We start from the raw sequence: 112,046 nt of genomic DNA, 5'->3' as shown, positions 1-112,046 counted from the left end.
CGCGGCGACCGCGCCCAGGGCCACCAGCACGCCCAGCGCGGTGAACGTGGCGGGCCGGGTCGCCAGGCCGAGCAGCGCGGCGCCCGCCGCCGACAGCAGCCCGCAGACGAGTGCCGTGGCGGCCGTGGCGTGCAGCGGCTCGAGTGCGTGCGGGGGGAGCTCCGGCCGGACGGCCGGCGATGCGGCCCCGGCCGCGCCGGACCGCCAGTACCACCTCCAGCGGGGCGCCCGAGGCGAGGACCCGGCATCCGCCGCCACAGCGGGGTGTCGTAGAGGGACACCAGCTCCGGCGGCCAGAACCACTTGCCCTCCTCCAGCGGGGCGTCCCAGTCGAGTTCCCGGTCGGGGTCGAAGGAGTGCTTGGCCGAGGACTCGAGCAGGCGCGCGGCGACCTGTTCGCGGTCCCGCAGGGGCCCGAGGGCGTCGCGGAGACGGGTGAGATCGCGTTGGGTCACGGTCGTCATGCGACTTATGAGACTGCGCGTCAGCAAGGCCGTCAATCCCCTGTGCGCCACTTGGGGCCGCGCCGGGCGGAGGAGGCCGGCCCCCGGGCCGGTGCCCCGGCGAGAGCCGCGCTGCTCGTCCTCGCCGACGGGCGGTTCCCCGCGGGCGGTCACGCCCACTCGGGTGGCGCCGAGGCGGCGGTGCGGGCGGGCCGGCTCGGCGACGCGCGGGACCTCGAGGCGTTCTGCCGGGGACGGCTGCACACCTCGGGGCTCACCGCCGCCGGGTTGGCCGCCGCCGCCGCGCTCGGGCTGGACCCGCTCGCACTCGACGCGGCCGCCGACGCCCGCACCCCGTCGCCCGCACTGCGCGCGGCGGGGCGGAGACTGGGCCGGCAACTGATGAGAGCCGCGCGCGCGGCCTGGCCGTCACCGGAACTGGACGACCTTGCCCGCGCCCTGCCCAAGGGGGCGCACCAGCCCGTCGTGCTGGGTGTCACCGCCCGGTCCGCGGGCCTCGGCCCCGAGGACGCCGCGCACTGCGCCGTGTACGAGGCGGTCGGCGGCCCCGCCACGGCCGCCGTGCGCCTGCTCAGCCTCGACCCCTTCGAGGCCACCGCCGTCCTCGCCCGGCTGGCCCCGGACCTGGACCGGGTCGCCGAGCAGGCGGTGACCGCCGCCCGTCAGGCCCTCGAACGGGGCACCGGCGCCCTCCCCGCGGCCTCGGCCCCGCTGCTGGACATCGCCGCCGAGCAGCACGCCTCCTGGCCGGTACGGCTGTTCGCCTCCTAGAGCCGTGACCGAAGACGTCCACCCGCCCCCGATGCCCGGCACGGCACCCCTCCGCGTCGCCCCGCCGCGTCGCCGTGTCACCCGAGGAGATCCGGTACGAGGGCGGCCCTCCGCCGCGCAGTGCCCCGCACCGGACGCCGGGCCCGTCCCGGCAGGCCTCTCCGGCCACCGCGACCCCTACGGCGCCACGGCCCACGGCGCACGGTCCACGGACCGCGGCGCCCGGGCCGCGGCGCACCGCCCACGGCCCACGGACCGCGGACCGCCGCGCACGGACCACGAGCCGGTACCCGACCCCCGGCCCACGGCCACCCGACCCCACCACGACCGCCAGGAACCAGGACCACGCACCCCGGAGCAGCGCACGCTCCGCACCACCCCGAAGGAGCCGCCCATGCATCTCGGACACCCGCACGAGCACTCCGGCCCGGCGGCCGTGAGCGCCGACGCCGCACGGCCCGACGGCACCCGGCGCGCCCTGCGCGTCGGCCTCGGCGGACCGGTCGGCTCCGGCAAGACCGCCACCGTCGCCGCGCTCTGCCGGACCCTGCGCGACCGACTGTCCATCGCCGTCGTCACCAACGACATCTACACCCGGGAGGACGCCGACTTCCTGCTGCGCAACGCCGTCCTGCCGCCCGAGCGGATCCAGGCCGTCGAGACCGGCGCCTGCCCGCACACCGCGATCCGCGACGACATCTCCGCCAACCTCGAGGCCGTCGAGGACCTGGAGGACGCCGTCGGGCCACTCGATCTGATCCTGGTCGAGTCCGGCGGCGACAACCTCACCGCCACCTTCTCCAGGGGCCTGGTGGACGCGCAGATCTTCGTCATCGACGTGGCCGGAGGCGACGACATCCCGCGCAAGGGCGGTCCCGGTGTCACCACCGCCGACCTCCTCGTCGTCAACAAGACCGATCTCGCCCCGTACGTGGGCTCCGACCTGGAGCGCATGGCCCGCGACGCCAGGCGGCAACGGGGCGGACTCCCCGTGGTGTTCACCTCGCTGACCGGCGCCGACGGTGTCCGTCCGGTCGCCGAGTGGGTGGGCGACCGGCTCCGCGCCTGGACCGCCGGGTGACGGCCGGATGAGCGTCCGGGCCACGGCACGGGTCGTCGCCGAGCGCGACGGGCTGCCCGTGCTGCAGAGCGACGGCCCGCTGGCACTGCGCCGCACCCGGGCCGGCGGAGCGTACACGAGGGTCACCGTCGTCGGCGCCATGAGCGCCCCGCTCGGCGGGGACCGGCTGGCGATCGAGGCCGACGTGCGCGAAGGCGCCCGCCTCCACATGGACTCCGCCGCGGCCACGGTGGCGCTGCCCGGACGCACCCGGAGAGCCGCCGGGTACGACATCTCGCTGGGTGTGGGGGAGGGCGCCGAACTGCGCTGGCTGCCCGAGCAGCTGATCTCGGCCCGCGGCAGCGGACTGCGGATGCGCACGGGCGTGCAACTCGCCGCCACGGCACGCCTGGTGCTGCGCGAGGAGCAGATCCTCGGCCGGCACGGCGAGGAGACCGGCACGCTCGCCACGCGTCTCACCGTCCACCGCGCCGGCCGTCCCCTGCTGGACCAGGAACTCTCCTTCGGCCCGGGTGCGCCCGGCGGATGGGACGGCGGCGCCGTGCTCGGCGGGCACCGGGCGGTCGGTCAGCTCCTCGTGGTGGACCCCGGCTTCGACGACCGGCCCCCGGAGCCGCGCCGCCTGGGGGAGACCGCGGTGCTCACCCCGCTCGTGGGCCCGGCGTTCCTCGTCACCGCGGTCGCCCCCGACGCGCTGTGCCTGCGCCGGCTGCTCGACGCCGCCCTGATCGACCTCGCCGGCGGCTGACCCGCGGGCGCGCGGCACGCCGGGGGCCCGTCTCCCGCGAGGTGCGCCCGTCTCCCGCGACGTGCGGCCGTCTCCCGCGAGGCGCGGACGCCTGCTCGTGCCGGACGCACCCGAGCGGGAGACACCCGTGCCGGATGCATCGGGGCCGGACGCACCCGAGCGGGACGCACGGGACGCACCAGGGCCGGGCGCACCCGGGCGGGTCAGCGCCTCAGCCGGGGGATCCGCCCGCCCTTGGACCCGTCCGCCCGGGCGGCCTTCACCTTCACCGCGTACTCGTCCACGTACTGCTGTCCGGACAGGGCGAGGATCTCGTACATGATCTCGTCCGTCACGGCGCGCAGTACGGCCTTCTCGTTCTCCATCCCCTCGTAGCGGGAGAAGTCCAGCGGCTCACCGAAGCGGATCGTCACCCGCTTGATCTTCGGCAGGACCTGCCCCGGCGGCTGGATCTCGAAGGTCCCGACCATCGCGCAGGGCACGACCGGAACCCGGGCGGTGAGCGCCATCACCGCGACACCGACCTTGCCCTTGTAGAGCCGGCCGTCGTGCGACCTGGTGCCTTCCGGGTAGATGCCGAGCAACTCGCCCTTGCGCAGGACGCCGAGGCCCTCGCGGATCGCCGCCTGGCCCGCCTCCTTGCCGGAACGGTCCACCGGGATCTGCCCGGCGCTGCGGAAGAAGGCTGCCGTCAGCCGTCCTTTGAGGCCCGGTCCGGTGAAGTACTCGGCCTTGGCGAGGAAGGTGATGCGCCGCTTCAGGATGGCGGGCATCAGGAAGTGGTCGGAGAACGACAGGTGGTTGCCGGCGACGATCGCAGCACCGTCCGCCGGGATGTGCTCCAGCCCCTCGATCCTGGGCCGGAACAGAAGCCGCAGCACTGGGCCGAGGATGACGTACTTGAGCACGTAGTAGAACACGGTGTCGCTCCCAACTCTGCCGATTCGGCTCAGGGACCGGGTGGTGCCGGATCACGGCGTGACTGCACCCGGCGGGTCGATCCGCGCACCCGATCGTCCGTCCCGGTCCGACCGGACGCGTGCCGACTCCTTGCTCAGTTGTATGACAGCCTTTCAGCTGCCGCCATGGGTGGTGGGGGCACCTGAGTGCTGCGGTGACTGATCGTAGTGGGGTCGGCTCGGGTCGGCTCGGCTCGGCTCAAGTCGGTTCGGTTCGGTTCGGCTCGGGTCGCGAGCGAGGAGCCTTGGTCCATGGCGAGAGCGCCGGGTACCCGGTCCGCGTCCTCGGCGGCGGAGGCCCTTCCACGATCTGCGAGCGCGGACGATCCACGGAACCGTCAATGAACCACGGAACCGTCAATGAGCCACGGCACCGGTGACGATCCACGGGCGCCGTTCACGAAACACGGTGCCGGTGACGATCCACGGGCGCCGTCGACCCGCGGCACCCGGACCGGCCACGGCCCTCAGGTCGTCTTCGACACCAGCATCCCCAGCGTGACGAGCCCCAGCACGACCCAGGCGAACCACAACCAGCCGTTGCTGCCGAGCGCCGCGGTGTAGGCCGTCACGACCACCAGGGACGCCACGGTCAGCACACCCATCGTCTTCGTGGAACCGGTCATGCTCGCCCTCCTCCGGGCCGGCACCGCGGCTGGACCCGCGGTCGGGGCCGTGCAGCCATCGTCACCCCTGCCGAGGGGGGCGCGCTACTCTCCGGACTCTCCGGCCGGAGGCGGCCACACCGGGAAGGAGGCCCCCGCCGCGGGGAGGCCCCCGCACGGGCGGGCCGCGTTCAGCGGCTGCGTGCCTGGAGCGAGGCCAGATACGCGTTGTAGGCCTCCAGCTCCTTGTCGCCGTCCCGGTCCGCTGCCCGGTCCTTGCGGACGGCCTGGCGCTGCTCGGAGCGGTACCACTGGAACACCAGGGCGATCAGCACCAGCACCGACGGGATCTCGCTGAACGCCCAGGCGATACCGCCCGCGGCGTTCTGGTCGGAGAGCGCGCTGATCCCCAGCGACGCGGGAGGATCGGCGTACGCCCGCACCATCGGCTCGGACGCCATCATCAGCGCGATGCCGAAGAACGCGTGGAAGGGCATGCCGGCGAAGAGCTCCAGCATCCGCATCACATAGCCGGGGCGGTGCGGACCCGGGTCCACGCCCATGATCGGCCAGAAGAAGACCAGCCCGACGGCGAGGAAGTGCACCATCATCCCGATGTGCCCGGCCCTGGACCCCATCAGGAAGTCGAACAGCGGGGTGAAGTAGAGGCCGTACAGGCTTGCGATGAACATCGGGATCGTGAACGCGGGATGCGTGACGATCTTCATATAGCGGCTGTGCAGCAGGGCCAGCAGCAGCTCCCGGGGGCCCGTGCGGCCGCGGCCCGCCGGCGGAAGCGCGCGCAGTGCCAGGGTCACCGGCGCGCCGAGCAGCAGCAGGATCGGCGACAGCATGCTGATCACCATGTGCTGGACCATGTGCACGCTGAACATGACCATGCCGTAGTCGTTCAGCGCGGTGCACATCACCAGCGCGATGCTCAGCACACCGACGGTGAAGAAGACGGTCCGGCTCACCGGCCAGGCGTCACCGCGGCGGCGCAGCCGCAGCACGGCCCAGCCGTAGAGCGCGAGGCCCAGGAGGCACCCGGCCAGGAAGACCGGATCGACGGAGAGTTCCAGGCCCCTACCCAGCGTGAACGGCGGCAGGTCCGTCTGCATCCCGTGCTCGCCGTGCCCGCTGTGATCCATCTGCGTACTCCTGGGACGTCCTGTTTCGCGCTTGTTGTCCGGGCAAGACTAGAACCGCCCCCGGCCGCCGCTGCGACCGGGGGCGGTTCCACCGCTCGGGAGCCCGCTCTCAGAGGACCGTCTCGGCCTCTTCGTACCGCTCCTGCGGGACCGTCTTCAGCGTCTCCACCGCCTGCGCCAGCGGAACCATCGTGATGTCCGTGCCGCGCAGCGCGGTCATCATGCCGAACTCGCCCCGGTGCGCCGCCTCGACGGCGTGCCAGCCGAACCGGGTGGCGAGGACGCGGTCGTACGCGGTCGGCGTGCCGCCGCGCTGGACGTGGCCGAGGATCACCGGCCGGGCCTCCTTGCCGAGCCGTTCCTCCAGCTCGACGGACAGCTGCCGGGCGACACCGGCGAAGCGCTCGTGGCCGTACATGTCCTTGCCGCCCTCGTCGAACTCCATGGAGCCCTCCCGCGGCTTGGCGCCCTCGGCGACCACGACGATCGCGAACCGCTTGCCGGCCTCGAACCGGGCGCCGACCCGCCCGGCCAGCTCCTCGATGTCGAAGGGGCGCTCGGGGACGACGATGGCGTGCGCACCGGCGGCCATACCGGAGTGCAGGGCGATCCACCCGGTGTGGCGGCCCATGACCTCGACGATCAGCACCCGCTGGTGGGACTCGGCGGTGGTCTTCAGCCGGTCGAGGGCCTCGGTCGCGACGCCGACGGCGGTGTCGAAGCCGAAGGTGACGTCGGTCGACGCGATGTCGTTGTCGATGGTCTTCGGCACGCCGACGATCGGCAGACCGGCCTGGGCCAGCAGGTTCGCGGCCTTCAGCGTCCCCTCGCCGCCGATCGGGATGATCGCGTCGAGGCCCAGCTCGGCGACGTGCCCCTTGGCCCGCTCGACGCCGTCGACGAGATGCGCGGGCTGCACCCGGGAGGAGCCGAGGATCGTGCCGCCGCGGGCGAGGATACCGGCCACGGCGTCCAGGTCGAGCTTGCGGTAGTCGGCCTCCAGCAGGCCCTTCCAGCCGTCGTGGAAGCCGATCACCTCGTCGCCGTGGTCGACGACGGCGCGGTGCACGACGGAGCGGATGACCGCGTTGAGCCCGGGGCAGTCGCCGCCGGAGGTGAGGACACCAATGCGCATAGCCCGAAAACCTTTGCAACGTGGGCCGATTCCCGGACCACGTCGTCCGGTTGGATCCCTGCCACCCTACCGGCGCAGGGGGCGGGAGCCGAACCGGGCGTCCGAACAGTGGACACCGTATCCCGGTACGGCCCGGGCTGCCCCGAAGGCGCCCGCCCGGCGGCCCGGACCGGGCGGCCCGGGGGAGCCGGCCCGAGACGGTCCCGGGGGCGCCGGGCTGCCGCTCTCGGGCCGGCTGGATGGCGGTGGCGGTGGCGGTGACGGGGCGCCGGGCCGCCGATCTCAGGCGGGCTGGGTGGCGGCGGCGATACGCTCGGCCCGCAGCGCCTCGTACCACCGGTCGTCGGTGGGCGGCAGCGCGTTCACGTCGAGCGCCAGCTTCAGCAGCAGATCCGCGATCTGCGGATTGCGCGCCATCACCGGCCCGTGCATGTACGTCCCGAAGACGGTGTCGTTGTACGCGCCCTCGGTGCCGTCGCCGGTGCCGTTGCCCTTGCCGAGGACGGTCCGGGCGAACGGACGTGCCGTGGGACCGAGGTGGGTGATGCCCTGGTGGTTCTCGAACCCCGTGAGCTGCGGAAGGCCCAGCCGCGGGTCGATGTCCGCGAGCACGTCGCCGACGCACCGCTCGCCATCGCCGCGGGTGGAGACCACGTCGAGCAGGCCGAGGCCCGGTTCCCGCTCCCCGAGGTCGTTGATGAACTCGTGGCCCAGGATCTGGTAGCCGGCGCAGACCGAGAAGATGATCGCGCCGTTGGAGGCGGCCCGGGCGAGCCCGCCGTCGCGGCGCAGCCGCTCGGCCGCCAGCCGCTGCGGCCGGTCCTCACCGCCGCCGATCAGGTAGATGTCGCCGGACGTCGGCACCGGCTGGTCGCTGCGGACGTCGACACGGGTGACGCCCAGGCCGCGCTGGCGCGCGCGGCGCTCCACGACCAGGGCGTTCCCCTGGTCACCGTACGTGCTGAGCAGGTCGGGGTAGACCCACACCAGGCGCAGGCTGCTGTCGCTCATGCTCGTGTTCCTCTGCGGTCAGTGCGGTCAGTGCGGTCGGGGCGGTCAGTTGCCGACGCGGCGGCGGACGTCCTGGAAGGCGGTGTAGTTGGCGATCAGCTCGATCCGCCCGGGCGGGGCCTGCCGTACCGCGTCGTCCACGTCCTCGACGACCCGGAAGTCCAGGCCGGCGACCTCCAGGCGTACGGCCAGGTCCAGCTTGCGGTCCCCGATCACGAAGATCGGGTGGCCGGCGAGCCGGGTGTAGTCGACGTCCCAGAGCCAGGAGGTGTCGGTGCCGTCGGCGCCGCGCGCGTTGACGGAGAGGATCACCGGTGTGGGCGGCGGGTCGATGAGGGAGAACGTCTCCAGCCAGCCGGCCGGGTTCTTCGCCAGCAGCAGCCGCACGTCACGCCCGAGGAAGGAGACGACGTCGTACCGGCCGGCCACGGCCTGCACCTGGTACATGCGCTCCAGGGCGACCTGCGGCGGTACGCCGAAGACCGCGGCGACGGCGGCGGAGGTGGCGGCGTTGGCCTTGTTGGCGCGGCCCGGCAGCTGGAGGTGGATCGGCCAGGCCGAACCGTGCGGGTCGAGGACGTGGTCACCGCTGAGGGCCCAGGTCACCGAGGGCCGGCGGAACCCGCACTCGCCGCAGAACCACTCGTCCCCGGGGCGCTGCATCACACCGCCGCAGGCAGGGCAGGACCAGGCGTCGTCCTTCCACTCCTGGCCGGCGGCGACCCAGACGACGTTGGGGGAGGAGGACGCGGCCCACACGATCAGGGGGTCGTCGGCGTTGGCGATCACGACGGCCTTGGTGCCGGACAGGCCCTCGCGCCACTTCTCGGCCAGCATCCGGGTCTCCGCCGCGCGGTCCAGCTGGTCGCGGGAGAGGTTGAGCAGGGCGATGGCCTTGGGCGTGGTGTCGCGGGCGACCCCGGCGAGGTACTTCTCGTCGACCTCGATCACGCCGTAGCGGGCGTCCGAGCCACCCGCCAGCGCGGAGGTGATGCCGGCCGGCATGTTCGCGCCGAGGGCGTTGGAGACGACCGGGCCCGCGGCCCGCAGCGCCTCGGCGATCAGCCGGGTGGTGGTGGTCTTGCCGTTCGTCGCCGACACCAGGATCACGTCCAGGTGCTGCGCGAGCCTGGTCAGCAGATCGGGGTCGAGTTTCAGGGCGACCCGACCGCCGATGACCGATCCGCTGCCGCGTCCCGCCGCGCGCGACACCGCCGCCGCTGCCTTGCCGGCCGTCACGGCCAGCTTGGCACGCGGCGACAGCGGCTCTGCGTTGTCAGGGTGTCCTGCCATCGTCCTTGATCCTCCTTGCGTCGGTCCGGGCTCAGCCTATCGACCTCGGGGCGGCGGCCCGAACTGCGGCTCCGTCAGGAACCCGGAGGTCACCGGCGCGATGCGCGGAACGTACCCTTACGGCCATGCGAAACCGTCCGATCCCCGGCAGTTCCGGCCTCGTCCGGGCCATGAGCCTGTTCGGTGATCCGGTGCTGCACGCGCCGTGCGAACCCGTCACCGACTTCGGCCCGTCCCTCGGCGGGCTGATCGAGGACATGTACGCGACCATGTACGCCGCGAACGGCGTGGGCCTCGCCGCCAACCAGATCGGCGTGCCGCTGCGGGTCTTCGTCTACGACTGCCCCGACGACGAGGACGTCCGCCGCCTCGGGCACGTGGTCAACCCGCGGCTCGTCGCCGCCGACGGCGTCGTGGTGCGCGGCCCGGAGGGCTGTCTGTCGCTGCCCGGCGTCGAGGCGGGGACGCCCCGGTACGACCACGCGGTCGTCGAGGGCGTCACACGGGACGGGGCGCCGGTGCGGGTGGAGGGCACCGGCTTCTTCGCCCGGTGCCTGCAGCACGAGTGCGACCACCTGGAGGGCGGGGTCTACCTGGACCGGCTCACCGGCCTGCGCCGCACCCGTGCCCTGCGCGCGGTCCGCCGCGCGCCGTGGGGCCGGCGGTAGCGAAGGCTTCCGTGCGGTGCGGCGGGACCGCACCGGCGCCGGCGGCGGGACCGAACGGGTGCCCGGCGGCGGGACCGAACGGGTGCCCGGCGGTGGGACCGAACCGTGCCGGCGGCGGGAAGTCCGGGCCGCGCGGGCGGTCCGCCGGGCCGTGGCGGCGGTTCCGAACGTGGCAGAGGTTCCGGACGTGGGGGAGGCCCGGACCGCCGACGCGGTCCGCGGCGGCCGGAAGACGGTCCTGCCGGAGCCCGGGTCAGAAGCCCTGGCTGCCCGGGCGGTCCTCGGCGACGGACAGGCCGCCCCAGAGCAGGTCCGCGAGACTGCGCACCAACTTCTCCCGGGAGCACGGCCGTTCACCCAGCCACCAGTCGCCTGCGCCGTGCATCATGCCGACGATGCCGTGGGCCCAGATCCTCGCCAGCTCGTCCCCGCCGGGACCGAGGTCGACGCGTTCGGCTATCACCGTGCCCAGCTCCTCGCCGAGTCTGCGCAGCAGCGGCGCCGTGTGCCTGCCGACGTCGAAGCCCTGCTCGGACTGCTGGGACTCCTCGGCGGGGTGCATCAGGAAGCGGTAGACCTGCGGTCTGGCCTCGATGGCGGCGAGGTAGGTGTCGAGGGTGTGCTCCACCCGCTCCCGCCGGTCGGAGCTGGCGTCGATCGCGGTGCGCAGCGCGGCCAGCAGGCCGTCGGTGTGGCGCTTGGCGAGCGCGCGGTAGAGCCCGCTCTTGTCGCCGAAGTGGCGGTACAGGATGGGCTTGGTGATCCCGGCCTCGGCGGCGATCGCGTTCATGGAGGCCTGCGGGCCGTCCCGGAGCACCACGCGGTCGGCTGCCTCGAGCAGCTCGCGCCGCCGCTGGTCGGCCGAACGCTGCTGGTCGCCCTGCTGAGTGGTGGTGGTCTCCATGGTCTCTCCCCGCCCGTGCTGAATCCTGAGGCCTGCGCAACGTAACACTCCGCAGGGTCCGCCCGCCGATCGCGCCAGGGGCGGTTGACAGCTCCTACGCACCGGTAACAGACTGCGGTTACCGCTAGTAACATGCGTGCTCAGCACATCAGGAGGGGACATGACCGAGTTCGCGCTCGATCTCAACGACGACCAGAAGCAGGTCCGCGACTGGCTGCACGGCTTCGCCAGGGACGTGATCCGCCCGGCCGCCGCCGAGTGGGACGAGCGCGAGGAGACCCCCTGGCCGGTCATCCAGGAGGCCGCCAAGGTCGGCATCTACTCCCTCGACTTCTACGCCCAGCAGTTCTTCGACCCCACCGGGCTCGGCATCCCGATGGCCATGGAGGAACTCTTCTGGGGCGATGCCGGTATCGCCCTGTCCATCGTCGGTACGGGCCTCGCCGCCGTCGGCGTCCTCGCCAACGGCACGGAGGAGCAGATCGGCACCTGGATCCCGCAGATGTACGGCGACGTCGACGACGTGAAGGTCGCCGCCTTCTGCTCCTCCGAGCCCGACGCAGGCTCCGACGTCGGCGCGATGCGCACCCGCGCCGTCTACGACGAGGCCAGGGACGAATGGGTGCTCAACGGCACCAAGACCTGGGCCACCAACGGCGGGATCGCCAACGTCCATGTCGTCGTGGCCGTCGTCGACCCCGGCCTCGGCAGCAAGGGCCACGCCTCCTTCATCGTGCCCCCGAACACCCCCGGCCTCTCCCAGGGGCAGAAGTTCAGAAAGCACGGCATCCGCGCCTCGCACACCGCCGAGGTGGTCCTGGAGGACGTCCGGGTCCCCGGCTCCTGCCTGCTCGGCGGCAAGGAGAAGCTCGACGAGCGGCTCGCCCGCGCCCGCGAGCGGGCCCGGGAGGGCGGGGAGCGGGTCAAGAACGCGGCCATGGCCACCTTCGAGGCCTCCCGCCCCGCCGTCGGCGCGATGGCGGTCGGCACCGCGCGGGCCGCGTACGACTACGCCCTCGAGTACGCCAAGGAGCGCAAGCAGTTCGGCCGCCCCATCATCGACAACCAGGGTGTCGCCTTCCAGTTGGCGGACATGCGCACCCGGATCGACGCCGCCCGACTGCTGGTCTGGCGCGCCTCCTGGATGGCGGTGAGCGGCAAGCCGTTCACCGCGGCCGAGGGCTCCATGTCCAAGCTCTTCGCCAGCGAGGTGGCCCAGAAGGTCACCGCCCAGGCCGTCCAGATCCTCGGCGGGAACGGCTTCACCCGCGAGTACCCCGTCGAGCGCATGCACCGCGACGCCGCCATCTATACGATTTTCGAGGGCACCAGCGAGATCCAGCGCCTGGTGATCGCCCGCACGCTCTCCGGCCTGCCCATCCGCTGACACCCCGGCTCCCGCACACGACGGGGCGCCACCCGGCCACGGGCGGCGCCCCGTCGCGCGTGCACGAACCTCGATACACCGCGCGGTCCACCCGGGCCGGCTGGCGGCGCCCCGTCGCGCGTGCGCGAGCCCGTCAGGCCACGAGCTGCGCCTCGATCGCCGCGACGACCTCCGCGGCCTCCGGTTCCGTCCGCGGCCGGAAGCGGGCCACCACGTCGCCCCGCGGGGAGACGAGGAACTTCTCGAAGTTCCACTGCACGTCACCGGCCTCCCCGTCGGCATCGGCGAAGCGGGTCAACTCGGCGTAGAGCGGATGCCGCTGGTCGCCGTTCACCTCCGACTTCTCCAGCAGCGGGAACGTCACCCCGTACGTCGCCGAGCAGAAGGTGGTGATCTCCTCGGCGCTGCCCGGCTCCTGGCCCAGGAACTGGTTGCACGGCACCCCGAGCACCGTGAAACCACGGTCCGCGTAGGTCTTCTGCAGTCGCTCCAGCCCCGCGTACTGGGGCGTGAGACCGCAGCGGGACGCCACGTTCACCACCAGCACGGCCTTGCCGCGATGCTCGGCCAGGGACGTCTCCTCGCCGGACAGAGTGCGCAGAGGGATGTCATACACGGACATCAGGGACTCCTTCGTACCTCGTGTTTATGCGGTTCTTATTCTTCGTGTAGCGTGCGCGCGTTCGATCTCCAGCGACCCAGGAAGAACGCAGATGAGCGCACCCACGCCCTCCCCCGCCCCGTAGGAACCGCAGCTCCCGGAGGGCCAGCCCATACCCGGCGCCGCACCCGCGCCCGCGCCCGAACCCGCCAAGAAGAGCAAGCTCAAGAAGCTTCTCAGCGTGGTCGTGCTCATTGTCGTCGCCGTGGTGGTGAAGCTCGGCATCGGCTACGTCTTCGACGCCCCCGTCCGCGCCGAGGCCGGCGACTGCGTCAAGGTCACCGGCGAGGAGAACGACCCCGAGGTCGAGACCAAGGGGTGCGACGACAAGGACGCCAACTACAAGGTCGTCAAGGTCGTCGAGAACACCTTCGACGTCAACGCCTGCACCGTCGGCGAGGCCGCCCTCGCCCAGCAGTGGGACGCCGACAAGTTCGTCCTCTGCCTCGACCCCGTCAAGAAGTGACCCGCGCGGGGACGTGACCCCGTACGGGTGGTGACGCCGGCTGGCGGCCCTCAGCCGCCCAGCCGGCGGAACAGCCCCTCCGGCACGACCCGGACGAGCGGCCGGCCCACCCCGGCGGGGCCGTGCGGCTCCCGTCTCACAACCGGCCCACGGACGTCACGCGCACGACGGCCCGGCCCTCCTCGTCGGAGGCCGCCAGGTCGACCTCCGCGCTGATACCCCAGTCGTGGTCGTCGTTCGGGTCGGCGAACGTCTGCCGGACCCGCCAGAGACCGTGCCCGGGATCCTCCTCGATGGCGAGCAGTTTCGGCCCGCGCGCGTCCGGACCGGTCCCGAGGTCGTCGTACTCGTCCCAGTAGCCGTCCATCGCCTCGCCCCAGGCTTCCTCGTCCCAGCCCGACTCGGCGTCCAGCCGGCCCAGTTCGTCGACGCGGTCGAGCGCCGCCAGCTCCACCCGGCGGAACATGGCGTTGCGGACCAGCACCCGGAAGGCCCGGGCGTTGGCGGTGACCGGCTTGACCTGGTCGGCCTTCTCCTGCGCCTCCTCCGCGGTCTCCACCTCGGGATTGGCCAGCTGCTCCCACTCGTCGAGGAGGCTGGAGTCGACCTGGCGGACCATCTCGCCCAGCCAGGCGATCAGATCCTGCAGGTCCTCGGTCTTCAGATCGTCCGGGACGGTGTGGTCCAGGGCCTTGTAGGCGCTCGCGAGATAGCGCAGCACGATGCCCTCGGTGCGGGCCAGCTCGTAGAAGGACGTGAACTCCGTGAAGGACAGGGCCCGTTCGTACATGTCCCGGATCACCGACTTCGGCGAGACCGGGTGGTCACCCACCCACGGGTGCGACTTCCGGTAGGTGCCGTACGCGTGCCACAGCAGTTCCTCCAGCGGCTTCGGGTACGAGATCTCCTGGAGCCGCTCCATCCGCTCCTCGTACTCCACCCCGTCGGCCTTCATCGCGGCGACGGCCTCGCCCCGCGCCTTGTTCTCCTGGGCCGCGAGGATCTGCCGCGGGTCGTCGAGCGTCGACTCGACCACGGACACCATGTCGAGGGCGTACGACGGCGACTCGGGGTCCAGCAGGTCGAACGCGGCGAGCGCGAAGGTGGACAGCGCCTGGTTGAGGGCGAAGTCCTGCTGGAAGTCGACGGTCAGCCGGACGATCCGGCCCTGGGCGTCGGGGGTGTCGAGGCGCTCGACGATCCCTCCGTCGAGCAGCGAGCGGTAGACGGCGATGGCCCGGCGGATGTGCCGGAGCTGCTGCTTGCGCGGCTCGTGGTTGTCCTCGAGCAGCTTGCGCATCGCCTCGAAGGCGTTGCCCGGACGGGCGATCACCGACAACAGCATGGCGTGGGTGACCTTGAAGCGGGAGGTGAGCGGCTCGGGGTCGGAGGCGATCAGCTTCTCGAAGGAGTTCTGCGTCCAGCCGACGAAGCCCTCGGGAGCCTTCTTGCGCACCACCTTGCGCTTCTTCTTCGGGTCGTCGCCGGCCTTGGCGAGGGCCTTCTCGTTCTCGACGACATGGTCGGGGGCCTGGGCGACGACGAAGCCCGCGGTGTCGAAGCCGGCCCGGCCGGCCCGGCCCGCGATCTGGTGGAACTCCCGGGAGCGCAGCGTACGGACCCGGCTGCCGTCGTACTTGGTGAGCGCGGTGAACAGCACCGTGCGGATGGGGACGTTGACGCCCACGCCGAGGGTGTCGGTACCGCAGATCACCTTCAGCAGTCCCGCCTGCGCCAGCTTCTCCACGAGGCGGCGGTACTTGGGCAGCATGCCGGCGTGGTGCACGCCGATGCCGTGGCGGACGTACCGGGAGAGGTTCCGCCCGAACTTGGTGGTGAAGCGGAAGTTGCCGATCAGCTCGGCGATGCGGTCCTTCTCCTCGCGCGTGCACATGTTGATGCTCATCAGCGACTGCGCCCGCTCGACCGCCTGCGCCTGGGTGAAGTGCACGATGTAGACGGGAGCCTGCTTCGTCTCCAGCAGCTCGGTCAGCGTCTCCGTGATCGGGGTCGTGCGGTACTCGTAGGAGAGCGGCACAGGGCGGGTCGCCGAGCGCACGACGGCGGTCTCCCGGCCGGTGCGGCGGGTGAGGTCCTTCTCGAACATCGACACGTCGCCGAGCGTCGCCGACATCAGCACGAACTGCGCCTGGGGGAGTTCGAGGAGCGGGATCTGCCAGGCCCACCCGCGGTCCGGTTCCGCGTAGAAGTGGAACTCGTCCATCACCACCTGGCCGATGTCGGCGTCCTTGCCGTCCCGCAGGGCGATCGACGCCAGCACCTCGGCCGTGCAGCAGATGACGGGCGCGTCCGCGTTCACGGACGCGTCACCGGTGAGCATGCCGACGTTCTCGGTGCCGAACAGCTTGCAGAGGTCGAAGAACTTCTCCGACACCAGGGCCTTGATCGGCGCGGTGTAGAACGTGACCTCGTCGCGGGCGAGGGCCGCGAAGTGCGCACCCGCGGCGACCAGGCTCTTCCCGGAGCCGGTCGGGGTGGAGACGATCACGTTGGCCCCCGATACCACCTCGATCAGCGCCTCCTCCTGGGCCGGGTAGAGGGAGATGCCCCGGTCTCCGGCCCATGACGTGAAGGCTTCGAAGAGGGCATCGGGGTCGGCGTCCGGCGGCAGCTGATCGATAAGGGTCACCCCACCATCTTGCCTGGCCCGCAGCCGGGACAGGGAACCGCCCACCGGGAGGAAGATCGCCACCGGTAGCCTGTCCCCTCGACGGGGCTCGGGTCCACGGGTTCGGGCCATCGGGGCACGGGTCAACGGGGCGGGGGCCATCGAGGCGCGGGCCACCGGGGCCCGGGCCAACGGGGCACGGGGACAACAGCAGATGGGGCGGGTACGAGCATGATGGGACCGGCGCACTCCCTGTCGGGGGCGGCTGCCTGGCTGGGGGTGGGCGCGGCGGCGGCCGCACTGGAGCATCCGATGCCCTGGCCCGTTCTCGTCGTCGGCGCGCTGATCTGCGCGGGCGCGGCGCTCGCGCCGGACCTCGACCACAAGGCGGCGACGATCTCCCGCGCCTTCGGCCCGTTCTCCCGCGGCCTGTGCGAAGTGGTCGACAAGCTCTCGTACGCGGTCTACAAGGCGACCAGGAAGCCGGGGGACAAGCGCAGGACCGGCGGTCATCGCACGCTCACCCACACCTGGCTGTGGGCGGTGCTGATCGGCGGCGGCACCTCGGTGATGGCGACGACCGGGGGGCGATGGGCGGTCCTCGCGATCCTCTTCGTCCATCTGGTGCTGGCCGTCGAGGGCCTGCTGTGGCGGGCCGCACGGGTGTCCAGCGACGTCCTGGTGTGGCTGCTCGGGGCGACGAGCGCCTGGATCCTGGCCGGCATCCTCGACAAGCCGGGCAGCGGCGCCGACTGGCTCTTCACCGGACCCGGCCAGGAGTACCTGTGGCTGGGGCTCCCCGTCGTCCTCGGCGCCCTGGTGCACGACATCGGGGACGCGCTGACGGTCTCGGGCTGCCCCGTCCTCTGGCCCATACCGGTCGGCAACAAGCGCTGGTACCCCGTGGGGCCGCCCAAGGGGATGCGCTTCCGGGCCGGCAGCTGGGTCGAGCTGAAGGTCCTCATGCCGGCGTTCATGCTGCTCGGGGGAGTGGGCGGTGCGGCGGCCCTGAACTTCATCTGAGTCACTGCATCCGAGTCACTTCACCCAGTCACTTCACCCAGTCACTTCACCCAGTCACTTCGTCCAGTCACTTCACCCAGTCACCTCATCCGCGTCGCGCGGCGGCGCGCACCGGGTGGTGCGGGCCGTGAGGTGCGCCACGGCACGGTCGCCCCGACCGCGGGGCACCGCCCGGTGTGCCGTGCGGGCGGTCCCGGCGTCCGGGGTTCCGCCGGGAGTAGCCCGCGCGTCCGGCGTCCGGGGTTCCGCCGGGGTGGCCCGGCATCCGGCCCACCAGCGGGTGCCGCCTCCGGTCACCGCCGGTAGCGTCCTCGCCGTGAGCACACCGACCCGCGGTGGCGAGGACGAGAGCGCCGGTGCGATCATCGGGCCCGAACGGCTGCTCGCCTTCGGTGACGCGGTGTTCGCCATCGCGATCACCCTGCTCGCCCTCGACATCACCGTGCCCGGCGACCTCGAGGCCCGCGACCTCGGCAGGGCGCTCCACCGGACGCTCTCCGACATCGGCGCCTATCTGCTCAGCTTCGTGGTCATCGGCGTGCTGTGGATCAGTCAGCACACCCTCTTCCACCGCGTCGCCCGGCTCGACTCCGCTCTGCTCCACCTCTATCTCGCGCTGCTCGCCGTCATCGCCGCGCTGCCCTTCCCGACCCGTCTGATCAGCGAGTACGCGGACACCCCGGCGGCGACGGCCGTGTACTCCGGGTCCATCGCCCTCGCCTCCGGCCTGCTCGCCGCGATGACCCTGCGGCTGCTGCTGAGGCCCGCCCTGGCCACCCCGGGCACGGATCCCGGCAGGCTGCGCGTCAGCATGTACGAGGGCCTGGTCATGGTGGTCGTCTTCGCCGCCTCGGTGCCGCTGGCCTTCGCCTCCCCCGCGGCCGCACAGCTCTGGTGGCTGGCCGCGATCCCCGCCCGTGCCTGGCTGTCCCGGCGGACCCGGAAGGCTCCGTCCCGGCGGCCCTCCGGCGCCCCGCCCCGGAACTGAACCGCACCGTGCCGCGCCGGGCCTCGGACCGTTCGGGGACTGGGGACCGGGGACTGGGGACTGGGGACCGGGGACCGGGGTGCGGAGGCGCCGGCTCACCCGTGCCGGGACCGCCGCGGAGCCACGTACCCCCGGCTAGGGGGAGGCGCCGGTCAGGGCTTCCGGGAGGCGGGCCCCGTGCCTCCGTCGGTCAGCGCCGACAGCAGTTCGCCCAGCGCCTCGCGCTGCCCGGCGGTCAGGGGCGCCAGGATGTCCTCGGCTGCGGCGCGCCGGGCGCCGCGCAGTTCGCGCAGTGTGGTGCGTCCGAGGTCGGTGAGCTCCACCCGCACCACGCGGCGGTTGGCCGGGTCGGGGACCCGGCGGACACGGCCGGCGGTCTCCAGCCCGTCGACCAGCGTGGTGACCGCACGCGGCACCACCTCAAGGCGCTCGGCCAGGTCGGCCATCCGCGGGGCCGCGTCGTACTGGGCGACGACGCGCAGCAGCCGGGCCTGGGCGGGAGTGATGCCGACCGGCTGCAGATGCTGCCGCTGAATCCGGTGCAGGCGGCGCGTCAGCCGCAGCAGTTGCTCCGCGAGAACGCCGTCCGCGTCGGGGACGGGGCCTGGAGTGGTCATGCACGGACGATATCAGGACCACGCTCATTGTGAGTACAGGTAACAATGAGCTATGCTCATCGAGCTGTACGTCCCCGACCCGCGGAGGGAGCCCATGCGCCACGACGACGGTCCCTCCTGGACGCCTCCCGAGCGACCGCTGGACCCGGCGCGACCCGGCGAGCCCGCCCAGGCGCGGCGCATCCTCCGGCTCTTCCGGCCCTACCGGACGCGGCTCGCGGTGGTGGGGCTGCTCGTCGGGGCCTCGTCGCTGGTCTCCGTCGCCTCCCCCTTCCTGCTGCGCGAGATCCTCGACACCGCGATCCCGCAGGGCCGCACGGGCCTGCTGACGCTGCTCGCCCTCGGCATGATCGCCGCCGCCGTGACGACCAGCGTCTTCGGCGTGCTGCAGACCCTGATCTCCACCACGGTCGGCCAGCGCGTGATGCACGACCTGCGCACCGGCGTGTACGCCCGGCTGCAGCGCATGCCGCTCGCGTTCTTCACCCGGACGCGGACCGGCGAGGTCCAGTCCCGCATCGCCAACGACATCGGCGGCATGCAGGCGACCGTCACGTCCACGGCGACCTCCCTGGTCTCCAACGCGACGGCCGTCGTCGCCACGATCGTGGCGATGCTCGCGCTCGACTGGCGCCTCACCCTGGTCTCCCTGGTGCTGCTGCCGGTGTTCGTCTGGATCAGCCGCCGCGTCGGCCGTGAGCGCAAAGCCATCACCACCCAGCGGCAGAAGCAGATGGCGGCCATGGCCGCGACGGTCACCGAGTCGCTGTCGGTCAGCGGCATCCTCCTCGGCCGCACGATGGGCCGGGCCGACTCGCTCACCCGGTCCTTCGCCGACGAGTCGGAGCGCCTCGTCGGTCTGGAGGTCCGCTCCAGCATGGCCGGGCGATGGCGGATGGCCGTCATCGGCATCGTCATGGCCGCGATGCCCGCCTTCCTGTACTGGGCGGCGGGGCTGACCCTGGCATCCGGCGGGTCCGCGATCTCGATCGGCACTCTCGTCGCCTTCGTGTCGCTGCAGCAGGGACTGTTCCGCCCGGCCGTGAGTCTGCTGTCCACGGGCGTCCAGATCCAGACGTCGCTCGCCCTGTTCCAGCGGATCTTCGAGTACCTGGACCTGCGAGTGGACATCACCGAGCCGGAGGACCCGGTCCGGCTGGACGAGGTCGCCGGGGAGGTGCGGTTCGAGAAGGTCGGCTTCAGCTACGACGCCGGGGGAGGGACGACGCTCGACGACATCGACATCACCGTCCCGGCCGGTGGAAGCCTCGCCGTGGTGGGACCCACCGGGTCCGGGAAGTCCACCCTCGGCTATCTCGTGCCCCGGCTCTACGACGTCACGGAAGGCCGGGTCACCCTCGACGGCGTCGACGTCCGCGACCTCGACTTCGACACCCTGTCCCGGTCCGTGGGCGTCGTCTCCCAGGAGACGTACCTCTTCCACGCCTCGGTCGCCGACAATCTGCGCTTCGCCAAACCGGACGCCACCGACGACGAGATCGAGGCCGCGGCGCGCACGGCTCAGATCCACGACCACATCGCCGCGCTGCCCGACGGCTACGACACGCTGGTGGGTGAGCGGGGTTACCGCTTCTCCGGAGGTGAGAAGCAGCGGCTCGCCATCGCCCGCACGATCCTGCGCGACCCTCCGGTGCTCATCCTGGACGAGGCCACGAGCGCGCTCGACACCCGTACGGAGCACGCCGTGCAGCGGGCCGTCGACGCGCTCTCCGCCGGACGTACGACGATCACCATCGCCCATCGGCTCTCCACCGTGCGTGACGCCGACCAGATCGTCGTCCTCGAGGGCGGGCGGATCGCCGAGCACGGGACACACGAGGAGCTGATCGACCGGAACGGGCGCTATGCGGCGCTGGTGCGCAGGGACGGCCGGCCGGCACCGGTGGTCTCCTGAGCCTCCGGTCATCCCCTCGCGACGGCGCTGCCGGAAGTCCGGGAAGGCTCCCGGCAGTGTGCGGCCACCACCTCCCGGTGACCGGGAGGCCCCCAGGCCCCCTGTCGGGGAAGGGCCGCCATCCCCTGAGGGGCAGCTGCCTCAGCCGGGCACGACGGCCGGTTTTCCGGCCGGCTGCCCGGCCGGTTGGTCCACCGGTCGCCGCTCGCCGCCCCCGCGGGCCGCGGGCCCGCGGTCCAGAAGCCGCCTGATCTCGCGGACCGCGGCCCGTCCGGCCCGGTTCGCGCCGATCGTCGAGGCCGACGGTCCGTAGCCGACGAGATGGACCCGCTCGTCCCGCACCGCACGGGTGCCGTCCAGTGCGATACCCCCGCCCGGCTCGCGCAGCTTCAGGGGCGCGAGGTGGCCGATCGCCGCCCGGAAGCCGGTGGCCCAGAGGATGACGTCCGCCTCGACGGTGCGACCGTCGTCCCAGGCCACGCCCTCCGGAGTGATCCGGTCGAACATCGGCAGCCGGTCGAGGACGCCCCGCTCGCGGGCCCGCCGGATCGCGTCGTTCAACGGAAGGCCCGTCACCGACACCACGCTCTCGGGCGGCAGGCCCTTCCGGACCCGCTCCTCCACCAGGGCGACCGCCGCCCGCCCTTGAACCTCACCGAACGGGCCCTCCCGGAACACCGGCGGCCTGCGGGTCACCCAGGTGGTCCCCGCCGCCACTTCGGCGATCTCCAGCAGATGCTGGGTCCCCGACGCACCGCCGCCGACCACGATCACCCGCAGACCGGCGAACGCCTCGGGCCCCGGGTACCGGGCCGTGTGCAACTGCCGTCCGCGGAAGGTCTCCTGGCCCGGGTAGCGCGGGTGGAACGGCCGGTCCCAGGTGCCGGTGGCGTTGATCAGCGCCCGTGCCGCGTACGGGCCCTCCGACGTCTCCACCAGCAGTCGGCCGCCCGCTCCCTCGCGCACCGCGCGGACATGGACGGGGCGGTGCACCCGCAGCCCGAAGGCGTCCTCGTACCGGGTGAAGTACCCGCCGATGACCTCGGAGGACGGGCGGTCGTCGTCGGCGCCGGTCAGCTCCATGCCGGGCAGCGCGTGCAGGCCGTGGACCTTTCCGTACGTCAGCGACGGCCAGCGGAACTGCCAGGCACCTCCCGGCGCCGGGGCGTGGTCGAGGACCACGAAGCCGGCGTCGGGGCGCAGGCCCACCCGCCGCAGGTGGTAGGCGCCGGACAGCCCGGCTTGTCCGGCACCGATGACGACCACGTCCACGTCTCGCGCCTCGAAGTTGTTCACATTTCTACTAACGGTGGCGGTGCCGGACGTCTTCCCGCCGACGGCCCCGAACCGTCCGCCTCCCGCCGAGCCGTCTGCCTCCCGCCCGACCCGCCCGGCTGCTACCGGCGCCGGGCGACCGCCGACGATCACGGGCCCGGGGGCGCCCCGGTACGGCTCGATCATCCCCTCGCCGTACCTCAGGGCATGCGGGATCGGCGTGCGGGTGTCCCGTGCGCCGTGCCCGTCTCCTCCGCCCGCGCCCGCCGTACCGCGGGGAGCACCCCTGCTGAGGGGGCGTCAGGACGGGGCGGCGGGGCACGTCCCCGGCGGCTCGGGGCGACCGCGCGACGAGCGGCGGCGTGCGCACCACGCGGCAGCACCGGCTGACCCGTTCGACGGCCGGTGGCCGGTGCCGCGGCACCCGGACGCGCGATCTCACCGGCCGGGCGGGAGTATGGGGGTATGCCCGAAGCCTTCACCACCCGCGTCCTGGAACTCCGCACCGGCACGGGGGAGAGCGTGACCGATCTGACCCACGCCTGCGAGGAGTTCCTCGCGGAGACCGCCGACGGCCGCGACGGTCTGCTCAATGTGTTCGTGCCCCATGCCACCGCGGGTATCGCGCTGATCGAGACCGGCGCGGGGAGTGACAACGACCTGCTGGCCGCACTGCATGTGCTGCTTCCCGCCGACGACCGCTACCAGCACCGCCACGGCAGTCCGGGCCACGGCCGGGACCACGTCCTGCCCGCGCTGGTGCCGCCCCATGCCACTCTGCCGGTCGTCGAAGGGAGACTGCAGCTCGGTACCTGGCAATCGGTCTGCCTGGTCGACACCAACAAGGACAACCCGAACCGTCAGGTGCGGCTGTCGTTCCTCGGTGCTCCGGCACTGTAGGCCGGATCTGCGGCCGGACCATTGGGCGGTCCGGGCGTGCTCGGGTGCGTCACGGCACGGTGAACCAGCAGACGTCACCGGAATCGGGAAATCGGGACAGGTGTCGCACCTCCGCTGTGATCCGCGCGAGGGCGTCGGCCTTCTCCAGGCGCCACGGAAGGAAGGGCTCTTCCGTGGACTCCGTCAGTTCGCCGGCCCGGATTCCGGCGTCGTACGGGTTTCGATGTTGCCCTCGATGTGCTCTTGACCTCGGGGTCGCCGAGCGTGGCGTGCAGGCTCAGTCGGGCCTGCTCCAGCCCGCAGTCGAGGGTTCGGGGCGTCGCAGGTGCGGACGTGCGGAACTGAAGTTCAGATATGGTCGTAGTTCTAGACTGGGTCTGAGAAACAGCCATGGTCGGGCTAGAGTGGCGGTACGAGCCGTTGAAGGACACCTACGGAGGCCCGGGCTATGCCACCCCGCAGGAAGCGGGCCACACTGGCCCGCACTACTCGCCGCCCCTATGTGGATGACGCCACCTAGGACAGTGCCGACGACATCGCCGCCGGCGATGCCCTGACCGTCGGTCACCTGCTCACTGTCCTGCTGGACCGGTATGCCGTCGGCGTCGTCGACGTTCCCCTTCCGGAGGGGGACGTGCGCGCGGGTGGACGCAGCGGGCATCTCGCCGCCATCGGAGACGACGCCTGGGCCCACGCCGACGAGCGCCGAGTGCGGGAGGGTATCCAGTCCATGAGCGTCCTTTGTGAACTGCTGCTGCGCGAGACCGTTGCCGGGCGCGTCTCGGCCGGTCTCGACGCCGCGCCGCGCGCCCAGCAGCAGGCCGAGCCGCGCGAGGAAGCCGCGGGCGCCGTTACCCCGTCCCTGCTCCACTCCGCCGCCTGAGACCTTACGGAGTCCGTCATGACCGAGCGTGCCGCAGAGCCCACTGGCCCTCGCATCCCCATGCCCGAGAAGACCCCGGCCGCGCTCCGCGTTGCCGTCGGACGCCTCGACCCGTCTGTCCTCGCCACGTTTGATCAGCAGTGGGACGAAGCGATGCGCCAAGCCCGCGATGAGTACACCCTCACACCGTCCCGTGCCTTCGTCGAGCACTGGTGGTCATGGGTCGGAGTCGCCCGCTACCCGCAGCGCCTGGCCCGCTTCCGAGAGTGCGAGCGCATCGTCAGCGAGTCGGACGATCGCGCCGCGCGCCGCGCCGCCGCGAGTGAGCTGGCTTCGATCCTTGCCGAGGCTGTCGCCGCGTGAGTGACTGGACCTGGGAGTACGAACCCGACGCCGAGAACGTCGTCGGCGGCCTGGACAAGGCTCAGCGGCTGGAGGCCGAGGCGATCGCGTAGCGGATCGCCGATGCCGTGGGAGTCCGTCGCATCGGTAAGCCCTTCGACATCACCGAGGCGGCATCCGGCGTCAGGACGTTCGCAGAGGGCGCCGTGATGGTCTGGTACCAGGAGGACTACCGCAACGATGTCGTCCTGGTCCTTCGCGCACAGCACTTCGGAGCGCAGCATCTCGACACCTGACCCCCGCGCGGAGTGACGTCAAGTCCAGCCATAGCGGTAGCCCGGGCGACGACTGTGTGGAGGTGGCTGTCGCCGGACAAGCTGTTCATGTACGGGACTCCAAGGATCCGGCCCGCCCGCCCTTCGCCGTGGGCCGCGAGGGCTGGGCGCCCTTCGTGAGGTTCGTGTCGGGAGCTTCGGGGGCGTAACCGAGTGCAGCGCGGTTGACGAGGCGGTCACCGAGGTCGGGCGTCGGCTTCGGCGCGGCAGCCTTCTTCCGCGGTGCGGGCTTCGCGGCGGCCTTGCTGCCGCCTGCCCGCGCAGCTGGAGCCGCCCGCGTCCTCACCTCTACCCGTGAGGCCTTCCTGGCTGCCGGTGTGCCGCGCGCCTCGAGCCTCTTCGTTCCGGCCGCGTGCCGTCAGCGGTCGCCGCCGTGGAAGACGCAACCCACCGAGGCACCGGTGCCCATGCCGACCACCCCTGCGGCCGCATCGGGGCTCGCCCGGACGAAGCCTCCGCCGTACCCGTCGCCGTAGTCGTACTCGTCGGCACCGTATCCGTATCCGTCGCCGTCGCCGTCGGCATCGCGCACCCCCACGTAGAGACCCCAGTTGAGGAAGAGTTCCCGCTCGCCGCCCGCGTGGTCGGGAAACGGCTCGGCGGCGGGGCGTACCCGGTGCTGGAGCACGAAGGGGCCGTCCACGGCCGAGGCGACCTTGCGCTCCCACTCCGCCGGGTCCACCTCCCAGCCGGCGGTGATCCCGTTGCCGCCGTGCAGCAGGGTCGGCTTCAGGATCAGCTCCTGCCGGTGGGCGAGGGCGTAGGAGAGCGTGCCGACCGGGGCACCGCCGGGGTCCGTGGTGCGTGGGCGCACGTACCGCGTCCAGGGCAGGAGCCGGTCGATGCAGGCCAGTTCGGCCGCGTCGAACAGGTCGCGGTGCCGCTCGTCGGAGAGCATCGCCAAGGTGCCCTTGTTGCCGTACAGTTCGGCGTCCAGCCGGCTGAACAGGCCCACCCTGCCCCGCTCGGCCGCGACCAGCAGCGGCTCCAGCAGGGCGGCCGTGGCGGGGTCGGTGAGGTCCTCGGCCAGGAAGTACCGGAAGACGATGTCGACGGCGCGGCCCGACACGGTGGGACGGCCGCCGGGGTAGCGGAGTTCGCCGAGGTCGCAGGCGATCCCCTCGACTCCGTGGTCGGCCAGCTTCGCCGCGAACACCCTCAGCCTGGGCCCCACCACGGCGAAGTTCTCCGCCGTGTCCACCACGGCGACGACGGGTGGCCGATCGGTGGGGAGTACCGAGGCGCACTCGGCGTACATGGTCCGCACCATGCAGCCCAGGGTGTCCCGGTAGCGCAGACCGTGCCGCCGTACGAACTCCTCCAGAGGCGGGTAGGCCAGCATCGCCCGGTTGATGTCCGCGTTCTCGAAGCCGCCGAGCGCGCTGGTGATGTTGAACTCGAGGAGTCTGAAGCCCGTGCCGTCGTGGTAGAGGTCGGCCCGCCCCAGGGGGAGGAGCGCCCCGGTCCGGGCGCTGCGGGTGATCAGCGCCGACTGCAGGGGATCCAGGCCGACCGCCGCGGCCAGTGCGGTGATGCTTCCGCCGAACACCCGCTCCGGCAGCGAGCGCAGCAGCCCGTAGGCGGTGTGGAGGTCGTCCACGACGGTGCTTCGCTCGGCCTCGCTGAGGAAGGCGGGGCCGCTCAGGAACCGGTCCTGGTACGCCAGCGTGAGTGCGGCCGACTCCCGGGCGGCGGCCGTGGGGTGGCCGCCCGGCGCGTACCGCGCGAGCTGCTCCCGGTAGGTGTGGCCCAGCCGCGACCTGGGTGGTTGGGGCAGGCTCGTGGTCGTCAACGCGTGTCCTTTCCGGAGTGGACCGGGTGTCGGGTACGGCGGCGCGGGCGCGCCGGGCGGCTGCCGGGCTCAGGTCTCGCCCGTCGGCCGCGGGGTCTGCTCGGCGCTCCGTACGGAGCTCTGCTCGGCGCGGGTGATCCACCGGCGGCGGGCGCCCACCAGGAGTGCCGCCGCGACGACCGCCATGACCACCGCGCCGGCGCCGAACACGGCGCGGGTGCCGACCTCGGCGGCGAGGAAGCCGCCCGCCGCCGCACCGATCGGCAGTCCGCCCCAGGCGACGAGCCGGTACACGCTGTTGGCCCGCCCGAGCAGGTGCTGCGGCACCAGGGTCTGCCGCAGGACGACCACGACGACGTTCCATGTCACCGTCCCGCACGCGAAGATGGCGAGCGCCGCACCGGCCGCGTACGCCGACGAGGCGGCGGCCAGCACCGTCTCGCTCGTGGCGATCAGGGCGGCGGTCGCGACCAGCGCGCCCTCCCTGCCGAGGCGTTGTGTCAGGGCGGGGGCGAACCGTGACGCCACGACGGCTCCCACGGCCTGGCAGGCGAGCAGGGCGCCGTACCCGAAGGGGCCCAGGTGGAGGATCCTCCCGCTGTGCACCACGAGCACGGCGAGCATCGCGCTCCCGGCGAGGTTGATCAGACAGGACACCAGGGCGAGGCTGCGCAGCAGGTGGTGCCCGTACAGCCATCTGGCGCCCGCCAGCATCTGCGACAGCACGCCGGCCCGGTCCGTGCCCGGCTCGACCGGCCGGGTGCGGCGGATGCGGCTGACCAGGACGGCGGAGCACAGGAAGGTGGCCGCGTCCACGCCGAACGGCAGGGCCATCGCCACACCGAACAGCAGCGCGCCGACGAGTGGGCCGACGAAGCCGGCGCCGGCCTCCTGCGCGGCCATGATGCGGGCGTTGGCGGTGGCGAGCCCGTCCTTCGGGGTGATGAAGGGGACGAGTACCTGGGCGGCGTTGCGGCAGAGGACCTCGCCGGTGCCGAGCAGGAACATGCACACGTAGAGCAGCGGCAGCCCGCCCCAGCCGCCGAGGATCCCGAGGGTGAGCACGGCCAGCAGGGCGGCCCGGGCGAAGTCGACGCGCACCATCATCGCCCGGATGTCGACGCGGTCGAGCAGCAGCCCTGCCGGGATGCCGAACAGGATGAACGGCGCGGTGAAGGCGACCGAGGCCGCGCCGATCAGGCGGGGGTCGTCGGTCAGCCGGCTCGCCAGCAGGGGGGCGGCGGCGATGGTGGCCCCGTCACCGAGTGAGGAGACGGCGGCGGACCACCACAGCCAGGGGAAGTCCCGTCCCAGCCGCGGCCGTTGCGAGCTGGTGGAGTCGGCCGTCGACGCGCTCATGACAGCGCGTGGCAGCGCAGCCGGCAGTCCATCGTCTTCCCCCTCGGATATGCCGCCCCGTCGTCGCGTGCCGAGACCCCTGCGGTCGGCGCGCGGAGTTGCCGAGGATAGTCGGCGTCCGTGGCGGCGTCGAGGGCAAGATCAGATCCGCCGTCCGCCGTCCGCGGGAGACGATGCGCCCGCCGGTCGGTAGCCGGCGCGCCCGCCGGTCGGGAGACGACGCACCCGTCGCCCGAGGGGCCGGGGGCACCCGGCCGGGCACCCCCGAGGATGATCAAACTCCCCGCGTCTGAGGGGGGTTGTGTCCTGCGGTCTTCTGGTAAGTTCGCCGCCGCCGGGCGCTGAGTCGGCGGCCGGCAGCAGGCATGCAAGGGAGGGCATGCCGTCAACGGGGCAGTGCACACACTGCGTCAGGACCCACGACTCGTACCCGCGGCCGATGGCCACGGCCCGCGGCCGAGTGGTCCTGGCTTCTTCGTCCTCCAGAGGCGCGACCGCGCGTCGGCTTCCGCACGCCTCGCCCCTCCGGGCCCGCCGGCAGTGACGGCTGACCGGCGGTCGCGCCAGGGGCAGCGTGACCGATCGCGTCGGCACACGGTCTGGAACGGACGGCCAGGGGAGGCCCCGGGGTGCCCGCCGTCAGGGCTGCCCCGGAGCAGCCGCGCGCACATCGAAGGTGAGGGACAGCGTCCATGGTGTTCAGGGGAACCAGCGAACCGGATGCGGCGAGACGTGCGACCGGCACCCGCCGCTGCCTTGTGAGTCGTCCGCCGACCTGCCACCGCACCGCCCACGGAGGCATACGGTGAGTCCCACGGCGGGCCTGACGACAGCCCAACCGGATGTCGTCGAACCGGTGACGGTCGCCGTCATCGGCACCGGAGCCATCGGCCGTGATCTGGTCAGCAAGATCGACCGGTCGCCCGCCCTGGACTGCCGGCTGGTCGCCGGTCGCAATCCGGAGTCGGCGGGCCTGCGGTACGCGGAGAGCCTCGGCTACGCCACCTCGGCCGCCGGCATCGAGGCCGTACTCGCTGCGGCCCGCCCGTTCGACGTCGTCTTCGACGCCACCAGCGCCGCAGCCCACCGGGACCACTGGCCGCTGCTGGAGCCGCTCGGAACGCTGGTGATCGACCTGACGCCCAGCAAGATCGGGCGGATGGTCGCGCCCACGGTGACCGGGGTGTCGGCGGCGACCGGACGCAACGTCAACCTGATCAGCTGCGGCGGACAGGCGTCCATCCCGGTCGTGCACGCGCTCGCGGCCCGCTTCCCGGTGACGTACCTCGAGGTCGTCTCGACCGTCGCCAGCGATGTCGCGGGCCGTGCGACCAGGCTGAACCTCGACGAGTACGTGGCGACCACCGGTCACGCCGTGACGGCGTTCTCCGGCGTGGCCGACGTCAAGGCGATCCTCAACATCAGCCCGGCGGTGCCGCCGGCGACCTTCCGTACGGCCGTCCACGCCCGCATGGCCGGCGCCGACCCGGCGGCGGTGCGCGCGGTGGCCGAACGGGCGGCCGAGGAGGTGCGGTCCTTCGCCCCCGGCTACGAGGTCACCGCCTGCACCGCGGCTGGCGACCGGGTGACGATCACCCTCCAGGTCATGGCGCACAGCGACGTCCTGCCGCCGTACGCCGGCAACCTCGACATCATCAACTCCGCCGCCGTCCTGGTCGCCGAGCAGTACGCGGCCCGGCCGGAGCGCATGTCCCGGACAGGGGTGGCCTCATGACACGGGTGGTGATCCACGACCCCACGCTGCGGGACGGCCAGCACGCGGTCCGGCACCAGCTCGGACCGGCCGCGCTGCGCCGCTACGCGGAGGCGGCGGACGCGGCGCGGATCCCGGTGGTGGAGGTCGGCCACGGCAACGGCCTGGGTGCCTCCTCGCTGCAGGTCGGGCTGGCCGCCGCGGCGGACGACGAGATGCTGTCGACCGTCCGGGAGGCGCTGCGCCACAGCCGGATGGGCACCTTCATGCTGCCCGGCTGGGGTACCTCCGACGACCTCCGGCGGGCGATCGCCCACGGGGTCGACGTCTTCCGCGTCGGCGTGCACGCCACCGAGACCTCGCTGGCCGAGCGCCATCTGGGCTTCCTGCGGGATGCCGGCGCCGAGGCCCACTGCGTACTGATGATGAGTCATATGGCCACCCCCGGCGAGCTGGCCGAGCAGGCCGCACGGGCCGTCGGGTACGGGGCCCAGGCCGTGGGGATCATGGACTCCGCGGGCCACTTCCTCCCACCGGACGTCACCGCGCGGATCGGCGCGATCGTCGGGGCGGTCGGCACCACCCCGGTCATCTTCCACGGGCACAACAACCTCGGCATGGCCGTCGCCAACTCGGTGGCCGCGGCCGAGGCCGGCGCCCTGATCATCGACGGCTGCGCCCGCGGCTTCGGCGCCGGGGCGGGCAACACCCAGCTCGAGGTGCTGGTCCCGGTGCTGGAGCGGAGCGGGTTCGCCACCGGTATCGATCTGTACGCGCTGCTGGACGCCGCCGACCTCGCCGAGCGGGAACTCATGCCCGCACCTCCGGTGACCGCGTCGATGAGCATCGTCAGCGGCCTGGCCGGGGTGTTCTCCGGATTCAAGCACCGGGTCGTCGAACTCTCCGCGGCCGCCGGGGTGGACCCGCGTGACGTCTTCTTCGAACTCGGCCGGCGGCAGGCCGTCGCCGGCCAGGAGGACCTGATCGTGGACGTGGTGGCGGAGCTGAGCGGCCGCGGGACCGACGGCTGACGGGCGAGTCAACCGGCTTTTCGACAAAGGGGAGGACAGACGACATGGCAGTACCGGACGCTGTGCCCGAGTCGAGGGGGACGGCGGGTGTGGAGGTCACCCGCATGTCGTTCGACGCGTTCACGGCCGTCGGCCCCCGGGGGCTGTTCAAGGCCGACCGGCCCGTGGTGATCAAGCTGCCGAGCAGTGTGCAGGGACTCGGCAGGAACGAAGTGGCGGCGCGCCTGGCCGAGATGACCGTCACCCTGTTCACCGAGCCCGGCGACAAGAACCACCCGGGCCGCTGGGAGACACGGGACATCAAGCTCCGCGAGTTCTTCGCCGACGAGCGGCACCTGAGCAGCCCGGACACCTGGCACCGGGTGGTGTCCAACATCCGCAGCAGCCCGGCCGACGTGAACGCCGTCATCGGCTTCGACGCGGGCGAGCTCTTCGGCTACGGCGACTCCCTCTACGCGGCCAACCTGTGGATCAGCCACCGCGGCGTGTTCACCAAGAACCACTTCGACGAGTTCGAGAACTTCAACATCGCGCTGGAGGGCCGCAAGCGGTTCATCGTCGCTCCCCCCGGTGTGCGGGCCTACTACCCGAGGTCGGTACTGCGCGGGTTCGGCGACAAGTCCCGGGTGGTCGACCTCGACGACGTCGACCTGGAGCGCTACCCGAGGCTGGCCGCCAAGCTCGCCCAGCGCCGCGACTTCGTCCTGGAGCCGGGCCACATGCTCTACCTGCCGCTCGGCTGGTGGCACCAGGCCGAGTCGCTGGACGACATCAACATCAACGTCAACTTCTGGCTCAAGTCCAAGAAGATCCTCCACCGGCCGCACGTGCTCGGCGTCGCGCTGTACACGTACGCCTACCGGAGGTTCAAGGGCGTCTACAGCTACCAGCCCACCGAGGTGAACTCCTGATGAGCGAGCGCAAGACCATCACCCCCACCCACCGGTACCGCGACAACGACAGGCTCATCGGGATCGGCAACACCTTCTGGAACATGTCCTACGAGCACGGGGTCGCCGGCATCGTCGGCGACCTCGAGGACGGCGTGTTCCACATGCCCGACGGGCACGAGTTCGTCAACTTCACGGTCTGCTCCTACCTGGACCTCGACACCCACCCCAAGGTCATCGACGGCGCGGTCGCCTCGCTGCGCCGCTTCGGCGTGCTGGACCACTGCATCCCGCGCACCCGCGTCCAGACGCCGGTGCTGCTGGAGCTGGAGGAGTCGCTGGGCGAGCTGTTCGGCGCCATGGTGATCAGCGCCATCTCCACCGCGGCGGCCAGCACCGGGCTGCTGCCGCTGGTCGCTTCGGGCCACCTCGGCAACGGCACCCGGCCGCTGATGGTCTTCGACAAGAACGCCCATGTCTCGATGGCCAACGCCAAACCGAGCTGCGCCGACGAGACCGAGGTGGTGACCTGCCGCCACCACGACCTCGACTTCCTCAAGGACATGTGCCGCAGCTACGAGCGCGTCTGCTACGTGGTGGACGGCTCGGACAGCCTCGGCGGCTACGCGCCCGTCGACGAGCTCGCCGAACTCCAGGAGAAGTACAACCTGCTGGTCTTCTACGACGACTCGCACTCGCTGTCCGCGTACGGTGAGCGCGGCATCGGCTACGTCCGCTCGCACTCCCCGGTGCTGGACGAGCGCACCATCACCGTGGCGACCCTGAGCAAGGGCTTCGGCGCCGGCGGCACGGCGATCCTGCTCGACGGGTACGCCCAGGACACCCGGCGGCTCATCGAACGGTTCGCCGGCCCGCTCGGCTACTCGCAGAAGATGAACGCCGCCGCGGTCGGCGCGGCGCTCGCCTCGGCCGAGATCCACCGCACCGACGAACTCACCCGGCTGCAGGGGCGCCTGCGGTCCCGCATCGCGCTGTTCGACTCGCTGGTCGCGACCGCCCAGTCCGGCAGCAGCTACCCGATCCGGGTGGTGCCGATGAGCGACGAGACGGTCGTCGACGCCGCCAAGCAGGTCTTCGCGGCCGGGTTCTACACCTCGCCGGTGTTCTTCCCGATCGTCGCCCGCGGCACCGCCGGTCTGCGGGTCATGCTGCGGGCCGGCCAGACCGAAAAGCAGATCACGCGGCTCTGCTCCGCACTGGTCGAGGCCGGGGCGCGTCCCGCGGCCCCGCTGCCCGAGCCGGTGACCCGGTGACCGGCGCGGCGCGGGCGATCCCGCGCAGCATCCTGTACACGCCCGCGCTGTCCCTGGAACGCGTGGTGAAGGCCTGGTCGTACGACGCGGACGTCCACCTGGTCGACCTCGAGGACTCCGTACCGCCCGCGGACAAGCCGGCCGCCCGCGCGGTCTGCCGGGCCGCGCTGGAGAAGTCGGCGCGCCCGGCGAACGTCGCCGTACGCGTCAACGAACTCGGCAGCCTCGCGGCGGTGCACGACGTGCTGATGCTGACCGACAGCCCGGTGCGGCCCGGCATCGTCGTGATGACGATGGTGACCTCGGCCGCCGAGGTCGACCTGCTGCGCCGGATGCTGGCGTCGGCTGACGCGCACCCGGAGATCTATGTGACGGTGGAGACGGTCGAGGCGGTCACCGGCATCGACGCCATCGCGCGCGCCGCCGACGGCCTGGTGCTCGGCTCGGCCGACCTGGCCGCCACCATCGGCGTCGAGATCACCTGGGAGGCCATGCTGGCCGCCCGGCAGGCGATGGCGATGGCCTGCGCCCGGCACGGCACGGCGTGCGTCGACACCGCCAACTTCCGGCTCGCCGAGCCGGCCGCCCTCGCCGAGGAGACGACCCGGGTGCGGGCACTCGGCTTCCACGGCAAGGCGACGGTGCACCCGGCCGAACTCGACGTGATCAACCGCACCCTGCGGCCCCGGCCCGACGAACTGGCACGGGCGCGCCGGGTGGCGGAGGCCGTGACGGCGGCCGACGGCGGGATAGCCGTCCTGGACGGCAACATGGTCGGCCCGCCGTTCGCCCGGCTGGCGCGCACCACGGCGGCCCGCGGGGAGGCCTGGACGGACCGGTTCGGCGGCGACGGCGGAACCGCATGACCGCACCGGTGATGATCCATGCCGCCGACATGTCCGGCACCCGGCGGATGACCCGGGTCATCGACGTGCTCGGCGAGATGTTCGCCGACCTGGCCGCGGGCCGGACCCGGTCCCCGGCCCGCACCGTCGTCGACCACGGCGACCGGCGCGTCCTGCTGGTCAGCCCCGCCGTCTGGGAACGGCGCGGCGTGGGCAGCGTCAAGGTCACCACGCTCACCCCGGACAACCCGGCACGCGGACTGCCGCTGATCCACGGCATCGTCGCGCTCACCGACCTGGAGACGGGGCAGATCACCGCCCTGCTGGACGGCGCCGAGCTCACCGCCGTCCGCACCGGAGCGGTCACCGCCCTGGCGACCCGCCGGTGCACTCCCGACGACACCGACACCATGGCGGTGATCGGCGCGGGGGTGCAGGCGCGCGCCCTGATCCGGGCGACGGCCGCGGTGCGCCCGATCCGCACCGTCCGGATCCACTCGCGCACCCGTGCCGGGGCCGACCGGCTCGCCGACTGGGTCCGGGGCGCCGCACCCCGTCCGATCCGCGCCGTGGTCTGCGACAGCGCGCGGGACGCCGTCGCCGACGCGCCGATCGTCTGCACCGCCACCTCGACGTCCGACGGCACGCCGGTGGTGGAGGCGGACTGGGTGGCCCCCGGCGCGCATGTGAACGTGATCGGCGGAACCCACCCGGACGCCGTCGAACTCGACCCGGCCCTGCTGGCCGGTGCCATGACGGTCGTCGAGGACCGGACCGCGGCGCTGGACGGCGCGGGCGAGGTCCGGGCCGCCGTGGCCGGCGGGCTGATCCGGGCCGAGGACCTGCACGAGCTGGGCCGGCTGGTGAGCGGCGGGGCCGACCCCGGCGGCCGCACCTCGGTCCTGCGCACGGTCGGCATGGCCGTGGAGGACACCGCGGCCGCGGTGGCGCTGTTCGAGCCGCGCCGTGCCGCCGGACGGGGAACGGGAGGACCGCCCGCCGTTCCGCCACCAGGGGAGGGAGTGCCGGATGGACACGTATGAGGATCTCGGTACGGCGAACGGGCATCCGTGGTTCGGCCGCCACCGGCTGCGGCCCGCCGCCCCGGCGGACACGATCCGGCAGCTGCTGCGGCACGAACTCCGGGACACCGGCTGGCCGTACCAGCGGCTCCTCCCCGCGGCCCCGATGGCGATTCCGCGCGCGTCCTACGCCGAGATCTTCCGGGCGAGCGCCGCCCTAATCGAACTGCTGCGCCGGACCGCCCTGGAGACCGGAGCCACCACCGCCGAGCGGCTGGCGGCCTACGGCATGCCCGCCACCGAGAACCGGCTGTGGATGCGCGACCCGTTCGTCGAGGAGCGGTACGCCGACTGCGTGGTCCGCCCGGATCTGGTCATCGGCCCGGACGGGCCCCGCTTCCTGGAGTTCAACGTCAGCGGGGCGCTCGGCGGCGTGGTGGAGACGCAGAGCCGGCTTGCGGTGTGGCGCCGGCTCCACGCCGACGAGGACGGCCGGACCCCGTTCCGTTCGCCCAGCCCGTTCGCCGTGCGCGCCGAGATGTTCCGTTCGCTGAGCACCGAACTGGCGCTGGCACCGCGGGTGGCCGTCGTCGGCAGCGCCCGGGTGACGGGCGTGGAGCGGCGGTACTTCGAGATGGAGGCCGACTACTGCAACGCGCACGGCCTGACCGCGCGCTTCTTCGAGCCGGAGGAGCTGCACCAGGCGTGGGACTGCGCCCCGCGGCTGCGCCATCCGGTCGGACTGCGGAACTTCACCATCCCGGACTGGCTGGAGGCGGGCCTCGACACCGCGCCGGTCCAGGACGCGCTGGACAACGGCTGCCTGCTGGTGGGCACCCAGACGTCGACCTTCCTGCACAGCAAGCTCACCATGGGCCTGCTGTCGGAGGGGCGGCCCTGGATGACCGGGGCCGAACGCGACCTGGTCGAGACGTACCTGCCGTGGACGCGGGTCCTCTCGGAGCGGAAGACCGACCGCGAGGGCCGGCGGGTCGACCTGCTCCCGTTCGTGCTGGGGAACCGGCACCGGCTGGTGCTCAAGGCCGGCCTCGGGGAGAGCGGGAAGCAGGTGGTGATCGGCCGCGAGGTGGACCAGGCCGGGTGGGAGTCCGCCGTCGGCGACGCCGTCGGCGCCGGCAGCGTGGTGCAGGACTTCGTGGAGCCGCAGACCTGCCGGGTCGCCCTCATCGCCGACGGCTCCGACGAGCCGCACGACGCCGAGGTCGCCCCGGTGCTGGGCCCCCTGGTGTTCGGCGGCCGCCCGGCCGGGATGTTCTGCCGGTTCTACGGCGACGGTACCGCCGGCATCGTCAGCGTCCGGGCGGGGACGAGCAGCTCCGACAACGTGATGGTGGTGATCTGACGGCGGCCGCCCACGCACCGCCCCCGCGTCCCGGCGACCGCGGCGACCGCGCCGTTTGCGCCGACCCCGTTCAGCGACAGCACCGGAGTGAGACCGCATGACCCTGCGCCACGTCAAGGACAACGAGTACGCCGAGGAACACGGCGGGGACTACGAGGACTTCGAGCCCGGCATGGTGATCCGGCACTGGCCGGGCCGCACCCTCTCCGAGGCCGACAACACCTGGCTGACCCTGCTGACGATGAACCAGCACCCGCTCCACTTCGACCGGCACTACGGCGCCGGCGCCGAGTACGGGAAGGTCCTGGTGAACAGCGGCATCACGCTGTGCCTGGTCGGCGGGATGACCGTACAGGCGCTGTCGGCGAGGGCGGTGGCCAACCTGGGCTGGGACAGGGTCCGGCTGAAGAGCCCCGTCTTCGTCGGCGACACCCTGTACGCCACGAGCCGGATCCTCGACAAGCGGCTGTCCCGGTCACGTCCGGGGCAGGGCATCATCACGGTGGAGACCACGGGCACGAAGGCGACGGGGGAGACCGTCATCGTCTTCGAGCGGTCGTTCATGGTCCGCTGCCGCGAAGGGGCGGACCCGGCAGCGGACCGGTGACCCGGGAGTGCCGCCGCCCTGCGCGACGGCCGTTGCGGACCAACGGTTCTGAGTGATCGTCAGTTCGATGCACAGGGGGCCCGAACGGTCGGTCGGTCTGACAGGATGGCCGGCATGACGAGCGAGAATCAACCCAAGGCCGGCCACCGCGGCACTCCCACCAGCACCGAGTTCCGCGAGTTCATGGCTTCCGGATGGGCCGCCGACGACCGTTCGCCCACGCCCCGTGCCGAGGTGGCCGGCCATGCGGCCCGCCGGCGGGCGGCCGTGTCCCGTCGATTTCCCGGCGAGCGGCTCGTCATCCCCGGCGGCGGCCTGAAGGTGCGCAGCAACGACACCGACTACACCTTCCGTCCGCACACCGCCTTCGCCCACCTGTCCGGGCTCGGCGCACACGCCGAGCCCGACAGCGTCCTGGTGCTGCACCCCCGCCCCGAGGGCGGCCACCACGCCGTGCTGTACTTCCGGCCACCGGCCCCGCGGGACACCGAGGAGTTCTACACCGACTCCCGGTACGGGGAGTTCTGGGTCGGCTCCCGGCCGGCCGTCGCCGACGTCGAGTCGCAACTCGGGCTCACCGCCCGCCACATCGACTCGCTCGCCGACGATCTGGCCAAGGACGACGCCGCCGCCCGGCTGCGGGTGGTCCGGTCGGCCGACCCGCAGCTCGCCGAACTCGTCGGCACCACCCGCGCCCAGGCGGGCACGGCCCTGTCCGGCGAGGAGCAGGAGGAGGCCGACGAGGAACTGGCCCGCCATCTGTCGGGCATGCGGATCGTCAAGGACGAGTGGGAGATCGGCGAGATGCGCAAGGCGATCGCCGCCACCCACGAGGGGTTCGAGGCGATCATCGCCACCCTGCCGGAGGCCGTGCGCAAGGAGCGCGGCGAGCGGTGGGTGGAGGGGATGTTCGGCCTGTACGCCCGGCACCGGGGCAACGGCGTCGGGTACGAGTCGATCTGCGCGTCAGGAGACCACGCCAACACCATCCACTGGACGAGGAACACCGGCGAGGTCCGGGACGGCGACCTGATCCTGATCGACGCGGGTATCGAGGTCGACTCCCTGTTCACCGCCGACATCACCCGCACCCTTCCGGTGAACGGCCGCTTCACCGACGTACAGCGCAAGATCTACGACGCGGTCCACGAGGCCCAGCAGGCCGGTATGGCGGCGGTGCGGCCGGGCAACAGGTTCAGCGACGTCCACGCCGCCGCGAACGAGGTCGTCGCACGCCGCCTGCACGAGTGGGGGCTGCTGCCCGACGGAGTCACGCTCGAGCAGACCCTCGACCCGGAGCACGGCGGCTGGCACCGCCGCTGGATGGTCCACGGGACCTCCCACCACCTGGGCATGGACGTGCACGACTGCCAGCTGCTGCTGCGCGAGGACTACATGGACGGCGAGTTGAGGCCCGGCATGGTCCTCACGGTCGAGCCGGGCCTGTACTTCAAGGCGGACGACCTGCTGGCACCGGAGGAGTTCCGCGGCATCGGGGTGCGCATCGAGGACGACGTCCTGGTGACCGAGGACGGCTGCGAGAACCTGTCCGCCGCGATGCCGCGCGGCTCCCACGAAGTGGAGGAGTGGATGGCGCGGGTGTCGGGCACGACAGGAGAGCGAAGCCCGCGGTAGGACTCGCGCACGCGCTCCCCGGCTGCGCCGCGCCGGTGGTCCGTCAGGGTCCGGCGCGGCGCGGCTGAGGGCGGGGTGCGTTGTGGAGCAAGCCGAGGTACTTCGCCGAGCGCAATCTGACGGCACTCTGGTCGAACTATGCCGAGCTCGGGTACCGCCGCCTGATCTACACGCAGACGGTGAGCGTTCTGGCTGAGAGCGAGGGCGCGGCGAGCCCCCGGCCGCCGGCGGCCCCGGACGTGCTCGCAGCCCCCGTGCCGTGCTCACCGTTCCCCGTCGCCCGTGCCGTGCTCGTTGTCGCCGGATACACCCGTCTCACCGCGCCGCGGGTGCCTCACGGCCGGGTGGACGGCTTTGATCCGCGTCTTCAGCGGCACGGCGCGGCTCGCCCGAACCGACCGGGTGCCGCGCCGTGCCCGTGCTCCCAGGCTGCCGGCCCCCGACCGCTCCTGCGGTCCGCGCTCAGCGTGCCGCGCGGGTGGCCCGGCCGACGGACTCCACCAGCGGCAGCATCCGGTGCGGCACGCGTTCGCGCAGCGCCATCTCCGTCCGGGTGCGGACGACGCCCGGAAGATTGATCAGACGCTGGATCACATCCTCCAGATGACCATTGTTCCGGGCGACGACCCTGGTCAGCAGGTCTCCACCGCCCGTGATGGAGAACGCCTCGACGATCTCCGGCACCTCGGCCAGTGCATCGCCCACCTCGTCGAGATGTCCCTGCGTGACCTCGATGTGGACGAACGCCAGCACCGGATGACCGAGTGCGGCGGGAGACAGCACCGGGCCGGTACCCGTGATCACGCCGTCGCGTTCCAGCCGGTCGATCCGGGCCTGGAGGGTGCCGCGCGCGATGCCGAGGATCCGGGCGTACTCCCGCACGCTGGTGCGCGGCTGATCGATCATCAGCCGCAGGATGCGGGTGTCGAGCTCGTCCACCGCCATGGCCGTCGGCCTCCCTGCAGCCCGCCGTTCTTCCTCGTGACTGTACCAATGGCCCAGCCGACGGGGCGGGCGCTCATCCCGGGGCGGTGCCGCCGGGTGGGCTCAGGTCTCCTCCTCCAGCCGGATGGCGGCCTTCAGGTCCTCGTGCGCCTTGCCGCCCTGGTCCCGGTGGGCTTCGAGGATCGCGGCGGCGATGGCGTCCAGTTTCCGCTGGATCGCACGCTCACCGCGGAGTTCCGAGTTCTTCAGCAGCGCCAGGAGCATCAGGGTGACGGCGGTCATGCACTCACCGGCGAAGATCTTCCACTTCAGGGAGACGTCGGCGAAGTGCACCCCGACGACGGTGAACACCAATAGCAGGCAGAAGCCGAAGAAGATCGGTGAACTGGTGAGGTTCGAGACCTTCTCCGCCAGCCGCTCGAAGGTGCCCGGCGTGGGCCCGCCTCGGTCGGCGGGATGCTTCGTGGTCATCGGTCACTGTCTCCTTCCGGGCCGCTCAGGACGCCTGCGACACCACTCGGCTCGGCCTCTGAACCGTGGTACCCCCCGCTCCGGCGGTCCGCACGCGGCACGCGGGGCGGGCGCGGGTCTCCCGCCCCCGCGACCGGGCGCACGGCCGAGGCGGAACCGGCGCGCGCCCGACGACGGGTTGGTCCCCGCGTTGCCGCGGTACCCGTGGAGCATGCCCGACGACATTCCGGAAGGAGCGCGGCGCGAGACGGAGCTGGAACGGGCGGACCGCAACTTCGTCGAACTGCTCCAGGAGCTGAGGGTGGTCCAGACCGGGGTGCAGATCCTCTTCGCCTTCCTGCTGACGCTCGCGTTCCAGGCCCGCTTCCCCACGCTCGACCCGTTCCAGCGCGGCACCTACGTGACCGCACTGGTACTCGCCGTGATCGCCGCGGCCCTCTTCACCGCGCCTGCCGCGGTCCACCGCGCGCTGTTCCGCCGGGGTGCGAAGCGGGAGGTCGTGTCGGTCTCGTCGCGGCTCGCCGGCATCGGCCTCACCGTGCTCTCGCTGGCCCTGACCTCCGCCGTGCTGCTCGTCGTCGACGTCGTGTACGGAACGCCCGCGGGGATCGCCGCCGCCGCGCTGACGCTGCTCGTCTGCACCGGGCTGTGGTGGCTGCTGCCGGCGCTCATGGGCCGGAGCGGTACGGAAGCGGGCACGGAGGGCACGCGGGCGAGGGGGCACGGGCGCGGCGCGCCCCCGGCCGACGGTGGCGGATCCGGTGACTGACGGTGGCGGATGCGATGGCCGTCGGCGGCGGATCCGGTGGCTGACCCGGCGCCCCGGAACCGGTCCGTTGGCCCGGAACTGGTCCGTTGGCCCGCCGGGCCGCTCGCCCGGCTCCACAGCGATGGGCCAATGGCTCACCGGATCGACCCTGGCTTGAGCCAGTGGGGCATGAGGTGCTCTCATATACCTGTCGATGGCGCTGCGGACTCCGCGGCGCCTTTTTCATGCCGGGACGCCGGCACACGTCGAAAGGGGCGGGCAGCAGTGCTGAAGAGGGTGTTCGTGGCTCCGGACCCAGGGCTGCTGCGGCTGCGCAGCGCCACTCGGGCCGTCCTCGGCATCGGGGCGGCCGTGGCCGTGTGCGCGCTCACCGGCCACACGCTGACCGCGGTCATGACGGGCGGGCTCGCAGCGCTCCTGGCCCTCTTCACGGTCACCGACCCGAGGGTCCGCGACCAGGCCGTCACCACCGCCCTGCTGCCCGTGGTGGGCCTGCCCGTACTGGCGCTGGCGACCGGCCTGCACGCCGCTCCGTGGGCGCGCGACGCGGCCTTCGTGGCCGTCGCCGGCGCCGCGGTGTACGCGCGGCGCTGGGGCCCGCGCGGGCACGCCCTCGGGGTCTTCGCCTTCATGACCTTCTTCGTGACGCAGTTCCTGCGCGCGGTGCCCGCACAGCTCCCGGAGCTCTGCTCCTCCGTCCTCCTGGGCGTTCTGGCGGCCTCCGCCGTCCGCTTCGGCGCCTGGTGCTTCGAACGGCGCCTGACGCCGCCCGCCGCGCCCGCGCTGCCGCCGGGAACGGGACTGGCCCGGACGACCACCCGGCAGGCCGTGCAGGTGAGCGTCGCCGGGGCGTTCGCCCTCGCCACCGGCCAGCTGCTCTCCGACGAGCGCTGGTACTGGGCCGTGGGCGCCGCCTGGTGGATCTTCGTCAACACCAGCGCGCGCGGAGAGACCCTCGTCAGGGGCTTCCGCAGGCTTCTCGGCACCGTCCTCGGCATCGCCGCGGGCCTGGTCGTCGCCATACCCGTCCAGGGCGCGCTGCTGCCGACGACCGTCCTGGTCCTGGCGTGCGTCTTCGGGATCTTCTACAGCGCCCCGGTCTCGTACAGCTGGATGATGTTCGCGGTGACGCTGCTGGTCTCGCTGCTGTACGGGCTGCTCGGGGCCCTGGGGCCCGCCCTGCTCGCGCTGCGCCTCGCCGAGACCGCGGTCGGCGCCCTCAGCGCGGCGCTGGCGGTGGCGTTCGTCCTGCCCGTCACGACCCACTCGGTGACCAACGCCTGGATCCGGCTGGCGGTGCGCTGCGTCCACGAGTGCACCACGGTCGCGATGCGCAGGCTGGCGGGGGACGAGACCGCCGACCCGGCGCCGCGGGCCGCGGAGCTGGAGCAGCTGCTCGCCCGGGTCCGGATGTCCCTGGCGCCCCTGGTCCACCCGTTCAGCCCGCTGCGCGCACGCAAGGCCCGGGCCAGGCAGGTCCTCGCCCTGCTGGACGACTGCGCCCGGGAGGTACGCGGTCTGGCCGCCGTCGCGGCGGACCCGTACGCCTCCCACGACGCCAGGCTGGCCGCGGCCTGCTGGCGGGTCGAGGCCGCCGTGCACGCACTGGAGCCGGACTCCGGGCCCGGGCGCGCGCCCGCTCCCGCCGGGCCCGGGGCCGCCCCGCACCACCCCGCCGCCGAGGCCGCGCTCTCGCACCTGGACGGTCTGGAGCGGGCCCTCTCCGGGCTCGCCACGCCGCTGCGCAGCTCCCCCCGCGCGCCGCTCACCGCCGTCTGAACGCGCCCCGGACGCCGGCCCGTCCGCGGCGCCCCGGCCGGTCCCGTGTGACCGGCCGGCTGCCCCGAACCGTACGAGCCACGCCCCGCCACCACCGCCGGCCTCGCCACCGCCGCCGCCACCGGCACCGGCAGCGCACCGTACGTGCCGCGCCCGGCCACCGGCACCGCATCGCACGACCCGCCTGCGCGGATCGCCGGCCGCCCGGCGTGCCGGGTGCGGCGGTGAGCCGGCCCGTCCGCCCTGGCACCGGCGCGCGTTCGGACGCACGCCGGTACGCGGCGGGCCCCCGCGCGCCGGGCGGCGGCTCCCGGCCGGGCACGTGCATCTGGCATTCACAGGGTGGATCAGGCCCGGTTCGGGGTAGATCGGGCGGCATCCACAACGCCTTCACACACCGGGGTGCGCACATGCGGAAGTTCCTTCGTAGAGCCGCCGTCCGCGAGTTCCGCCCGCCTGATCCCCAGCCGGCCGGAGCCCAGCCCGTCCGAACGGAGCCGGTGCCTCCGCCGGGGCAGTGCCCGGTCAGCCGTTCCGGGCCCGGGGGAACGGCCCCCGTGCAGCCCGCACCGGCGGCCGACCCTGCGCAACTGCGGCAGGAGGCAGAGGAGTTCCTGCGGCTGTACCACCGGGAGGAACGCGGGGCGGGCGACCCGGCGGCCCGGATAGCCGCCGTGCGCGCCGAGATAGACGCCACCGGCACATACCGCCACACCACCGACGAACTCGCCCACGGGGCGCGCGTCGCCTGGCGCAACAGCAACCGCTGCATCGGCCGCCTCTACTGGCGCTCCCTGCGGGTCCGGGACCGCCGCGACGTGCGCGACGCCGAGACCGTCGCCGCGGAGGCCGCCGCGCATCTGCGCGAGGCGACCAACGGCGGGCGGATCCGGCCCGTCATCACGGTCTTCGCGCCCGACGCCCCCGGCCGCCCCGGCCCGCGCATCTGGAACGAGCAGCTGGTGCGGTACGCGGGCTACGCGGACGACGGCGGCCGGTGCACCGGCGACCCGCGCAACGCCGGGCTCACCGCGTACGCGACGGGCCTCGGCTGGCCGGGCGGTCCCGGTACGCCGTTCGACGTACTGCCGCTGGTGCTGCAGGGCAGCGACGACAAGCCCCGCTGGTTCGAACTGCCGGACGACGCCGTGCACGAGGTGTTCCTGCGCCACCCGGAGGACGACTGGTTCGCCTCCCTCGGGCTGCGCTGGCACTCGGTTCCCGCCATCTCCAACATGTGCCTGGAGATCGGCGGCATCTGCTATCCGGCGGCGCCCTTCAACGGCTGGTACATGGGCACCGAGATCGGCGCCCGCAACCTCGCCGACACCGACCGGTACGACCTGCTGCCGGTCGTCGCCGCGCGGCTGGGCCTCGACACCTCCACCGACCGCACCCTCTGGAAGGACCGGGCGCTGGTCGAACTCAACCGGGCCGTGCTGCACTCCTTCGACAGCGCCGGGGTGACGGTCACCGACCACCACACGGAGTCGCGCCGCTTCCTCGCGCACCTGGAGCAGGAGACGGGGCGGGGGCGCCGGGTGGGGGCCGACTGGTCCTGGATCGTGCCGCCGATCTCCGGCGCCGCGACCCCCGTCTTCCACCGCACCTACGACACCGTGCAGGCACGTCCCCTGTTCGTGCACCATCCGGAGGCGCTCGCCCGGGCCCGCGGAGAGGAACCGGTGCCGGAGACGGCCTCCGCGCCCGGCCCGGTCTAGCCGGGCGGCGGCGCGGGCGGGCGGCGGGCGGCAAACGGCGACGCGGGCGGACGGTCCGCGCGCCCCGCCCGGGTCCGGGCCTTCGGGCACCGCCGGCCGGGCGCGGGGCACGGGCCGAGGGCGGGAGGCTCGGGAGGGTCGGGAGGGTCGTGGCGGCAGCGAGTGCCCCGAAGCAGCGCGAGCGGACCAGGTGCGTCCGTCGGGCCGTGCGTCCGCCAGGCGGTGCGTCCGTCGGCCGTGGGGCCGCGGGGCCGTCCCGTCCCGGCGTGCGGGCCGGGGCGACGCCGCGCCCGGCTCCGACCCGCCGGCCGGGCACTGACGGGCACCGCGTCCAGGGGGACCGTCGCCGGCCGTACGCGGGCCCGCGCCGTACCCGGCCGTCGCCTGCGCGTCCGGTACGTCCGGTACGTCCGGTGCCGGACCCGCGCCACACCCGGTGCCCGGTGGACCGGCGGTCGGGGCTCCGTGCGGACCGGTCTCCGCACGTGCGCCGGGACCCGAAAGGCCCGCGCCGGGCCCCTCGGGTTCCGGCGCGGGCCCTCCCGTCCCTGCGGAGCGGCGGCCGTCAGCGCGACTGGGCGCCCTGCGGCTGGGGCGCGATCCCCAGTGCGGTCGTGTACTGCGACAGCACCAGCTTGCCGATCGCGGGATAGGCGCCCAGCGGTTCGGCGGCGGGGCAGCCCGCCTCGGCCGCGGCGGCCTCGAGCAGGCCCTCGGGCAGCTCCGGGCCGACCAGGTAGGGCGCGAGCGCGAGCTGGGAGGAGCCGGAGGCGCGCAGTTCCTCCGCCATCGCCGCGATCTCGCCGTCCTGGTCCAGTGCGGCCGCCATGACCGGGACGGCGAGCCGGGCCGCCAGCAGCATTCCGGTGATGCCGGCGGCCTGCACCGCCTCCTCGCCGCCCACCGTGGCCAGGACGATTCCGTCGGCGGCGGTGGCGACCGTGAACAGCCGGGCCCGGTCCGCGCGGGCCAGCCCCGCCTCGGACAGCCGCACGTGCAGGGCCTCCGCGAGCAGCGGGTGCGGGCCGAGGACGTCCGTCAGCTCCGCCGTCGCCCGGCTGTCCAGCACGGCCTGGCGGATCCGGCGGATCAGGGCGCCGTCCGGGCCGGCGAGCAGCGGCACCACGACGGAGGCCGGGCCCTCGGGCTCGGCTACCTCGCGGCCCGCCGCCTTCGCCAGCTCGTAGCGCTCGTCACGCAGCGCGGCGGAACCGGTCAGCACGCTCCCCAGCGTGGGGTACTCGGCGTCGTCGCCGTCGACGTAACCGATGGCGGCCTCGAGGCCGGGCAGCTCGGAACGGGCGATACTGACGACTTCCTCGGCGAGGCCGCGTATCGCGGAGGACGGGGTGCCGGGCACGGCGAGAACGAGGGTCGGCGCGCCCTCGGGTGCCACCACGGGCTCCGGGCGGCGGTGCCGCCCGGGCTGGCGGGGTCGCGGCATTCGTACGGGCAGGCCGGATGCGGGCCCAGTGGGGGAGCTCATGGCGCCGCATGCTACTGGTTTGGTCGTCGTGCCTGCTCAGGGAGGGGGCGGTCGAGTACCGTCTGTCCGTGTTTACCCGATGAGTTCGTTAACGGTTTCCTGTACCGGTCTGGCTGGTAAGGGTGGTTGTGAGTACGAGCAGCCGGGGATCCGGGGGCAGCATGGGCGTCCCGCCGGCGAGCGCCGCGGCGAGGGCGAGTGAACCGGAGAGCGGATCTCCGGCCGCCGACACCGGCCTGGCGTGGGGGAGTTCCCGGGCGAGGGCGTCCCGCAGCGGGACGAGGAGCGGGTCCCCCATCGCGAACAGCCCGCCGGTGAGGGCCACTTGGCAGTCGCCGGCCGAAGGGGCCGGGCAGACGGCCGCGGCCGCCTCCGCGATGTGCTGCGCCGCGTCGGCGAGGATGCGCGCGGCGACCGGGTCGTCGGCGGCGCAGCGGGCCACCTCGGGGGCGAACGAGGCCAGCACGGCGGGCCGGTCCGTCCGCGGGTACAGCAGTCCTGGCAGCGCCGGTGCCGGGCCGAACACGTCCTCCAGCCGCTCCAGCAGCGCCCGGGAACCCCCGGCGCGCCGGTCGTGTGCCCGAAGCGCCGCCTCCAGCCCGGCCCGGCCGATCCAGGCGCCCGACCCGCAGTCCCCGAGCAGATGACCCCAGCCGTCGGCACGGCGCCAGCTCACCAGATCCGTACCGGTCGCGATCATCCCGGTGCCGGCGGCGACGACCGCGCCGGGTCGCCGGCCGAGTGCCCCCGCGTACGCGGTGACCGCGTCGGCGGCGAGCGCCACCCGCCCCACAGCCAGCTCGCGCGCGAGTTCCCCGGGCAGCACGGCCCGCAGCTCGTCCCCGAGGGTCGCCATCCCCGCGGCCCCGATCGCGGCGGCGACCGGAACCGCCACCCCGGCCCGCCGCAGCAGTTCCCGTGCCATCGGCAGCAACTGCTCCAGCAGATGGGCCGCCTCGATCCCGGACGCGCCCGTGCGGACCGGCTCCCCGGACGAGGCGCTCAGCGCGGACGACGGGTCGGCGGCGGGGGCGAGCGCCACCCGCAGACCGGAGCCCCCGGAGTCGGCCCCCAGGACCCAGCCGCCCGCGTCTCCGCCGGTCATGGGAGGCGCCAGTCCACCGGCTGCGCGCCCTGGCGGACGAGTAGTTCGTTCGCCCTGCTGAACGGCCGGGAGCCGAAGAAGCCCCGGTCGGCCGACATGGGGGAGGGGTGCGCCGACTCGATCGCCGGGAGGTTGCCGAGCAGCGGCCGCAGATTGCGCGCGTCGCGCCCCCACAGGACGGACACCAGCGGTGTGCCGCGGGCGACGAGGGCGCGGATGGCCTGCTCGGTGACCTCCTCCCAGCCCTTGCCGCGGTGGGCGGCCGGTTTGCGGGGCGCGGTCGTCAGTGCCCTGTTGAGCAGCAGCACGCCCTGCCGGGTCCACGGGGTCAGATCGCCGTTCGAGGGCCGGGGCAGCCCGAGGTCCGTGTGCATCTCCCGGAAGACGTTCTCCAGGCTGCCCGGCAGCGGCCGCACCTCGGCCGCCACCGAGAAGCTCAGCCCCACGGCGTGCCCGGGTGTCGGATAGGGGTCCTGACCGACGATCAGTACGCGCACCTCCTCGAACGGCTGCTGGAAGGCGCGCAGCACATGCGCGCCCGCCGGCAGGTACGTCCTCCCCGCCGCGATCTCCGCGCGGAGGAAGTCGCCCATCGCGGCGATGCGTTCGGCCACGGGTTCCAGGGCGTCGGCCCACCCCGAATCGACGATGTCCTTCAACGGTCGTGCTGCCACGGGCGTCACTCTACTGGCCGCGCGGGGCGCCTCCTCAACCGACCGCGGCGGCCCGGACACAGAGCACATCCGGCAGGTGGGAGGCGAGCTGCCGCCAGCTGTCGCCGTCGTCCGCGCTCGCGTAGAGCTCGCCGTTGCGGTTGCCGAAGTAGATCCCGGCGGGGTCGGCGCCGTCCGTGCACATCGCGTCGCGCAGCACCGTGCCGTAGTGGTCGCCCTCCGGCAGCCCCCGTGACAGCGGCTCCCAGGTGGCGCCCGCGTCGGCCGTCCGGTACACCCGGCAGCGGCGCCCCGCCGGGACGCGGTCGGCGTCCGCGTTGATGGGGAAGACGTAGGCGACGCCGGGGCGGTGCGGATGGGCGACGACGGCGAAGCCGAAGTCGGACGGCAGGCCCTCGCCGATGTCCGTCCAGGTGGCGCCCCCGTCGTCGCTCCGGTACACCCCCCAGTGGTTCTGGAGGTAGAGCCGGTCGGGGTCGCCGGCGTCCTGGGCGATCTTGTGGACGCACTGGCCGAACTCCGGGTTCGGGTCGGGCAGGAAGACCGCCGACACCCCGTCGTTGGACGGGCTCCAGGCGGCGCCTCCGTCCAGGGTGCGGAACACCCCCGCCGCGGAGACCGCGACGGTCACCCGGTGGGGGTCCCGGTGGTCGGTGACCACCGTGTGCACGGCCTCTCCGCCGCCGCCCGGCACCCACTTCGCGCGGGTGGGGTGCTCCCAGAGCGGCCGGACGAGCTCGAACGTCTCCCCGGCGTCCTCCGAGCGGAACAGCGCCGCCGGCTCCGTCCCCGCGTAGACCACGCCGGGGGCCGCGGGACCCGCCGGGTGGAGCTGCCACACCCGCTCCAGGGAGGCCCCGGTGTCCTTGGGGAACTTCACCGCGGGCGCGGCCGGTTCCGTCCAGGTGGCTCCCAGGTCGTCGGAGTGGAACACCGACGGGCCCCAGTGCGCGCTGTCCCCGCCGACCAGCAGCCGCGGCACGGCACCGTGGCGGGTGTCGATCCCGACCGAGTACACGGCCTGGGCGTTGAAGTGGGGGCCGTCCAGCTCCCATCGGCCGTCTCTGCGGTGCCCCAGGAAGAGCCCTTTGCGCGTGCCTACTGCCAGCAGTACGTCGGTCATCGACGACACCTCCAGGACGCCGTTGTCGCGGACAGGGGCCAGTCTGCACCCACCCACTGACAGCGGCCCCCGGAGCGGGCCTTCCCGCAGGTCGGCCCGGCCGTGCCCGGCTGCGGCGCGGTCCGCCCGGTGCGGTCCGGCCCCGGTGCGTTCCGTCCCTGTGCGTCCCGTCCCGTGTGTTTCGTCCCCGGTCCGGCCGCGCCCCGGGGCGCGGGCTCAGACCGAGCGGTGGTACTGCTCCGGGATCCGGACCGTCCCGCCGAGCTCCCCGGCGGCACGGCGGGCCCACGAGGGGCTGCGCAGCAGTTCCCGGCCGAGCAGCACGGCGTCGGCCTCGCCGTTGGCGAGGACCTTCTCGGCCTGCGCCGGGTCGGTGATCAGGCCGACCGCCGCCACCGGCAGCTCCGTCTCGTTCCTCACCCGGGCGGCGAACGGCACCTGGTAGCCCGGGCCCGCCGGGATGCGCACCCCCGCCGCGTTGCCGCCGGAGGAGACGTCGAGCAGGTCCACGCCGTGTTCCCGCAGCAGCGCGGCGAAGCGCACGGTGTCGTCGGCGGTCCAGCCGTTCTCCTCGAGCCAGTCGGTGGCGGAGATCCGGAAGAACAGCGGAAGCTCCTGCGGCCACACCGCGCGTACGGCGTCGACGACCTCCAGCGCGAACCGGGTGCGGTTCTCGAACGAGCCGCCGTAGGCGTCGGTGCGGTGGTTGCTGTGCGGCGAGAGGAACTCGCCGATCAGATAGCCGTGCGCGCCGTGCACCTCCACGACCTCGAAGCCCGCGTCCAGCGCCCGCCGTGCGGCGTCGGCGAACCGGCCGGGCAGTTCGGCGATCTGATCGGCGGTCAGCTCGTCGGGTACCGGGTGCCCCTCGTCGAACGGGACCGGGCTCGGCGCGACCGGCTGCCAGCCGTGGGCGTCGGGACCCACCGGCTCGCCGCCGGTCCAGGGCCGGTCCGTGCTGGCCTTGCGGCCGGCGTGGGCGATCTGGATGCCGGGGACGGTGCCCTGGTCCTTGAGGAAGCGGGTGATCCTGCGGAAGGCGCCGGCCTGGGTGTCGTTCCAGATGCCGAGGTCGTGCGGGCTGATCCGGCCCTCGGGGACGACCGCGGTCGCCTCGACCAGGATGAGTCCGGTGCCGCCGGCGGCGCGTGCGGCGTAGTGGGCGAAGTGCCAGTCGGTGGGGACGCCCGCGTCCGGCCCCGTGGCCTCGGCGCTGTACTGGCACATCGGGGCCATCCACACGCGGTTCGGGATCGTCACGGACCGCAGGGTGTACGGCTCGAACAGTGCGCTCACGGCAGGCTCCATTCACGGCGGGTCGAAGCTCGGGTCGAAGCCCGGGTCGAACTCCGAGTCGAAGTTGACGCTCGTACGATACCCTTCGTAGTACGGCGATTGTCAAACTACGATGCCGACCGTACAAGCGCCGGTACGCGACCGGCGTGCGACCGGTGCCGGGGGTGCCGGGGTGCGAGGCCCGCCGAGGGTCAGCCCGCGCAGCCGTCGAGCGGGCCGAGGTCCAGGTCGGCGGCGTCGAGCTTGGCGGTCAGCGCCGACAGGCGCTCCTGCAGGTCGCCGATCTCCTCCAGGGAGAGTCCGGTGGCCGCGGCGATCCTGCGCGGCACCAGGCCGGCCTGCTCCCGCAGGGCGGCGCCCTCGGCCGTCGGGCGCACGGTGACCGACCGCTCGTCCGCGGTGCTGCGCCGGCGCTCCACGAGGCCGACCGCCTCCAGGCGCTTGAGCAGGGGGGACAGGGTGCCGGAGTCCAGCCGGAGGCGGGCGCCGATCGTCTTCACCGGCAGCTCGCCGTGCTCCCAGAGCACCAGCATCACCAGGTACTGGGGGTAGGTGAGGCCGAGGTCCTTCAGGATCGCGCGGTACACGCCGTTGAAGGCCCGCGAGGCCGCGTGCAGCGAGAAGCAGATCTGGCGGTCGAGGCGGAGGGCCTCGTCCGGTGCGGCGCCGGGTGTCGTCCTCGTGGGGTCGCCGGGTGTCGTCTTCATGGGGTCAGGGTACCCGTCTCGCAAGCAATCGAGTTGTGCGCAATTTAATTGTGTGCTCTAGTTGGGTGGTACGGCCCGCCGCACGGGCCCGGCCCCGACGACCAAGGGATGGTTTTCCATGAACGCGCTGTACACCGCCGTCGCCACCGCGAACGGCCGCGACGGACGCGCCGTCAGCTCCGACGGCCGGCTGGACCTGCCGCTCGCCGCCCCCGCCGCCCTGGGCGGCAGCGGCGAGGGCACCAACCCGGAGCAGCTCTTCGCGGCCGGGTACGCGTCCTGCTTCGCGAGCGCGCTCGGGCTCGTCGGCCGCCGGGCGAAGGTCGACACCGGGGACATATCGGTGACCGCCGAGGTGGGTATCGGCAAGGACGAGGACGGCGGATTCGGGCTGGCCGTGGTCCTGCGGGTCGAGCTGCCCGAGTCGCTCGAGGGTGGCACCGGCGCGCAGCTGGTGGAGCAGGCGCACCAGGTCTGCCCGTACTCCAGGGCCACCCGCGGCAACATCCCCGTCGAGCTGGTCGTCGAGTAGTCCGACCGGCCCGGCGGTGCCACGCGGCCCGGAACCCGTCCGTCAACTACGGCGGCTTTCGTACAATGGCAGCCCCAGCCGAAGTGGAGCCTCCGTGACCACCGCCGCAAGCCCCCGCGAACTCGCCCACCCCGCGCGTGACGAGATCCGGCTCGCGGGTGTGCTGCACGCGCTCTCCGACCCGGTGCGACTGCGGGTGGTGAGCGAACTGGCCGCCGCCGACGCCGAGCTGTCCTGCTCGTACTTCGATCTGCCCGTGACCAAGTCCACGTCGACGCACCACTTCCGGGTGCTGCGGGAGAGCGGGGTGATCCGGCAGGTCTACCGGGGCACGGCGAAGATGAACGGGGTGCGCCGCGACGATCTGGACGCGCTGTACCCCGGCCTCCTCGACGGCGTCCTGACCGCCGCCGCCGCCGAGGCGGCCCGCCACGGCACCGACTGACCGTGCTTCCCCGTACCCGGCCGGGCACGGGGAAGCACGGTCAGCCGGGCACGGGGACGCTATGCCGCGGGAAGCTGCGGAGCCATACCGACACCGGCCGCGCTCAGCAGCCCCTCCCAGTCGGCGATCTTCACCGAGCGGCGGCCCAGCGACCGGCCGAGCGCGCGCTCGGCCTCCTCGATCGCCAGCCAGCCGGGCCACTCCACCGGGCGCAGCCCCGTATCCCTGAGCACGTCCAGTGGTTCGTCCGGCAGCGGGCGCGCCGACAGCGCGGGTGCGTCCTCGAGGACCGACGCCACCGTCTCCTTGGCGCAGGGCCGGTTGGTGCCGATCACCCCGGTGGGGCCGCGCTTGATCCAGCCCGCGACGTACTCGCCCGCGGACGGCGCACCGTCCCGCAGCACCCGGCCGGCCTCGTGCGGCACCGTGCCCCGCGCGGGGTCGAACGGAAGCCCGTCCAGGGGCACTCCGCGATAGCCGACCGCTCGCAGTACCAGCTGGGCCTCGATCTCCTCGTACGCGCCGGTACCGCGCAGCCCGCCCGCGCCGTCCGGCACCGTCCGCTCGAACCGCACCGCGGCGACCCGACCGTCCTCCGCGAGCAGCTCCACCGGGCGCAGGAAGAAGCGAAGCCGGATGCTTCGAGCCCGCGCGCCCGGGGCGTCCTCGCCGGCCGCCGCCCAGCCGCGCACCACGTCGAGGTTGCGCCGGTTGACCGCCGGCAGCGCCGACGCGTCGGCGAACCCCGGGTCCAGGGTGAGGTCGGCCGGATCGACGTGGACGGAGGCGTCCGGCAGCGAGCCCAGCTCCCGCAGTTCCTTCGTGGTGAACTTCGCCTGGGACGGGCCGCGTCTGCCCACCATGTGCACCTGGCGCACCCGGCTGCCGGCCAGGGCGCCGAGCGCGTCGTGCGGTACGTCGGTCGGCCGCAGCTCCGCGGCGCCGCGCGCCAGGATCCGGGTGACGTCGACGGCGACATTGCCCACTCCGATGACCACCGCCGACCGGGCGCCGAGGGCGAACCCGCTGCCCGCTGCGTCCGGGTGGGCGCTGTACCAGGACACGAAGTCGGTGGCCGAGTGGCTCCCCGGCAGATCCTCGCCGGGCACCCCCAGCCTGCGGTCCTTCGCGGCCCCGACGCAGTAGACGACCGCGTGGTAGAGCCGCAGCAGGCCCGCCGGCGTCAGGCCGTGCGCGCCCACCTCGACATGGCCGACGAAACGGATCCGGTCGTCCTCCAGGACCGCCCGCAGGGTGTTCTGCAGGGATTTGATCTTCTCGTGGTCGGGTGCGACCCCGTACCGAACCAGCCCGTAGGGGCACGGAAGCCGGTCCAGGACGTCCACCCGGACGTCCGGCACGAGGGACTGCCGGACGAGGGCCTGAGCGGTGTAGACCCCGCTCGGCCCGGATCCGACGACGGCGACTCGAAGCACGGCTGCGCTCCTTCCGCAGGGTGCTTCCAGCATGGCACCGGGAAGGCCGCCCGGTAAGCCTCACATGGTGCGCATACGGCTGATCTCGGCCGTCTGCTGGGCGATCACGTCATTGGCCATTTCCCCCACCTGGACGTTGTTCCCCTCGGACAGCACGGTGGCCCCCATCGTCAGCGCGCCCTGGTGGTGAGTGATCATCAACTCGAGGAACAGCTCGTCGAAGGCCCTGCCCTCGGCGGCACGCAGCCGCGCCAACTGCTCGTCGGTCGCCATGCCGGGCATCGCGCCGTGGTCATGGCTCCCGTGACCGCCCGTCGCTTCGCCCTTGCCGTGCCTCTTCAGCCAGCCCCGCATCGCCCCGATCTCCGGCTGCTGCGCGGCCCTGATGCGATCGGCGAGGCGTTTCACCGGGGTGCCGGCGGCCCGGTCCGGTACGAGGGCCGTCATCTCCAGGGCCTGTTGGTGATGGACGATCATCATCTGGACGTACCCGACGTCCGCCGCGTTCGGGCTGTCGTCCGGCAGTTCCTTCGCGGCCTCCTCGGGCGAGAGCGTCCTGGCGGGTTCGCCCGGCTTCCCGGGGGCCACGACCGCGGCACCGCGGTCCCCGTCGGCTTTCGGCTGGCCGGACCCGGACCCGGACCCCGACTCGCAGGCTCCCAGGGCGAGTACGGCCACCACGACGGCCGTGACGACTTTCACCGCGTCTCTGTTGCCATCTGTTGATGTGGGCATGCCTAGGACGATACTGCCGGGGCAGTACATCGCTGAACCACTGAACCAGGAGGGGAAAAGGTGACCCCGTTGCACACCACCAGCGTGCGGCGCAGACGCCTGGGCGTGGCGGCAGCCGCGGCAGGGCTGCTGGCCACACTTCTGACGGCCGGACCCGCGGCCGCCACACCCGACCCCGGAGACGCCCCGGCCGAGAGGAAGGTCTCGTCCGAACAGGCGGCGGCCGCCGAGGCCTTGACGAAGAGCGGCGGGATACCCGCTGTGGACGAGGTCGTCCACAGCGACAACATCCGCCACCTCGCCAACGTCCCGAAGGACGCGCTCCCGGGCACCAACTCCGACCTCGCCTTCCAGGGAAGGTACGCGTTCGCCGGCAACTACGACGGCTTCCGCATCTTCGACATCCGCAACCCGCGCGACCCCAAGACCGTCGCCCAGGTCCTGTGCCCCGGCGCCCAGAACGACATCTCGGTCTCCGGGGACCTGCTCTTCCTCTCCACCGACTCTTCCCGCAGCGACGACTCCTGCGCCAGCACCAGCCAGCCGGCCACGGAGAAGTCCTCGTGGGAGGGCATCAAGGTCTTCGACATCAGCGACAAGCGCAACCCGAAGTACGTCGCGGCCGTCGAGACCGCCTGCGGCTCGCACACCCACACCCTGGTGCCCGAGCGGCGCAACGTGTACGTGTACGTGTCGTCGTACTCGCCGAACGCGATGTTCCCCGACTGCCAGCCGCCGCACGACGGAATCTCCGTCGTCAAGGTGCCGCGGAACGCCCCGGAGAAGGCCGCGGTCGTCGGCTTCCCGGTGCTGTTCCCGGGTGAGGGCCCGGACGGCGGCGGCAATCCCGGCGGACCCACGAACCCGGGCGTCTCCAAGACGACCGGCTGCCACGACATCACCGTGCTGCCGTCCAAGGACCTCGCGGCCGGGGCGTGCATGGGCGACGGCATCCTGTTCGACATCCGCGACCCCGAGCGCCCGAGGGTCATCGACCAGGTCCAGGACAACGTCAACTTCGCGTTCTGGCACTCCGCGACGTTCAACCAGGACGCCCGCAAGGTCGTCTTCACCGACGAACTCGGCGGCGGCGGGGGCGCCACCTGCAACCCGGAGACGGGCCCGAACCGGGGAGCCGACGGCATCTACGACATCGTCGGGAAGGGCGACAAGCGCAAGCTGGTCTTCCGCGGCTACTTCAAGATCGACCGGCACCAGGCCCCCACCGAGAACTGCGTGGCGCACAACGGCTCGCTGATCCCGGTGAAGGGCCGCGACATCATGGTCCAGGCCTGGTACCAGGGCGGCGTGTCGGTGTGGGACTTCACGGACTCCACCAAGCCCAGGGAGATCGCCTACTTCGAGCGCGGCCCGCTCTCCACCGACGCCGCGAGGACGGGCGGCTCCTGGTCGGCGTACTACTACAACGGCCACATCTACTCCAACGACATCACCAAGGGCTTCGACGTGCTGAAGCTCGACGACCGTCGTACCGACGCGGCCAAGCGCGTCCGGATGCACGAGCTCAACGTGCAGACCCAGCCGGACTACTTCGACCGCTTCGACGACTGACCGAACACCGCGGTGCCGCCCCGGCGGGGCGGCACCGCTCCCTCACCACATCGGGCGCCGCCCGCGCCGGCTGCCCGCGCTCGCCGTCCGCGCCCGTCGCCCGCGTCCTCCGTCCGTGCCCGGCACCGCCTACCGGGCCGCTCCGTCGGCCGGCCGGCCGACCGACCGGTCCGGACCCTGCTGCGAGGTCCCTCCGGCCGGTTCGCCGCCCGGAGGGGAACCGAGTTCCCAGTCCAGTCCGTACCGCTGGAACAGCTCCGCACGCAGCCGGGTGCGCGGCATCGGCGCGCCGGGCAGCGCCACCGCGAAGACCGCGCCCATCAGCAGCGCGCGCAGCAGGGGGTAGTCGGCGTCCGGGTCCGGGGAACCGTACCGTTCCATGGTGTCGCGCAGCAGGAACGCGAGGCGCTGCTGCTCCGGGCACTGGACGAAGCCCTCGGCCTGCAGGATGCCCGCCATGTGCGCGCGCATCAGCACCGGACGGTCCACCGCGAGGCCCAGGATCGCGTCGACGGCCCGGGCCAGCCGCTCCCGCCCGTCGGCGGTGCGGGGCTCACGCTCCAGCGCGTCCTCCAGAGTGCGGTGCATCAGCCGGTGCACGGCCGACTGGAACAGCTGGCGCTTGCCGGGGAAGTAGTACGAGACCAGACCGCGGGCCGAGCCGGCCCGGTCGGCGATGTCCCCCAGCGTCGTCGCCTCGTAGCCGCGCTCCCCGACGAGGTCCACCGTCGCCTGGAGCAGCCGCTCGCGGGAACGCCGACGGAGCTCTTCATTGACCGATGCGCTCCGCGGGGACATGCTTGACTCCTGCGTTGACTGGCTCAGAGCCAATATACTCAGCGCGGCCCGTTGCGAGGCGCCCGTGCGCCTGGTCAGCGGGGTGGACCGGACGGACCGGGCGACGCGGGGGATCGCCCGGTCCGTCCCGTTCCGCCCGTGGCACGTGCGGAGCCCCTGTGCCCGCTTCCCGTTCTCCGCACCGCTTCCCGGCTTCCGTACCCGCTTCCCGGCTCCGCGGTCCCGCTTGTCGCGCCCGGCCGCCCGCACCCCGCCCGTTCCGCTCCGATTCACCCACCCACGAGTCCGAGCACCGGACGAAGCCCCTCGGGACGCTCCTCGACCGGCAGATGATCCACGAAGTGCACCGCGCAGCCCAGCCGCGCCGCCCCGCCGTCCGCGCGCCGGTCGTCGCCGACCATCAGGACGTCCCGCGGCTCCTGCCCCAGCGCCTCGCAGCCCGCCCGGAACAGCCGCGCGTCCGGCTTCTGCACCCCGTGGCGGTAGGAGAGCACGTACGCGTCCACGTACCCGTCCAGCCCGTGCGCCCGGAACACCGGCCGCGGGTCCCAGCCGATGTTGCTGACCACCGCGACGCCGGTGCCGAGCCGCCGCAGCCCGTCGAGCACCTCCGCCGCGTCCGGGTACGGCCGCCACGCGGAGGGGGCCTTGTGCCGCTCGTAGAGGGCGTCGTAGAGCCGGGGGTCCGGCAGCTCCACACGGCGGGCGAGGCCCACATAGGCGTCCCGGTGCCGCCGGCCGTCCTGGTCGCGCGTCCACCACAGCTCGGCCAGCGCCTCCGGGATCAGCTCGGGCGTGGAGCCGCCGGGCAGCGCCCCGGCCGCGTCCAGCTCGCGCGCGTAGCGCTCGAACGCGTCCTTCCCGACGGAGACCCCCGTCTCGTCGAGGGCGGCCCGCAGCCAGTCCGTCACGGACTCGATCCGGAAGAGCGTTCCCGAGAAGTCGAAGAGCACGCCTTTGATCGCCATGCGGCGATCCTCCCGGCACCGGGGCTCCCGGTTCAAGGCCCCTCCGGTTGCCCCGCGGCACCGGGGCGCGGTCCAGGGCGGGCCGTGGGCTCCGGGTGTCACGGCCCCCGGTCGGGGGAGGGCCGTTGGCCCTGGATGTGATGGCCCCCGGTCCAGGGCATGCCGTTGGCTCCTCGGGGGGCCGTGTCCCCCGCGGCCGCGGTCCAGGGCGGGCCGTTCGTCCCGGGTGTCACGGCCCCCGGTTCAGCGCCAGCCGCTCGTAGGAGCCGGCCGCCGCGGCCACCAGGCAGACCCCGAGCAGCCACCCGGCCAGGACGTCCGTGAACCAGTGCAGCCCCAGATAGAGCCTGGTGAAGCCCACGCCCAGCACGGAGACCACCGCCAGCAGGGCCGCCGTGCGCCGCAGCCCGGGCCCGGCCCCGGTCCGCGTCAGCAGCCACAGGAGCAGCCCGCAGGTGACGGTGGCCGTCATCGCGTGGCCGGAGGGGAATGCGGCGTAGTGGGCGGAGTCCACGGGGTCCGCCCAGACCGGGCGCTGCCGCCCCACCAGGACCTTGAGGGCCTGCTGCACCGCCGAGCCCAGCAGGCTCGCCGCCGCGACCCACAGGGCCAGCAGGCTCTCGCCCCGCCGCAGCAGGACGAGGACCGCGCAGAGCACCAGGGCGCGCATCGTCCAGGGATCCCACACCCAGTCGCTGAGGACCCGGTTCGCCCGGGTGAACCCCGGGTCCGCCAGCGCGGACTCGTGCAGCCCGGTCGCGATCGAGCGGTCGACCGACATCAGGGGTGCCCAGCCGACGGACACCGTCACCAGCAGCAGCACGGCGACCACGGCGGTCAGCGACGCGGTACGCGCCCAGGGGACCGGAAGCTGTGGCTCCGGGGCAGGGTGGTGCGGGACGGGAGTGGGGGTGGGGGTGGGGGGACGCATGGGCAGGATCCTGCCCCCGATCCGCCCCGCTAGTTACGTCAAAGCGCTCAGACCCGGCACGAATGCCACCAGTAGCGGTACGACGGGCACCAGGACCGCGGCAGCGGTCAGCCGCAGCCGCCTGCCCGCGGTGAGCCGGGGGACCGGGGCCAGCAGCCGGTTGACGCGGTGGTGGAGCTGGGCGTCGGGGGCAGGGCAGGGACCGAACACTCCGCGGTGCTCGTTCAGCTCGACCAGCGCGAGGGCGATCGTGAGCCGGCCGAACCGGCGCGAGGCGACGTCGTCGGCGGCGAGCTCGACCAGCCGGTGCATCTCGTCGCGGAACGCGGCGAACACCGGGACCTGGGGAAAGCCGTTGGCGAGCGCCGCCGAGCAGTGCAGCAGCCAGTCGTGGCGCGCCCTGGCGTGGCCCTGCTCATGGGCGAGCACCGCGTCGAGTTGACGGCCTTTCAGGCGCCGGAGGGCGGCCGTGGTGACGACCAGCTGGGGCGCGGCTCCGGGCAGCCACCACGCGTCGGGCCGCTCGCCCTCCAGCACCACCACCGGATCGTCACCCGGGTCCTCCCCGGGCAACAGGGGGGCGCGTACGAGGAGTTCCGCCCGGCGGCGCCGGCGCCGGATGTGCGCCCGGTGGATCTCCCGGGTGAGCATCGCACCGCTCCACAGCCCCGCGCACGCCAGGACGACGGCCAGCACCGCGGACCACGGGCCGCCCGCACCCAGCGCGTACGCCTCGACGACGGCGCTCGGCGCCGGTGCGAAGACGGGGCCCCGCACCGCCTGCCAGGCGGCGGCCGCACTGATGGTCATGGAGAGTCCGAAGCTCAGCAGCACCGCCGCGACCACGCACTGCCACACCCACAGGGCCACCACCGGCTCGCGCTCCGGCCAGTCGGCCCGCGACATCAGCCGCGGCGCGACGACGGCGGCCAGTGCGCCGAGCGACAGCAGCGCGAGGGAGACCATCATGGGCACCAGGGTATGAGCGCCGTGCTACCCGCAGGTACGGCTTCACCCGGCAAGTGACGTACGCCACGGCTCGCCCGCTATGGCGGCGGGCCGAAGCCGCGGTGCGGAAAGGGAACGGGGCCCGGGTCAGGGCCGGTGGCGCAGCGGATGGTCCTCGGGCACCTCCACCACGGCGATCCGCACCCCGTCCGGGTCGGTCAGCCACATCTCGACCAGGCCCCAGGGCTCCCGCTGCGGCGGCCTCTCGACCGCGGCCCCGTGCGACAGCACATGGCCGTAGGCCGCCTTGGCGTCCGGCACCTGGAGCCACAGCGCCAGGCCGGGGCCCGGCGGGGTGTCGGAGCGTCCGGAGACCTCCAGGAAGCCGCCGCCGAGGAAGTAGACCGTTCCACGGTCGGGCCCGGTGCCGAACTCGCGGTAGATCTGCAGGCCCAGAACGTCCTCGTAGAACCGCCTGGACCGCTCGGGATCGGTCGGCCGCAGCAGGACGCGGCTGCTCAGCACGTGCATCATGGCCACCACGGTAGACCGCCGGCGCGTCGCGCTAAGGTCGGGCCCGGACGGCGCGTCCGCGGTCGTCCGCGGTCGGCCACGCGTCGCCGTCCGCCGCGCCGCCGCCGCACGGCGAAAGCCCCGGTGAGCAGGGGACGGACCGGACGGCGAAGGGCGGCGCGGACCGCACGGCGCAGAGCAGCGCGGACCGGACGGCCGGAGGAGCGCGGTCCGGCCGGCGCAGAGCAGAACGGAGACCCGCCCCATGGAGACCGCACCGCCCCGGGACCCGGTGCAGCTGTCCTACGTCGACGCCACCCCTTCCGATGTCCCCGCCCTCGTCGAGCTGATCGAGTCGGCCTACCGAGGGGACTCCAGCCGGACCGGCTGGACCACCGAGGCGGACATCCTGGACGGGCAGCGCACCGACGCGGAGGGCGTGCGCCAGGTGATCGCGGCCTCCGGCAGCAGACTCCTCACCGTGCGGCGCGGCGGTGAGCTCGTGGCCTGCTGCCAGCTCGAACACCGGGGTGACGCGGCGTACTTCGGCATGTTCGCGGTGCGGCCGGGGCTCCAGGGCGGTGGACTCGGGCGGCGGGTCATCGCCGAGGCCGAGCGCGTCGTGCGGGACGACTGGGGCGTCACGGAGATGCATATGACGGTGATCTCGGTGCGCGAGGAGCTGATCGCCTGGTACGAGCGGCGCGGGTACCGCCGTACGGGACGGATGACACCGTTCCCGTACGGCGACGAGCGCTTCGGGCTGCCGCGCCGCGACGACCTGCAGTTCGAACTTCTGGTGAAGCGGCTGGACGCAGGGACCCCGGGCCGCTGAGTTCCCGGCCGGGGAGCCGGTGCCGCTGAGCCGCCGGCCGGGGACCGCGTCCCGCGGGCCGGTGATCGGGTCCCCGGGCCGGTGGCCCGCGGCCCGGGGTCGCCGGCCCGTCAGGCGGTGAAGCGGCCGGTGCGCCGGATCTCGGGGAAGTCGGTGGTCGCACCGTCCAGTTCGAGGGCGCGCACCAGCCGGAGGTGGTCCTGGGTGTTGACGACCCACCCGATCACTCTGAGCCCCTCGTCATGGGCGTGCTCCACCGTCTCCAGGGTCAGCCGGCGGATGTTCAGCGCCAGCGCGGGAGCGCCGACGGCCTGGGCGCGCTCCACGATGTCGCTGCCCCAGCGGCTGGCGATGAGGGCCGTGCGGACTCCGGGTACCAGCGCGGTGATCTCCCTGACCGCGTCGTCCTGGAACGACGTGACCTCGATCCGGTCGACCAGATCGCGCTTGACCATCACATCCGCGAGCACCCGTGCCACGGCCGCGTCCTTGATCTCGACCTGGAGCGGCAGGCCCACCGCGTCCAGCACCTCCTCGAACACCGGGATGCGCTCGCCCTGACCGGCGTCCAGCTCCCGCAGCTCCGCGAGGGTCTTCTCGGCGATCGGCCCGGTGCCGTCGGTCGTGCGGTCCACATCGGCGTCGTGCATGACGACCAGTGCGCCGTCCTTGCTGAGATGGAGATCCAGTTCGATCGCGTCCATCCCCGCCCGCTCCGCCCGGACGAAGGAACGCAGGGTGTTCTCCGGTTCGACACCCATGACCCCGCGATGACCGATGGTGAGGAAACTCAAGATCTTCTCGCTTCCGTCGATGTGTCGGGCTCGGGCCGTTCTTGTTTCGCGGCTCCCGCGCGGTGGCTGCCGCCGCCGCGCGGCACGGCCGCAGCCTAGTGGTCTCCGCCACGGCCGCACCCGGTCGTGCATGAGGTCCGGAGCTTGGGGGAACGCGGTCTTCCGGCGCCGCGACCCGTGACGGGCTCACCCGGGCGTGGGCGAGTCCTCCGGGTCTTGACGGCACCCGGGACGCCCTCCGGGACGTCTCCCGTTCCAGGGGTGTCCCCGCACGGCTCACCGCAGCCATCGTCCCGTATGGCCTAGGTCACAGAAAAATCTGCGGTGACCATGGGGGTAGGGCAGGATAATTTCCCAAGGTTCCCCTTGTACGGGAGAACCGGGCATAGATACGGTGTCTTGACGCGAGGTTCTCCCGTGGAGGAAGTGACATGACGGAAACTCTTGTGCAGACCGCTGCGACGGACGCGGCGACGGCCACGGCGGTGGTCGGGCATCCTGCGTGGCAGACGCTCAAGGACGCCGTCGGGGAGATCAGGCCCTGGCAGTCCAAGGACGGCTCCATCGACTTCGACGCCGAGGACGCCCCGGTGCCCGCCGCCGCCGAGTACGCGATCGAGCGGGTGACCGCCGCCGTGGAGGAACTCTCCCCGCTGCTCCCGCACGACGCCGCGTACCACCGCGCGCTCGTCGCCGATCTGCGCAAATGGGCCGACAGCGGCTTCGGCGTGCCGGACTTCCTCGACTCGCTGCTGGCCTTCCAGCCCGCCGCCGACCGCGTGGACGGCCGCCGGCACCTGGTGGTCTTCCCCATGTACACGCAGAACGGCAACCCGGACCGCAACCTCGAGGCCGTGGTGCTGCGCATGGTCTGGCCCGACTGGCTGGCCGAGCTCGAGGCGACCCGCTACGACAACCCGCTGTTCTGCGGGATCACCTTCGAGGACTTCACCGCCGGCTACGACACCAACTCGGCCGTGCTGTTCCCCGAGACCATAGCCGTGCGCGAGGCCCCCGAGCGGTTCAGCTGGGGCGGCATCTTCTGCGACCGGGAGGCCGCCCGCTTCCGCCGGGTGACCGAGGCCGCGGTGGAGATCCTCTCCATCGACCTCCCCGAGGACGTGGCCTCCATGGTCCACGACCAGGAGCGCTGCGAGCAGGCCTTCGTCCTGTGGGACATGATCCACGACCGCACCCACAGCCACGGCGACCTGCCGTTCGACCCCTTCATGATCAAGCAGCGCCAGCCGTTCTGGATGTACGGCCTGGAGGAGCTGCGCTGCGACCTCACCGCCTTCAAGGAGGCCGTGAAGCTGGAGGCCGAGGGCAACACGCACGGCCGTGACGTCCAGTACGCGGTGCTGTTCGACCGGATGTTCCGCTTCCCCGTCACCGGCGACCGGGTGCGCAACTACGACGGCCTCGGCGGCCAGCTGCTCTTCGCCTACCTCCACCGGCACGACGTCCTGCGGTGGACGGACAACACGCTGAGGATCGACTGGGAGCGGGCGCCGCAGGTCACCAACCAGCTCTGCGCCGAGATCGAGAAGCTGTACCGCGACGGCATCGACCGCCCGAAGCTCGTCCACTGGTTCAAGGCCTACGAACTGGTCTCCACCTACCTCGCCCCGCACCCGGGCTCGCGCTGGGCGAAGGGCCCCGACGCCCTGGACCTGAGCCAGCCGCCGCGCAAGCTCGTGGACGACGTGCTTCCCGACGAGTTTCCGCTCAGCATGTTCTTTGAGGCGCTCTCCAAGAAGCTGAAGGGCGTGATCGCCTCCACCCAGGGCATCACGGCCCGGTCCGCCGAGCGAGTCGCCGCGTGAGCTCTCGTACGGAGGAGACCAGCACGATGAATGTGAACGGCAACGGAGCCCTCGACGGTGCGGTGATCGCGGTTGCCGGAGCGGCCGGTCCGGCGGGCCGCGCCGCCCTGCTCCGCCTCGCCGAGGCGGGCGCGATCGTCGTGGCGTCGGACGCGGACACCGAACGGCTCGCCCAGGCGGTCGACGAGGCGCGGTACGCACACGGCGGGGCGACCGTCACCGGCGACACCGTCGACCTGCTCGACCCGACCGCCACCCGCGAGTGGGCCGCCCAGACCGAGAAGGAGTTCGGCCGCGTCGACGGCCTGGTCCACCTGGTCGGCGGCTGGCGCGGCTGCGCCACCTTCGGCGAGACGGACCTGAGCGACTGGCAGCTGCTCGAGAAGCTGCTGATCCGCACGGTCCAGAACACCTCGCTGGCGTTCCACGAGGCGCTCAAGCGCAGCGACAAGGGCCGCTTCGTGCTGGTCAGCCAGTCCGGGGCGGCGAAGCCCACCGAGGGCAACGCCGCCTACGCCGCCGCCAAGGCTGCGGCGGAGGCCTGGACCCTGGCGCTCGCGGACTCGTTCAGGAAGGCCGGGGGCGAGGACGGACCGCGCGCCGCTGCCGCCATCCTGATCATCAAGGCGCTCGTGCACGACGCGATGCGCGCCGAGCGCCCGAACGCCAAGTTCGCGGGCTTCACGGACGTCAAGGAACTGGCCGAGGCCATTGCCGGAGTCTGGGACCGGCCCGCCCCGGAAGTGAATGGACAGCGCCTGTGGCTGACCCCCGAGCCGTGAGCCCGACGAGGACCGACGCCCGACGGCACCACGACCCCGGAGTACGGGGCTTCGCCAGCGACAACTACGCGGGCGCGCACCCGGAGGTGCTGGCCGCCCTCGCCCTGGCCAACGGCGGCCACCAGGTCGCCTACGGCGAGGACGCGTACACGGACCACCTCCAGCGGATCATGCACAGCCACTTCGGCTCCGGCGCCGAGGCGTTCCCCGTCTTCAACGGCACCGGCGCCAACGTCACCGCCCTGCAGGCCCTCACCGACCGGTGGGGCGCGGTCGTCTGCGCCGAGACCGCCCACATCAACGTGGACGAGGGCGGCGCTCCGGAGCGGATGGGCGGGCTGAAGCTGCTGACCGTGCCGACCCCGGACGGCAAGCTCACCCCCGAGCTGATCGACCGGCAGGCGTGGGGCTGGGAGGACGAGCACCGCGCCATGCCGCAGGTCGTCTCGATCACCCAGAACACCGAGCTGGGCACGGTCTACACGGTGGACGAGGTCCGCGCGATCGTCGACCACGCCCACGGTCTCGGGATGAAGGTCCATCTCGACGGGGCGCGGATAGCCAACGCGGCGGCGTCGCTGGACGTGCCGATGCGGGCGTTCACCAACGCCGTCGGCGTGGACGTCGTCTCCTACGGCGGGACCAAGAACGGCATGCTGTTCGGCGAGGCGGTCGTCGTGCTCAACCCCGACGCGGTCAGCCATATGAAGCATCTGCGCAAGATGTCGATGCAGCTCGCCTCGAAGATGCGCTTCGTCTCCGTGCAACTGGAGGCGCTGCTCGCCAAAGACCTGTGGCTGCGCAACGCCCGGCACTCCAATGCCATGGCCCAGCGGCTCGCCGAGGGCGTCCGGGCGGTGCACGGGGTCGAGATCCTCTATCCGGTCCAGGCGAACGCGGTCTTCGCCCGGCTGCCGCAGGAGGTGAGCCGTCGGCTGCAGAAGCGTTTCCGCTTCTACTTCTGGGACGAAGCCGCCGGAGACGTCCGCTGGATGTGCTCGTTCGACACGACCGAGGACGACGTGGACGCCTTCGTCCTCGCGCTCAAGGAGGAGATGGCGCGCTGACGGTCGTCCCGGAACGCGCCCTTGCGCTGCCGCGCGGCGTCGCGTCTCCCGGTGCCCGGCGCTCTCCCGGCGCCCGGTGCCCGGCCGCGGCGCCGCGCCGTTCCGCCTGAGGGACGGTGCCCGGACGTCGGTGCCTGAGTGCCGGTGCCTGAGTGCCGGCGCCTGAGAGGGTGCCCGGACGCCGGTGCCCGGACGGACGGCCGGCCGGGGCCGCGGTCGCCGGAGTGGGCGGCCGCGCCACCGCCGCCGTCGAGGCAGGACCGTGCGACCGGCCGAGGGCCATGGAGCCGCCGGGCGGTCGCACCGCCGCGCACGGCCCGCTCGCCGCGCCCTGGAACAGCGGCCCGATCAGCCCGACCACGAGCGCCGACACCCACGCCGGCGGGCCGCGGAGATTCTGGCCGACCGGGAGCAGGTGCGGCAGATGGAGGAGGCCGAGCGGGCACGCCGAGACGAACCGGAAGTACGCCGAGCCCCGGCCGTCGAGATCAGCGGCCGCGAAGTCGAGATGTAGCCCTGCCCCACTTGAGGTACGGAGCGGACTGCCGCATCGGTCGGGTACCCCTGGCAGGCTGTCAGTGCCTGCCGTTACCGTCGTGGGATGGCCAGCAGCAGCGATCCGTGGAGCGAGCGTCCCCAAGCGCCGCACAGGCCCGCCCGCCGCGCCCCGCCCCGGTGGGTCGCGGTGGGTCGCGGACCTCCGCCGGGGCCGGGGCGGCAGCCGCCGGGGTCAGGCCCCGACGACGCCCGACTTGGCGATGCTGATCTTCGCCTGGGTGGCGCCGCTGCGCGAACCCAGGGACTCGATCCGCTTCACGACGTCCATGCCCTCGACGACCTCGCCGAACACGACGTGCTTGTTGTCCAGCCAGTCGGTGACGATGGTCGTGATGAAGAACTGCGAGCCGTTGGTGTTCGGGCCCGCGTTGGCCATGGACAGCTGGCCGGGCTTGGTGTGCTTGACCTGGAAGTTCTCGTCGGCGAACTTCTCGCCGTAGATGCTCTTGCCGCCCGTGCCGTTGCCGGCCGTGAAGTCACCGCCCTGGAGCATGAAGTCGGGGATGACGCGGTGGAAGCCGGAACCCTCGTAGCCGAAGCCGTGCTCGCCGGTGGCCAGCTCGCGGAAGTTCCGCGCGGTCTTGGGGACCACGTCGTCGAACAGCGTGAAGACGATCCGCCCGGCGGGCTCGTCGTCGATGGTGATGTCGAAGAAAACGTCGTTGCTCATGGGGCCCATGCTGTCATCCGCGCTCGTGCGGTTCACACCAGACCCCTTCGGCCGGGCGCGTGTCCGCACCGGGCGCGGAACGCGGCGGCGCGTCACCACCACTCCGCCCGACACCCCTCCACCTGCCCGCTCACCTGTTCGCATGCACGGTGCGGGCCCGTGGAGGAGCCGGCCGCGCATCCGGTCCGATCGGTTGCGCAGGGTCAGCACAAGGCGGATTCTGGACCTGACGAAGCCGGCCGGTGAGGGCGTCATGGACAACGCGAGAAGGGCGACCGAGGACGCCGACTTCCGCGGGCCGCTCGACGTCACGAGCGCCGCCACGTTCGTGCTCGACGAGCACGACGCCGTCATCGGCTGGAGCCCCGCGGCGCAGGAACTCCTCGGCTACCGGACGGACGAGATCATCGGACGTCCCGTCGCCGCGTTCCTGACGCCCGGCGGGGTTCCCGCGCCCGGCGCCGCACCGGACCCCCGGGCGGCAGCCGGCCGGGCCGCCGACGCGCCCGGCGCCCTGGTCCCGCTCTTCCCCGAGCACCATGTGCACGCCGCCGTCCACCGGGACGGCCACCGGATGCACCTCGTCGTGGCGGTCTGCCCGCTGTCCGGGACGGGGCGGGCGGAGCGCGTCGTCGTGGCGGCCGACCGGGACCGGCTGCGGGAATGGGAGTCCCGCCTCGCCATGCTGCAGGGGCTGGCCACCGAGTCGCCCCTGGGATTCGCCATCTACGACACCGGCTTCCGTCTCGTCTGGTGCAACGCCGCCTCGGAGCGGGAGATCGGGCGCCCGCTCGCCGAGACCCGCGGCGAGCTGGCCCAGGAGCTCTACCCCCGGGGCAGGTTCGTGACCCCGGGATACCCGGAGACGCTCCACGCCGTCATGCGCCGGGTGCTGGAGACCGGCGAGCCCTTCCTCGATCTGCACTTCCGCGCGGAGCAGCCCAGCGACCCGGGCAGGGAGCACGTGTGGTCCTGCTCGTACTACCGGCTGCAGGACGCGGACGGCCGCGTCTTCGGGGTGTGCGAGGACGCCTTCGACATCTCCGACCGCTACGAGGCGCAGCGCCAGGTGAGTCTCCTGGTCGAGGCGGGCCGCACCGTCGGCACGACGCTGGACGTGCTCGTCACCGCCGGTGAACTCGCCGCGGTGGCCGTGCCGGAGTTCGCCGACCGCGTCGACGTGGACCTGGCCCCGGCCGTACTGGCGGGCGAGGTACCGGGCGGCACGGGGCCGGCGGCGACGGATCTGCTCCGCGCTGCCTCCCACGCCGCCTCCCACGCCGCGGCGAGACCGGGCACCCGGCACGTGGACGGAACCGGGCCGGCCGGGAACACCGCCGGGGAACGGCTCCGTCCGCTGCCGGTGACCTACGCCGAGGGCTCGCCCCAGCACCGCAGCCTCGCCTCCGGCGGGCTCGTGCTGGAGGACGGCACCCTGGTCGTGCCGCTGCGCGCCGGGGGCGGGGTGCTGGGGCTCGCCACGTTCGTACGCGACGGCCTGCGCGGCTTCTTCGACCATGGAGCGGTCGCCGTGGCGGACGAACTCGTCGCCCGCGCCGCGGTGTCCGTCGACAACGCCCGCCGCTACACCCGGGAGCGGGAGTCCGCGCTGGCCCTCCAGCGGCAGCTGCTGCCCCAGCACCTGCCGTCGAACTCGGCCGTCGAACTGGCCCACCGCTATCTGCCCACGGACGACCTCAGCGGGGTCGGCGGCGACTGGTTCGACGTCATCCCGCTCTCCGGTACCCGGGTCGGGCTGGTCGTCGGCGACGTGGTGGGCCACGGGCTGCACGCGGCGGCCACCATGGGCCGGCTGCGCACGACGGTACGGGCGCTCGCCCCCCTGGACCTGCCGCCCGACGAACTCCTCAAACGGCTCGACGACCTCGTCGGACAGTCGGCCCAGGACAGCGCCGACGCCCTCGGCACGCTCACCGGCGACGACGACGTCGCGGCCGGAGCCACCTGCCTGTACGCCGTCTACGACCCGGTGTCGCGGCGCTGCACCATGGCGCGCGCCGGGCATCTGCCCCCGGCGGTGGTCGAGCCGGGTGGGCGCGTCAGCTTCCCCGACCTGCCGGCCGGGCCGCCGCTGGGGCTCGGCGGCCTGCCCTTCGAGTGCCTGGAGATCGACCTGCCCGTCGGCAGTCTGCTCGCGCTCTTCACGGACGGTCTCGTCGAGGCCCGTGACCGGGACATCGACAAGGGGCTGGACACCCTGGCACGGGTCCTCGCCGAGGGCGCGGACTCGCTGGAGGACCTGTGCGACCGGGCCGTCTCCACCCTGCTCCCCGACGGCACCACCAACGACGACACCGCGCTGCTGCTGGTGCGGACCAGGGAGCTGGACGACCGCAGGGTGGCCGTCTGGAGCCTGCCCCTGGAGCCGGTCGCCGCGGGCCGCGCCCGCGAGCTCGTGGCGAAACGGCTGCGCGACTGGGGACTCGACGAACTGGTCTTCACCACCGAACTGATCGCCAGCGAACTCGTCACCAACGCGGTGCGCTACGCCGAAGGGCCGCTGCACCTGCGGCTCATCCACGACCGCACCCTGGTGTGCGAGGTCGCGGACGGCGGCCACACCGCGCCCCATCTGCGGCACAGCGCCGACGACGACGAGGGCGGGCGCGGGCTGTTCATCATCGCCCAGCTCGTCCGGCGCTGGGGCACGCGGTACAGCCGGGACGGCAAGGCCATCTGGACGGAGCAGGCCCTTCCGACCCCTCCCCGTTCCCGCCCCGGCATCGGCGCCGCGACCGGCCGTGCGGAGGGGCCGGTTCTGGCGGCCTCCTGACCGGCCGGGACGCGGCGCGCCGGGTGCCCCCGGGGCGGCCGGACCCGCACCCGGCCGGCGGCAAGGGGCCGGGCCCCGACGCGTTCCCGGCCCGTCGGGGCGTGGTGTGTGGGGGCTTCTCCGCGGCCGCCGGAACGTCTCACCCGGCCCCGCCCCGGTCACCGCCGAGCAGCGACTCGAAGCCGTGACGGCGTTCCCCGAGGACCCGCTCGCCGACCGCCGACTCCGCGGCCGGTGCGAACACCCGGGGGGCGCGGGCCGCCGAGCGGCGCGCGGACACCGCCGCCGCGGTGTCCGCGGCCATGAGCTCCGCGTTGATCGCCATGGCCGCCTGGGTGCCGGACGCAGCGGCCACGGCGACACTCGCCATGAGGTCGGCGACATTGCCCGCCACCCACACTCCCCGGACTCCCGTCGCTCCCCGCGCGTCGGCCTCCACGTACCGGCCCACGCCCATGGGGTGTTCGACGGCCGTCACGCCGAGCCCGGACAGCACCTCCCCACGTGCCAGGAACCGCGGGGTCAGGGCCAGCGCCTTCAGCGGCACCCGCCGGCCCGACGCCAGCCGCACCCCGCACAGCCGGTCGTCCTCGATCACGAGACCGGTCACCTCACCGTCGACCACGGCGACGCCTCGCGCCGCGAGCTGCTCCCACTGCTCCTCGTCCGGATCGTCCGCGGTGTGGAGGAACAGGGTCACGTCGGGCGTCCACTGCCGGAGCAGCAGCGCCTGGTGCACCGCCCTGGGGCCGCTCGCGAGCACCCCGACCGGTTCGTCCCGCACCTCCCAGCCGTGGCAGTACGGGCAGTGCAGCACATCGCGGCCCCAGCGTTCGCGCAGGCCGGGAACCGCGGGCAGCTCGTCGACGAGACCGGAGGCCACCAGCAGGTGCCGTGCCCGGTGGCTGCGTCCGCCCGCGGTCTCCACGACGATGCGGTCGCCGTCCCGGCGGGTGCCCGTCACCGTGTCCGGCACGATCAGCCCGCCGTACCGGCCGACCTCCTCCCGCCCCGTCCGCACCAGCTCTGCGGGCGGTACCCCCTCCCGGCCCAGCAGGCCGTGGACCCCGGACGCGGGGGCGTTGCGCGGCTCACCGGAGTCGATCACCAGCACGGTCCTCCTGGCCCGGGCCAGGGTGAGCGCGGCGGACAGTCCGGCGGCGCCGCCGCCCACCACCACGACGTCCAGTTCGGCCAGGTCCCCATCGGCCCGGGCGGCTCTCTCGCCCCCGCCGCCTCTTTCGTCGAACTCCTTCATCCGGTTCATCCGGTCCACCCGGTTCTTCTCGCTGAGCTCGTTCGGTTCGTTGGGTTCGTTGGGTTCGTTCTGGTCGTTGGGTTCGTTGGGTTCGTTTTGCCCGGTCGACTCGTTCGGCTTGTTCGTCTTGTTCGTCTTGTTCAGCACGTTCATCCCGGTCATGTCGCCACCCTGCGCCCCGGCAGGCCGAACAAGCAATGCTTCTTGCCGGTTCGGCAAATGAGTCCGGCGTCGCGGGCCCGCGGTCGTCCGGGCTCACGGCGGTACGAGCACGGCCACACCGGTGACGCTCCCGGCCGCCAGATCGGCCAGGGCCCGGTCCGCCCGCCCCAGGGAGTACCGCACGGCCCGTACGGCGGGCCGCAGTCGCGCCGCCTCGGCGAGGTAGGCGCGGCCGTCCTCACGGGTGTTGGCCGCCACGCTGCGCATCGTGCGCTCCTGGAACAGGTGCCGCCCGTAGTCGAGCGGCGGCACGCCGGTCAGATGGATGCCGGCGATCGCCAGCGTCCCGCCCCGGTCCAGGGCCTCGAGCGCCTTCGGTACCAGGCTTCCGGCGGGGGCGAACAGGATGGCCGAGTCCAGGGGGCACGGAGGGGCGTCCGGCCCGGCGGACGCGGCGCCCAGATCCAGCGCCAGCCGCCGCGCCGCGGGCGAGCGGGTGACGACGTGGACCTCGGCGCCCCGGGCGACGGCGAGCTGGGCGGTCAGATGCGCGGAGGCGCCGAAGCCGTAGAGGCCGAGGCGCCCGCCCCGCGGCAGTTCGGCGCGCTCCAGGGCCCGGTAGCCGATGATCCCGGCGCACAGCAGCGGGGCGGCGTCCTCGTCCGGCAGGCCCTCCGGCAGGCGGTACACGTACCGCGAGTCCACGACGGTGTGCCCGGCGAAGCCCCCGTGGATGTCCCAGCCGGTGTAGCGCGACGCGGGGCAGAGGTTCTCGCGCCCCGCCCGGCACCAGCGGCACCGCCCGCAGGTACCGGCCAGCCAGGCCGCCCCCACCCGTTCGCCGGCCGTGAACCCGCCGGCGTACGCTCCCGCCGTCAGCACCTCGCCGACGATCTCGTGCCCCGGGGTGCAGCCCGGTCGGCGGGGCGGCAGATCGCCCTCCGCGAGATGCAGATCCGTCCGGCAGACCCCGCAGGCGCGCACGCCCAGCAGCAGCTCGTACGGGCCGGGTTCGGCGATCTCCCGCTCGACCGGGCGCAGCGGCCCCGAGGCGATCGGCGCGGGCCGCTCGACCACCCAGGCACGGGTCGTTCCGGAACTCGGGAGTGCCGTCATCGCTCTCCTGCCGCAACTCCTGGTCCATCGTATCGGCGAACCTGATGCGCCGGACGGGTGACGACCTCCGGTGGGCCACGCCGGCGGTTCTGTGGTTTATTCCTAGTGGGGGTCCCCCTCGCCGGTGACGCACACGTATGGCGGCGCCGCGACCGGGTAGCCAACGGCGCATAAGCCTCACGCAGTGAAGGAGGTCGCCATGAAGCGAGCCAGGCAGCACGGGAAGCCCGTTCCCAAGGCCGAGGAAGAGCTCGACAGGGAAATCATGGACGTCGCGCCGGAGATGACCGGGCGCCGCCGCGCCCGCGGGGGCGCGGGGGACGTGCTCAGGACGAAGCCACGGACCGTGGAAGGCGCGCCCACCGGCAGCCGGCTGCCGTAGACGGCCTTGTGACGGCGGGTGGTCCGGCTTTGCCGCCGGGCCGCCCGCCGCTGCGTCCGGGCGCCGGGCGGCGGCGGGCGCCCGTGACTCCGCTTGCTCAGCGTGCCGGTTCGACGGCACACGGTTAATGTGATCGAAAGGTGCGTTCCGCCATATAGGGGCCGGGGCGCCGGCGGGCCGGCGGCCGGGCAGAACACGTCCTCCGGCGGCAACCGCCGCGTCCGGAAGCCGTCTTGCGTGCACACCTCCACCGAACGGCTGCCGCCGTTCCCGATCCGGCCCGCCCGCGGCCGTCGGAACCCCGCACCGAATCGACAGGCAGGTGATCGCGTTGACCGGGTCGAGAAGGACGTCCGCGTACAAGGGCACGTCATCCGAGGCGATCGTTCATCAGTACGACTTCCTGGGCGAGTTCTACCGGCTGACCCTCGGCCCCGAACTCGTCTACTCCTACGCCATGTGGGAGGACGGCGACACGCTCGAATCGGCGCAGATCCGCAAGCTGGACCATCACGCCGAGGCCGCGCGGGCGACGGGCGCCGCCCGGGTCCTCGACGTCGGCTGCGGCTGGGGCAGCCTGATGCAGCGCCTGGTGGAGAACCACGGCGTGGGCCACGCGGTCGGGCTCACGATGAGCCCGGGCCAGGCGGCTTGGATCCGGCAGAAGGGCTGGCCCAACTGCGAGATCCTGGCCGAGAACTGGTTCGACCACGAGCCGGACGCCCCGTACGACGCCATCATCGCGATCGAGGCGATCGAGCACTTCGCGGGCACCACGATGCTGCGGCGCAAGCGGGTCGCCAGCTACCGCACGTTCTTCGAGCGCTGCCACACCTGGCTGCGGCCCGGCGGACGCATCTCCCTCCAGGCCAACGCCTGGAACAGCGGCGGATGGTTCACGTCCCTGGTACTCCCGCCGCGCCGGCCCGCCGGGCGCGACGTGCACGGGCGCGCGCGGGTGCGCACGGCCCTGCAGGACGTCAGGGACGGCTTCGACAACATCCGCGAGGGCATGCACGCCTCCCGCAAGGTCTTCCCCGAGGTGTTCCTCCCGACCCGGAGCGAGCTCACCGAGGCGGCCCGCGGCCTGTTCCGGATTCCGGAGGTGCGCAGCGACCCCGACGACGGTGTGAAGACCGTGGCGACCTGGCTGGAGCGGGCGCAGGCCAACCGGGCGAGAGGCGCGGAACTCATCGGCGAGGACGCGGTCGCCGACATCATCAGGGAGCAGCGCACCGCGCTGAAGTTCCTGCGCGAGCGCCGCTACACCGCACTGCGGATGGTCTTCCAGAAGGCCTGAAGGCCCCGGGGCCGGGCCGTCGCGCGGCCCGGCCCCGTCGCCCGGGCACCGCCCGCGCCCTCGTTCCCATCCGCGCCGGCGTCCGCGTCCGCCGCGGCCCGCGTCCGGCGCCCTTGCCCTCGTTCGCCGCCTCGTTTGCCGCTTTCGGCGCCTTGGACAGGGTGATTCCTGAGAAAGCGCACCCGAAAGGCTGCACCGGGGTGGGCCTGCGGGGCTCGTGCGGGGACCGTCCGGCGGTTCCCGGTCCGCGCCGTGCCCCCGCTCCCCGGGGTGAGGCGGTCGCGTGGACGTTCACGAGCCGATGAGCAGGCCGCCCGGCCGGCCCTCGACGGCGGCCGGGTGCGCCGGTGTGCCGCGCGATCCGCCGCGGGCGGCCTCGCGGCCGACGGACGCGGACCCGTCCGGCGCCGAGCGGGGGCCCGCCGGACGCTCCCGGCAGCGGGCGGCGCGGTGACACCGGCGCCGCTCCCGGGCATGTGGCCCCCCGCCGGCCCGGGGAACCCGGGAGGACGGCGGGCGCGGCGGGCGGACGGCTCCCGGGCGGGTGCCACCGGGGCCGACCGCGACGACTTCCCCTTCGCCGTCGCCGATACCGCCGCGCTGCTGCTGGACGCCGCCGGCACCGTCGTGGCCCTGACCCCTGCCGCCGAGGCGCTGCTCGGTCGGCGGTCCTCGGACGTCTGCGGCAGGCCCGTACGGGAGTTGCTGGCGGACGCGGACGGCTTGGCGGCCCTGATCGCGCGGGGCGGTGGTGCGCGCGTACCGGACGTACCGGACGAAGGGCCCGGCGAGACGCCGGACGGGACACCGGACGAGACGTGCGGCGAGAGGCCGGACGAGAAGCCCGACGAGAGGCCCGGCGCGTCCGGTGCATCCGGTAAGTCCGGTACATCCGGCGCGTCCCCCGACCCGGCCGGCGGGAGGAGGGCAGCCCCGGCCGGCGGACGCGGGAAGAGGGCAGCCTCAGCAGGTGGACGCGGGAAGACAGGCGTCCCAGGCCCGGCGGCGGGCAGGAAGGGCCGGGCGACGCTCCGCCACGGTTCCGGACACGATCTCGACGTGGGCTTCGGGGTGCTTCCCCTCGACCAGGGTCGCGGTGACGGCCCGACGCGCTTCCTGGTCGTCGGGGCGCCGGCCGACGCGCTCGTGCGGTGGCGGCAGGACCGCGCCCTCACCCGGGAGCTGTTCCTGCAGGGCCGGGTGGGGCTGGCCCTCTTCGACGCCGGCCTGCGGCTGCTGCGGACCAACACGCATCTGCTTCCCTACACCGGGCTGCCCGCCGACCTCGGCGGCCCGCGCTGGAGGCCGCGGGCGCCTATCTGCCGGCCGACGCCGGAAGCGGCGTGGGCGGTGACTGGTTCGACGTGATTCCGCTGTCCTCGGCCCGGGTCGCCCTGGTCGTCGGGGACGTGGCCGGTCACGGCCTGTACGCCACGGCCATGATGGGGCGGCTGCGCAGCGCCGTACGGGCGCTGGCCGATCTCGACCTGGCGCCCGAGGAACTGCTGGCACACCTGGACGACCTGGTTTTGCAGGTGGCGGCCGAGGCCGAGAGCGAGGAGCCGGGCGACGGCGACGCGGGCATCCCCCTCCCCGGCGGACCGGTCGGCGCGACCTGCCTGTACGCCGTCTACGACCCGGTGACCCGGCAGTGCGTCATGGCGAGCGCCGGGCATCCGCCGCCGGCGGTCGTCGCGCCGGACGGCACCGTGGACTGGGCCGGGCTGAGCCCCGGCCCACCGCTCGGCGTCGGCGGCTGGCCCTTCGAGGCCACCGACCTCGACCTGGCGCCGGGCAGCGTCCTGGCCCTCTACACCGACGGCCTGATCGAACGCGGGGACGGCGACATCGACGAGGGCATGCGGAACCTGGCGGACCGGCTGATGCGCGCGGAGGTGCTGGAGCGGCCGCTGCGCCACGCCCGCCACGACATCGTGGCCGACCTCCCGCCCGGCCGGCTGAGGGACGACGTCACGCTGCTGCTGGCCCGTACCCGAGAGGTCCCCGCGGACTCCACCGCCACCTGGCTGCTCGACGCCGACCCCGTCGTCGTCGCGGGCGCGCGCCATCTCGTCCTGGAGCAGCTGAGCCGGTGGGACCTCGACGAACTGGGCTTCACCACCGAGCTGATCGCCAGCGAGCTCGTCACCAACGCCATCCGCTACGCGGGCGGTCCCGTGCGCCTCAGGCTCATCCGTACGGACACCCTGACGTGCGAGGTCTCCGATCCGAGCAACACCCAGCCCAGGATGCGTCGGGCCCGGGCGTCGGAGGAGGGCGGCCGCGGCCTCTACCTCGTCGCCCAGCTCTCCCGCCGCTGGGGCAGCCGCTACACCAGGGAGGGCAAGACGGTCTGGTCCGAGCAACTCCTGCCCCTCGGCGGCCCCGGCCGCTGACCGCGAGAACGCGGGGCGGCGGTTTCGCGCCGCCTGTGGGGCAGGCCACTGTCGAGAGGGGAGCCGCACCGAGATATCTTGATGTCGAGCAATGTTGCAGACGTGGAGAGCGGAGCACCCGGTGAGTGACTCGACCATCATCTACACACACACTGACGAGGCCCCGGCCCTGGCGACGTACTCGTTCCTGCCGGTGATCCAGGCGTACGCCTCGACGGCCGGAGTCGCCGTGGAGACCCGGGACATCTCGCTGGCGGGACGGATCATCTCCCAGTTCCCCGAGTACCTGGAGGAGGGCCAGCGCATCGACGACGCCCTCGCCGAACTCGGCGAACTGGCCAAGACCCCCGGCGCCAACATCATCAAGCTGCCCAACATCTCGGCGTCCATCCCGCAGCTGAAGGCGGCGGTCGCCGAGCTCCAGGAGCAGGGCTACGCGCTGCCGGCGTACCCGGACGACCCGAAGACCGACGAGGAGCGCGACATCCGCGCCCGCTACGACAAGGTCAAGGGCAGCGCCGTCAACCCCGTGCTGCGCGAGGGCAACTCCGACCGCCGCGCGCCCGCCTCGGTGAAGAACTACGCCAAGGCGCACCCGCACCGCATGGGTGCCTGGACCCCCGAGTCCAAGACCAACGTCGCGCACATGACGGGCGACGACTTCCGCTCGACCGAGAAGTCCACCGTCGTCGCCGAGGACGGCACCCTCCGCATCGAGCTCGCCGGTGACGACGGCAGCACCACCGTGCTGCGCGAGTCGGTCCCGGTGCTCGCCGGCGAGGTCGTGGACGCGTCGGTGATGCGGGTGGCCGTCCTGCGCGAGTTCCTCGGCGAGCAGGTCGCCCGTGCCAAGGCCGAGGGCGTGCTGTTCTCGGTCCACCTCAAGGCCACGATGATGAAGGTCTCCGACCCGATCATCTTCGGCCACGTGGTACGCGCCTTCTTCCCGAAGACCTTCGCCGAGCACGGTGAGACCCTCGCCGCCGCCGGCCTGACCCCGAACGACGGCCTCGGCGGCATCCTGAAGGGCCTGGAGTCGCTTCCCCAGGGCGACGCCGTGAAGGCGTCCTTCGAGGCCGAGCTCGCCGAGGGCCCCGCCCTGGCGATGGTCGACTCCGACCGCGGCATCACCAACCTGCACGTGCCGAGCGACGTCATCGTCGACGCCTCAATGCCGGCGATGATCCGCACCTCCGGCCACATGTGGGGCCCGGACGGCCAGGAGGCGGACACCCTCGCCGTCATCCCGGACAGCAGCTACGCGGGCATCTACCAGGTCGTCATCGACGACTGCCGCGCCAACGGCGCCTTCGACCCGTCGACCATGGGCTCCGTCCCCAACGTCGGACTCATGGCCCAGAAGGCCGAGGAGTACGGCAGCCACGACAAGACGTTCGAGATCCCGGCCACCGGCACCGTCCGCGTCGTCGACGCCGACGGCAACGCCGTGATCGAGCAGACGGTCAGCGCCGGCGACATCTTCCGCATGTGCCAGACCAAGGACGCGCCGATCAAGGACTGGGTCAAGCTGGCCGTCACCCGCGCCCGCGCCACCGGCGACCCGGCCGTCTTCTGGCTCGACGAGGGCCGCGCGCACGACGCCCGGCTGATCGAGAAGGTCCGGCGGTACCTGGCCGAGCACGACACCCAGGGCCTGCGAATCGAGATCATGGCCCCGGTCGACGCGATCCGCTTCTCCCTGGAGCGCATCCGCCGCGGCGAGAACACCATCTCGGTCACCGGCAACGTGCTGCGCGACTACCTGACCGACCTGTTCCCGATCCTGGAGCTCGGCACCAGCGCCAAGATGCTCTCGGTCGTCCCGCTGATGAACGGCGGCGGGCTGTTCGAGACCGGCGCCGGCGGCTCCGCGCCGAAGCACGTCCAGCAGCTCCTCAAGGAGAACTACCTCCGCTGGGACAGCCTCGGCGAGTTCCTGGCGCTCGCGGTCAGCTTCGAGCACCTCGCCACCACCACGGGCAACGCCCGCGCCCGGATCCTGGCCGACACGCTCGACCGGGCCACCGGCACCTTCCTCAACGAGAACAAGTCGCCGAGCCGCCGCCTCGGCGGCATCGACAACCGCGGCAGCCACTTCTACCTGGCGCTGTACTGGGCCCAGGAGCTCGCGAGGCAGACCGACGACGCCCAGCTGGCGGAAGCGTTCGCCGGGCTCGCCAAGACGCTGACCGAGCAGGAGGCGACCATCGTCGACGAACTGATCGCCGTGCAGGGCTCGCCGGCCGACATCGGCGGCTACTACCAGCCGGACGCGGCCAAGGCCTCGGCGGTCATGCGCCCGTCGCAGACCCTCAACCAGGCCCTCGCCACCCTCGGCTGACCCATGGGAGCCGGGTCGTCCCCGAACGGGGACGACCCGGCACTCCGCCCCCGAGTCCGAACGCGGGGCGCCCCGGCACTCCGTCCGCCCCGCCCCCTCGCCCCGGCGCGGCCCGCTCAGCCGCTCCTTGCGTCCGCGTCCGCCTTGACCATGTCGGCGCACTTCTCGCCGATCATCATCGTGGTGATGCACGGATTGACCGTCGTGAGCAGCGGCATCACCGAGGCGTCGGCCACCCGCAAGCCCCGTACGCCCTTGACCCGCAGCCGTGCGTCGAGCGGGGACTCCGGGTCGTCGTCGGCCCCCATGCGCACCGTTCCCGCCGGGTGGTAGACGGTGTTGTGGGTGTCGCGCACATACGCGAACAGCTCGTCGTCGCTCGTGGTCCCGGGCCCGGGGGCGAGCTCCGCCCCGGCCCAGTCGGTCATCGGGGTCCGGGAGACGATGTCGCGTGCCAGCCGCAGCCCGTGGGTCATCACGCGCACGTCGTGCTCGTGCGTGAAGTACCGGGGGTCGACCATCGGCTTGTCACGGAAGTCCCGGCTGCGCAGCCGGACCGTCCCCCGCGAGCGGGCCTGGGTCACGTTCGGCGTCAGCGTGAAGGCGTTGTCGGCCGTCGGATAGCCCTGCCGGTAGGTGTTGAGGTCGAAGGGCACGGAGCCGTAGTGGAACATCAGGTCCGGCCGGTCCAGGCCCGGCACGGTGTCCGCGAAGATGCCGATCTCCCACCACTGGGTCGAGGTGGTGACCATGGGCTGCTTCGCCTCCCACATGATCACTCCCTCCGGGTGGTCCTGCAGGTGGGAGCCCACACCGGGGGCGTCCACCCGGACGTCGACCCCGACGTCCCGCAGATGCCCGCCCGGGCCGATGCCCGACAGCATCAGCAGCTTGGGCGAGTCGATGGCCCCGCACGCCACGATCACCTCACCGCGGGCGGTCACCGCCGACGTGTGGACGGTGTCCGGTTCCAGGTACTCGACGCCCGTGCACCGGCCGTCGGCGGAGAACAGCAGCCGCCGCGCCCGTACTCCGGTCCGTACCTCCAGGTTCGGCCGCTTGCCGAGCACCGGGTGCAGGTACGACACCGAAGCGGACGCGCGGGTGCCGTCCGGACGGGCGTTGATCTGGAACCAGTTGGCGCCCCGCACCACCGTCGTGCCGGCGTTGAACGGGGTCGTCGGGATGCCCGCCTCGGCGCAGGCCTCCAGCAGCGCCCGCCCGCACGGGTCCCTCGGGGGGACCGTCCGCAACCGCACCGGACCCGAACGGCCGTGGTGGTCGCCGGGCGCGTCGTTGTCCTCCAGCCGCCGGTAGAGCGGGAAGCAGTCCGCGGCGCTCCAGCCGGTGCACCCCGCCGCGGCCCACTCGTCCAGATCCTCCGCGGGCGCCCAGAACGCGATACAGGAGTTGTGCGACGAACAGCCGCCGAGGACCCTCGCCCGGGCATGGCGGAGGAAACTGTTGCCGTTCACCTGCGGTTCGACGGGGTAGTCCCAGTCGTAGCCCGACTCCAGCAGGGCCATCCAGCGCTCCAGCACCAGGACGCTGTCGTCCCCCACGTCGGAGGGACCGGCCTCCAGTAGGCACACGCTGACATCGGGGTCCTCGCTGAGCCGCGCGGCGACGACGGCGCCGGCCGTGCCGCCGCCCACGACCACATGGTCGAACTCCGGCGCTGACGTGGGTGAGGCCATGGCATCTCCAGGTCGTCAGGGAGCGGCCGGGGCACGGCCGGACGCGAGCGGCCGCCCCTCCGGGCTCGTCGGGCAGCCGCCGGACAACCGGTCGGCGCGGACTCGGACGCGCCCTCGGCGAGCACGCCCGTCGTCTGGCGCCGGACGCACCGTCGCCACGCGGGCCCTCCGGGCGCGGCCCTGCCCGTCCGCCGTCATGCGAACCACCTCTGCGGGTCCGGAGCGAGATTGCGCCAGATGTGCTTGCTCTCGCGGTACTCGGCCAGGCCGGCCAGGCCGAGTTCACGGCCGAATCCGGACTGCTTCATCCCGCCCCACTCCGCCTGCGGGACATACGGATGGAAGTCGTTGATCCACACGGTGCCGGCCCGCATCCGCGCGGCCACCCGGTGGGCCCGCGCCGGATCCTGCGTCCAGACGGCACCCGCGAGACCGTAGACCGTGTCGTTGGCGAGGGCCACCGCCTCCTCCTCGTCACGGAACCGCTCCACGGTCAGCACCGGCCCGAACGACTCCTCGCGCACCACCGTCATGTCCGGGGTGCACTCGTCCAGCACCGTCGGCCGGTAGTAGAACCCGTTGGCGAGTCCCGGGTCGTCCGGCCGGGAGCCGCCGCAGCGCAGGACCGCGCCCTCGGCCAGGCCGGCCTCGACGTACGCCTCGATCTTCGCCAGGTGCTCCGCGGAGATCAGCGGGCCGGCGCGGGCGTTCTCGTCGAAGGGCCCGCCCAGTCTGATGGACTCCGCCAGTGAGACGATCTCCGCCACGAAGGCGTCGTGCAGTTCCTCCTGCACCAGCAGCCGCGCCCCGGCCGAGCATACCTGTCCCGAGTGCAGGAAGACGGCGGTCGCCGCGTAGTCCACCGCCGCCTCGAACGCGGCGTCCGAGAACACCACGTTCGGGTTCTTGCCGCCCAGTTCCAGCGCCACCTTCTTCACCGTCGGCGCGGCGGCGGCCATGATCCGCCGACCGGTGACCAGGCCGCCGGTGAACGACACCATGTCGACCCTGGGGTCCTCGGTGAGCGGGGCACCGACGACGGCGCCCGCACCCAGCACCAGGTTGGCGGCGCCGCCGGGCAGCCCGGCCTCGGTGAGCGCCCGCATCAGCATCACCGCGGTGTGCGGGGTGAGTTCACTCGGCTTGAGCACGAACGTGTTGCCCGCGCCGAGGGCCGGAGCGACCTTCCAGGCGGTCTGCAGCAGCGGGTAGTTCCACGGGGTGATCAGCGAGCAGACCCCGACGGGCTCGTGGACCACGCGGCTGTCGACGTCCGGCCGGCCGGTGTCGACGACGCGGTCGTGACCGCCGGCCGCGACGAGACGGCCGAACCAGCGGAAGCACTCGGCGATGTCGTCCATGTCGTACGCGCTCTCCACCAGCCGCTTGCCCGTGTCCAGCGACTCGGCGCGGGCGAACTCCGCCTTGTCGCGCTCGAGCAGGGCGGCGGTGCGCAGCAGCAGCTCACCTCGTTCGGCGGCCGGGGTACGGGGCCAGGGCCCGCTGTCGTAGGCGTCGCGGGCGGCGGCGACGGCGGCGGCGGCGTCCTCGGGCCCCGCCTCGTCGACGGACGCCACCAGTGATCCGTCGGCGGGGCAGCGGATCTCCCGCTTCCGCCCGCCGGCCGCGGCGGTCCACTTGCCGCCGATGAAGAGCTCGGGCATCTGGGGCCACCTCCGGGTGAGGACGGGCGCGTGTACCGGAGTGCTGTGCGAGTCGTGCGGTTCCTCACGCCTCCTCTGATTCGAGGCTAGAGAGCCCGGGCCCGCTCTGCACCGCGAGCGGCGCCGGCGGCCCGGAGCGCATCACACGGAGTGCTCGGCCGTGCACGCAGCGCGGGAATCGCGCGCCCGATCGCCTAGACCGCCCGACCGGCCCGCCGGTTCCGGTCCCGCTGGTTCGGCCGTATCCGCCGCATCCGCCGCATCCGCCGAATCCGCCGGTTCCGCCGGTTCGTTCCTCCTCGCCTGGCGATGCCGCGGTCCGCCGTATCCGCGTGCCCTGTCCTGCGCTGTCCTGCGCTGTCCTGCGCTGCCCCGCGCCGGTCCGGCCTGCGGATCGGCTGCCGCCCGGCCCCGGCTCAAGATCGGCGTTGTCAGTGCGCGCCGCTAGGTTCTGTCGTGTCCCGCCGGTCCCACTCTTCCGGCAGGGATATCCCGTGCTGCGCAAAGGAGATGTGCGTTGTCCGACTGGGAGAACCGCGAGAAACGCGAGAGCCGCGAGAGCCGCGAGAGCCGCGAGGACTGGGAGAAGCGGAGCACGGTGCGCGTGGTGGCGCCCGCGCGGCCGCGAAAGCTCGCCAAGGTCCCGTTCGTCGAGCTGGCCGACGGACGCCTGCAGGGCGTGGTGTCGAGCGGCTCGGACATCGAGCGGGTCTATGTGTCCTCGGTCGAGGCCGGTACGTACGCGTTCGCCTGCAGCACCAACAACAACCGGCCCTGCGGCGGTGCGCGAGGCTCGTTCTGCAACCACATCCGGGCCCTGGTCGGCGAGGCGGTGCTGCAGTACGGCGCCGAGCGTGTCGCCCGTTCTCTGCGCGTCGAGACGGGGGACGGGGAGCCGACGGCGGCCGGTGTCACCGCGGTGATGACCGGCGCCCGCCCCGCCCCGGCGGAGACGAGGACCGCGGCCACCGTCTTCAGCCGGTTCCTGCGCCATCTCGCCTACCTCGAACTCGCCCCGTCCACCACACCGTTGCCCGAAATGCAGTGGTTCCCGACGGCCCGGACGGTGGCGTGATGCGCGCCGCCCTGCTCAGCGACCCCGTCGACGGGCTCGACGAGGCCCTGGCCGCGGTCGACGCCTTCGACCGCGCTCTCGTCGGCGGTCTGCTCCGGCCCCGGCCCGTCCAGACCGCGGGGCTGACCGAACTCGCCGAAGCCGTGGCGGGCACGCCGCTGGCCTCCCGGGCCGCCGAGGCGGCCGGGAGAACCGAGGCCGGAGCCGCGGGCGAGGACGACTTCATCGCACTGGCCGCCGCCCGTACGGCACTGCTCGGCTCCGTCCACGACGCCCTGGTGGCCCGGATCGACGAGGCGACCGGCCGTACCCGCGGCGAGCAGACGGCACCGGCGGTGCCCGCGGACCGCCGGACGGCGAACCTGCCGGCCGCCGCCCGCTCCTGGCTCTCGGACCTGGCGCGCGCCGGCTGGCAGGGCATCGACCACGAACTGGTCTCCGGGGCGGCCCAGGTGGTCTCCGCGATGCTTCCCGACCCGGCGCTGCGCCGGCCGGCGACGCTCCTGGACGGATTCGCCGCCGAGCTCGCCGCCTCCTGCCCCGGCGCCGCGACCGAACGGATCCCGGTGCGCCGCTGGGCCGACCTCTGGTCGCGGGCGATGCTCCTGACACTGCCCGGTGCGATCGAGGTGCCCGTGTCCGCCACCGCCACCGGCCGGCTGCTGCCGCTCGGCGTCGACGTGCACGAGCACGCGACGGCCGCGCAGGCCCAGGTCCACGCGGTGTTCGAGCCCGCTGACGGCACAGCGCCCCGATTGGTCCGCGCCGCCGTCTCGGCGCCCAAGCCGGACACGGTCGTGGAGGCCGGCGTCTGGCAGCTGCTCCGTCCGCACATGGCCCTGCTGGCGGCCGTCAGCGAAGGCCGTTCGATGGACCTGTCCGGTATGCCGGTCACCGCCGAGGGCGACCTGATCTGGAACGACGAGCAGGCACGCCCGGGCGGGCCCGCCGACGCGTTCGCCACCGCTCGCGTCGCCCTGGCGGCGGCGGAGGTTCCGGCTGCCGCGCCGCTGGACCGCCATCCCGCGCGCATCGCCGAGCCGGTCTTCCTGGAGGGCTACACCGTACGAGAGGAGGGCGGGACACTGCGGTTCGAGGCGGCCGGACACCCCGTGACCGTCGAAACCGACCGCGCTCCGGCCGCTGGGCCGCTGACGCCGCAGGCCGTCAGGGAGTCGAGCGCGTGCATAGGACTGCTGCGATGGGACGCGGGGGCGTTCACCGTGCAGCCGCTCGCCGTCGAAACGACCGTGCGCAGGAAGACCGTGGCCGTGCACGGCGGGGGATGGGCGGGCGGCACCGCCGACAAGGCCGGCGCCAGGGCGGAGAAGGCCGCCACCGACGCCGTGAGGGTGCTGCGGGAGCGAGCGGGGAGGCTGTTGCGCACATGACCGAGCAGACGACCGGACCGGAGCAGTCGGCCCCGCACCCGGGGGCCGACTCCCACGACAATCGCCGTCAGGTCCTGTACTGGCGCCTCCTCGCCCGCCTCTTCGACCGCGAGGAGCAGGCGGCGCTGGAATCGGCGAGCCTCGCCGTGCTCGAGGACATCGGCCTGCCGCCCGCGCTGCTGGACCCCCGGGTGTCCGTCGACTCCGTCGTCCAGCGCCATCCGGAGCTGGCCGCGGAGTTCGACGGCCTGATGGTGCCCCGGGCAGGCGACGGGCCCGGCCCCGGGCCCGATGCCCTGCCGGAAGCGGTCTGCGGACCCGAGGCGGCTCCGGGACCGGAAGCGGCCCCGGGACCTGAAGCGGTCTCCGGACTCGGCGCGGGTTCGGGACCGAAAGCGGAGCCCGGACCCGAGGCGGGATGCGCTCCCCGCGGAGGGCCGGCACCCGAGCGGGTTCCCGCGCCCCGAGCGGGGTCCGCGCCCGGGGCGGAGGCTCCCGGCGCGGGCGGAGCCGCCGGACGTGACCGCGCCGCCGAAGTGCGCCGTGCCGCACTGGTGTCGAAGGTGCTGCTCAACGTCTTCTCGTCCGGATCCGGCACCGTCACCGCCGGACAGCTCTCGCGCTGGCAGTCCGACGCGGGGTGGCTCGAGCGCGCCCTCGGCTGCGGGCCGGGTGAGCTGCGCGGTGGCCGGTCCGGAGGCGGGACGGGCCACGGCGCCGGACCCACGGGCTGCGGCCGGGGTGTGGTACCCGATCTCGGCACGCTGATTCCGGCGATCGGCCCCGAACTCGGCGCGATCGAGGCGGACCTCGTGCGGCGGATGCATCTGCGGGAGGTCCTCGCCGATCCGCGGCTCGCCGCACGGCTCACCCCGAGCATGTCGCTGATCGAGCAACTGCTCCGGGACAAGGGCAACCTGTCCGGAGTCGCGCTCGCCAACGCCAAGGCCCTGATCCGCCGTTTCGTCGACGAGGTCGCCGAGGTGCTGCGGACCCAGGTGGAGAAGGCCACGGCCGGCGCCCTGGACCGCTCCGTGCCGCCGAAGCGCGTCTTCCGGAACCTGGACCTGGATCGGACCATCTGGAAGAACCTCACCAACTGGAGCCCGGAGGAGGAGCGGTTGTACGTCGATCGCCTCCACTACCGGCACACCGTCCGCAAGACGACACCGCAGCGGCTCGTCGTGGTCGTCGACCAGTCCGGCTCCATGGTCGACTCGATGGTCAACTGCACCATCCTCGCCTCGATCTTCGCCGGGCTGCCGAAGGTCGACGTCCACCTGATCGCCTACGACACCCAGGCCGTCGATCTCACGCCCTGGGTGCACGACCCCTTCGAGACGCTGCTGCGTACCAACCTCGGCGGCGGCACCGACGGCACGGTCGCCATGGCGCTCGCCCAGCCGAAGATCGCCGAGCCGCGCAGCACCGTGGTGGTGTGGATCTCCGACTTCTACGAGTGGCGGACCGAGCAGCTCTTCGAGTCCATGGCCGCCGTCCATCGCTCCGGGGCGAAGTTCATCCCGGTCGGTTCGGTGACCAGCGCCGGCCGGGGGAGTGTCAATCCCTGGTTCCGGGAGCGCTTCAAGGACCTCGGCACACCGGTGATATCCGGCCACATACGCAAGCTGGTCCACGAGCTCAAGTTGTTCCTCGCCTGACGTCCGTTCCGCGGTTCCCCGCGGTCGTACGGCGCCGGCCACGCCACCCCGCCGAGCGGCCGTGCCATCACCGCCGCGCGCCGAGCCGTGGTGGGCCTCCCGTCCCGTACCCGGCGAGGACGACGCCTCCACACCGGCCGTCGTCCACCCGTTCCCGCGCCGGCGCGTCCCGCGTACGCCCGATCCCGAGCCGACCCCTTCTCACGCCCACACACGCAGAAAGGCCCTGACATGTCCGACCTGTTGCGCGCCCCCGCCGAGATCAAGTACGCCGAGGAGCTGGACTGGCTGGAGTCGATCGACGACAACCCCAAGCCCTTCTCCTGGCGGCTCTCCCCGAAGATGGTCCGGCTGTTCGTCCTGGGTGCCGAGCGCTCCGACGGTCTCGACCGGGAGGTATCCCAGAAGTGGTTCGGCGACCGCAGCTTCGTCGAGCGGGCCATCGTCACCCTGGCCTCCGACCGCGGACTGCTGCTCATAGGCGACCCCGGCACCGGGAAGAGCTGGCTCGCCGAGCTGCTGTCCGCCGCCGTCTGCCGCAACTCCACCCTGGTGGTGCAGGGCACGGCCGGCACGACCGAGGACCACATCAAGTACTCGTGGAACGTGTCCATGGTGATCGCCAAGGGCCAGTCCCGCGAGTCGATGATCCCCTCGCCGATCATGACCGCGATGGAGACCGGTGCCATCGGCCGATTCGAGGAGCTCACCCGCTCCACCAGCGACGTCCAGGACGCCCTGATCTCCGTTCTCTCGGAGAAGTACATCTCCGTCCCGGAACTGGACAGCGACAACATCGTCTTCGCCAAGCCGGGCTTCTCGGTCATCGCCACCGCCAACAGCCGTGACCGGGGCGTCAACGACCTCTCCTCGGCGCTCAAGCGCCGCTTCAACTTCGTGCGCATCCCCGTGGTGACGAACAAGAAGAGCGAGGCGGAGATCGTCCGCTTCCGCACCGAGGAGCTGCTCCGCCGTCACCGGATCGAGCTGGACGTGCCGCCGACGCTGCTGGACGTACTGCTGCAGAGCTTCGCCGACCTGCGCGCCTCCGCGGCGTCGGCGGGCAGCGACGACGAGAAGCTGGAGTCCGCGCTGTCCACCGCCGAGCAGATCGGCGTGCTGGAGGACGCGATCCTGCACGGCAACTTCTTCGGCGAGCGCACGCTGACCGCCCGCACCCTCGCCTCCTCGCTCGTCGGGTCGCTGGCGCGGCGCGAGCCGGAGGACCTCGCCATCCTCAACAAGTATCTGCACGGCGTCGTCGAGCCGCGGTGCAGGGAAGAGGGCGGCTCCTGGCCGGAGTTCCTGGAGGGCGGCCGCGACGCGATCGCCACCCTGTCATGACCGCCGCCCAGCAGGGGCCCTTCACCGGGCTCCGTACCCAACTGCGGGAAGCCGCGGCGGCCTTCGCCGGTGGTCCCGACGCGCTCGAGGGCATCCTGCTCGGCATCGTCGACGACGTGGACCGAGCGGTGCGGGAACCCCTGGAGATCTTCCCGGTCTGCCATCACTCGCCGGCCTCGGCCCTGGCGATGGCACGCAGGCTGCGGGAGAAGCAGCCGAAGGTGGTGTACCTCGAACTGTGCGAGGACATGGCGCCGTTGCTGACCGAACTGCGCAACTGCAGGCTCCCGGTAGCGGTGCAGGCGTTCGCCACCGAGGTCGACGGACTCCCGGCCGACTGGTCGCCGCTGTCGGTGGTCGCGCCCATCACCGAGGCGTCGGCGGAGTACCAGGCGATCGCCTACGCACTGGACACCCCGGGTGTCGAGCTCGTCCTGGTCGACCGCTCCTCCGACCACGTGTTCCAGTGGGAAGCACGCGGCGCGGAAACCTGCCAACCTCACGACCCCTCCGAACCTCACGACCCCTCCGAACCTCACGAGCCCTCCGCGCGCTCGAAGCCCTCCGCACATTCGAAGACCTCCGCGCGCTCCGAGCCCGCTCAGCCGGCCGGTCCGGCCGCACCGGCCGACGACGAGGCGGCGCTGCACGGAGACGCGGTCGGCGTCGGGATCGGCGACCTGCGGCCGCGCTTCGCCGAGCTGGAGGAGCATCTGCTGCGCCACGGCCGGGTCCGGCACTGGTCGGAATGGTGGCACCAGTACGTGGAACTGCCGCTCGCCGACAGCGACCACGACACCTACCGGCAGGTGATGCTGCTGATCGGCAGCCTGTTCCGCCGCCTCGCGCCCGGCGACCCCCGGCGGCTGCGCGTCGACGAGGACCGCGAGCGCTACATGTGGACCCGGATGCGCGAGCACCTGGCCGCCACCGGCACCGACCCCGCGGACTGCCTGTACGTCTGCGGCGCGTTCCACGCGGCCGGTCGCGTCGCCGAGTTCGGCGTGGGCGGTGCCCGCACCTTCGAGATCGGGCCGCGGACCGCGACCACGTGGCAGCACGGGCTCATCCCGTCCAGCCATGCCGCGATCGAGGCGCAGTTCGGCCTCGCCCCCGGCTCGGTCTCCATCGCCGCGACGGAGTGGGCGAAGAACCTCAGGCGTACCCGCGTCGAGCCGTTCCGCCTCGCCGGGCAGGCGGGCACAAGGAAGAGGGCGAAGGCCGCCAGGCCCGGCCCGGCGCCCGTCGACGCGCCGGCGCCCGCCTCCGACAGGCTCTCGGGCTTCCTGCGGCGGCCGCCCGTCCTGGACCGCCTCGACGAGTCCGAACTGCTCGGCTGGTCGGTCGAGATCGTACGGGCGGCACGCCGCAACGGCTATCTCGCCTCCACCGCCGACGCCATCGCCGTGTTCGAGACCTCGATCCTGCTGGCCGGAATGCGGGACCGGGCCAAACCCACCCCGTACGACTTCCAGGACGCCGCTGTCACCTGCATCGAGAAGGACTCCGTGCCGGGCCGGCGCGATGTCGGCCGTCTCGTCGAGATCATGATGGGCGGCGACCGGACCGGTCAGGTCGGGTACGACGCGCTGCCGCCGCTGGCGCGCGATGTGCACGACCGGCTCGCGCCGCTGGGGCTGAAGCTGCAGCAGCGCGGTGTGCGGCGGGCGTTGCTGGACATCGCCGCGCGCCCGGAACTGGAGAAGTGCTCCGATGTGCTGTGGATGCTGCGGTACCTGATGCCGCAGGGAGCCGCCCGCCCGATCATGGGGGAGCGGCGGCTCGGCGAGCGCCCCATCCAGGAGTCGTGGGATGTCGCGCTGGGCACCCATCAGCGGGCGCTCATCGAGCTCGGCTACGAGGGCGTCAGCATCGAGCAGGTCCTCGAGCAGCGCCTGCGGCGCACCGCGTACGGCCCGCGGGCGACGACGGCCGCCGTCCTCGAGGCCGTCGAGGACGCCACCCTCCATCTGCGCAGCCGGCGTCTCGCCGACGAACTGGGCACCCGCGCCCTGGAGGTGCTGGCCACCGAGCGCAGCGTAGACGGCGCCCCGGAGGTACTGCGCCGGGTGCGCAGGCTGCTGGCGTACTACCGGACGAGCGAGCCGGTGCTGCCGCCGTGGATCGAGTCCTTCGTCCAGACGGGGTACGCGCACTACTGCACCCTGCTGCCCACGGCGTTCACCGACGAGGACGCGACCGTCCGCCAGGTCGCCGCGACGCTCGGGTTCCTGTTCGGCATGGAGGGCCTGGCGCTGTCGCTGGGCTGCGACCGTACGCAACTGGAGCTGGCCGTGGCCCAGTCGCACCCCGGGGAGCCGGCGAAGTCCGCACTGCTCTGGGCGGCGCAGACCCGGCTCGGTGGCCTGTCCCGGGCGGAGCTGCGGGCGCGGTGCGACGGACTGCTCGGCAACCCCCTGGTGGTTCCGGCCTATCCGCGCTATCTCAGCGGATTCCTGCACGCACTGGAGCCCGTGCCCGACCTGGCCGACTTCGTCGTGGAGGCGGTGTCGAACGCCTTCGCCCGGCTGCCGGACCCGGTGCTGCTGCCATGGCTGCCGACCCTGATCGGCACCCTGCGGGCCGGCGGCGCGGAGCTGGCGCCCCTGCTGGTCCGCGAGGCCGGCCGGACCTTTCCCGCCCGGCTCGCGGACCTCGACGCATGGCTGCCGCCGTGGCGGGCGGAACCGGACCCGGGGGCGGTGCGTTCCGCCCGGCCGGGGGGCGGGGGCCGCGGGGTCCGGCTGCTCACCGCGCACCCCGCCACCTGCGACGCGGTCGCGGCTCTGCTCGGCTGCGACGACGGGTGGGACGACGGGTGGGACACCCAGCCGGGCCCGCCGGGCGTGGCACTCGTCCATGCCCATCCCGGCACGGCGACGGCGCTGGCGGCGCTGGCGGCGCCGACCTGAGCGGGGTGTCCGGTGCGTCCGGCCCGCCGCGGCTCAGCGGAGCGGGCCCGGGCCCGCGGGTCGACATGCGGTCCGGCCTCGGCACCGGCACACGATGCGCGCACCGGCACTCACGATGCGCGCACCGGCACATGATGCGCGCGCACCGGACCATGGGCTAGGTTAGGCGTGCCTTACCTAACCAGATGAGGGGTGTGGAATGACTGCTGACGACGTCTGCGCGGACGGGCAGGCGAGCCCGGCCGAACGGGTGCGCACCGTGCTGGCCGCCGCCGAATCGTTCACGGCGATCACCGACGCGCACACCTGCGACCTGGTCGGCGGCGGTCTGCATCGGGTCGGCGAGGACGGCAGGTTGCTGCTGCGGCTGCCCGCCGGCTGCCGGCTGGCCGGCGAGGTCGCCGTCGCCCCGCGCGGCACGCTCCCCGTCGTGCTCAAGTTCACCGACGTCGCGCCGGTCGCGGTCCGCGACCGGGTGCGGTCCCGCGTCACCGTCGCCGGATGGCTGGTCCGGGCCGCGCCGGAAGACGAGGACGACGGCACCGCCACGTTCCGGATGGTCACCGCGCACGTCGCCCTGGAGACCCCCGCGGGGCCGGTGACCGTCGGGCTCGACGAACTCGCCCTGGCCCGGCCGGATGTGCTGGCCCTCCACGAGGCCGCCATGCTCACCCATCTCGTCGACGACCACGCCGACGTGGTGGCCCTGCTCACCCGGCTGGTGGACCCGCGGCTGCTCCAGGGCGTGGTCCGGGTGTGGCCGCTGGCCATGGACCGGCGGGGGATCACCCTCCGCCTCGAACACGCGCACAGCCACGAGGACGTCCTTCTCCGGTTCCCCGCCCCCGTGGGCGAGGCCGGACAGGCCGGCGACCGCGTCCGGGCGCTCCTGGCGGCGGCCCGCGCCTGCCGCCGGGCCAGCCGGCTGCCGAGCCGCCCGTGACCGGCGGACGCCCCGAGCGGCCCCCCGCGCGGCGCGGCGCACCTGCCGCGGCGGAGTGCCCCGGGCGGACCGGCGAGGACCCCTGCCGGGAGCCCGGCGCCGACCTGGTCGGCGCGATCATCCGCGCGGCCCCGCGCGCGGCCGCCATCTGCACCCCGCCGGAGCCGCCGGGTCGCTCATGACGTTCCCCGTCCGGGGCGGCGCCTGCTCCCGTCGACGTTCCGACTCGTGTGCGGACTCGCCGTTGGCGTGGCACGGGGGAGGACCGGCGCGGGGAACCGTGCGCGGCTCGCCGGGGTCAGCGAAACCGGTCGATGTGCTCGCGGACCCAGTCGTCGTAGGTGAGCGGTGGCCGGCCGATGATGTCGTGCACGGACGGCCGCTGGTCGGCCGTCCAGCGGAGCAGTTCGGCGAAGCGGGCCCCGTACTCCTCGAGTGCGTACAGCGTCACGTCGACGGCACCGTCCGGCCAGCCAAGGCGTCGCCAGACCGCCCGACCCTCGTCCGCCGTCAGATCGACCGTGCCGATCTCGCGGCCGAGCGCGCGGGCGATGCTCGCTATCCGTGAACGGGTGCTCAGCGGTGGGCCCACGGCCTCGACGACCGTCCCGCAGTAGTCGCCGCCGACCAGCGCCGCGGCCGCGACGGCGGCGAGGTCCTCCTCGTGGATGAAGGGATAGTGGCCCTGGTCGAGGAAGGCCTCCCGGACCACCCCGCCGGTGCGGACGGTGTCAGGCCAGTCCGACCCGGTCGCCGGGTAGCTGCCCTCGATGACGGCGCCCATCACGGCCGACGGCCGGATGTGCGTCCAGGGGATGCCCGAGTGCTCCACCGCCTTCTCGATCGCGAGCCAGTACCAGGTCTCCGGGGGATTGGCCTCCTCGAACTCGGGACCATGGGACGACAGCAGAACGACCTTGCGCGCCCCGCCTCTTCGGGCCAGCGCGAGGGCGTCCCCGACCGTCGACGGATGGGCACCGGCGAGGAACACCGCCTCGGCACCGCCGAAGGCCCGGGCGGACTCCAGCGGCCGGGTGATGGACCCTGCCACGACGTCGGCCGTGTCGGGCCAGCCGCCGCACTGGCCCGGCTCCGCCAGCACCCGCACATCCCGGCCCACGGCGAGCAGTTGCCGGGCCAGCCGCCGGCCGACGATTCCGGTCGGGCTGTTGCCCTCGCCCCTGCGCGGGCTGACGACCGTCAGCAGGCAGGTGCCTTCGGCCGCCGGCTTCTTCCCACTCTGCTCCGAACTGTCCACGGCAAGACCCTCCAACGCGTGAGCGGAGATCTTGCACCGGACACGGCCCCGGGGGGCTGCTACGGCCTCTGCCGTGGCCCCGGGCCGCGGAGTCACGGCTGCGGATCGAGTCCGGCAACCGTACCAGCCGACCCCGCCGGCGGACACGGGGCGGGGACCGCCGCTCCGCAGGCACCCGAGGTGCTCGGTTTGGGCCGGCGCCACGATGAGGTGGCCGGCCGCGCGGACCGCCTGCGCGCGGTCGCTCTCCGCACCCCGACACCGGACGGCGGGGGCGGCCCGCGCCGCCGCCGTCACCCGCCCAGGAAGTGGAACCCCGGCCGCGGATGCATGAGGAAGTCGTGGTGCGAGATGTTCCACGCGTAGGCGCCCGCGAGCGCGAACACCACCCGGTCCCCGGCCCGCAGGCCGGGCGCCCGAACCCCCCGCGCCAGCACGTCCTTCGGTGTGCACAACTGCCCGGCCACGGTGACCCGGTCCCCCCGCGCCGCGGGGCGCGGCCAGCGGTGGGGCCAGCGGTCCACGGGCAGCACGGCGCAGGGCTGGTCGTGGCCCTTCGTCGCCGGTGTGCGCAGATGGTGGGTTCCCCCGCGGACCACGGCGAAGTCCTCGCCGTGGCTGCGCTTCACGTCCAGCACCTCGGTCGCGTACCAGCCGCAGTACGCGGTCAGCGCGCGCCCCGGTTCGATGCGCAGCCGCAGGCCCGGGTGGTCCGCGACGAGGCGTGCCAGCCCGGCTCCGTAACCGGCCCAGTCGAACCGGGCGGCGGGATCGGCGTAGTCGACGGCCATGCCGCCCCCGACGTTCACCTCGTGGAGCGGCACGCCGTGGCGCTCGAAGAGCCGTACGGCCCAGCCCACCACGGACCCGGCGACGGCGAGCTGGTCCGCCGCCCCGAGCCCGCTCGCCAGGTGGGCGTGGATCCCGCGCACCCGCAGCCGGGGGCAGGAGCCGTCCGTGAGGCAGCGCATCACCTCGCCGGCCTCGGACGGGTCCAGCCCGAACGGTGTCGGTCCGCCGCCCATGGACAGCGCGCTCGTGTGCAACGCGCCGTCGGACAGGGGCAGGTTGAACCGCGGCAGCACGTCGACCGGCGGCCCGGACGCCCGCCGCTCAGCCGCGAGAGCGGCCAGCATCCGCAGTTCGTGGGCGCTCTCGACATGGAACCGCGGCACGCCGGCCGCCAGTGCCGCCGCCGTCTCCGCCGGTGTCTTCCCGGGGCCGCCGAACGCCTGCGGGCGCTCCGGTACGGCCCGTGCCACATGGGCCAGTTCGCCCCCCGAGGAGACCTCGAAGCCGTCCACGTACGGCGAGAGGGCCGTCAAAATCTCCGGTTCGGGGTTGGCCTTGGCCGCGTAGTACAACTCGACCCGCTCCGGGAGCGCCCCCCGTACCGCCGCGGCGTGCTCCCGCAGCGCGCCGAGGTCGTACAGATAGGCGGGGAGTTCCTCGGCCGGGAGCGAGAGGGCCCGCTCGCGCACCGGTGCGGTGACGGCGGGGGCGGCCACGGCCGGCCCGGTGGTGTCCGCCGGGCAGTGGCTCATCGGGCGCTCCGGACGTCGTCGGTGCCCGCCGCCCCGGACAGCACGTCCTCGGCGAGCGGGGAGGGCAGCCGCACATAGCCCGCGTCACGGTCGGCGGTGCGGGCCCAGCGGGTGAGCAGATTGGCCTTGGCGGGCAGCGGCGCGCCCGCCAGGAGCGCGTCGAGCCGCGGCTGGGGCCCGTGCTCGTCGGCGTGGCGCCCGAGCGTGTCCCGGACCTCGGCCCACAACGCGGCCTCCGAGCCGGGGTGCAGATCGGCCAGTGCGGCCAGCATCTCGGACACGTGGTTCACCAGGAGGCAGTAGACCACCCGGTCCCACCCGCGTGCGGCGTCGTACGTCATGGGCCCCGCCACGTCCGCGGGCAGCGCGGCGAGTGCGGCCGCGTGCCGGTCCGGGAGCAGCTTGGTGCCCTCCAGGTCGCGGAACAGCACCTGGCGGGGGTGGCCCCCGTCGTCCACGCAGACGAGGACGTTCTGCAGATGCGGCTCCAGGACGAGGCCGTGGTCGAAGTACGCGGCGAGGACCGGAGGCACCAGCAGCGCCAGGTAGGCGCGCCACCAGGACAGGGCGGTGCGCGGGGCGGTGTCGGCGAGGAGCCGGGAGACATGGGCGGGCCCGGTGGGGTACTCGTCGGCGACCGCGGCGGCGAGCAGCGGGGTGAGCCCGGGCCGCAGCCGCCTGCCGAGTCCCTCGCGGACGATCACGCCGAAGCCCTCCAGCAGCCCGGGTACCGGCACACCGTCCGCTCCGGGCAGGGCGAGGCTGCGGTAGGCCGGCTCGCGCAGCAGGTCGCTGCCGGGGAAGCGGGCGGTCAGCTCGGTGAGGACCGGCTCCAGCAGCCGGGTGAGCGCCACGGCGCCGGCGAGCTCGTACCCCGCGTTCTTGCGGAGGCAGTTGGTGATGCGGACGTTGAGGCTGAACTTCAGGAAGGCGTCGCCGTCGAACAGGGTGCGGACGGAGGCCGTCGCCGCGAACGCCGCCGGGCCGGGTCCGAGGTCGAGCACCTCGCCGCGGGCGAGGGCGGTGCGCAGCCGGGGGTCGTCCCGCAGCAGCGTGTACTGCCAGGGATGCGCGGGCAGCAGCCGGTAGCCGTCCGGCGCGCGGCCCAGCCGGTCCAGCGCCGCATCGGCGCCCGGCTCCGCCGAGTCCCCGGCGACCAGGTCCTCCCGCACCGCGAGCAGCCGCAGCGGGAACGCCGCTCCGGCCTCGGGGGCGTACGCCGCCCAGGTCGCGGCGTCCCCGCCGCGGGCCTTGGGCGTGGGGTGGAAGCGGTGCCCGAGGGCGAGGGACTGCTCCGATGCCAGGTACGCGGCGGACCCGGCCGGCGGACCGGAGCCCCCGGCGGCGGGGCGCGGCGCGGCGAGCGCGGCGGCGACGCCCCGGTGGCTGGAGGCGACCTGGTCCAGGAACTCGTCGTTGCGCACGCCCGTGCGCAGGGTCAGCTCCGCGTGGACGTGCTCGGCGAGCCGCCGCCAGCCGACGGGTGACCAGCCGCCCGGTGTCTCCTCGGTGACCGGGCCGGTGAACCGGTGGGCGCCGAGCAGCGACGTACGGCGCAGCGCGACGCGCAGCAGCACCCCGCGGCGGGGCAGCCGCAGCAGCAGGTGCCCGTCGGCGACGGCGGTCCGGTGCCCGGGTCCGCACAGCTCGCGGAGCAGGCAGTTGAGGAGGGTGTGGGCCACCGCCTCGTCGGCGGTGGGCGGACCGGCCAGGGCCGAGCGGTGTGCGGAAGGATGTGTGGAGGTCATCCCGGATCACACTCCCCGCAGCAGGTAGTTGGGGCCGGTGGTGTAGTGCTTGTTGATGTCGGACGCTCCCGAACGTTCCTTGGCCAGCAGGGTTCCCGCGGTCACCATCGCCTTCACCGGCAGCGCGGGCGCGTCCAGCACCCGTGCCCGCAGCACGGCTCCCGGCTCGCCCGGCCCGGTCCCGAGCCGCTCCACCGCCTCCGCCAGCCGGTCGCGGACGAGCCGCAGCAGCCGGTCCAGCGGGGCGCGGCCGTGCCGGGCGAGGCCGAAGGCGTAGGCCCCGGCGCACAGATGGACGGTGACGGTGGTGAAGAGGTCGGCGAGCGGGCCGTCTCCGTCGGTGAGGATGCGGGGGTCGTCGAAGTCGCCGGGCCCGGGTGCGCCGGCGCCGAGCGCCGCCCGCAGCCGTTCGCCGTGGACGCGCGGGCCGTCGTTGTCCTTGAGGAGCAGCCGCAGCCGGGGGTTTCGGCCGGTCGCGTCCAGCACCAGCGACACGTTCTGCTGGTGGGACTCCAGGGCGATCCCGTACCCGAAGAGGGTGGTCTGGAAGTCCAGGAGCAGGGTGAGTACGGCGTCGAGCAGGGCGACCGGGTCGCCGCCGTGGTAGCGGTCGGCCAGGTGGTCGACGACCAGCCGCCCGCCGGGTGCCCGGGCGAGCAGGGCCGCCATCGGCACCACGGCGCAGCCGTCGAGGCCCGAGGGCTGGCGGCGCAGCAGCACGGCGAGGAGTTCGTGCCCGGCGTGGGCGAAACGGGTCTCGTCGGCGTGCAGGACGGTGTCCCGGAACCGCGGTTCGCGGGCGGTCACGGTCTGCAGCAGACGCTGGACGGTGGCTCCGTCGGACAGGGTTCCGGGTTTGATGGTGCGCCGGTTGAGCCGGCCCAGGGTGGAGGTGGCCAGCGGAAGCTTCAGGTGGATCCCGGGCCGGGCGGCGAGGGCGACCGTCCGCATGGACAGCGTGGGGACGACGTCCAGACGGGCCCGCGGCGCCGGCACGGCCCGGCCCTCGAGCCCCGCGGCGCGCACCGCGTCGCCGAGCGGGCCCGCCGCCGTGAGCGGGTGCACGGGCAGGGCGACATGGCTGTCGTCGAGGCCGGACAGCCCGAGGGCCGAGGGCGCCGGGCCGGGGAGCCGGCCGGCGGCGGTCACGTCCTCGCGCGGCACGGCGAGCCAGCGCAGCGCGAACCGGGGGTGGAACTCGGGTGCGTACGCCCGCAGTGCCGCGCCGCCGAGGCCGGACCTGCCGCGCGCGGTGGGGTAGACCGGGTGGTCCAGCCGGGCGGCGAGGGTGTCCAGCGCGAGCCCGCCCGGCAGTCCGGTCCAGTCGGCCGGATCGGCGCCGTGGCGCTCCGCGAGCGTCCGCAGCACCTCCTCCTCCGTGGCGTGGTGCAGCGTGGCGGCGGCGAGCGCCCGGCGGCACTCCTCGGCGAACGCGTCGAAGCCGGCGCGGTCCACCGGTGGCGCGAGGGAGCGGAGTTCGGCGAGGACGGCGTCGGTGTCCGTCAGATCGACCCCGTCGGGCTCCCGGCGCAGCAGCGGTTCCCTCGCCTGCCACGTGCACTGGAAGCCGTCCTCGCGCACGGGCAGCAGCAGCGCGCCGGGCCCGGGGGCAGCCAGCCGCAGCCACGTCCCGTCCGGGCGCTCGACCGGGCGGCCGCGGCTGCGCAGCCCCACGACGTCCTCCCGCAGCAGCGCGCTGAGCACCCGCAGCAGCAGTTCGGCCCCGGCGGCCGCCGGGCCGGTCCCTCCGGCCGGACCCGCCGTGCCCGCCGCGGGGACCGTCACGGGGTGATCTCCCAGCGCTGTGCGGCCAGGAACCCGGTCACGGCGCGGTCCACGGCCGACGGGTCGGTCCCGGTGGCCCGCACCACGCCGAGGAAGTCGCGGTTGGTGCGGTACACGGGGTGGCGTTCGCCGACACCGCGCAGCGGCCGGTACGTCAGCCTCACCCCGTCCGCCTCCACTTCGCTCGCCCCCGGTGCCGAGGTCAGGGTCCCGGCCCGGTCGGCGCACGGGTAGTCGAGCCTGGCCGCTCCGCCGGCCCGCGCCCCCAGGTCCGGCGGGAGCGGCTCACCGAGATGCGTGCGCAGCACGTGCTCGAAGAGCGGTATGTCCAGCAGCCCGGCGAGCAGCAGGTCGCACTGGTCCCCGATGGCACGGTAGTTGACCTCGACGATCCGCGCGCGGCCCTGGTGCAGGGTGAACTCCGTGTGGCAGGCGCCGAACCCGACGCCGAGCGCGTCGAGCTGGGCGAGTACCTGCTTCTCGACGTCCGGCGGATGCCCGGGGACGTAGGTCAGCCGCTCCTCGACGAAGTACGGGGGAGGGGACAGTTCGGTGCGGAATCCCCCCAGCACATGGCGTACCCGCCCGTCGCCGAGGGTCTCCAGGGTGAACAGCTCGCCGGGCAGGTACTCCTCGACCACCAGCGCGGCCCCCGGCCGCCGCGCCCGGATCTCCTCGCAGCGCCGCACCAGTTCCGCCGGGTCCCCGGCCATGACGACGTCCTCGCTGGCCACGCCCTCGCGCGGCTTGACCACACACGGGTAGGGGATCCGCGCGGCGACGGCGGCCGGGTCCTGCCCGGCGGCGAGTTCCGCGGACCGCACGGTGCCGGCGCCGGAGGCGGCCAGCACCCGGCGCATCTCGGCCTTGTCCTTCGTGCGCAGCGCGGCCCGCCAGTCCTTGGCGGGCCGCCCGAAGTAGTCCGCGGCGAGCGCGGCCTGGGTCTGCAGATGGTCGCTGTTGGTGAAGACCGCCTCGGGGATGCCGTGCGCGGACACCCGGGAGATGACGGCCCGGAAGTCGCGTACGTCGCACTCCAGCACCTCGACGTCCGGGTACACGGCGCGGTGCGCGGCGGGCCGGTCGGTGAGCAGGGTGACGTCCAGCCCCAGCCGGCGGGCGGCCGGGAGGAATCCCTCGGTGACCGAGTCGGTCGGGTTCAGGGCAAGCAGGTACAACCGCATGAGGGGTCACTCCGCGCTCGGATCCGGTGATCCGAACGGTTCCGGATCACGGGGCGAGAGCCTAGGTTAGGCACACCTAAGTCTGTCAATTCGGCGCGACACGGCCCCGGTTGGCGCCGGAGATCACTTGTGTGGTTAAGGTGAGCCTCGCCTTACCTCATCCGTGTCGGTTGTCGTGTCGAGGAGCGTCCGTGACCCTGGCTCCGGTGTACCCTCCCGCCCCCGCCGTGAGCTCCTCCGCCCTGACCGGCTCGGCGCTCGGCAGGCTCGCGGCGCTCTGCCCCGCTCTCCAGGCGCGGGTCGCGGAGCCCGGTTCGCGGACCCCCCAGGGCTGGGCCGACGGTGCCGAACTGGCCGGCCGCCCCGAGTTCCTGGACGCCCTGCTCGCCGCCGAGACCCTGCGGGTGGAGCACGACCACGGCCGCACCCCGCGTCCCGACGTCGCGGCCTCCCGTGCGCTGCACGGCTACCTCTGGTCCGTCGGCCTGCTGATGAGCGGCCCCTGGTGCCTGGAGCGCCGGGTCCCGCGGCTTCGGCCCCAGGACGTCCGCGTCAGCCTCACCACCGGGGCGTTCGCCGTCGTCCCGGGCGGCTTCGCCTGCCTCCCCGGCGATCCGGCCGCCGGGCTGCCGGGCGTACGGGTGCTGCCGCACGAGGGGGCCCTGCGCGCGGAGCTGCGCGCCGGTTTCGCCGGCCATGTGGGTCCCCTGCTGGCCGCGATCGCCCCGCGGGTGCGCCGGGGTCCCCGTGCGCTGTGGGGCATGGCCGGCGACGACCTGGTGTCGGGCGTCTGGTACCTCGGCCGGATGCTGGGGGAGGAGGAGCGGGGCGTGCGCGCCGCGTCCGAACTGCTGCCGGGGCCCGTTCCCCCGTTCCCCGGCGGGGCGGACTTCCGCCCTCTCACGGGCCGCGAGGGCCGGACGTACCCGACCCGCACCCGGGCCGGCTGCTGCCTCCACTACACGATCCGCCCGGCCGAGGCCTGCGCCACCTGCCCCCGGACGGGTGACGCCGAGCGGCTGCGCCGCATCGAGGGGCACGGCCCGTGCTGAACCGGCCTTCCCGGGAGGGTTCCACGACACGCTCCTGATGGACGAGTGATGTGGCGACTTGTCCTATTCGCCTCATAATTTGAGCTCATGACGAAACGACAGTTCATGTACCTCGGCTGTGTGGCTCTCATGGTGACCTCGGGGCTGGGCGTGGCGGCGCCGGCAGGCGCCCGCACCACCTACGACGTGGTCCCCGGTGAGTCGATCCAGCTCGCGGTCGACCGGGCCAAGCCCGGGGACACCATCGACATCGCCCCCGGCGTCTACCGGGAGAGCGTCCTGATCAGGAAGTCCGACCTGACGCTGCGCGGCGCCGGCGACCGGACCGTCCTCCAGCCGTCCACGGCCAAGGCGACACACGTCTGCGGCCTGGGCGGCCACGGCATCTGCGTCCTGGGCACCGACGCGAAGCCCGCCACCAACGTCCGGATCCACTCGCTGACGGTGTCGAAGTTCACCAAGAACGGCATCTGGGCGTCGCGCACCAACAAGCTGAGCATCCGTGAGGTCACCGCGGTGGCGAACGGCAACTGGGGCATCGCCCAGGAGCGGTCCCTGCGGTCCGAGATCCGGGGGAACGCGGCCCGTGACAACGGGGACGCGGGCATCTTCGTGTCGAACACCATCGACACCGAGGCCGGCGCCGTCAACACCCGGCGCACCGTGGTCATGGACAACCTGCTGGCCGGGAACCGCATCGGCGTCACCGTCCGGCGCCTGCGGAACCTGTACGTGAACAACAACGTCGTCACCGGCAACTGCGCCGGCATGTTCGTCGTCGGCGACGAGGGCGTCCCGCGGACGGGCGACCTGACCGTGCGCGGCAACCGCGTGCACCACAACAACAAGTCCTGCGCCAAGACCGCACGGCTGCCGAGGATCCAGGGCGCGGGCATCGTGCTCACCGGCGTCGAGGGCGCGACCATCGCCTCCAACGCCGTCTGGAGCAACGTCGGCACCTCCCCGTTCTCCGGCGGGATCGTGCTCTTCAAGAGCATCGTGGGCGCCCCCAACACCGGCAACATGATCCAGTCGAACATGCTGCTGGCCAACCGCCCGGCGGACCTCGCCAACCGGGACACCGGCACCGGCAACGTCTTCTCCGGCAACTACTGCCGCGTCTCCGAGAAGGCGGGGACGTGCGCATGACGACCGGCACGACCGGTGCGGCCGCGAACGCGACGGACACCGCGGGAAGCACCGTCCGCACCGCGACCCCGCCGTCGATGCGGCTGAGGGAGCTCGTCTTCGGCGCCGCCCTCGCCGCCTCGGTCCGCGCCGCCGCCCGGCTCGGCGTCGCCGACGCGCTGGGGGAGTCCCCGGCCGGCGCCGAGGAGCTGGCGGCGGCCGTCGGGGCCGACCCCCGGGCCCTGCGGCGGATGCTGCGCGCGCTGACCTGCTACGGCATCTTCGCCGAGCAGGCGGACGGCACGTTCGCCCACACCGAGATGTCGCGGCTGCTGCGGGAGGACGACCCGCACAGCCTCAAGTACATCTCCCTGTGGTGCACCGAGCCGTGGACCTGGGACGCCTGGCCGCGCCTGGACGAGGCGGTACGCACCGGCAGCAGCGTCTTCGACGGCCTGTACGGCAAGGGCTTCTTCGACTACCTCCACGAGGACGCGCACGAATCCGCGCACGTCTTCAACCAGGCCATGACGACCTCCAGCATGCAGTCGGCGCTGGACGTGGCGGAGCTGCTCGACCTCACGGGAGCGGCCACCGTCGCGGACATCGGCGGCGGCCAGGGCCACGTCCTGGCGAGCCTGCTGGAGAAGAACCCCGGCCTGCGGGGGACGCTGCTGGACCTGCCGCGCGTCGTGGCAGGCGCCGATCCCCGGCTGCGGGACGGCGGGACCCTCGCCGACCGGGTCACCATCGTCCCCGGCGACTGCCGGCAGGCGATCCCCGTCGAGGCCGACGTCTACATCATCAAGAACATCCTGGAATGGGACGACGACAGCACCCGCAGGACCCTCCGCAACGTCGTCTCGGCCGCCCGTCCGGGGGCCAGGGTGGTGGTCATCGAGAACCTCGTCGACGACACCCCGTCGATGAAGTTCACCACCTCGATGGACCTGCTGCTGCTGCTCAACGTGGGCGGTGCGAAGCACACCCGGGAGAGCATGGCCGGCAGGATGGCGGACGCCGGCCTGGTGGTCGGCGACGTCCGCCCGGTCAACGCGTACCTCCACGCGTTCGACAGCGTCACACCCGGCGGCTGACCGCCGGGCCGCACCCCCCTCGCCGGCTCCGCGTCCGCACGCGGAGCCGGCGAGCCGTGTGCCGTGTCATCCCTTCGCCGCACGCTCCCAGCGGTAGAACTCGCGGGCCATGGCGTCCTTCGGGCTGCGCCAGGTCTTCGGGTCGTACGCGCTGACGTACGCGGAGAGCTTGTCGCTGATGTCACGGAACGCGGGGTGGTCCGCCACCTTGGCCACCGCCGGCCCCGGCGGCCGGTCGGCTTCGATCAGATGGAGGTAGACATCGCCGAACTGGAAGAGGCTGCGCCGGGTCACCCCGACCAGATCGGGCAGTTCGCCCCGGTCGGAGGCCTCGAACACGTTGGCGATGTCGTGGGCCGAGTCCGGTGCCATACGGGCGACGATGAGGGCGTGGTGCATCGAGGGGGTTCCCTTCGGTGGGCGGTCAGTCGGAGTGGACCGAGACCGGCGCGCCGTGTTCCCGGGCACGCTGCTCGATCTTCTCCTTGATCAGGGCCATCTGGACCTTGGAGTTCTTGTTGATGTTGTCGGTCATCCAGTCGTCGTCGACCGGGGCGTCCGGCTTCATCGCGAAGTCCTGGGTCCAGTGCATGAGGACGCCGCCGGACGTCCGGTCGTACTTCCAGCGGATGTCCATGTGCTGGAAGGGCCCCGTCTCCACCCGGCGGGCGCGGACGGTCCTCGCCCCGGGGTCGACGACGCGCTCCGACACCCAGCTCCACACCGTGCCGTTCTCGTCCGGGTGCATGGTCAGCCGGAACCTGGTCCGGTTGCCCTCGCGCTCCAGGATCTCGACGGAGGCGTACTCGCTGAACAGCTCGGGCCAGTTCTCGATGTCGTTGGTGACCTCCCAGACGAGGTCCATCGGAGCATTGATGACGATCTTGTTCTCGGTGTGCCCGGACACTTCAGGCTCCTGCCATGAGGGAGTTGTTGACGAGGTCGAGGAATTCCCGCGGGGTCTTGCAGCGGTCCGCGTCCTGCGGGAGCGCGCGGCCGTAGCGGTTCTCGAGCTCCCCGACGATGCCGAGGAGGCCGAGGGAGTCGAGGCCGTACTCGTCGAACCGCGCCTCGGGGCGGCCGCCCATCTCCGCGGGGTCGACGGTGACACCGGCGCCCTTCTTCATCAGGGCGGCCAGCTCTTCGATGGTCAGCTTGGAGATCTGCATGGTCATGAGGTCCTCCTTCTCAGGGTTCTTCACCGGGTGTTGGCGCCGTGCCGCAGCACGAGCGCCGCGTTCGAGCCCATGAGTCCCCGGCTCAGCACCAGGGCCGTGCGCAGCTCGGCAGGCCGCGGCCTGCCGGTGACCACCTCCAGTTCGTGGCACACGTCGAAGACGTTGGGCGTGGGCGGGATGACGCCGTCCTGCAGGGCGAGCACCGCGGCGGCCGTGTCCAGCACGGGCGCTCCGCAGTACGCCCTGCCGGTACCGGTCTTGGGCGCCGTCACCGGCACCCGGCGGCCGTGCGTCCCCAGCGCGTCGGCGAGCGCCAGGGCCTCGGCGCGGTCCGCGTCCGGGATGCCGAGCGCGTCCGCGAAGACGACGTCGACCTCCTCGGGCGCGCAGCCGGCCTCCGCCAGGGCGCCGCGGATCGCCTGGGCCAGCCCCTCACGCGACTCCTCCCACCGGGAAGCCCCGGTGAACGTCGCCGCGTGACCGGCCACGACGGCGCGGACCGAGGCGCCGCGGCGGCGGGCCGCCTCCTCCGCCTCGACGACGAGCATGGCCCCGCCCTCCGCGGGCACGAAGCCGCTCGCGCCCGGGGTGAAGGGCCGGTAGGCCCGCTCCGGGTCCTCGCACGTGCTGAGCTCCCGGTACCCGAGCTGGCAGACCAGCGAGTACGGCGCGAGCGGTGCCTCCGCCGCCCCGATGACGACCGCGTCCGTGCCCCGGCCGATGGCCCGGGCCGCGTGCGCGAGGGCGTCGAGACCGCCCGCCTCGTCACTGGCCACCACACCGCAGGGGCCCTTGAACCCGCCGCGGATGGAGATCTGACCGGTGCTCGCCGCGTAGAACCAGGCGATGGACTGGTACGGGCCCACATAGCGCGACCCCTGTCCCCACAGCCGTTGCAGCTCCCGCTGGCCGAACTCGCCGCCGCCGGAACCGGCCGCCGTGACCACACCCACGGCGAACGGCGACTCGCTGTAGTCGCCCGCGGTGATCCGCGCGTCGGCCAGCGCCATGTCGGCCGCCGCCATCGCGAAGTGCGTGAACCGGTCGGTCTGGACGAGGTAGCGCTCCTCGACCAGGGATTCGGGGTCGAAGCCGCGGACTTCTCCCGCGACCCGGACCGGCATGTGGTCGCAGCCCTCACGCGTGATGTGGTCGAGGACGCTGATGCCCTCCCTGGTGGACTTCCAGAAGGCATCGGTACCGACCCCGTTGGGGGCGACGACACCGATTCCGGTGACGACCGGTCGCCGGTCCTGCCGAGGACTCATCGTGTCCTCCCTCCTGGCCGGGTCAGGACCACGGCGGACTGGAACCCGCCGAATCCGCTGCCGACCGAGAGCACGTTGCGCAGCCTGAGGGCGCGCGCCGTGCGCGGCACATAGTCGAGATCGCACTCGGGGTCGGGGGTCTCGTAGTTCGCCGTCGGCGGCACCACCTGGTGGGCCAGCGCCAGCACGCAGGCGACCACCTCGATCGCCCCGATCGCCCCGAGCGAGTGGCCCACCATGGACTTGATGGAACTCATCGGGACCTTGTACGCGTGGGAACCGAGCGACTGCTTCACGGCGGCCGTCTCGTGCCGGTCGTTCTGCTGCGTACCGGAGCCGTGCGCGTTGACGTAGTCGATGTCCGACCCGTCGAGCCGCGCGTGGTCCAGGGCGCTGTCGATGGCCCGCGCCATCTCCAGACCCTCACGGGTCAGACCCGTCATGTGGTACGCGTTGCCGAACGTGGCGTAGCCGCCGATCTCGCAGTACACCGTGGCCCCGCGGGCCCGTGCGTGCTCGAGTTCCTCCAGGACGAGCACGGCTCCGCCCTCGCCCATGACGAACCCGTCACGGCGCGCGTCGAAGGGCCGGGAGGCATGGGCCGGATCGTCGTTGTTGGGCGACGTGGCCTTGATCGCGTCGAAGCACGCCACCGTGATGGGGGAGATCGGCGAGTCCGACGCGCCGGCGATGCAGACGTCGACCCTGCCCTCCTCTATCGCGTGGAAGGCGTACCCGATCGCGTCCAGCCCGGAGGTGCAGCCCGTGGACACGGTCTGCACCGGACCGTGGGCGCCCGTCTGCTCGGCGACCTCGGAGGCGAGGGCGCTGGGCGAGAACGCCCGGTGCAGCTGCGGCTCCGCCTCGCTCGGATCCACGTCCCAGCGCCGGCCCGAACTGCTGACCTTGACGTAGTCGTGCTCCAGACGGGTGGTGCCGCCCACGGCGGTGCCCAGCGACACCCCGATCCGCCACGGGTCCTCCTTCTCCGGGTCGAGACCGGCGTCCCGGAGCGCCTCCCGGGCGGCGACCATGGCGAACTGGACGTACCTGTCCGCACGCTGCACCTCCTCCGGGCCCAGGCCGTGCTCCTGCGGGTCGAAGTCGCACTCGGCGGCGATCCGCGAGCGGAAGCCGGCCGGGTCGAAGAGGGTGATGCCGCGCGTCGCCGTGCGACCGTCGGCCAGGAGGTCCCAGAACGCCGGTATCCCGACACCTCCCGGCGCGACTATGCCGACACCGGTGACCGCGACGCGCCGGGTCATGAAGCCGTCCCGGTGCGTTCCGGAGGCCGGTGGGCGGCCCCGGCCTCGGCTCCCGGCGTCTCCTCGGTGTCGACGTGGCCCAGCTCCGGCCGCGGGGCCAGCGGCCCGAGGTGGAAGACCATCCGGGCCTGCGTACTGCCGACGTTGCGGAACCGGTGGCGCACATAGGGCGGGATGAACAGCCCCTGGTCCGGCCGGATCGGCAGCGTCTCGTCGTCGAGGTCGACTTCCATCTCCCCGCACACGACGTACACGAACTCCTCGGAGTACGGGTGGTAGTGCTCGCCGATGCGGTCGCCGGGCTCCACGGTCGCCAGGCCCATGAAGCCGCTCGTGGCGCCCACCGCCGTGGGCGTGAGCATGGCGCGCAGGTCGCCGCCGCGTTTGGTGTTGTGCTGGGTCTCACTGAGGTCGACGATGCGATGGGGTGTGGTCATGACGGGTTCCTCCACGTGGCCGTGCGGTGTGGCGCCGGCGGTTCGGGGTGTGCGGGTGCCTGGACGGCCGGCCGCACGGGTCAGGGGGCGTGCCGATCGGTGATCGGGCGCATGTCGGCGGACGACAGCAGCTTGGACATGTCCTCCTCCGTGGCCGGGGCGTCGATGCCCAGCGCCTCGCTGTCCAGCAGGCGGGACAGCATGGCCGCCTTGCGCGGGCCGTGCGCCCCGATCACCTGCAGCGGCGCCGCGTCACCGGAACCGCGCACGTCGACCAGGCGTACGACGATGTCGTCCCGCTGGAAGATCGTGCTGCTGTCGATCGGGGTCGACGGGTCGCTCGCCGCCGCCTCGTCCTGCCCGGCGAGCAGCCGCGCCAGCGCCATGCCGCAGCCGGGCTTGGCCGGGTAGTACAGCGCGTGCCGCTTGACGGCTTCGTCGTCGGTGCCCGCGGAGGCCAGGTGGTGCACCGCGGGGAGCGCCGCCCGGGTGAAGAACACCCGCGCGGAGTCCGGGTCGTTCAGGTCCCGGTCCTGCTCCAGGTAGGGGTTGATGGCCTCCTCGACCGCCCGTACCTCGGGCTGCCGGGCCACATGGCGCAGCGCCGCCATCAGGTCGCCCTCCACCTCGACCGCCCGCACCACGCGGTTGCCGTGCATGAACAGCGAGGTCCTGCGCAGCCGGGTGTGCTCGTCGACCTTCGACTGGGGCGACCGGTAGCCCGAGAGGATGTCCGCCACGACCGCCTCGCTGCCCGGCTTCACCGTGAAGGTGAGGGCGTGGCGCACCACGTTGTCACCCACTCGGGGGAACGGCTGCAGCCCGCCCTGCGTCGCGTCCGCGGCCGGCGGGGTGTGCAGCCTGCCCGTCTCGCGCAGCACGCTGAAGCGCAGCGAACGGGTGTCCCGGACGCAGTTGTGGAGCGGCCGTACCGTCTCGACGTGCTCCTCGCTGTTCACCCAGGCGAGGAAGGGCGGCGCGCTCTCCCACTCACTGGTGATCAGCCACTGCGAAGGGTTCTCGATCGACTGGCACAGCTGGTCGCTGATGTGGCCCGGCACCGACGCGACCTGGTTGCGCATGTGCTCGTAGGCCTCCAGGAAGTTCTGCTGAGCGCCGTCATGAAGGTCCAGCAGCAGTACGACACGCAGCCTGGAGCCGTCAAAGGCCGACTGGGATATACGTTCGGAAAGCGTTGTCATGATGCACGCATCTCCTTCGAGACGGTGGGGCCGCCGCGTGCGGTGCACGAAGCCGGCTCGGGGGTTTCAGGCTTCGATCCTGTGCCGGTACCACGGGTGGCGCGAGATGTGTGAACCAGGTGGGTGAACCGGGCGATCGAGCCCCTCTCGCCAGGGCATGGAAACCCCATTCCCCCCTACCGGCGGCTGGAGCTGGAGCTACTGATGGAAGAACACATCGACGAGCGCGTACCGGTACTCATCGTGGGCGGCTCCCTGGTGGGGCTGTCCTCCTCGCTGTTCCTCGGCAGGCTCGGCGTCGGGCACATGCTGGTGGAGAGACACGCGGGCACGTCGAGGCATCCGCGCGGCCGGGGCAACAACGTCCGCACCATGGAGCTGTTCCGGGTCGCGGGGGCCGAGCCGCTCATCCACCAGGCCGCGTCGCTCCTCGCCGGCAACCACGGCATCTTCCAGACCCCCTCGCTGCACGGCGACGCGGGGGAGTGGCTGCTCAAGGACATCGACCCAGGGGGCGGGATCGCCCGCTTCAGCCCGTCCGGGTGGTGCGTGTGCAGTCAGAACGACCTGGAGCCGGTGCTGCTGGACTGCGCCCGCAAGCTCGGCGGCGACCTGCGCTACTCCACCGAGATGGTGTCGTTCGCGCAGGACGCGGACGGCGTCACCGCCGTCGTGCAGGAGCGCGAATCGGGGCGGCGCAGGACCGTGCGCGCGGACTACCTGATCGCGGCGGACGGGCCCCGCAGCCCGATCCGCCGGCAGCTCGGCATCGGCCAGACGGGCCACGGGGACCTCTTCCACAACGTCAGCATCACGTTCCGCTCGCGCGGGCTCGCGGACGTCGTCGGTGACCGGCGCTTCATCGTCTGCTACCTCACCGCCGAGGGCGCCGACGGGGCCCTGCTGCCGGTGGACAACACCGAGAACTGGGTCTTCCACGCCCCCTGGCAGCCCGACACCGGCGAGACGCTGGAGGACTTCACCGACGAGCGCTGCGCCGACCACATCCGCCGGGCCGTCGGCGCCCCGGACATCGACGTGGAGATCACCGGCAAGGCCCCCTGGCACGCCGCCGAGCGGGTCGCGGAACGGTACGGCCAGGGCCGGGTCTTCCTCGCCGGGGACTCCGCCCACGAGATGTCACCCACCGGTGCGTTCGGCTCCAACACCGGCATCCAGGACGCCCACAACCTCGCCTGGAAGCTTGCCCTCGTCCTCGACGGCTCCGCCGGTCCCGGCCTGCTGTCCAGCTACGAGGCCGAGCGCCGGCCGGTGGCGGAGGCCACCAGCGAGCGCGCGTCGGCGCGGTCGGCGGAGCACAGCCATCCGGGCTACACCCCCGGCCCCGAGATGGTCGGCGGACGCCAGCGCGGCATGCTCACCGTCGCCATGGGCTACCGCTACCCGCGCGGTGCCGTCGTCGGCGCCGATCCCGACATGGCCGTGGTACCCGATCGGATGGATCTCTCCGGGGACCCCGGCACCCGCGCCCCGCACATGTGGCTGCACCCGCACGACGGCGAGCGGACGGTGTCCACACTGGACCTGTACGAGCGGAACTTCGTGCTGCTCACCGGCTCCGGGGGCACACCGTGGCACACGGCGGCCGCCAAGGTGTCCGAGAAGCTGTCCATCACGCTGGACGCCTACCGGATCGGCACGGAACCGCACGCGGAGCTCGTCCCCGAGTCGGGTGACTGGGCCGAACTGCACGGCACAACGGACGAGGGCGCCGTGGTGGTGCGCCCCGACGGGTTCGTGGCCTGGCGGGCGCCCGGTGCGGTCCGCGACCCGGAGACGGTCCTGCTCGACGCCATGAAGGCCCTGCTCCACCGCGCCTGACCGGCGCCCGCGTCAGGGCCGCGGTGGGGCCCCGTCCGCACGGCCGCCGTGGGCACTCGTCCTCACGGCCGCCGTGGCGGCAGCCGGTGCAGTCCGACCCCGGTCAGCCGCCCGCGCTCCGCCACGGCGGTCATGTACGTGCAGTACGGCTGCCGGCGCCGGTCCGTGGGCGAGCCGGGATTGAGCAGCCTCAGGCCGCCCTCGGCCACCGTGTCCCAGGGGATGTGGCTGTGGCCGAACACCAGGACGTCCAGGTCGGGGAACCGCTCCGCGCACCGCCGTTCGCGGCCCCGCGCGGGCCCCGTCTCGTGCACCACGCCGAAGCGCACCCCGCCCAGTTCCACGCGGGCCACCTCGGGCAGCCGCTCCCGCAGCGCCGGGCCGTCGTTGTTGCCGTACACCGCGACGAGCCGGCGCGCCCGGGCCTCCAGCAGGTCGAGGGTGGCGGTGTCGACCCAGTCGCCCGCGTGGAGCACGGCGTCGGCACGCTCGATCTGCTCGAGCAGTTCGCCGGGCAGTTCCCGGGCCCGCCCGGGTACATGGGTGTCCGACGTCAGCAGCAGCCTCATGGGCCCATTGTCCCTCGGCCGGGTGCCGTGCCGTGCTGCCGTGCGACGGCTGCGGGCAGGCCTCCGGCGGGGCCCGGGCCGGGTCCCGGGCGCCGCCCCGGCGGCGGTTCCGGCGGGGGTCCGGCAGGGGCTCGGGCGGGGCTCCGGCGGGGCGCATGAGGCCCGTGTACCGCGGGTAGCCGGTGCGGGCACTGACGGGCCGACACGGCTGGGAGAGGCGACCATGTGGCGCAGCGGCGGCAACGACACGAAGGCGAAGGAGGCCGGCGCCCGGCCGGCAACCGAAGCGGCATCCAAGCCGGCATCCAAGACGGCAACCAAGACGGCAACCAAGCCGGTATCGAAGGCGGCGTCGAAAGCGTCGAAGCCGGCACCCGGAGCGAAACCGAAAGCGGCGCCGAAGACGGAACCGAAGACGGCAGCGCAAGCGGCGGCAGCCGCGCCGATGGCACCCTTCCTGCGAGGGCTCGCCGTGCTGGCGGCGTTCGCGGCGACGGTCGCCTTCAGCGTGGTCCTCGCCCGGCTCACCCTGGAGCCCTCGGCGGCGTCGGAACCACTGGCCCACAGCAACGTCCAACCGGGGTCGTCCATCCGGGACTACCTGTCCCAGCCGGCGTTCCGCGACACGGTCAAACAGCTCGGCGGCAACGTCCTGCTGGGCGTCCCGTTCGGCGTGCTGCTGCCGGTCCTGATGCCGAAGACGCGCGGGCTGGTACGGGTGGTGCTGGCGACGGCCACGGTCATGGTGCTGGTGGAACTCGTCCAGGGCGCACTGGTCACCGGCCGTGCCTTCGACGTCGACGACGTCATCCTGAACACCACGGGCGCCGTGCTGGGCTACCTCCTCATCGGCCGCCGGCTCGGACGCGCCGTGCACCCGCGCCGCCGCCACTGGTGGCACCGCAGGCCCGGTGGCACGTCGGCCTCCGGAGCCTGACGTCCGGTCATCCCCGCCCGGCTGCCGCCGGGCGGGCCGGCCCGATGCTCGCCCGCTCGATCAGTCCCGGGACCGGCACCCGGACCGTCCGAGCGGGCGCCCCGTCGAGCAGGGCGACGAGTTCACCCGCCGCGCTGCGGCCGAAGGAGACCGTGTCCCGCGACAGGGCCGCGAGCCAGGGGTCGACCAGGCGGCACAGGGCCGAGTCCTCCCAGGCGATGATGGACACGTCCCCGGGCACGGCGCAGCCGAGACCCGTCGCCACGGCCACCCCGGCCACGGCCATCACGTCGTTGTCGTACACCAGGGCGGTCGGCGGCGTGCCGTCCGAGAGCACTCCGCGGGTGACCGCGGCGCCCTCCGCGTCCGAGTAGTCGGTGGTGACGGAACGGACCTCGGCCAGCCCCAGCCGCTCGGCCTGCGCGCGCAGTGAACGGATGCGCCGCTCGGTGTGGGCGAGACCGGGCAGCCCGGCGATGTGCACGATGCGCCGGTGCCCCAGAGCGTGGAGCCTGCCGACGACGGAGGCCATCGCACCGGCGTCGTCCGCCCACAGGGTGGACAGCCCGGGGCCGCCCTCCTCCGGGGCGCCACCGATCACCACGCCCGGCAGTCCCAGCTCGGCGAGCAGCGCCGGCCGCGGGTCGTCGGAGCGCGGGTCGACGACGAGGACGCCGTCCACCCGGTGCTCGGCCCACCAGCGGCGGTAGACCGCGCACTCGGCGTCCAGATCCTCCACCACCTGGAACAACAGCCCGAGATGGCGCTCGGACAGCACCTCCTGGATGCCGGAGATCAGCTGGAGGAAGAACGAGTCGACGCCGAGCGTCCCCGCGGGCCGTGCGACCACCAGGCCCACCGTCGCCGCCCCCTCGCCGGACAGCGCGCGGGCGGCGGTGCTCGGCCGCCAGCCCAGCTGATCGGCGACCCGGCGCACCCGGTCCCGGGTGGCTTCGGAGACCCCCGGCCGGTCGTTGAGAGCGAACGACACGGCGGTCTCGGAGACCCCCGCGCGGCGGGCGATGTCCTTCATCCTCGGCCGGCGGGCGGGGGACCGCCCCCGCTGCGGCGCGTCCTCGGCGGGCGGAGGATTCGCTGCCACCCGTGCTCCTTTCCCGGCCCTGATCCGCGCAACGCACTAAAGCGCTTGAGTGGTTGCACTCTAAAGCGCATTAGCCGATCAGGCAACCAGGCCCGTACACGCCTCTGAACTGCGGTGACGTGAGAGAAGCGGGAGAGAAGGGGAATTTTCTCGGGTCAGTGCATTGACTTCTTCCCGGAGCGCGATGCAGGGTCTGCTCCCAGCGTCCGCGGCATCCCGTGCACCGGATGCAGCCCACGCCGGGCCGAGCAAAGGAGCCGATCCACCGTGCGCATCCCCCGCCGTACCGCTCGCAGAACCGTCGCCACCGCCGCCGCCCTCGCCGTCGTCCTTCCGCTCAGCGCCTGTGGTGGCGCGTCCGGCGGTGGAGGCGGGGCGGACGCCTCCGGCAAGGTCGAGGGCAGCATCACCTTCCAGACCTGGAACCTGCGGGCCAACTTCAAGCCCTACTTCACCGGCCTCATCGCCGAGTTCGAGAAGAAGCACCCCGGCACCGAGGTGAAGTGGGTCGACCAGCCCGCCGAGGGCTACGCCGACAAGCTGAGCGCCGACGCCGCGGGGGGCACCCTCCCGGATGTCGTGAACGTCTCCCCGGACCTGCTCGCCCCGCTCGCCAAGGCCGGGCTCGCGCTCGACCTCGACCAGGCGGCCGCGAAGTACGAGAAGGAGTACCTGCCGGGTGCCTGGGCCGGTCACCGGATCCCCGGCCTGGAGGGCACGTACGCCTTCCCCTGGTACCTCAACACCGGTCCGCTGTTCTACAACAAGCGCCTCTTCGAGGAGGCCGGGCTCGACGCGGAGAAGCCCCCCACGACGTACGACGAGCTCTTCGAGCAGTCGCTGCGGATAGCCGGGAAGAGCAAGGGCAGGATCGCCACCCTGGCCAGCATCCCCACCATCGAGGACTTCGGCCGCTACGGCGTGCCGCTGATGAACGAGGAGGGCACGGCCTTCACCTTCAACGACGCCAAGGGGGTCGAACTCCTCACCAGGTACAAGGAGTTGTACGACGCCAAGGCGCTCGACCCGCAGGCGCTGACCGCGACGCCCGAGTCGTCGGGCAAGAAGTTCCTCACCCAGGCGGTGGCGATGAACCCGGGCTCCGCGCTGGACCTGGAGAAGTTCCGGAAGCAGGCCCCGGCGCTGTACGAGAACATCGGGATCACCGAGCAGATCAGCAACACCGGCAAGGACAACATGTACGTGATGGGCGTGATGGTGAACGCCCGGACCGAGCACACGCCGGCCGCCGTCGCCTTCGCGCACTTCGTCACCGACGCCCCGCGCCAGATGGAGTTCGCCAAGCAGGTCGCCATCTTCCCGAGCACCGCGGGCTCCCTCGACGACCCGTACTTCACCAAGGAGGACGGCACCGATGCGACCAGGGTGCGGATCGCCGCCGCCGAGTCCCTGAAGACCGCGGTCAACTACACCCCGGTGCTGATGAGCGAGCAGATGAAGACCGAGCTCCGCAACGCCGTCGCGAGGGCGCTCCAGGGCAAGGAGAGCCCCAAGGAAGCCCTTGACAACGCTGTCAAGGCCTGCAACCGGCTGCTGAAGCAGAGCTGAGACCCGGACGAGCAGGGACCCGGCCATGACGACCCCCACCACCTCACCGGCGGCGGCCTCCGGCAAGGCGCCGAAGGGGCGCGCCCCGAGCAGCCCCCTGCCCACCGGCCGTCCACGCGGCGGACGGAGCCGGATCAGACGGCAACTGCCTGTCAGCCCGTGGCTGTTCGCGGCCCCAGGGCTGCTGGTCGCCGGCGCGTTCAGCCTCTATCCGTT

At 73.1% G+C, this 112,046-nt stretch carries 100 protein-coding genes and 2 pseudogenes (2 of these 102 running past the window's edge); 52 read left to right on the top strand and 50 right to left on the bottom strand.

Annotated elements, in window-relative coordinates; all coding sequences use genetic code 11:
* Both DDW44_RS01730 and DDW44_RS01725 read right to left on the bottom strand, forming a co-directional pair.
* Positions 1 to 201: pseudogene (locus DDW44_RS01730) on the bottom strand (SCO7613 C-terminal domain-containing membrane protein); its annotated part reaches 831 nt to the left of the window's first position; the annotation flags it as partial.
* 44 nt (positions 202 to 245) lie between these two features.
* Positions 246 to 464 (bottom strand): annotated as a pseudogene (locus tag DDW44_RS01725) (diiron oxygenase); the annotation flags it as partial.
* A 51-nt stretch (positions 465 to 515) separates the two neighbouring features.
* Between DDW44_RS01725 and DDW44_RS01720 the strand changes: the two are divergent.
* The 3 genes from DDW44_RS01720 (at position 516) to DDW44_RS01710 (ending at position 3,064) form a co-directional block, all read left to right on the top strand.
* On the top strand, positions 516 to 1,235 hold the full coding sequence (locus tag DDW44_RS01720; RefSeq protein WP_108908701.1) for an urease accessory protein UreF: 720 nt from the start codon (positions 516 to 518) through the stop codon (positions 1,233 to 1,235).
* 394 nt (positions 1,236 to 1,629) lie between these two features.
* A complete protein-coding gene (ureG, locus tag DDW44_RS01715) occupies positions 1,630 to 2,316 on the top strand; it encodes an urease accessory protein UreG (RefSeq protein ID WP_017948388.1) in 687 nt (228 codons plus the stop codon).
* A gap of 7 nt (positions 2,317 to 2,323) precedes the next feature.
* Complete coding sequence (locus DDW44_RS01710) at positions 2,324 to 3,064, top strand: urease accessory protein UreD (protein ID WP_108905319.1); 741 nt, start codon at positions 2,324 to 2,326, stop codon at positions 3,062 to 3,064.
* Between the two features lie 203 nt (positions 3,065 to 3,267).
* On the opposite strand, the gene DDW44_RS01705 is transcribed toward DDW44_RS01710, so the two are convergent.
* The 6 genes from DDW44_RS01705 to DDW44_RS01685 form a co-directional block, all read right to left on the bottom strand.
* Positions 3,268 to 3,984: a lysophospholipid acyltransferase family protein gene (locus DDW44_RS01705; protein ID WP_017948386.1), complete on the bottom strand. Its 717-nt coding sequence runs from the start codon at positions 3,982 to 3,984 to the stop codon at positions 3,268 to 3,270.
* Between the two features lie 506 nt (positions 3,985 to 4,490).
* Positions 4,491 to 4,649, bottom strand: a complete 159-nt coding sequence (locus tag DDW44_RS31890) for a hypothetical protein (protein WP_017948385.1) — start codon at positions 4,647 to 4,649, stop codon at positions 4,491 to 4,493.
* Between the two features lie 170 nt (positions 4,650 to 4,819).
* Positions 4,820 to 5,779, bottom strand: coding sequence for a cytochrome c oxidase assembly protein (locus tag DDW44_RS01700; protein WP_027732822.1), 960 nt, complete (start codon positions 5,777 to 5,779; stop codon positions 4,820 to 4,822).
* A gap of 109 nt (positions 5,780 to 5,888) precedes the next feature.
* Positions 5,889 to 6,914: a 6-phosphofructokinase gene (locus DDW44_RS01695; RefSeq protein WP_018891134.1), complete on the bottom strand. Its 1,026-nt coding sequence runs from the start codon at positions 6,912 to 6,914 to the stop codon at positions 5,889 to 5,891.
* Positions 6,915 to 7,196: 282 nt separating this feature from the next.
* Positions 7,197 to 7,925 (bottom strand): type 1 glutamine amidotransferase, encoded by a 729-nt coding sequence (locus DDW44_RS01690; protein ID WP_017948382.1) that lies wholly within the window; start codon positions 7,923 to 7,925, stop codon positions 7,197 to 7,199.
* A gap of 45 nt (positions 7,926 to 7,970) precedes the next feature.
* Complete coding sequence (locus DDW44_RS01685; protein ID WP_017948381.1) at positions 7,971 to 9,218, bottom strand: MurT ligase domain-containing protein; 1,248 nt, start codon at positions 9,216 to 9,218, stop codon at positions 7,971 to 7,973.
* Between the two features lie 125 nt (positions 9,219 to 9,343).
* On the opposite strand from DDW44_RS01685, the gene def reads away from it, so the two are divergent.
* Positions 9,344 to 9,886 (top strand): peptide deformylase, encoded by a 543-nt coding sequence (gene def, locus DDW44_RS01680; RefSeq protein WP_017948380.1) that lies wholly within the window; start codon positions 9,344 to 9,346, stop codon positions 9,884 to 9,886.
* 253 nt (positions 9,887 to 10,139) lie between these two features.
* On the opposite strand, the gene DDW44_RS01675 is transcribed toward def, so the two are convergent.
* Complete coding sequence (locus DDW44_RS01675) at positions 10,140 to 10,790, bottom strand: TetR/AcrR family transcriptional regulator (RefSeq protein WP_017948379.1); 651 nt, start codon at positions 10,788 to 10,790, stop codon at positions 10,140 to 10,142.
* A 160-nt stretch (positions 10,791 to 10,950) separates the two neighbouring features.
* Between DDW44_RS01675 and DDW44_RS01670 the strand changes: the two genes are divergently transcribed.
* Positions 10,951 to 12,177 carry an acyl-CoA dehydrogenase family protein gene (locus DDW44_RS01670; protein ID WP_108905318.1) on the top strand — a complete coding sequence of 409 codons (1,227 nt, stop codon included), beginning with the start codon at positions 10,951 to 10,953 and terminating at the stop codon, positions 12,175 to 12,177.
* A 133-nt stretch (positions 12,178 to 12,310) separates the two neighbouring features.
* Here DDW44_RS01670 and DDW44_RS01665 read toward each other — a convergent pair whose 3' ends face one another.
* The gene (locus DDW44_RS01665; RefSeq protein WP_108905317.1) at positions 12,311 to 12,799 is read right to left on the bottom strand and encodes a glutathione peroxidase; all 489 of its coding nucleotides are present in this window, start codon (positions 12,797 to 12,799) and stop codon (positions 12,311 to 12,313) included.
* A 220-nt stretch (positions 12,800 to 13,019) separates the two neighbouring features.
* Between DDW44_RS01665 and DDW44_RS01660 the strand changes: the two genes are divergently transcribed.
* Complete coding sequence (locus DDW44_RS01660) at positions 13,020 to 13,304, top strand: LppU/SCO3897 family protein (protein ID WP_244223945.1); 285 nt, start codon at positions 13,020 to 13,022, stop codon at positions 13,302 to 13,304.
* A gap of 136 nt (positions 13,305 to 13,440) precedes the next feature.
* Here the strand turns inward: DDW44_RS01660 and DDW44_RS01655 are convergent, their stop codons facing one another.
* Positions 13,441 to 15,954 carry a DEAD/DEAH box helicase gene (locus DDW44_RS01655; RefSeq protein WP_108905316.1) on the bottom strand — a complete coding sequence of 838 codons (2,514 nt, stop codon included), beginning with the start codon at positions 15,952 to 15,954 and terminating at the stop codon, positions 13,441 to 13,443.
* A 210-nt stretch (positions 15,955 to 16,164) separates the two neighbouring features.
* On the opposite strand from DDW44_RS01655, the gene DDW44_RS01650 reads away from it, so the two are divergent.
* Complete coding sequence (locus DDW44_RS01650; RefSeq protein WP_108905315.1) at positions 16,165 to 16,956, top strand: metal-dependent hydrolase; 792 nt, start codon at positions 16,165 to 16,167, stop codon at positions 16,954 to 16,956.
* A gap of 316 nt (positions 16,957 to 17,272) precedes the next feature.
* A complete protein-coding gene (locus DDW44_RS01645) occupies positions 17,273 to 17,944 on the top strand; it encodes a TMEM175 family protein (RefSeq protein WP_244223944.1) in 672 nt (223 codons plus the stop codon).
* 152 nt (positions 17,945 to 18,096) lie between these two features.
* Here DDW44_RS01645 and DDW44_RS01640 read toward each other — a convergent pair whose 3' ends face one another.
* Entirely contained in the window at positions 18,097 to 18,561 is a 465-nt protein-coding gene (locus DDW44_RS01640) for a MarR family winged helix-turn-helix transcriptional regulator (protein WP_017949362.1), read from the bottom strand.
* A gap of 94 nt (positions 18,562 to 18,655) precedes the next feature.
* Between DDW44_RS01640 and DDW44_RS01635 the strand changes: the two genes are divergently transcribed.
* Positions 18,656 to 20,476 carry an ABC transporter ATP-binding protein gene (locus tag DDW44_RS01635; RefSeq protein WP_146207081.1) on the top strand — a complete coding sequence of 607 codons (1,821 nt, stop codon included), beginning with the start codon at positions 18,656 to 18,658 and terminating at the stop codon, positions 20,474 to 20,476.
* Positions 20,477 to 20,617: 141 nt separating this feature from the next.
* Here the strand turns inward: DDW44_RS01635 and DDW44_RS01630 are convergent, their stop codons facing one another.
* Positions 20,618 to 21,772: an NAD(P)-binding domain-containing protein gene (locus tag DDW44_RS01630; RefSeq protein ID WP_108905312.1), complete on the bottom strand. Its 1,155-nt coding sequence runs from the start codon at positions 21,770 to 21,772 to the stop codon at positions 20,618 to 20,620.
* Positions 21,773 to 22,216: 444 nt separating this feature from the next.
* On the opposite strand from DDW44_RS01630, the gene DDW44_RS01625 reads away from it, so the two are divergent.
* The 5 genes from DDW44_RS01625 to DDW44_RS01605 all read left to right on the top strand — a co-directional run bounded on the left by DDW44_RS01625 (position 22,217) and on the right by DDW44_RS01605 (position 24,360).
* Positions 22,217 to 22,651, top strand: a complete 435-nt coding sequence (locus DDW44_RS01625) for a secondary thiamine-phosphate synthase enzyme YjbQ (RefSeq protein WP_108905311.1) — start codon at positions 22,217 to 22,219, stop codon at positions 22,649 to 22,651.
* 634 nt (positions 22,652 to 23,285) lie between these two features.
* Positions 23,286 to 23,534, top strand: a complete 249-nt coding sequence (locus DDW44_RS01620) for a hypothetical protein (protein ID WP_244223943.1) — start codon at positions 23,286 to 23,288, stop codon at positions 23,532 to 23,534.
* Positions 23,535 to 23,552: 18 nt separating this feature from the next.
* Positions 23,553 to 23,897 (top strand): DUF6247 family protein, encoded by a 345-nt coding sequence (locus DDW44_RS01615; RefSeq protein WP_108905310.1) that lies wholly within the window; start codon positions 23,553 to 23,555, stop codon positions 23,895 to 23,897.
* A 107-nt stretch (positions 23,898 to 24,004) separates the two neighbouring features.
* A complete protein-coding gene (locus DDW44_RS32495) occupies positions 24,005 to 24,172 on the top strand; it encodes a hypothetical protein (RefSeq protein WP_244223942.1) in 168 nt (55 codons plus the stop codon).
* A complete protein-coding gene (locus DDW44_RS01605) occupies positions 24,169 to 24,360 on the top strand; it encodes a DUF397 domain-containing protein (protein ID WP_108905309.1) in 192 nt (63 codons plus the stop codon). Before DDW44_RS32495 ends, DDW44_RS01605 begins: the two co-directional genes overlap by 4 nt.
* 209 nt (positions 24,361 to 24,569) lie before the next feature.
* Here the strand turns inward: DDW44_RS01605 and DDW44_RS01600 are convergent, their stop codons facing one another.
* Positions 24,570 to 26,003, bottom strand: a complete 1,434-nt coding sequence (locus DDW44_RS01600; protein WP_108905308.1) for a hypothetical protein — start codon at positions 26,001 to 26,003, stop codon at positions 24,570 to 24,572.
* A 69-nt stretch (positions 26,004 to 26,072) separates the two neighbouring features.
* Entirely contained in the window at positions 26,073 to 27,362 is a 1,290-nt protein-coding gene (locus DDW44_RS01595) for an MFS transporter (protein ID WP_108905307.1), read from the bottom strand.
* An 805-nt stretch (positions 27,363 to 28,167) separates the two neighbouring features.
* Here DDW44_RS01595 and DDW44_RS01590 point away from each other — a divergent pair.
* The 9 genes from DDW44_RS01590 (at position 28,168) to DDW44_RS01550 (ending at position 37,743) form a co-directional block, all read left to right on the top strand.
* Positions 28,168 to 29,097, top strand: coding sequence for an acetaldehyde dehydrogenase (acetylating) (locus DDW44_RS01590; RefSeq protein WP_108905306.1), 930 nt, complete (start codon positions 28,168 to 28,170; stop codon positions 29,095 to 29,097).
* The gene (dmpG, locus tag DDW44_RS01585; protein WP_108905305.1) at positions 29,094 to 30,107 is read left to right on the top strand and encodes a 4-hydroxy-2-oxovalerate aldolase; all 1,014 of its coding nucleotides are present in this window, start codon (positions 29,094 to 29,096) and stop codon (positions 30,105 to 30,107) included. The genes DDW44_RS01590 and dmpG overlap by 4 nt, the downstream gene beginning before the upstream one ends.
* Before the next feature lie 44 nt (positions 30,108 to 30,151).
* A complete protein-coding gene (locus DDW44_RS01580; protein WP_208647924.1) occupies positions 30,152 to 31,018 on the top strand; it encodes a cupin-like domain-containing protein in 867 nt (288 codons plus the stop codon).
* Entirely contained in the window at positions 31,018 to 32,271 is a 1,254-nt protein-coding gene (locus tag DDW44_RS01575) for an 8-amino-7-oxononanoate synthase family protein (RefSeq protein WP_108905304.1), read from the top strand. Before DDW44_RS01580 ends, DDW44_RS01575 begins: the two co-directional genes overlap by 1 nt.
* Entirely contained in the window at positions 32,268 to 33,137 is an 870-nt protein-coding gene (locus DDW44_RS01570) for an HpcH/HpaI aldolase/citrate lyase family protein (RefSeq protein ID WP_018891155.1), read from the top strand. The genes DDW44_RS01575 and DDW44_RS01570 overlap by 4 nt, the downstream gene beginning before the upstream one ends.
* On the top strand, positions 33,134 to 34,159 hold the full coding sequence (locus DDW44_RS01565; protein WP_108905303.1) for an ornithine cyclodeaminase family protein: 1,026 nt from the start codon (positions 33,134 to 33,136) through the stop codon (positions 34,157 to 34,159). Before DDW44_RS01570 ends, DDW44_RS01565 begins: the two co-directional genes overlap by 4 nt.
* Complete coding sequence (locus DDW44_RS01560; protein WP_108908699.1) at positions 34,146 to 35,501, top strand: hypothetical protein; 1,356 nt, start codon at positions 34,146 to 34,148, stop codon at positions 35,499 to 35,501. Before DDW44_RS01565 ends, DDW44_RS01560 begins: the two co-directional genes overlap by 14 nt.
* Positions 35,502 to 35,598: 97 nt before the next feature.
* Positions 35,599 to 36,108 carry a MaoC family dehydratase gene (locus DDW44_RS01555; protein ID WP_108905302.1) on the top strand — a complete coding sequence of 170 codons (510 nt, stop codon included), beginning with the start codon at positions 35,599 to 35,601 and terminating at the stop codon, positions 36,106 to 36,108.
* Positions 36,109 to 36,222: 114 nt separating this feature from the next.
* A complete protein-coding gene (locus DDW44_RS01550) occupies positions 36,223 to 37,743 on the top strand; it encodes an aminopeptidase P family protein (RefSeq protein WP_108905301.1) in 1,521 nt (506 codons plus the stop codon).
* Between the two features lie 462 nt (positions 37,744 to 38,205).
* Here the strand turns inward: DDW44_RS01550 and DDW44_RS01545 are convergent, their stop codons facing one another.
* Together DDW44_RS01545 and DDW44_RS01540 are read right to left on the bottom strand one after the other, a co-directional pair.
* Positions 38,206 to 38,688 carry an Lrp/AsnC family transcriptional regulator gene (locus tag DDW44_RS01545; protein ID WP_108905300.1) on the bottom strand — a complete coding sequence of 161 codons (483 nt, stop codon included), beginning with the start codon at positions 38,686 to 38,688 and terminating at the stop codon, positions 38,206 to 38,208.
* 102 nt (positions 38,689 to 38,790) lie between these two features.
* Positions 38,791 to 39,159, bottom strand: coding sequence for a low affinity iron permease family protein (locus DDW44_RS01540; RefSeq protein ID WP_108905299.1), 369 nt, complete (start codon positions 39,157 to 39,159; stop codon positions 38,791 to 38,793).
* A 211-nt stretch (positions 39,160 to 39,370) separates the two neighbouring features.
* Here DDW44_RS01540 and DDW44_RS01535 point away from each other — a divergent pair, with 211 nt between their 5' ends.
* The 3 genes from DDW44_RS01535 (at position 39,371) to DDW44_RS01525 (ending at position 43,428) form a co-directional block, all read left to right on the top strand.
* Entirely contained in the window at positions 39,371 to 39,928 is a 558-nt protein-coding gene (locus tag DDW44_RS01535; protein ID WP_244223941.1) for a DUF6328 family protein, read from the top strand.
* 264 nt (positions 39,929 to 40,192) lie between these two features.
* Positions 40,193 to 41,707: an FUSC family protein gene (locus DDW44_RS01530; RefSeq protein WP_108905298.1), complete on the top strand. Its 1,515-nt coding sequence runs from the start codon at positions 40,193 to 40,195 to the stop codon at positions 41,705 to 41,707.
* Positions 41,708 to 42,264: 557 nt separating this feature from the next.
* A complete protein-coding gene (locus tag DDW44_RS01525; protein WP_108905297.1) occupies positions 42,265 to 43,428 on the top strand; it encodes a nitric oxide synthase oxygenase in 1,164 nt (387 codons plus the stop codon).
* A 565-nt stretch (positions 43,429 to 43,993) separates the two neighbouring features.
* Here DDW44_RS01525 and DDW44_RS01520 read toward each other — a convergent pair.
* The 6 genes from DDW44_RS01520 to DDW44_RS01495 all read right to left on the bottom strand — a co-directional run bounded on the left by DDW44_RS01520 (position 43,994) and on the right by DDW44_RS01495 (position 49,819).
* Positions 43,994 to 44,914, bottom strand: a complete 921-nt coding sequence (locus DDW44_RS01520) for a sirohydrochlorin chelatase (RefSeq protein ID WP_108905296.1) — start codon at positions 44,912 to 44,914, stop codon at positions 43,994 to 43,996.
* A gap of 88 nt (positions 44,915 to 45,002) precedes the next feature.
* Positions 45,003 to 46,019, bottom strand: a complete 1,017-nt coding sequence (locus DDW44_RS01515) for an N-acetylglucosamine kinase (RefSeq protein WP_108905295.1) — start codon at positions 46,017 to 46,019, stop codon at positions 45,003 to 45,005.
* A complete protein-coding gene (locus tag DDW44_RS01510; RefSeq protein WP_108905294.1) occupies positions 46,016 to 46,693 on the bottom strand; it encodes a uracil-DNA glycosylase in 678 nt (225 codons plus the stop codon). The genes DDW44_RS01515 and DDW44_RS01510 overlap by 4 nt, the downstream gene beginning before the upstream one ends.
* Positions 46,694 to 46,727: 34 nt before the next feature.
* Positions 46,728 to 47,816: a WD40/YVTN/BNR-like repeat-containing protein gene (locus DDW44_RS01505; protein ID WP_108905293.1), complete on the bottom strand. Its 1,089-nt coding sequence runs from the start codon at positions 47,814 to 47,816 to the stop codon at positions 46,728 to 46,730.
* Positions 47,817 to 48,032: 216 nt separating this feature from the next.
* Positions 48,033 to 49,112, bottom strand: coding sequence for an NADH:flavin oxidoreductase/NADH oxidase (locus DDW44_RS01500; RefSeq protein ID WP_017949337.1), 1,080 nt, complete (start codon positions 49,110 to 49,112; stop codon positions 48,033 to 48,035).
* Positions 49,113 to 49,303: 191 nt separating this feature from the next.
* Positions 49,304 to 49,819 (bottom strand): MarR family winged helix-turn-helix transcriptional regulator, encoded by a 516-nt coding sequence (locus DDW44_RS01495; protein ID WP_018891179.1) that lies wholly within the window; start codon positions 49,817 to 49,819, stop codon positions 49,304 to 49,306.
* Positions 49,820 to 49,937: 118 nt separating this feature from the next.
* Here DDW44_RS01495 and DDW44_RS01490 point away from each other — a divergent pair, with 118 nt between their 5' ends.
* Both DDW44_RS01490 and DDW44_RS01485 read left to right on the top strand, forming a co-directional pair.
* Entirely contained in the window at positions 49,938 to 50,351 is a 414-nt protein-coding gene (locus DDW44_RS01490; RefSeq protein ID WP_108905292.1) for an organic hydroperoxide resistance protein, read from the top strand.
* Positions 50,352 to 50,445: 94 nt separating this feature from the next.
* Complete coding sequence (locus tag DDW44_RS01485) at positions 50,446 to 50,796, top strand: ArsR/SmtB family transcription factor (protein WP_108905291.1); 351 nt, start codon at positions 50,446 to 50,448, stop codon at positions 50,794 to 50,796.
* A gap of 59 nt (positions 50,797 to 50,855) precedes the next feature.
* Here the strand turns inward: DDW44_RS01485 and DDW44_RS01480 are convergent, their stop codons facing one another.
* Together DDW44_RS01480 and DDW44_RS01475 are read right to left on the bottom strand one after the other, a co-directional pair.
* Positions 50,856 to 52,232: an FAD-dependent oxidoreductase gene (locus DDW44_RS01480; RefSeq protein ID WP_108905290.1), complete on the bottom strand. Its 1,377-nt coding sequence runs from the start codon at positions 52,230 to 52,232 to the stop codon at positions 50,856 to 50,858.
* A 60-nt stretch (positions 52,233 to 52,292) separates the two neighbouring features.
* On the bottom strand, positions 52,293 to 52,967 hold the full coding sequence (locus DDW44_RS01475) for a DUF305 domain-containing protein (protein ID WP_240800652.1): 675 nt from the start codon (positions 52,965 to 52,967) through the stop codon (positions 52,293 to 52,295).
* A gap of 60 nt (positions 52,968 to 53,027) precedes the next feature.
* On the opposite strand from DDW44_RS01475, the gene DDW44_RS01470 reads away from it, so the two are divergent.
* Positions 53,028 to 54,539, top strand: a complete 1,512-nt coding sequence (locus tag DDW44_RS01470) for an LVIVD repeat-containing protein (protein WP_108905288.1) — start codon at positions 53,028 to 53,030, stop codon at positions 54,537 to 54,539.
* Between the two features lie 129 nt (positions 54,540 to 54,668).
* Here DDW44_RS01470 and DDW44_RS01465 read toward each other — a convergent pair whose 3' ends face one another.
* The 5 genes from DDW44_RS01465 to DDW44_RS01445 all read right to left on the bottom strand — a co-directional run bounded on the left by DDW44_RS01465 (position 54,669) and on the right by DDW44_RS01445 (position 58,718).
* The gene (locus tag DDW44_RS01465) at positions 54,669 to 55,337 is read right to left on the bottom strand and encodes a TetR/AcrR family transcriptional regulator (protein WP_108905287.1); all 669 of its coding nucleotides are present in this window, start codon (positions 55,335 to 55,337) and stop codon (positions 54,669 to 54,671) included.
* A gap of 269 nt (positions 55,338 to 55,606) precedes the next feature.
* Entirely contained in the window at positions 55,607 to 56,305 is a 699-nt protein-coding gene (locus DDW44_RS01460) for an HAD family hydrolase (RefSeq protein ID WP_017949328.1), read from the bottom strand.
* A 229-nt stretch (positions 56,306 to 56,534) separates the two neighbouring features.
* Positions 56,535 to 57,236: a phosphatase PAP2 family protein gene (locus DDW44_RS01455; protein ID WP_018891187.1), complete on the bottom strand. Its 702-nt coding sequence runs from the start codon at positions 57,234 to 57,236 to the stop codon at positions 56,535 to 56,537.
* Positions 57,237 to 57,269: 33 nt separating this feature from the next.
* Entirely contained in the window at positions 57,270 to 58,205 is a 936-nt protein-coding gene (locus DDW44_RS01450; protein WP_017949326.1) for a M56 family metallopeptidase, read from the bottom strand.
* A gap of 126 nt (positions 58,206 to 58,331) precedes the next feature.
* The gene (locus DDW44_RS01445) at positions 58,332 to 58,718 is read right to left on the bottom strand and encodes a VOC family protein (protein WP_026281866.1); all 387 of its coding nucleotides are present in this window, start codon (positions 58,716 to 58,718) and stop codon (positions 58,332 to 58,334) included.
* Positions 58,719 to 58,962: 244 nt separating this feature from the next.
* On the opposite strand from DDW44_RS01445, the gene DDW44_RS01440 reads away from it, so the two are divergent.
* Positions 58,963 to 59,532: a GNAT family N-acetyltransferase gene (locus tag DDW44_RS01440; protein WP_017949324.1), complete on the top strand. Its 570-nt coding sequence runs from the start codon at positions 58,963 to 58,965 to the stop codon at positions 59,530 to 59,532.
* A 110-nt stretch (positions 59,533 to 59,642) separates the two neighbouring features.
* Here DDW44_RS01440 and DDW44_RS01435 read toward each other — a convergent pair whose 3' ends face one another.
* Complete coding sequence (locus DDW44_RS01435; RefSeq protein WP_108905286.1) at positions 59,643 to 60,326, bottom strand: glycerophosphodiester phosphodiesterase; 684 nt, start codon at positions 60,324 to 60,326, stop codon at positions 59,643 to 59,645.
* A 431-nt stretch (positions 60,327 to 60,757) separates the two neighbouring features.
* Between DDW44_RS01435 and DDW44_RS01430 the strand changes: the two genes are divergently transcribed.
* Genes DDW44_RS01430 through DDW44_RS01420 form a run of 3 tightly spaced genes read left to right on the top strand, consistent with a single transcriptional unit; the run spans position 60,758 to position 64,001 of the window.
* The gene (locus DDW44_RS01430; RefSeq protein ID WP_026281867.1) at positions 60,758 to 62,152 is read left to right on the top strand and encodes a DUF6421 family protein; all 1,395 of its coding nucleotides are present in this window, start codon (positions 60,758 to 60,760) and stop codon (positions 62,150 to 62,152) included.
* Positions 62,153 to 62,178: 26 nt separating this feature from the next.
* Positions 62,179 to 62,934 carry an SDR family NAD(P)-dependent oxidoreductase gene (locus tag DDW44_RS01425; RefSeq protein WP_017949321.1) on the top strand — a complete coding sequence of 252 codons (756 nt, stop codon included), beginning with the start codon at positions 62,179 to 62,181 and terminating at the stop codon, positions 62,932 to 62,934.
* Positions 62,931 to 64,001, top strand: a complete 1,071-nt coding sequence (locus DDW44_RS01420; protein WP_108905285.1) for a threonine aldolase family protein — start codon at positions 62,931 to 62,933, stop codon at positions 63,999 to 64,001. The genes DDW44_RS01425 and DDW44_RS01420 overlap by 4 nt, the downstream gene beginning before the upstream one ends.
* Before the next feature lie 730 nt (positions 64,002 to 64,731).
* On the opposite strand, the gene DDW44_RS01410 is transcribed toward DDW44_RS01420, so the two are convergent.
* Entirely contained in the window at positions 64,732 to 65,229 is a 498-nt protein-coding gene (locus DDW44_RS01410; RefSeq protein WP_018891039.1) for a peptidylprolyl isomerase, read from the bottom strand.
* Positions 65,230 to 65,482: 253 nt separating this feature from the next.
* Here DDW44_RS01410 and DDW44_RS01405 point away from each other — a divergent pair, with 253 nt between their 5' ends.
* Positions 65,483 to 68,023 carry a SpoIIE family protein phosphatase gene (locus DDW44_RS01405; protein ID WP_244223940.1) on the top strand — a complete coding sequence of 847 codons (2,541 nt, stop codon included), beginning with the start codon at positions 65,483 to 65,485 and terminating at the stop codon, positions 68,021 to 68,023.
* 139 nt (positions 68,024 to 68,162) lie between these two features.
* Here DDW44_RS01405 and DDW44_RS01400 read toward each other — a convergent pair whose 3' ends face one another.
* Both DDW44_RS01400 and DDW44_RS01395 read right to left on the bottom strand, forming a co-directional pair.
* Positions 68,163 to 69,443 (bottom strand): NAD(P)/FAD-dependent oxidoreductase, encoded by a 1,281-nt coding sequence (locus DDW44_RS01400; RefSeq protein ID WP_108905282.1) that lies wholly within the window; start codon positions 69,441 to 69,443, stop codon positions 68,163 to 68,165.
* Positions 69,444 to 69,536: 93 nt separating this feature from the next.
* On the bottom strand, positions 69,537 to 70,559 hold the full coding sequence (locus DDW44_RS01395; RefSeq protein ID WP_108905281.1) for a zinc-binding alcohol dehydrogenase family protein: 1,023 nt from the start codon (positions 70,557 to 70,559) through the stop codon (positions 69,537 to 69,539).
* 199 nt (positions 70,560 to 70,758) lie between these two features.
* Between DDW44_RS01395 and DDW44_RS01390 the strand changes: the two genes are divergently transcribed.
* The 5 genes from DDW44_RS01390 (at position 70,759) to DDW44_RS01375 (ending at position 76,978) form a co-directional block, all read left to right on the top strand.
* Complete coding sequence (locus DDW44_RS01390; RefSeq protein WP_017949018.1) at positions 70,759 to 70,941, top strand: hypothetical protein; 183 nt, start codon at positions 70,759 to 70,761, stop codon at positions 70,939 to 70,941.
* A gap of 322 nt (positions 70,942 to 71,263) precedes the next feature.
* On the top strand, positions 71,264 to 72,241 hold the full coding sequence (locus tag DDW44_RS01385; protein WP_017949017.1) for an SAM-dependent methyltransferase: 978 nt from the start codon (positions 71,264 to 71,266) through the stop codon (positions 72,239 to 72,241).
* Between the two features lie 474 nt (positions 72,242 to 72,715).
* Positions 72,716 to 73,609, top strand: coding sequence for a hypothetical protein (locus DDW44_RS33450; protein ID WP_425275614.1), 894 nt, complete (start codon positions 72,716 to 72,718; stop codon positions 73,607 to 73,609).
* The gene (locus DDW44_RS33445) at positions 73,585 to 74,637 is read left to right on the top strand and encodes an ATP-binding SpoIIE family protein phosphatase (RefSeq protein WP_425275613.1); all 1,053 of its coding nucleotides are present in this window, start codon (positions 73,585 to 73,587) and stop codon (positions 74,635 to 74,637) included. Before DDW44_RS33450 ends, DDW44_RS33445 begins: the two co-directional genes overlap by 25 nt.
* Positions 74,638 to 74,758: 121 nt before the next feature.
* Positions 74,759 to 76,978, top strand: coding sequence for an NADP-dependent isocitrate dehydrogenase (locus tag DDW44_RS01375; protein ID WP_108905280.1), 2,220 nt, complete (start codon positions 74,759 to 74,761; stop codon positions 76,976 to 76,978).
* 116 nt (positions 76,979 to 77,094) lie between these two features.
* Here DDW44_RS01375 and DDW44_RS01370 read toward each other — a convergent pair whose 3' ends face one another.
* On the bottom strand, positions 77,095 to 78,675 hold the full coding sequence (locus DDW44_RS01370) for a GMC family oxidoreductase (RefSeq protein ID WP_017949014.1): 1,581 nt from the start codon (positions 78,673 to 78,675) through the stop codon (positions 77,095 to 77,097).
* A 194-nt stretch (positions 78,676 to 78,869) separates the two neighbouring features.
* Positions 78,870 to 80,339 (bottom strand): aldehyde dehydrogenase family protein, encoded by a 1,470-nt coding sequence (locus tag DDW44_RS01365; RefSeq protein WP_108905279.1) that lies wholly within the window; start codon positions 80,337 to 80,339, stop codon positions 78,870 to 78,872.
* 604 nt (positions 80,340 to 80,943) lie between these two features.
* Here DDW44_RS01365 and DDW44_RS01355 point away from each other — a divergent pair.
* The 6 genes from DDW44_RS01355 (at position 80,944) to DDW44_RS01330 (ending at position 89,665) form a co-directional block, all read left to right on the top strand.
* Complete coding sequence (locus DDW44_RS01355) at positions 80,944 to 81,414, top strand: hypothetical protein (RefSeq protein ID WP_108908698.1); 471 nt, start codon at positions 80,944 to 80,946, stop codon at positions 81,412 to 81,414.
* On the top strand, positions 81,414 to 82,805 hold the full coding sequence (locus tag DDW44_RS01350; protein WP_208647923.1) for a hypothetical protein: 1,392 nt from the start codon (positions 81,414 to 81,416) through the stop codon (positions 82,803 to 82,805). Before DDW44_RS01355 ends, DDW44_RS01350 begins: the two co-directional genes overlap by 1 nt.
* Positions 82,802 to 84,466 carry a VWA domain-containing protein gene (locus DDW44_RS01345; RefSeq protein WP_108905276.1) on the top strand — a complete coding sequence of 555 codons (1,665 nt, stop codon included), beginning with the start codon at positions 82,802 to 82,804 and terminating at the stop codon, positions 84,464 to 84,466. The genes DDW44_RS01350 and DDW44_RS01345 overlap by 4 nt, the downstream gene beginning before the upstream one ends.
* Positions 84,467 to 84,697: 231 nt before the next feature.
* Complete coding sequence (locus DDW44_RS01340; RefSeq protein WP_108905275.1) at positions 84,698 to 85,810, top strand: ATP-binding protein; 1,113 nt, start codon at positions 84,698 to 84,700, stop codon at positions 85,808 to 85,810.
* Entirely contained in the window at positions 85,807 to 88,722 is a 2,916-nt protein-coding gene (locus DDW44_RS01335; protein ID WP_108905274.1) for a DUF5682 family protein, read from the top strand. Before DDW44_RS01340 ends, DDW44_RS01335 begins: the two co-directional genes overlap by 4 nt.
* A gap of 199 nt (positions 88,723 to 88,921) precedes the next feature.
* Complete coding sequence (locus tag DDW44_RS01330; protein WP_108905273.1) at positions 88,922 to 89,665, top strand: DUF2470 domain-containing protein; 744 nt, start codon at positions 88,922 to 88,924, stop codon at positions 89,663 to 89,665.
* Positions 89,666 to 89,963: 298 nt separating this feature from the next.
* Here DDW44_RS01330 and DDW44_RS01320 read toward each other — a convergent pair whose 3' ends face one another.
* The 5 genes from DDW44_RS01320 to DDW44_RS01300 form a co-directional block, all read right to left on the bottom strand.
* On the bottom strand, positions 89,964 to 90,923 hold the full coding sequence (locus tag DDW44_RS01320) for an SDR family oxidoreductase (protein WP_108905272.1): 960 nt from the start codon (positions 90,921 to 90,923) through the stop codon (positions 89,964 to 89,966).
* A gap of 293 nt (positions 90,924 to 91,216) precedes the next feature.
* Entirely contained in the window at positions 91,217 to 92,467 is a 1,251-nt protein-coding gene (locus DDW44_RS01315) for a type III PLP-dependent enzyme (protein ID WP_108905271.1), read from the bottom strand.
* Positions 92,464 to 94,215 (bottom strand): IucA/IucC family protein, encoded by a 1,752-nt coding sequence (locus DDW44_RS01310; RefSeq protein ID WP_108905270.1) that lies wholly within the window; start codon positions 94,213 to 94,215, stop codon positions 92,464 to 92,466. The genes DDW44_RS01315 and DDW44_RS01310 overlap by 4 nt, the downstream gene beginning before the upstream one ends.
* 6 nt (positions 94,216 to 94,221) lie before the next feature.
* Complete coding sequence (locus DDW44_RS01305; protein WP_108905269.1) at positions 94,222 to 96,000, bottom strand: IucA/IucC family protein; 1,779 nt, start codon at positions 95,998 to 96,000, stop codon at positions 94,222 to 94,224.
* Positions 95,997 to 97,184 (bottom strand): ATP-grasp domain-containing protein, encoded by a 1,188-nt coding sequence (locus DDW44_RS01300; protein ID WP_108905268.1) that lies wholly within the window; start codon positions 97,182 to 97,184, stop codon positions 95,997 to 95,999. The genes DDW44_RS01305 and DDW44_RS01300 overlap by 4 nt, the downstream gene beginning before the upstream one ends.
* Positions 97,185 to 97,375: 191 nt before the next feature.
* Between DDW44_RS01300 and DDW44_RS01295 the strand changes: the two genes are divergently transcribed.
* From DDW44_RS01295 to DDW44_RS01285, 3 genes are all read left to right on the top strand, one after another.
* Positions 97,376 to 98,236 (top strand): (2Fe-2S)-binding protein, encoded by an 861-nt coding sequence (locus tag DDW44_RS01295; protein ID WP_108905267.1) that lies wholly within the window; start codon positions 97,376 to 97,378, stop codon positions 98,234 to 98,236.
* Positions 98,237 to 98,323: 87 nt separating this feature from the next.
* Positions 98,324 to 99,385, top strand: a complete 1,062-nt coding sequence (locus tag DDW44_RS01290; protein ID WP_026165458.1) for a right-handed parallel beta-helix repeat-containing protein — start codon at positions 98,324 to 98,326, stop codon at positions 99,383 to 99,385.
* Complete coding sequence (locus DDW44_RS01285; RefSeq protein ID WP_108905266.1) at positions 99,382 to 100,461, top strand: methyltransferase; 1,080 nt, start codon at positions 99,382 to 99,384, stop codon at positions 100,459 to 100,461. Before DDW44_RS01290 ends, DDW44_RS01285 begins: the two co-directional genes overlap by 4 nt.
* 66 nt (positions 100,462 to 100,527) lie before the next feature.
* Here DDW44_RS01285 and DDW44_RS01280 read toward each other — a convergent pair whose 3' ends face one another.
* From DDW44_RS01280 to DDW44_RS01250, 7 genes are all read right to left on the bottom strand, one after another.
* Positions 100,528 to 100,860, bottom strand: a complete 333-nt coding sequence (locus DDW44_RS01280; RefSeq protein ID WP_018891019.1) for a TcmI family type II polyketide cyclase — start codon at positions 100,858 to 100,860, stop codon at positions 100,528 to 100,530.
* Between the two features lie 25 nt (positions 100,861 to 100,885).
* Positions 100,886 to 101,368: an SRPBCC family protein gene (locus DDW44_RS01275; protein ID WP_108905265.1), complete on the bottom strand. Its 483-nt coding sequence runs from the start codon at positions 101,366 to 101,368 to the stop codon at positions 100,886 to 100,888.
* A gap of 1 nt (position 101,369) precedes the next feature.
* Positions 101,370 to 101,636 (bottom strand): acyl carrier protein, encoded by a 267-nt coding sequence (locus tag DDW44_RS01270; RefSeq protein WP_017948995.1) that lies wholly within the window; start codon positions 101,634 to 101,636, stop codon positions 101,370 to 101,372.
* Positions 101,637 to 101,659: 23 nt separating this feature from the next.
* Positions 101,660 to 102,907 carry a beta-ketoacyl synthase N-terminal-like domain-containing protein gene (locus tag DDW44_RS01265; protein ID WP_018891018.1) on the bottom strand — a complete coding sequence of 416 codons (1,248 nt, stop codon included), beginning with the start codon at positions 102,905 to 102,907 and terminating at the stop codon, positions 101,660 to 101,662.
* Positions 102,904 to 104,172, bottom strand: a complete 1,269-nt coding sequence (locus tag DDW44_RS01260; protein WP_108905264.1) for a beta-ketoacyl-[acyl-carrier-protein] synthase family protein — start codon at positions 104,170 to 104,172, stop codon at positions 102,904 to 102,906. The genes DDW44_RS01265 and DDW44_RS01260 overlap by 4 nt, the downstream gene beginning before the upstream one ends.
* The gene (locus DDW44_RS01255) at positions 104,169 to 104,609 is read right to left on the bottom strand and encodes a cupin domain-containing protein (RefSeq protein ID WP_017948992.1); all 441 of its coding nucleotides are present in this window, start codon (positions 104,607 to 104,609) and stop codon (positions 104,169 to 104,171) included. Before DDW44_RS01255 ends, DDW44_RS01260 begins: the two co-directional genes overlap by 4 nt.
* 80 nt (positions 104,610 to 104,689) lie before the next feature.
* Positions 104,690 to 105,811 carry a SchA/CurD-like domain-containing protein gene (locus DDW44_RS01250; protein WP_017948991.1) on the bottom strand — a complete coding sequence of 374 codons (1,122 nt, stop codon included), beginning with the start codon at positions 105,809 to 105,811 and terminating at the stop codon, positions 104,690 to 104,692.
* A gap of 204 nt (positions 105,812 to 106,015) precedes the next feature.
* On the opposite strand from DDW44_RS01250, the gene DDW44_RS01245 reads away from it, so the two are divergent.
* Entirely contained in the window at positions 106,016 to 107,653 is a 1,638-nt protein-coding gene (locus tag DDW44_RS01245) for an FAD-dependent oxidoreductase (RefSeq protein ID WP_018891017.1), read from the top strand.
* Between the two features lie 62 nt (positions 107,654 to 107,715).
* Here DDW44_RS01245 and DDW44_RS01240 read toward each other — a convergent pair whose 3' ends face one another.
* Positions 107,716 to 108,222: a metallophosphoesterase family protein gene (locus DDW44_RS01240; protein WP_108905263.1), complete on the bottom strand. Its 507-nt coding sequence runs from the start codon at positions 108,220 to 108,222 to the stop codon at positions 107,716 to 107,718.
* Between the two features lie 223 nt (positions 108,223 to 108,445).
* Here DDW44_RS01240 and DDW44_RS01235 point away from each other — a divergent pair, with 223 nt between their 5' ends.
* Positions 108,446 to 109,159, top strand: a complete 714-nt coding sequence (locus tag DDW44_RS01235) for a VanZ family protein (protein ID WP_206307283.1) — start codon at positions 108,446 to 108,448, stop codon at positions 109,157 to 109,159.
* 7 nt (positions 109,160 to 109,166) lie between these two features.
* Here the strand turns inward: DDW44_RS01235 and DDW44_RS01230 are convergent, their stop codons facing one another.
* Positions 109,167 to 110,192: a LacI family DNA-binding transcriptional regulator gene (locus DDW44_RS01230; RefSeq protein WP_086018198.1), complete on the bottom strand. Its 1,026-nt coding sequence runs from the start codon at positions 110,190 to 110,192 to the stop codon at positions 109,167 to 109,169.
* 336 nt (positions 110,193 to 110,528) lie between these two features.
* Here DDW44_RS01230 and DDW44_RS01225 point away from each other — a divergent pair, with 336 nt between their 5' ends.
* Complete coding sequence (locus DDW44_RS01225) at positions 110,529 to 111,830, top strand: ABC transporter substrate-binding protein (RefSeq protein ID WP_108905262.1); 1,302 nt, start codon at positions 110,529 to 110,531, stop codon at positions 111,828 to 111,830.
* 25 nt (positions 111,831 to 111,855) lie between these two features.
* A protein-coding gene (locus DDW44_RS01220; RefSeq protein WP_167455467.1) for a carbohydrate ABC transporter permease crosses the window boundary here: on the top strand, positions 111,856 to 112,046 show its 5' portion. It continues 787 nt past the right edge of the window; the window shows 191 of its 978 coding nt (coding positions 1–191); its start codon is at positions 111,856 to 111,858; the stop codon falls past the right edge of the window.

Source organism: Streptomyces tirandamycinicus (genome assembly GCF_003097515.1).
Classification (GTDB): domain Bacteria; phylum Actinomycetota; class Actinomycetes; order Streptomycetales; family Streptomycetaceae; genus Streptomyces; species Streptomyces tirandamycinicus.
The sequence above is the reverse complement of the archived record's forward strand: the minus strand, read 5'-3'. Positions and strand labels throughout refer to the sequence as shown.

What these genes read in the sequence shown, in the direction of transcription:
- ureG (WP_017948388.1), top strand. Translation starts at nt 1,630, where the DNA reads ATGCATCTCGGACACCCGCACGAGCACTCCGGCCCGGCGGCCGTGAGC.
- DDW44_RS01710 (WP_108905319.1), top strand. Translation starts at nt 2,324, where the DNA reads ATGAGCGTCCGGGCCACGGCACGGGTCGTCGCCGAGCGCGACGGGCTG.
- DDW44_RS31890 (WP_017948385.1), bottom strand. Translation starts at nt 4,649, where the DNA reads ATGACCGGTTCCACGAAGACGATGGGTGTGCTGACCGTGGCGTCCCTG.
- DDW44_RS01700 (WP_027732822.1), bottom strand. Translation starts at nt 5,779, where the DNA reads ATGGATCACAGCGGGCACGGCGAGCACGGGATGCAGACGGACCTGCCG.
- DDW44_RS01695 (WP_018891134.1), bottom strand. Translation starts at nt 6,914, where the DNA reads ATGCGCATTGGTGTCCTCACCTCCGGCGGCGACTGCCCCGGGCTCAAC.
- DDW44_RS01690 (WP_017948382.1), bottom strand. Translation starts at nt 7,925, where the DNA reads ATGAGCGACAGCAGCCTGCGCCTGGTGTGGGTCTACCCCGACCTGCTC.
- DDW44_RS01685 (WP_017948381.1), bottom strand. Translation starts at nt 9,218, where the DNA reads ATGGCAGGACACCCTGACAACGCAGAGCCGCTGTCGCCGCGTGCCAAG.
- def (WP_017948380.1), top strand. Translation starts at nt 9,344, where the DNA reads ATGCGAAACCGTCCGATCCCCGGCAGTTCCGGCCTCGTCCGGGCCATG.
- DDW44_RS01675 (WP_017948379.1), bottom strand. Translation starts at nt 10,790, where the DNA reads ATGGAGACCACCACCACTCAGCAGGGCGACCAGCAGCGTTCGGCCGAC.
- DDW44_RS01670 (WP_108905318.1), top strand. Translation starts at nt 10,951, where the DNA reads ATGACCGAGTTCGCGCTCGATCTCAACGACGACCAGAAGCAGGTCCGC.
- DDW44_RS01665 (WP_108905317.1), bottom strand. Translation starts at nt 12,799, where the DNA reads ATGTCCGTGTATGACATCCCTCTGCGCACTCTGTCCGGCGAGGAGACG.
- DDW44_RS01650 (WP_108905315.1), top strand. Translation starts at nt 16,165, where the DNA reads ATGATGGGACCGGCGCACTCCCTGTCGGGGGCGGCTGCCTGGCTGGGG.
- DDW44_RS01640 (WP_017949362.1), bottom strand. Translation starts at nt 18,561, where the DNA reads ATGACCACTCCAGGCCCCGTCCCCGACGCGGACGGCGTTCTCGCGGAG.
- DDW44_RS01635 (WP_146207081.1), top strand. Translation starts at nt 18,656, where the DNA reads ATGCGCCACGACGACGGTCCCTCCTGGACGCCTCCCGAGCGACCGCTG.
- DDW44_RS01625 (WP_108905311.1), top strand. Translation starts at nt 22,217, where the DNA reads ATGCCCGAAGCCTTCACCACCCGCGTCCTGGAACTCCGCACCGGCACG.
- DDW44_RS01615 (WP_108905310.1), top strand. Translation starts at nt 23,553, where the DNA reads ATGACCGAGCGTGCCGCAGAGCCCACTGGCCCTCGCATCCCCATGCCC.
- DDW44_RS01595 (WP_108905307.1), bottom strand. Translation starts at nt 27,362, where the DNA reads ATGAGCGCGTCGACGGCCGACTCCACCAGCTCGCAACGGCCGCGGCTG.
- dmpG (WP_108905305.1), top strand. Translation starts at nt 29,094, where the DNA reads ATGACACGGGTGGTGATCCACGACCCCACGCTGCGGGACGGCCAGCAC.
- DDW44_RS01580 (WP_208647924.1), top strand. Translation starts at nt 30,152, where the DNA reads ATGGCAGTACCGGACGCTGTGCCCGAGTCGAGGGGGACGGCGGGTGTG.
- DDW44_RS01575 (WP_108905304.1), top strand. Translation starts at nt 31,018, where the DNA reads ATGAGCGAGCGCAAGACCATCACCCCCACCCACCGGTACCGCGACAAC.
- DDW44_RS01565 (WP_108905303.1), top strand. Translation starts at nt 33,134, where the DNA reads ATGACCGCACCGGTGATGATCCATGCCGCCGACATGTCCGGCACCCGG.
- DDW44_RS01560 (WP_108908699.1), top strand. Translation starts at nt 34,146, where the DNA reads ATGGACACGTATGAGGATCTCGGTACGGCGAACGGGCATCCGTGGTTC.
- DDW44_RS01555 (WP_108905302.1), top strand. Translation starts at nt 35,599, where the DNA reads ATGACCCTGCGCCACGTCAAGGACAACGAGTACGCCGAGGAACACGGC.
- DDW44_RS01550 (WP_108905301.1), top strand. Translation starts at nt 36,223, where the DNA reads ATGACGAGCGAGAATCAACCCAAGGCCGGCCACCGCGGCACTCCCACC.
- DDW44_RS01545 (WP_108905300.1), bottom strand. Translation starts at nt 38,688, where the DNA reads ATGGCGGTGGACGAGCTCGACACCCGCATCCTGCGGCTGATGATCGAT.
- DDW44_RS01540 (WP_108905299.1), bottom strand. Translation starts at nt 39,159, where the DNA reads ATGACCACGAAGCATCCCGCCGACCGAGGCGGGCCCACGCCGGGCACC.
- DDW44_RS01535 (WP_244223941.1), top strand. Translation starts at nt 39,371, where the DNA reads ATGCCCGACGACATTCCGGAAGGAGCGCGGCGCGAGACGGAGCTGGAA.
- DDW44_RS01520 (WP_108905296.1), bottom strand. Translation starts at nt 44,914, where the DNA reads ATGAGCTCCCCCACTGGGCCCGCATCCGGCCTGCCCGTACGAATGCCG.
- DDW44_RS01515 (WP_108905295.1), bottom strand. Translation starts at nt 46,019, where the DNA reads ATGACCGGCGGAGACGCGGGCGGCTGGGTCCTGGGGGCCGACTCCGGG.
- DDW44_RS01505 (WP_108905293.1), bottom strand. Translation starts at nt 47,816, where the DNA reads ATGACCGACGTACTGCTGGCAGTAGGCACGCGCAAAGGGCTCTTCCTG.
- DDW44_RS01495 (WP_018891179.1), bottom strand. Translation starts at nt 49,819, where the DNA reads ATGAAGACGACACCCGGCGACCCCACGAGGACGACACCCGGCGCCGCA.
- DDW44_RS01490 (WP_108905292.1), top strand. Translation starts at nt 49,938, where the DNA reads ATGAACGCGCTGTACACCGCCGTCGCCACCGCGAACGGCCGCGACGGA.
- DDW44_RS01475 (WP_240800652.1), bottom strand. Translation starts at nt 52,967, where the DNA reads ATGCCCACATCAACAGATGGCAACAGAGACGCGGTGAAAGTCGTCACG.
- DDW44_RS01465 (WP_108905287.1), bottom strand. Translation starts at nt 55,337, where the DNA reads ATGTCCCCGCGGAGCGCATCGGTCAATGAAGAGCTCCGTCGGCGTTCC.
- DDW44_RS01460 (WP_017949328.1), bottom strand. Translation starts at nt 56,305, where the DNA reads ATGGCGATCAAAGGCGTGCTCTTCGACTTCTCGGGAACGCTCTTCCGG.
- DDW44_RS01455 (WP_018891187.1), bottom strand. Translation starts at nt 57,236, where the DNA reads ATGCGTCCCCCCACCCCCACCCCCACTCCCGTCCCGCACCACCCTGCC.
- DDW44_RS01450 (WP_017949326.1), bottom strand. Translation starts at nt 58,205, where the DNA reads ATGATGGTCTCCCTCGCGCTGCTGTCGCTCGGCGCACTGGCCGCCGTC.
- DDW44_RS01445 (WP_026281866.1), bottom strand. Translation starts at nt 58,718, where the DNA reads ATGATGCACGTGCTGAGCAGCCGCGTCCTGCTGCGGCCGACCGATCCC.
- DDW44_RS01440 (WP_017949324.1), top strand. Translation starts at nt 58,963, where the DNA reads ATGGAGACCGCACCGCCCCGGGACCCGGTGCAGCTGTCCTACGTCGAC.
- DDW44_RS01430 (WP_026281867.1), top strand. Translation starts at nt 60,758, where the DNA reads ATGACGGAAACTCTTGTGCAGACCGCTGCGACGGACGCGGCGACGGCC.
- DDW44_RS01425 (WP_017949321.1), top strand. Translation starts at nt 62,179, where the DNA reads ATGAATGTGAACGGCAACGGAGCCCTCGACGGTGCGGTGATCGCGGTT.
- DDW44_RS01410 (WP_018891039.1), bottom strand. Translation starts at nt 65,229, where the DNA reads ATGAGCAACGACGTTTTCTTCGACATCACCATCGACGACGAGCCCGCC.
- DDW44_RS01405 (WP_244223940.1), top strand. Translation starts at nt 65,483, where the DNA reads ATGGACAACGCGAGAAGGGCGACCGAGGACGCCGACTTCCGCGGGCCG.
- DDW44_RS01400 (WP_108905282.1), bottom strand. Translation starts at nt 69,443, where the DNA reads ATGACCGGGATGAACGTGCTGAACAAGACGAACAAGACGAACAAGCCG.
- DDW44_RS01395 (WP_108905281.1), bottom strand. Translation starts at nt 70,559, where the DNA reads ATGACGGCACTCCCGAGTTCCGGAACGACCCGTGCCTGGGTGGTCGAG.
- DDW44_RS01390 (WP_017949018.1), top strand. Translation starts at nt 70,759, where the DNA reads ATGAAGCGAGCCAGGCAGCACGGGAAGCCCGTTCCCAAGGCCGAGGAA.
- DDW44_RS33450 (WP_425275614.1), top strand. Translation starts at nt 72,716, where the DNA reads ATGTGGCCCCCCGCCGGCCCGGGGAACCCGGGAGGACGGCGGGCGCGG.
- DDW44_RS01370 (WP_017949014.1), bottom strand. Translation starts at nt 78,675, where the DNA reads ATGGCCTCACCCACGTCAGCGCCGGAGTTCGACCATGTGGTCGTGGGC.
- DDW44_RS01365 (WP_108905279.1), bottom strand. Translation starts at nt 80,339, where the DNA reads ATGCCCGAGCTCTTCATCGGCGGCAAGTGGACCGCCGCGGCCGGCGGG.
- DDW44_RS01350 (WP_208647923.1), top strand. Translation starts at nt 81,414, where the DNA reads ATGCGCGCCGCCCTGCTCAGCGACCCCGTCGACGGGCTCGACGAGGCC.
- DDW44_RS01345 (WP_108905276.1), top strand. Translation starts at nt 82,802, where the DNA reads ATGACCGAGCAGACGACCGGACCGGAGCAGTCGGCCCCGCACCCGGGG.
- DDW44_RS01340 (WP_108905275.1), top strand. Translation starts at nt 84,698, where the DNA reads ATGTCCGACCTGTTGCGCGCCCCCGCCGAGATCAAGTACGCCGAGGAG.
- DDW44_RS01335 (WP_108905274.1), top strand. Translation starts at nt 85,807, where the DNA reads ATGACCGCCGCCCAGCAGGGGCCCTTCACCGGGCTCCGTACCCAACTG.
- DDW44_RS01330 (WP_108905273.1), top strand. Translation starts at nt 88,922, where the DNA reads ATGACTGCTGACGACGTCTGCGCGGACGGGCAGGCGAGCCCGGCCGAA.
- DDW44_RS01315 (WP_108905271.1), bottom strand. Translation starts at nt 92,467, where the DNA reads ATGAGCCACTGCCCGGCGGACACCACCGGGCCGGCCGTGGCCGCCCCC.
- DDW44_RS01310 (WP_108905270.1), bottom strand. Translation starts at nt 94,215, where the DNA reads ATGACCTCCACACATCCTTCCGCACACCGCTCGGCCCTGGCCGGTCCG.
- DDW44_RS01300 (WP_108905268.1), bottom strand. Translation starts at nt 97,184, where the DNA reads ATGCGGTTGTACCTGCTTGCCCTGAACCCGACCGACTCGGTCACCGAG.
- DDW44_RS01290 (WP_026165458.1), top strand. Translation starts at nt 98,324, where the DNA reads ATGACGAAACGACAGTTCATGTACCTCGGCTGTGTGGCTCTCATGGTG.
- DDW44_RS01285 (WP_108905266.1), top strand. Translation starts at nt 99,382, where the DNA reads ATGACGACCGGCACGACCGGTGCGGCCGCGAACGCGACGGACACCGCG.
- DDW44_RS01280 (WP_018891019.1), bottom strand. Translation starts at nt 100,860, where the DNA reads ATGCACCACGCCCTCATCGTCGCCCGTATGGCACCGGACTCGGCCCAC.
- DDW44_RS01270 (WP_017948995.1), bottom strand. Translation starts at nt 101,636, where the DNA reads ATGACCATGCAGATCTCCAAGCTGACCATCGAAGAGCTGGCCGCCCTG.
- DDW44_RS01265 (WP_018891018.1), bottom strand. Translation starts at nt 102,907, where the DNA reads ATGAGTCCTCGGCAGGACCGGCGACCGGTCGTCACCGGAATCGGTGTC.
- DDW44_RS01260 (WP_108905264.1), bottom strand. Translation starts at nt 104,172, where the DNA reads ATGACCCGGCGCGTCGCGGTCACCGGTGTCGGCATAGTCGCGCCGGGA.
- DDW44_RS01255 (WP_017948992.1), bottom strand. Translation starts at nt 104,609, where the DNA reads ATGACCACACCCCATCGCATCGTCGACCTCAGTGAGACCCAGCACAAC.
- DDW44_RS01250 (WP_017948991.1), bottom strand. Translation starts at nt 105,811, where the DNA reads ATGACAACGCTTTCCGAACGTATATCCCAGTCGGCCTTTGACGGCTCC.
- DDW44_RS01245 (WP_018891017.1), top strand. Translation starts at nt 106,016, where the DNA reads ATGGAAGAACACATCGACGAGCGCGTACCGGTACTCATCGTGGGCGGC.
- DDW44_RS01240 (WP_108905263.1), bottom strand. Translation starts at nt 108,222, where the DNA reads ATGAGGCTGCTGCTGACGTCGGACACCCATGTACCCGGGCGGGCCCGG.
- DDW44_RS01235 (WP_206307283.1), top strand. Translation starts at nt 108,446, where the DNA reads ATGTGGCGCAGCGGCGGCAACGACACGAAGGCGAAGGAGGCCGGCGCC.
- DDW44_RS01230 (WP_086018198.1), bottom strand. Translation starts at nt 110,192, where the DNA reads ATGAAGGACATCGCCCGCCGCGCGGGGGTCTCCGAGACCGCCGTGTCG.